Raw genomic sequence first — 115,343 nt, forward strand, 5'->3', positions numbered from 1 at the left:
ATGATGTTTTGGTATTCTTCAGTCCATCTGGAATAGAATCCCTTCTTAAAAATTTCCCTGACTTTGAACAAAATGATACCAGAATAGCGGTATTTGGCAATTCAACTGTAAAAGCAGCAACTGATGCAGGACTTAGAATAGACATCCAAGCGCCAACACCCGAGACACCCTCTATGACCATGGCTTTACAAAAGTATATTACTGTAGCGAATAAGAAATAACTCTCTATCTAGTTTCGAAAAATTGTGCTGTTCACAACTTTTTAAGGGTATATTTTTATATTTATAACAATTTGATACCTTAGTGTTTCGTTTTAAACACTAAAAGGACTCAATATATGTTGCGGAATATTCTTCTAATTGGCGCTGGAAAATCCACTTCTTTTCTTATAGATTACTTTTTAAATAAATCTGAGGAAGAAAATCTGTATTTAACCATAGGAGATCTATATCCAGAAAATATCTCAGATAAAATAAGGTCTCACTACCATTGCACAGTTCTAGAGTTAGACATTTTCAATGATGAGAATCGAATCAAAACAATAAAACAGGCAGATATTGTTGTTTCCATGCTTCCACCAAGACTTCACATAAAAGTGGCCAAAGATTGTATTGCACATTCTAAACATTTGGTTACAGCATCCTATGTAAGTGATGAATTAAAAGAACTTGACCCATCTGTTAAGGAAAAAGGGTTGGTTTTTATGAACGAAATAGGAGTGGATCCAGGTATTGACCACATGAGTGCCATGGAAATTCTAGATGACATCCGTGAAAAGGAAGGAAAAATAATTCTTTTTGAGTCTTTTACAGGTGGGTTGGTAGCTCCAGAAAATGACAATAATCTATGGAACTATAAGTTTACATGGAACCCAAGAAATGTAGTAGTTGCCGGACAAGGAGGTACTGCTAAATTTATTCAAGAAGGGACGTACAAATATATTCCCTACCATAGACTTTTTAGAAGAACAGAGTTTATGAATATTGATGGGTATGGAAAATTTGAGGCCTATGCCAATAGGGACTCTTTAAAGTATAGGAGTGCATATGGATTAGACAATGCGCTTACGCTCTACAGAGGCACAATGAGAAGGGTAGGGTTTTCCAAAGCTTGGAACATGTTTGTACAGTTGGGACTAACAGACGATAACTATACGCTGGAAAACTCTGAAGGAATGAGTTATAGAGAATTTATAAATCTCTTTCTTCCCTATTCCCCAACAGACTCTGTAGAATTAAAAATGCGACACTATCTTAAAATAGACCAAGATGATATTATGTGGGAAAAATTAATGGAGCTCAATCTATTTGATTCACATAAAATTATACCGCTACAAAATGCCACTCCCGCACAAGTGCTTCAATATATTCTAGAAGATAGTTGGACCTTAAAAGAAGATGAAAAAGATATGATTGTTATGTACCATAAGTTTGGTTATGAACTCAATGGTAAAAAACAGCAAATTGATGCCAGTCTGGTTGTAATTGGCAAAGACAGAACCTACACTGCCATGGCAAAAACAGTAGGACTGCCTGTGGCAATTGCCACTTTATTGATTTTGAACAAAAAGATAACCACTCCTGGTGTACAAATCCCTATCACTAAAGAGGTTTACCAGCCCATTCTTGCTGAATTAAAAGAATATGGCATTACTTTCAAAGCCAAAAGCGTGCCCTATTTAGGATACAATCCAGATTCTGTAGCAGGTTAATATTTATTACTTATTTGGTATATTTATCTTTAAAATGAAATATTAAAGATGAAATCTACTAACGAAAAAGTTAAGATTGATGGAATTGACAAAAAAATTCTAAGATTTCTGATGCAAGATGCCCGTAAACCCATTTTGGAAATTGCAAGAAACATCGGCATATCAGGTGCAGCGATACACCAAAGATTGCGAAAACTGGAAAGTTCTGGCCTAATTGCAGGTTCCAAGTTTATTATAAACCCCAAAGTCATGGGATATACTACCATGGCCTATATTGGTATCTTCTTGGACAAAGCCATGAGCAACCCTATTGCGGTTAAAGAATTAGAAAAAATACCAGAAGTTCTAGAGTGTCATTACACCACAGGGAATTGGTCCATCCTAATAAAAGTCCTCTGCAGGGACAATGAGCACCTTATGCATGTTTTAAATCATAATATCCAGAAAATAGAAGGTGTATCTCGCACAGAAACCTTTATTTCCTTACAGCAGCAAATTGAAAGGCAGATTCAAATTTAATTTGTATTCAATCTAAATAAATACTAGATTTGTCCCATGAAAGTGGTTTACAAATCTGAATTCTACACTCTATATCAGTCCAAGAAGGACCGCTATCATTATTTGGATATGGGACAAAAAACAGTGCGTTTGTCTTTTTGCCAGCTATTGGCCCTAAGGCATAAAGTACTAAGCATTCCTATTGAAAATCATTTTGATTCCTATTCTAATCAGCACGGTTTTGAAGTTTTGATGCTTTGCAACAAAGAACATCTTTTTGTGCTTAACACTTTAGAAGTTCTGGATTTAAAAAATTTAGTGGAAAACAGTCTTTCCGCCATGGGGGTATCTTCCAAAAGTGTTCTCTTACTGCAATAGCCACAGTTTTTTCCTGTTAACAAACAATCTAAAGCTAAATTCAAATTAACATTTCTCTTACTTTGCCTTTCTTTATTTTGTAATTTTGAGAAAAATAATAGTATGAAAGACATTGCAAGACAAAATATGAGCATAAAGGTAGAGTCCATGGATTTACTCAATGGACAAATCAAAATGGAGGCTCATGCATCGGCTATCTACTTGGCCATGGCTTCATGGTGCGAACAAAATGGTTTTTTTACAAGCGCAAAATTTTTCTATAAGCAAACAGAAGAAGAGCGTGGACATATGATGAAAATTTTTCAATTTTTGGTTGATGTTGGGGGAAACCCTATTTCTCCAGAAGTAAAGAATATAAACCACGATTACTCTTCAATTGTTGACGTGTTTGAAACCACTTTAGAGCACGAAGTTGCAGTAACAAAGTCTATTCATAATATTGTCCTAAAGGCACGAGAATTAGGCGACATTACAACCGAGCGCTTTTTAGATTGGTTTGTTTTAGAACAAGTAGAAGAAGAAAACACCATTCGTGATATCTTGGATATGATAGAAGTAACCGGTACGGAAGGAGTAGGATTACAAATGATTGACAACAAGGTCAACGACTGGATGGAATAATATAACAGTATTGAATAGAAATCAAAAAACGGGACTTAATATAAGTCCCGTTTTTTATTCCTTTTTAGGTAATATCTGCACTATTAATCTCTACCTCCAAATACTTGGAATGCCCAATAAACTAAGGATGCCAATGCACCTAAAGCAGCAACCAAATATGTTCTTGCTGCCCATTTAAGAGCATCCTCAGAACCTTTATATTCTTCTGGTGTCACCACATTCTTGTTCTTTAACCATGCCAAGGCCCTATTGCTTGCATCATACTCCACAGGTAATGTGATAAAACTGAACAAAGTGGCCAGCCCCATCATTACAAGACCCGCAATAGCAACATAAAACCCAAAACCAACCCCAGCAGCAGCCCCTAAAGCAAGTCCTCCAAAGACAATCCAAGTTGACATTCCCGAGGTAACACTCACCACGGGCACCAATTTAGAGCGCATGGTCAACCATTCATATGCTTGGGCATGTTGTACGGCATGTCCACATTCATGAGCAGCAACAGCCGCAGCCGCAGCATTACGTTGATTGTACACCCCTTCACTCAAATTAACTGTTTTGCTTTTAGGGTTGTAGTGGTCTGTTAACATCCCTGCAGTGGATACCACCTTAACATCCCGTATACCATGATCGGACAACATTTTCTCCGCAATCTCTGCGCCACTCATACCATTTTGCAAATGCACTTTGGAATATTTTTTAAACTTACTCTTTAATCGGCTACTTACCAACCAGCTTATCAGCGCTACAGCACCAATCAATATATAATATGTCATCATAATTTTAGTGTTTAAATTCTTTTTATAAATATACTTATAAAAGCAAAAACCCCGCCAAAATTAGCGAGGTTCAATATTCTGACAAAATGTACTGTTTATGCTTCCACACTTTCCCATTGGAAAGCTTCGATAATCTCCTTATAAACCACTTTTCCCTCTACAATGTTCAATCCCTTTTCTAAAGATGCATCCTTTTCACACGCATCTTTCCATCCAAGATTGGCCAACTTTACCACATAAGGCAAAGTAACGTTGGTTAAAGCTACAGTAGAAGTGTATGGTACCGCACCTGGCATATTCGCAACGCAGTAGTGAACCACATCATCAATGATATACGTTGGGTTTTCGTGCGTAGTAGGTCTTGTTGTTTCTACACAACCCCCTTGATCTACGGCAACATCAACGATTACCGTACCAGGATGCATGTCTTTTAGCATGTCCTTGGTAATTAAATTAGGTGCTTTTGCCCCTTTCAATAAAACTCCTCCGATTATAAGATCATGATTTTTTATATGCTTTCTTATATTAAATTCATTGGAGAACTCGGTAACCACATGGGGAGGCATTACATCGTTCACATAACGCAAACGCTTCATATTTACATCTAGAATGGTTACATGGGCACCTAGACCTGCTGCCATTTTTGCAGCCTGGATACCTACAACTCCTGCTCCAAGCACCAAAACCCTTCCCGGAGGCACTCCTGGAACTCCTCCAAGCAGAACACCTCTACCTTTGACCGGTTTCTCCAAATATTTTGCCCCTTGCTGAATGGCCATTCTCCCCGCCACTTCAGACATTGGTGTTAAAAGAGGTAAAGTTCCCTCATCATCCTCTACAGTTTCATAAGCTATACAAATAGCCTTGCTCTCTACCATGGCCATGGTTAATCGCTCACTGGAAGCAAAATGAAAATAGGTGAAAACTATTTGCCCTTTTTTAATAAGCTCATATTCCTCCCTAATGGGTTCCTTTACCTTTACAATCATATCACTAATGGCATAAACTTGTCCAATAGTATCCAAAATAATAGCTCCCGCCTGCTGGTAATCCTCATTAAAAAAACCGCTGCCATCACCAGCTCCTGACTGCACATATACAGTGTGGTTGTTTTTAACCAGTTCAAAAACCCCAGCAGGTGTCATCCCCACTCGGCTTTCATTGTTCTTAATTTCCTTTGGAACACCAATAACCATTTTGTATCGTTTAGAATTACACGGCAAAATTGTTACATTAAATTAAAAGAGCGAAATAAAATCGATAAAAAAGAGGGGGTATGCGGTTATAATTACAAAATAAATATAATTTACCCCTATAAATTTTGGGGTTATCTATGTTTTAACTTTAAAATAATCACAATGAAAGCCAAAACACCTGTTATGCCATTTGCCAACATAATGGACAAACTTTCTTGATATACACCATAGATAAACCATAAAATAAGTCCCATAAGAAAAACAAGATACATAGTAAGGGATATGTCCTTGGTAGATTTGTGTTTCCAAGCCTTGTACACTTGTGGTACAAAGGCCGAGGTGGTCAAAGCCGCCGCTACCAATCCTAAAATTTCAATGTTTTGCATTTAATTTAATGAAATTACCCGTTTGAACACTATCTAAAATAGGTTAAGACTACCTGTTAAGTAGTTTTATTCACATAAACAAACAAGGCATATTTAGCCAACAATGTTTACAATCTTTCCAGGAACCACGATTACCTTTTTTGGTGCTCTACCCTGTAATTGTGCTTGGGTTTTCTCATGCGCCATTACCGCAGCCTCTATATCGTCTTTGGACATATCCAATGGAAGCTCTAGCTTAAAGCGCATTTTTCCATTAAAGGAAATAGGATACTCCTTACTGCTCTCCACCAAATACTTTTCCTCAAATTTTGGGAAGGGAGCCGTAGCAATAGATTCTGTATGGCCTAATATATTCCACAATTCCTCAGCAATATGTGGTGCATAGGGCGATACCAAAATGGCCAAAGGCTCTAAAATTGTTTTGCTGGTACATTTTTGAGACGAAAGCTCATTGACACAGATCATAAAAGTGGACACCGAGGTGTTAAAAGAGAAATTCTCTATATCCTCCTCCACTTTTTTAATGGTCTTGTGCAACGTCTTTAAGTTGTCCTTTGTGGGCTCTACATCTTCGAATTTTGCACCATCATTATCAAAATACAAACGCCATAATTTTTTAAGGAAACTATGAACCCCAGTAATCCCAGCGGTGTTCCATGGCTTGGATTGCTCCAAAGGCCCCAAGAACATCTCATACAAACGCAAGGAATCTGCTCCATACTCCTCACAAATGGCATCTGGATTTACCACATTGTATTTTGATTTGGACATTTTTTCTACCTCACGAAGTACTTTTACAGGTCCATTATGGGGTAAAAACTTTGCATGCAAAAATTCCAATTGCCATTTTCTAAATTCATTTATATCCAATTCATCTGATGTATTAACTAAACTAACATCAACATGAATTTTATCGAATGAAAGATTTTCTTTTGAAACACCAGACAATTCCTGTATTTGCTCAAAAATATTATTGCTAGCTTCCTCATTTAAATAATCCTCAACTAATTCCTTTGAGACAAAAACATCAGGTCTTTGAGTAATTCGATAAAGAAGTGCACTTGTTCCAGTAATCATCCCCTGATTGATTAATTTTTTAGCAAACTCGTCTTTAGACACCAAGCCTTTATCAAACATAAACTTTTGCCAAAAACGGGAATACAGCAAATGGCCTGTGGCATGCTCGCTACCGCCAATGTACAAGTCCACATCTTGCCAATAGTTAATGGCTTCTTGGGAGAATATTTCTTCCTCGTTATGCGGGTCCATGTATCTATTAAAATACTGGGAACTCCCTGCCCAACCTGGCATGGTGTTAAGTTCCAAGGGCCACACTGTGGCATTATTTATCTCACTGTTACTCACAACATTATTAGTAACCGTATTCCAAGCCCAGTGGGTGGCATTTCCCAAAGGAGGTTCGCCGGTCTCCGTAGGAAGATATTTTTCAACCTCGGGCAATTCAATAGGCAAATGTTCTTTTGCAATCATTTGCGGCATTCCATCCACATAATACACTGGGAAAGGTTCTCCCCAATAACGCTGACGACTAAAAACAGCATCTCGCAATCGGTAATTTATCTTTCCTTTTCCCTGCCCTATTTCTTCCAAGGCATCAATAATTTTCCGGGTAGCTTCTTTATAGCTCAATCCATTTAAAAAGTCAGAATTGGCAATAATGGTTTTTTCCTTATCAGCAAAAGCTTCCTCAGAAATATCAACTCCCTCAAAAATATTTGGGATATCAATCTTAAAATGTTTTGCAAAATCATAATCGCGCTGGTCACCACAGGGAACGGACATTACAGCACCAGTTCCATAGCCTGCCAATACATAATCCCCAATCCAAATAGGAATAGGCTCTTTCGTAAAAGGGTGCTCTGCAAAAGCGCCTGTAAAAGCGCCAGAAATGGTCTTTACGTCCGCCATACGGTCTCTTTCCGAACGTTTTGCTGTGGCTTCTATATAGGCATCCACTTCAGCTTTTTGTTCTGGAGTGGTTATTTTGGATACCAAATCATGCTCAGGAGCCAAAGTCATAAAAGAAACTCCAAAAATAGTATCTGGACGAGTGGTAAAAACTTCTATTTTATAAGATTTCTCGTTATCGCTCGAAATGACATTGAAACCAACTGAAGCTCCTTCCGAACGGCCAATCCAATTGGTTTGGGAATCTTTAAGAGGTTGTGGCCAGTCCAGGCCTTTAAGGCCATCTAAAAGTCGTTGTGCATAGGCGGTAATCCGCATGCTCCATTGTGTCATTTTTTTACGAACTACAGGATGTCCACCGCGTTCTGAAACTCCATTTACAATTTCATCGTTTGCTAAAACTGTCCCCAATGCCGGACACCAGTTTACTTCAGTTTCCGCTAGATAAGTCAGCCTATATTTTAGTAATATTTCCTGCTTTTGTTTGCTGGTATAATTTTCCCAATCATCAGAAGAAAAGATAACTATATCCTCATCGCACAAGGCATTCACATTTTTATTTCCCTCTTTTTCAAAAATGGAAATTAGGCTTTCAATATCTTCTGCTTTATCAGTCCCTTTATTATACCAAGAATTGAACAATTGGGTAAAAACCCACTGTGTCCATTTATAATATTTGGGGTCAGATGTTCTCACCTCTCGACTCCAATCAAAAGAAAAACCCAACTGGTCCAATTGCCTTCTATAGGTCTTTATATTTTCTTCGGTAGTAATTGCCGGGTGCTGTCCTGTCTGTATGGCATATTGTTCAGCAGGCAGACCAAAACTATCGTACCCCTGCGGATGCAATACATTAAACCCTTTGTGTCTTTTATAGCGAGCATAGATATCGCTGGCAATATATCCTAAGGGATGCCCTACATGCAAACCTGCACCCGATGGGTAAGGAAACATATCCAACGCATAGAATTTTGGTTTTGCGGACTTGTTTTCTGCTTTAAAAGTTTGATTATCGGCCCAATATTTTTGCCACTTGGCTTCAATTTCTTGGAAATTGTAGTTCATCTTATGTATTTCTTCTAGTCCGCAAAAATAAGTTTAATCCATGAAAGGGGAAAGCCATTGTTCTTTATAGAATCTACAAAAATCAAAGCAATAATTGGTATCTTCACTTTATAAACACTTTATTTATTCTTTTATGCTCTTTTCTAAAATCAATTTCTATTTTACTATACTGCTTAGTTTTGTTTGCTTTTCATCCTTTGGACAAATGGAAACTTCAAGAGATTGGACCTCATTTGTTCAATCTCTTGAAGTTTCTACCGATAGACCTATTAAATTTAGAGTAACTGCTTCTGCCAAAACGGAAGTTGAAAATGAAAGTGGTTGGTCTGGAATTTGGGTAAGAGTAGATACAAAAAACGGAGAATCCGGTTTTTTTGACAATATGAGTGATAGACCCATTATCACTGATAAGTGGGATACATATATAATAGAAGGTGAAATAAATGAAAATTCTAAAGTTCTAAATTTTGGAGGCCTATGCATTAATAACGGCAAATTCTTTTTCGACAATTTTGAGGTTTCTACAGAAAACTCAAATGGTGAATTTGAAAAGTTGGAAATAAAAAATGCAAGTTTTGAAGAAAAATTATCCAACAATGAAGGTTTTTCCTGGGTAGAGGGAATTACAATTTCTGAACCTGTTAGAATTAAAGAATATAGCCTGTCCCTTAATAATGAAGACAAAGTTGATGGAAAATATTCACTATTGATAGAAGGCAACGGTGTTATTAGGGACACTACAGGTATCATTGGGCCTATAGAGGGGTTTTCTCCACAAATGGGAACATTGGTTACAATGCTCAACAATCTAAGCGCCAGGGTTGAAAGAATTGTCACAAATCTTGACCAAAATGAGCTAGATTATTTAATGGACGAAAAAGCAAATTCAATAGGTGCCTTGGTCATGCACTTAATAGCTACAGAAGTATACTACCAATCTTATTCTTTTGGAAAAGATGTTAGTTATAAAGATGAAACCATTAACTGGGATGCCGGTATGAATCTAGGTGAAGAAGGAAGAAAAAACATTAAAGGATATAGTACTCAATTTTATTTTGATTTATGGAAAAAGGTTAGGGCAAAAACTGTTGAAGAGCTTAAAAAAAGAGACGATGGGTGGCTGGCCCATGTACCCCCCGGATCGGATGTCAACAATTATTTCTATTGGTTCCATGTCATGGAACATCAATCCAGTCACCTAGGCCAAATTTTACTAATGCGAAAAAGAATCCCAGAATTCCCAAAAGAACCAGAAATTAAAGTAGGAGTAAAAGACTAGATTTGTTTGTTTACAGACTGGTATTCCTCTTATTTATTCTTTTTAACTTTGATCACTGATTATTTCTTATGAGCAAATCGTTTGAACGTTACCAAAAACGAAAGTTAATCTCCTCCTACTTCTCCGTAGTGTTGAGTATTGCTTTAGTGCTTTTTTTACTGGGTGTTCTTGGTCTTTTGGTATTAAACACCAAAAAAATGGCGGACCATTTTAAGGAACAGATAACCATATCTGTCTTTTTAAAGGACAATGCAAAAGAAGTAGAAGTGGACCAACTCCAAAAAAGCTTGGCCATGGCAGATTATACTAAAACTGCCACCTACGTATCTAAAGAAGATGCGGCTGAAAAGCATAGCGAGGAAATTGGAGAGAATTTTTTAGATTTTTTAGGTTATAATCCCTTAAAAAATTCCATTGATATAAACCTTAATGCAGATTTTGTTTCTCCAGAACAAATAGAGGAAATTGCCGCTGACCTATCTTCCAAGGCTTATGTGGACGAGGTAAGTTATGACAAACCTCTTATTGCCTTATTGACTGACAATGTAAAAAGAATTGGGTTTTGGATTTTGGTCGCCAGTGCCATTTTTACTTTTATTGCCGTTTTATTAATAAACAGTTCTATTCGATTGTCCATTTATTCCAAACGATTTATTATAAAGACCATGCAAATGGTGGGTGCCACCAAAACCTTTATTCGTCGCCCTTTTATATGGAACAATATTAAATTGGGCATGTTGGGCGCATTTTTGGCCCTTTTAGGTTTGGCAATCGTACTAGTTTACATTGATAAAAATTTCCCGGAGCTTAATCTGTTCCAAGATCTTACAACTTTAACGATTCTTTTTGTTGGGGTTTTTGTTTTAGGGCTTTTGATTTCTTTAATTAGCACCTATTTTGCCACACAACGTTTCCTTAATTTAAGGACTGATGATCTTTATTACTAAATTTGTAGCATGAGTAAAAAGAATAAAAACATTCAAGAGCCTAAATCTGAGTTTATTTTCCAAAAAAAGAACTATACTTTCATGTTTATAGGCATAGCCTTTATTGCACTTGGATTTATTTTGATGAGTGGCGGCGGAAGTGATGACCCAAATGTGTTCAATCCGGATATTTATAGTTTTAGAAGAATTAGATTGGCACCTACCTTAGTATTGATAGGTTTGGGAATAGAAGTATATGCCATTTTGTTGAATCCGCACAAGAAGAAAAAATAATTGGACATTATAGACGCCATCATCCTTGGAATTATACAAGGACTGACCGAATTTTTACCCGTATCATCCAGTGGACATTTAGAATTGGGAAAAGCCATTTTAGGCGATAGTTCTGTTCCCGAAGAAAGCCTCCTTTTTACAGTAGTTTTACATTTTGCTACAGCACTGAGCACTTTGGTGGTCTTTAGAAAGGACGTTTGGGAAATTATCCGTGGGCTTTTTCAATTTAAGTGGAACGAAGAAATGCAGTTTTCCATGAAAATTATTATTTCCATGATTCCCGCCGTGTTAATTGGTCTTTTTTTTGAGGAACAATTAGAAGCGTTTTTTGGAGGTGATATTAGGTTTGTGGGCTTCATGCTAATCATTACCGCTGTACTTTTGTACTTTGCGGACAAGGCCAAGGACACCAATAAAAAAGTAAGTTTTAAGAATGCCTTTCTAATAGGCATTTCGCAGGCCATTGCCATGCTGCCCGGTATTTCCCGAAGTGGGGCAACCATTTCCACATCGGTTTTATTGGGTGTGGATAAAACCAAAGCAGCCCGATTTTCATTTTTAATGGTGGTCCCTTTGATTTTTGGAAAAATTGCGAAGGATATTTTCAGTGGCGATCTTACTATGGAAAGTGGACAATCCGTCGCCATGGGTGCAGGTTTTGTCGCCGCTTTTATTGCAGGATTGGTTGCATGCACATGGATGATCCAATTGGTAAAGAAAAGTAAACTTTCTTACTTTGCCATTTACTGTTTGGTAGTTGGTTTAATTGCCATTGGATACAGCTATTTTGGTTAGTTCTATATTCTAGTTCAACAACCAGTATTTCATATGAATTACAACAATAAAAAATTTAGAGCGCTAAAAACATCCGAAAACGCAGAGGTGTCGGCCGAAACCATTTTTCAATATAAACAAGAGGGTGCTATTGTGACTTCAGAATATAGTGGTGGACAAATTGTTAAAGGACATCTTATTGGTTTGGTGAATGACAATGGAGTTATTGATATACGATATCATCAAATAAATACTAACGGTGAATTAATGACAGGGAAATGTATTTCCACACCAGAAATTGGCAATGACGGCAAAATTAGGTTGCATGAAAAATGGCAGTGGACTTCTGGTGATAAATCCAAGGGAGAATCAACCTTAATTGAACTATAAAACACCTTACTTGAAAACTAAAGAAGAATACTTAACAGGGCAAATAGTACTTATAGACAAACCCTTGGGCTGGACTTCTTTTCAAGTGGTGAATAAAGTTCGATGGATAATTCGCCAAAAGTATGACCTTAAAAAAATAAAAGTTGGCCACGCCGGCACATTGGATCCATTGGCCACTGGGTTACTGATTTTATGTACTGGGAAATTCACTAAAAAAATTCCAGAACTACAAGGACAGACAAAAGAGTATACAGGAACCATTACACTTGGTGCCACAACCCCTTCTTATGATCTGGAAACGGAAATTGATCAAAAATTTCCTGTAGAACATATTACCCCTGAGCTCATTCTTAAAACTACAGAAAAATTTGTTGGAGAAATCGAACAAGTACCCCCAGTTTTTTCCGCCCTAAAAAAAGATGGAAAACGATTGTATGAATATGCTAGAGCAGGAGAAGAAGTAACAATAAAATCTAGAATTATTGAGGTTTCTGAGTTCGAAATCACCAAAATTGAACTTCCTAAAATAACATTTAGAGTGGTTTGTAGCAAGGGAACCTACATACGCTCATTGGCTCACGATTTTGGAAAGGCATTGGGCTCTGGAGGACATCTATCCGAGTTGAGAAGAACCAAAATAGGGGATTTTAACGTAAATAAAGGGCTAACACCTGAAGGTTTTGAAAAAACACTGCTGATGGGAGAGTCATCAGAAAAGTAATTTTTCTTTTTCTTTTAGGACTTTTTTAAAATATTTTTTAGAAAAAACGGTTATAATAGCACTTATGAACTTAAACCGAAGTCAGTTATCTTTTTTAATAACATTCTTCTCCATGACCCTTGTGGTATTGTCTTTGTACAACATTCACTTAGGAGGTCAGGAAAAGGAGGATGAATATGTTATTGAGTTATTGTCTGATGAGGAACTGGAAGAAATTATAAAAGAAGAGGAGAAATTATCTGAAGAACTGGCCCAGAACGACCCCATTAAAAGCCATATGGCCTTTAATGAAACCGCCAAGCCCAGTTATGGCGCACCAGAACCTTTAAAAACCTTGGACGAGATTCTAGCAGAAAAAGAGGCCGATGAGAATCCTAATGAATCTGATGAATTTTCTGAAATGGATTCCGACTATGCGGCCAAGGTAAAAGAGCTTGCAAAAAGAAGGGAAGAAACCAAACAGCTTCTAGGAGAAAGAGAGGCGCAAAAACAAGAATTTACCAATAATCTGGCGGAAAGAAGAACCTCAGTATCCTATTCTTTGGTAGAACGAAATGCCTATGCTTTACCACCTCCTATCTACACTTGTATAGAAGGTGGCAAAGTGGTCATAAATATTCATGTGAATGCCCTAGGGCAGGTACTTGATGCTAATTTTAATGAAAAAAGTTCTGGCACTTCCAATGGATGTTTAGTAGATAATGCTATAGCATATGCATTAAAAGCCCGTTTCAGTGGAGATTCCACTAAACCAGAACAAGTAGGGACCATTACCTATATTTTTCAGAGTAAATAGTCTTTTTAACCTCACTTTGTTTTCCCATTATTCCCATATCTTTAAACAAAAGATTTAAATTCTATGGAAAAACATAAATGCGGTTGGTGTGTAGGTGATGACCTCTATGAAGCCTATCATGATAACGAATGGGGTGTTCCTGTTAAAGATGACAATACAATATTTGAGTTTTTGATTCTTGAAACTTTCCAGGCCGGTCTTAGTTGGATTACCGTTCTTCGCAAACGTGAAAATTTTAGAAATGCCTTTGATTATTTTGATTATAAAAAAATAGCTTCTTATGATGAAACCAAAATTGAAGCCTTATTACAAGATGAAGGCATTATCAGAAATAAACTAAAGGTAAGGGCCACGGTTTCCAATGCACAGGCATTTATAAAAGTACAAGAAGAGTTTGGAACTTTTAGCAAATATATTTGGGACTTTGTAAATGACAAACCCATAAAAAATAGTTTTAAGAACTATAAGGAAGCCCCTGGCAATACGCCACTTTCTGATGCGTTAAGCAAAGACCTTAAAAAACGGGGATTTAAATTTGTGGGCAGCACAGTGGTCTATGCGCATATGCAGGCCACTGGAATGGTAAACGACCATGAAGTTGGTTGTTTTAGGTATAATGAGGTTTAAATAATTGATATACTATATTAAAAGCTTAAAAAGAGCGTTCGTTATATACCATAGATAAAAAGAATGAAAATCCAAATTACCTTAGCACTTCTTGTACTTTCCATATTTTCCTTTGGACAAACAACAACATTTGAAGATTGGAAAAAAGAATCAGAAACAAATAAGCGACTTCTTCCAAAATACGGAATGATTGAAAAATCTAAGGAAGAAAAAGAATTTGACAAGGAGTTTATAAATAATATAATGATGGAATTTGACACTAAGTTGAGCGCATCAAATCACATGGTAGATTTAGGGTTCAAATACTTATATCGAGGTGATTTAAAAACTGCTATGTCCCGTTTTAATCAGGCTTATTTACTTGACAATAAAAACTCTAACATCTATTGGGGCTATGGTGCCATATATATGGCCTTTGGACAATACGAAGAGTCAAGAAATCAATACACCACAGGGTTGGAAATTGATTCAAATAATGATAATATTCTTATTGACTATGGCACAACTTACTTAGGTGAATTTTATAATTATATACAAACTGATTCAAAAAAGGCGCACTCCAAACTTGAGGATGCCATTGAAAAACTTACTTCTGCCTACCAAGCAAACCCCAAAAACCCAAATGCATCATACAAGCTTTCCATATGTTATTTAAATAAAAAAAACTGCCAAGAGGCCAAAAGATTTTTGGGAATCTCCGATAGGTTAGGAAATGGCAACATTACCGAGTCTTATAGAAATGAGCTAAGTCAGAAATGCGCTTCACAAACAAACAATTGTTCTTCTGTTAAAGTTGGGTCATTTAAGACTGTCGATGATTGGAGTGGTGAAACATTGATAACTCGAACAAAAAAATATCAGATTGAGGAGAATAAAGAGCATGGGTACAAACTAAAACTTAAAGTTACTTGGATTGATGATTGTACATACCAGCTAAAACCTATTAAAGATTTATTAAATTCTAGTAGTTCGGAATTACCAAAAATGATTTTAACTTGTAAAATTATAGAAATAATAGAGGACGGTTATATTCAGGTTTCAACAACAAATTCCGACCCTACAGAAATTGTTACAAAAGTAATTGTTCTATAGATTTCCCATTAAAAAAGAAATAAACTCCGCTCTCGGAATCTCTTCGGCGCCCAAACTCTCCAAATGTTCCGTATGCACTTGGCAATCTATTAATTTATAATCTTTTGCATTTAACTCCTGGGTCATTCTTATAAATGCAAACTTAGAAGCATTACTTTTTAGGCTAAACATACTTTCTCCGCAAAAAACATGGCCCAAATCTATTCCATATAGTCCGCCGACCAAGTCATTATTTTCCCATACCTCATAAGATGTGGCAATCCCCATTTTATGAAGTTCCATATATGCGTTTTTCATATCCATGGTTATCCAAGTTCCATCTTGACCATCTCTTTTTATAGTTTTGCAATGGTCTATCACCCTTTCAAAACAAGTGTTTTTGGTTAACCTAAACTGATTACTGGCAACCACTTTCCTCATGCTTTTGGAAACTTTTAACTTGGATGGAAAAAGCACCATTCTAGGGTCGGGACTCCACCAGAGAATCATGGAGCCCTCATTAAACCATGGAAAAATCCCATTTTTATAGGCCAAAATCAATCGTTCTGTGGATAGATTGCCACCAACGGCCAACAGACCCTCTTTATTGGCATTTTCCACAGGTGGAAATTCCAAGTCATTGGACAAGAAATAAATAGGTGTATCCCCCTCTTTGTTCACTACTATTATTTAAAAATAAAATCCCACAAGTATTAACCTATGGGATTCATCATTAATTATTCATTTTTAACTTTTAGAAAGGCAAATCATCATGATCTTCCTCATTTAAATCTTCCGCAGGTTCAAAAGCATCCATAGGGGGCACCGGTGGTATTTCGCCACTAGCACCTGTATTAGATTGTAGGCTTTCTATTCTCCATCCTTGGATAGAATTAAAATACCGGGTTTCCCCTTGTGGGTTTACCCATTCTCTACCTCTTAAGTTGATACTTATTTTTACATCTTGACCAACAGCATAACTGTTTAACAAATCACATTTATCCTGTATAAACTCAACCAAAATATGTTGTGGATACTGCTCGTCCGTAGTTACAACAATCTCTCTTTTTCTAAAACCATTATTACCAAAAGTCTTGGTTTCATCCAACATCTTTATTTTTCCCTGTACTTCCATTCTCTATTGTTTCTTTTTATTTATTCTCTATTTATTTGGGAAGGCCCATTACATAAGTTCCCAGTTTTTTTCCTTTTTTTCTATACATTATAGCTTTTTCCCATGTATAATTCTCTGTTTCCAATCCTTCCAAAAGCACATCCATATCCTTTAAAGTATACATTCTTGGCAAAGACGCTTGTCCGTCCCATGCATAACAAATGGGGATAATTGGGATAAGATACGTAAATACCAATTGCCTCCATGTAAGCGGTTTAACAAAAGGGGTCATGAAAAGTACCATAAGCATCATTACTGCCAAAGAAATTGGTAATAACAACCACCACATTAATAGGGGTATATTGTTCTGTCCCATTTCATAAATTAACAACGGTTGTTTATTTTCTTGTGCCGACTTCAATATTTCTTTGGCATTTTCAGGGTTCATATGATGAAAACTGTTCACCATCGTCTTTAATCCCTCAGGTGTATTTGCTATATCAGTGGCATCCACTGGGGATTTATGGTATTTAATGCTTGGATTATATTGTGAATTGAATTTAGCGACCATCTCATCATCTGGATACAGATCTGTCATTATCAAATTTACGTCCTTGTACCTATCATAGCCATGGAGTATTTTCATCACCTCTGGCATAGCACCACCAGCGCCCGACCCCAAATCAACAATCTGCTTTGCATTACTTTTAATAAGTGCCTGTGCCACCAAATTGGCCAAAACATCACTAACACCCAGCAACTTGTGCAGTACGTTTATCAAATTGGTCATACAGGTACGCAACCATGTGGGAAACCAATCGTAATCTTCAAACTCAAATAGTTGGATTCTTTTCATTTAAAATTAAAGCAATATGCCTAAAAAAGCACTCAAAAAAACTTGAAATACAGGGTGACAAATGTAAGGAAATTGTAGGGTAAATAAAACCCTTGACTTATTGTTAAACACAACATCTTTGGGCAATTTAAGTTATATTTAGTATTAATTACTAACCGGATGAACTTTAATCCAAAAAAGAAAACTTCAAATTTTATTTTATTGATAGCAGGTTTTGCTATTGTTAGCCTTATTCTATGGAATACCAATAGTTTTTTTAGAAAATTTAAAGAAGAAGAGCGTTATAAAATGGAGATATGGGCCACTGCCCAATCCGAACTATTACAATCCTCTGCCACCACGGAGTTGGGAAACCTTACCTTAAAAGTGTTTCAAAGCAATACCTCTACCCCTATGATATTGGTCAATAAAGATGGTTCTATTAGGGTGAACAATATGCCCCAGGAAATCTTGCAGGAAAAAGGGGAAATAGAAAAAATAATGAAGAAATTTGCCAGTGAGAACAAACCCATCATTATTGAGGACAACCAAGAGCAGTTGGCTACCTTATACTACGGAAACTCTGAAGTTCTTAACAAACTTAAATATTACCCCATAGCTCTTTTGTTGATTATTCTACTATTTGGAACCGTGATTTACTTCCTTTTTAAGACCAATAAGGCATCTGAGCAAAATAAGCTCTGGGCGGGCATGGCAAAGGAAACTGCACATCAAATAGGAACGCCCCTTTCTTCCCTTTTGGGGTGGAACGAAATGCTGAAAACAGAAAATATAAACCCGGACATTACCATTGAAATCGAAAAAGACATTTCCAGATTGCAAACCATTACCGAACGTTTTTCCAAAATTGGTTCCTTACCCAAATTGGAGGAACATGATATTGTTGAAGAAACCCAAAAAGCATATGATTATTTAAGATTGAGGAGTTCCAAGCTTATACAGTTCTCTTTTGATTCCAAGATAAAAAAAATGCCTGTTTTGCTTAATCAATCCCTTTACAATTGGACCATTGAGAATTTGGTCAAAAATGGTATTGATGCCATGAAGGGAAAAGGTAGCATTTCCATAGAGATTGTTCCTGAAGGCAATCATGTAAATATTCTTGTGTCGGATACTGGACACGGGATTCCAAAAAATGACTTCCATACTATTTTTAATCCTGGTTTCACCTCCAAAAAAAGAGGCTGGGGGCTTGGATTGTCATTAGTAAAAAGAATTGTGGAAGAATACCACAAGGGTAGGGTAAAAGTACTTTCATCTAGCAAAGAAGGTACCATTATGCAAATATCTTTAAAAACTAATACTTAGGCCATGGCGAAAGAAAAGTTAGAAGTAATAAAAGAGGCAGATCTGACAAACAATTGTCCTGAGTGTTTTAATCAGGATATAAAACTTTCTTTTTATCAAAAACATAGATACACTAAATTCTACCACAAGGTCACGGGGGAAGTTTCCAACCAAATTAAATGTAATAAATGTAGTTCTGTTATCTATCCCGTAAAATGGACAGAAGATATAGAGCGTAGTTTTGATTATTATCAAAAAATGGTGGAGCCCAAGAAAAAATCGGTACAATATACCACCCTGTTCTATATTCTAATCTTGCTGGTGATTTCCTTAATCGTAGCAGGGGTATATGCTTATTTGGAAGGCCTTATTTAAGTTTAGACCGAATCTTTTCTGCAATAGTTTCAAATTCCCCTGAACTAAGTGATTCTTTATATTGAAAGGTTGCATTTTTCATGGTGTGTAAGGGAATTAAATGCACATGCACATGGGGAACTTCCAACCCAATGACAGTAATGCCCACTCGTTTGCAGTCTATGGCCTGTTCTATTGCTTTTCCCACTTTTCTGGAAAATGCCATAAGACCCATATAGGTTTTTTCATCCAAGTCAAAAATTTTGTCCACTTCCTTTTTTGGAATACACAAAGTGTGTCCTTTGGCATTTGGATTTATGTCCAAAAAGGCAAGAAAATTATTATCCTCAGCTATTTTATAACATGGAATATCTCCATTAATGATTTTGGTGAAAATACTTGGCATATACTACGCTTTATATATTGATAAATATACGAAAACGACAGATTGAAACATGCAAATTACTCTTTTAAAGACTTAAACTTTAGATATGAGTATACCAATGGCACAATGATAATGACAGCAACTGTTCCAAAGAAAACACTCATAAGTGCTGTCCCTTTTAACAAGAAGCATGAAATAATCATTAACAATCCCCCTACAAACCAAAGAACCCCTCCAAGTTTATGGGTATCGTTCCAAACAGTTTCATTCTCTAATGTCCAAGGTGTTCTTATGCCAATGAAGTAATTTGGCTGTAACGTTTTGAAATAGTTCCCCAATGTGGTAATCAAAAGTCCAATTAATACAAAAACATAATTTATATTGGTAAAAGATTGATTTTTTGCTGAATAAATAATCAAAATGGCCAAGGCAGACATAAAGAGTACCAGAATAAATTTGAGCTGCTGAAACTTGTTTCCCATTTTCTGAATTTTTTTCTTAGGATCAATTTTTGGCACAAATAAAAAGATGATGTAAACTAAAACAGGTAATAAAAAAGGGAGGCTTACCAATTCCATTTTATCTCCCCAACGATCAACATCGCCATTAATGTTCCAATGCATAGGAACCCTTTCTGGTAGGGAATTCCATACATAGGCCAGATAAATAAAGGGTAGGATTAATATTATGATTATTGGCAGTTCTTTTTTTAAAGTAGTTCGCATTTGGCTATTTTTTTAAGGTTATGATCCATTGTAACAAATCTTCAATAATAGTTGTATTTATAGAGTATATGATAAACTGTCCCTTTTTTTCACTAGTGACCAAGTCAGCCCTTTTGAGAATATCCAAATGATGGGAAATACTTGGCTTCGAAATATTAAAATGGTCGGCAATATCACCTGCGACCATATTCTTTTCTTTTAAAAGAAGTAAAATATCCCTTCGAGTCTTGTCATTTAGTGCTTTAAAAATATTATTCAAAATGATTATATATTTAGACAAATATCTAAATAATATTTTTAACCACAAAAAAAACCTGACTAACATCAGGTTTTAACTATTTGTTTAATAAGCCTTTAATTCCTAGTAATCTCCAAAATTTCGAATTTAATTATTCCGTTGGGCACCTGAACTTCTGCAACATCACCTACGCTTTTTCCCAATAATCCCTTTCCTATAGGAGAAGTTACCGATATTTTTCCAGTTTTTAAATCCGCCTCACTTTCGGCCACCAAAGTATATTTCATTTCCATACCATTGGCCTGGTTTTTTAATTTTACCGTGGACAACACCAATACTTTGGATGTGTCCAATTGGGATTCATCAATCAAACGGGCATTGGCGAATGTCTCTTCCATTTTGGATATCCTAAGTTCCAATAACCCCTGAGCTTCCTTGGCAGCATCATATTCTGCATTTTCAGACAAATCTCCTTTGTCCCTTGCTTCCGCAATGGCCTGCGATGCTTTTGGACGCTCAATATCTTTAAGGTGATTCAACTCATCTTTCAATTTCTGTAACCCCTCTACCGTATAATAAGATATGTTACTCATAGCCTCCTAGTTTTATAAATACAAAAAATCCCCTTTTTGTAGAGGATTTCGAACAAATATACATATTTTTTGTTCAAATTTGCAGTTAACTAATCAATTACAATCCACTGAATGAGGGGTTTTTGGAGTATTTTATTTGGACTTATTCTACTATCTTGTAATAGTGATAGGACCAATCGAAATCCCTATTTACAAGAAATAGGTTTTAGGTTTGACGCGAACCTCAACCTCCCTCTTTACAGTCCGTTGACCAATACCGGAAATGCAGTTTATATTGGTAATCAAACCGTGGGCACACGTGGGGTTTTTGTAATTAATACAGGCTTTAATGTATTTAGGGCTTTTGAGGCCAGTTGTCCCAATCATGCACCCAATTCATGTTCTACAATGGAGCTTAATGGCCAAACTGCAATTTGCGGTTGTGATGAGTATGAATATAGTCTTTTCACGGGCCAGCAATTGAACCGTCCTGATGATGGTAATCGATATTATGATATGTTGGAATATCATACAACTTTTAGTGGCAGTGTGGTTACCATTTCCAACTAAACAAAAAAAACAACCTTACTAATGAATTATAGAAAACTAGGCAAAACAAATTTTAATGTGTCAGAAATATCCCTTGGGACTTGGCAAGTAGGCGGAAAATGGGGCTCTGGTTTTGATGATATTTTGGCTGAAAAAATAATCAATGAAGCTATAGATTCTGGTATTAATTTTATTGATACTGCCGATGTTTACGAAGCTGGTTTAAGTGAAGCCGCTGTTGGTAGGGTTGTACGTTCCAGAAGCGAAGAAGTTTTCGTGGCGACTAAGTGTGGACGACAAATAAATCCTCATATTAATGAAAATTATACTCCAAAGGTATTACGCCAATATGTAGAGGATAGTCTTAAAAATACAGGATTGGAATGCTTGGACCTTATTCAATTACATTGTCCGCCAACAGAAGTTTATTATCGTCCGGAAATCTTTGAGCTATTTGACAGACTTAAGAATGAAGGGAAAATAAAAAACTTAGGCATAAGTGTGGAAAAAGTTGAAGAAGCCCTAAAAGGAATGGAATTCTCTAACGTTACCACTGTACAAATCATCTTTAACATGTTCCGTCAACGTCCCTCAGAAAAATTCTTCGAGGAAGCTAAGAAAAAAGATGTGGGCATTATTGTTAGAGTACCTCTCGCAAGTGGGTTGCTTACCGGAAAATTTTCAGCAGATACTCAGTTTGAAAAAGATGATCACCGATTTTTTAACCGTGAAGGAGCTGCTTTTGACAAAGGGGAAACCTTTTCTGGTATTCCCTATGAAATAGGATTAAAAGCTGTTGAAGAACTTAAAGTTGTATTTCCAAATACTCAAAATCTTGCCCCATTTGCCTTAAGATGGATTCTAAACCACCCAGAAATAAGTTGTATTATCCCTGGTGCATCTAGAAAAGAACATTTACTCTCTAATAGTACGGCAATGGATTTAGGTTCATTGACCAAGGAACAAAACCGAGCAATTGATGCTATTTATAAAAAACATATTAAGCCTTATGTACATCAATTGTGGTAAAAAAATAGCCCCACAAAACTGTGAGGCCACTTTTAATTAAACACTTATTTTAAAAATTTATGGTTGCTCCCAACAAAAAATTGGTTCCAGCTTGCGGATAATAACCCGCTCCTTCAATTGTTGTTGTAGCATTAGGGTCTGACCATGTATCATCAAACGTATAAAAATATCCATTCGAGATATATTCTTTGTTTAATATGTTGTTGACCAATCCAGAAAGCACAATGTTCTTAATAAAGGAATTCGTTTCAATTACATACTGAATGTTAAGGTCGGTTTGGGAATAAGCATCCAATACCGAGCCTTCAGAATCTATATTCCCCATATATTGTTTACCCACAAATTTACTAAACAAAGAAAATTGTAAGTTTGGAGAAGGCAAATAGCTTAACATATTCCCAGCAACAAAACTTGGTGAAAAAGAAATATTGGTATTTCCTAAATTTTGAAGCACCCCATCTCTTTGAAAAACAAAATCTTTATTCTTATTTGTACTTAAAGCAACATTAGGTTTCAATATAAACTTGTCCCCCAAATTTATATTGGCATCAACTTCCAAACCCATTCTATAACTATCTCCCACATTTGCCCTAAGTGGTGCGCCAACATCATTTAACTCACCCGTTAAAACTAACTGGTCTTTATAGTTCATATAATAAACATTAGTGTTTATTTGTGTATCGGAAGAAACATAACGCCAGCCCAGCTCAAAATCATTTAATTTTTCTGATTTAGGGTTGCCACTTTCATAATCATTTCTATTGGGTTCCCTATTGGCTACAGCATATGAAAAATAGAAATTGTTGTTTTTATTGGCGTCAAAAGTTATACCCGCCTTTGGATTAAAAAAATTAAAGGTATCATCTACTAAACCTGTTTCATCTCCATTAGCACTATACCCTACTGTTCTATATTGAAGGTCCCCAAAAAGACTCCACTGTCCATCCAATTTATAATTTGCTTTGGTGTATAGGTTAAAATCCGTTTTCTTGGAGTCATCATCATAATACCTATCCCTAATTTCACCGTTTCCGGCGTAGCGCGCCCAAATAACCTCTCCAAAATGAGCTCCCTCGTAGGTGTTCCATCCTCCACCAAAAATAAGGTTCAGCTTTTCATTGGTATAATTTGCAGAGAAAACAGTGCCATAAAAGTCATTATCCAACCATCTACGACGAATTAAATCTGTTGTATTAACTTCTTCCCCATTAATAGTTATTGGAGCAAAATCATAGGTGGCAAAATCATCTTCCACCCTATATTGTTCAAAATAACCTCTTCCATTTGTATAATGTACAGCAATATTAGTGCTCCAATTTTCTGAAATTTTTTCGTTCCAAAGTAACTGTGCATGGTCTTGCTTGTAATTATCTTCCTCATTTTCATACGTGTAATAATTATACCTCCTATCTGAATTACGTAGGTTCTCCGCCTCGGCATCAGAAAGAAAATTGTCTGCTATAAATTGTTCTACTCCAGCCTCATCATTTTTTATTCTTACTAATGGCGTTCCGTACCAGGCTTGATATGTAATTTCATGCCCCCCAAAAAGCAATGCCTTAATTAAGGTATTATCATCTTTGTAGGCTCCTTGTAAAAAATAAGATTCCAAATTTGAAGATGCCCTATCTATATATCCATCAGACTTAATTTTGGATAAACGCCCAGAAATTTCAATATGGTCATTTAATAATCCCGTACTGAATTTAACATTGTTTTTAAGCGTATTAAAGCTTCCTATTGAAGAGGATACCTGGGCATAGGCCTCATCAGATACAGCATCAGTCAATACATTAAGACTGGCACCAAAAGCACCTGCCCCATTCGTTGAAGTTCCCACACCACGTTGCAATTGTAAACTTTCAGTAGAAGAAGCAAAATCCGGCATATTGACCCAAAATGTGCCCTGTGATTCCGCATCGTTATATGGAATTCCATTAATAGTTACGTTGACGCGGGTGGCATCACTACCCCTAACCCGAATTCCGGTATAACCTATTCCAGCTCCCGCATCTGTTGTAGTTACCACTCCTGGTAAAAAATTCATAAGAATAGGAATATCCTGTCCTAAATTTCGACTTGCAAATTCTTCTTTTTTAAGGTTAGAAAAAGTAACTGGTGATTCTTTGGTCACCCGCACTCCGGAAATCAATGCCTCGTCCAGTACAATGGTTTTGCCCACAATAGAATCTGATTGTTGGTCTTGGGCAGATATGCCCATGGTCAGGCCAAAAACGGCCAATGTTGTGAAAATAGTTTTCATTCGTAATGTTGTTACGAATAAAAGGGGCTATTATTCTTGGTTAAAGATTGATTTTTGCTCCACTATGAAGCATAGAAATTCCAAAAAACGGCTTTCGCCTCCCTTGGCAGCATTACCTGCCCAGGTTCATTGGGTATAATCTCAGCTTTTTACAGCACCCCTTTGAGATGGGGGCAAAGATACTTGGAAGAGTTAAACTGTACAATAAAAAAAGAAAAAGAACACAAAAAAAGGCTGCCGAAGCAGCCTTTCCAACCAAACCAACCAATCTAGGAAATATGATTTTGTTTGTAATTAACTACAAGCTCAATCTTTTCCTAACCTTGATATATTTATACGAACTCCATTATTTTAGTCTACAGAGAAATTATTATTTAATATATGAATAACATTATCACAAAGAAGATTGTGATACTCAACAAACTAAATATCAAAGGGTTAAAATATTTCTCAATCTTAAAATTATACATCCTTAAAGAATAAAATTATTCACATCATTATATTGATGCTTCATTTATTAAGACACACCTTTTTTAAATTGGTCACTTTTTAAAGAATGTAATCCAAAACAAATAATAAAAAAAGGCTGCCAAAGCAGCCTTTCCAACCAAACCAACCAATTCAGGAGTTTTAACGTTGTCCGCGATTGCTCGCAAACTTTGTTGTTCCTGACCTGATATATTTACATATTATAAATTCTCATTATTAGCGGTAGGCCCCGGGGAATCACTGGTTAGTGCATGCATAGCATTGTCCGAGATTTTATACTTTTCCTTTGTATCGTTGTTCAATATCTGGGATGCAACCAAGAACGTAAATAAGGTTACAATTCCAAATACCATTGATTTTATAAAATGATTCATTTATTCTCTGGTTGCCCTTTTTTATGGGATAGTAGCGGCGGAACTAAAATGCACATTCCAATAATAAAAGCTGAAATACTTAGTATTAAAATTGCCACTATCAAATAATCTTTCATTTCTATTATAGCTAGATTTGTTCTAGTCTTCTATATATTTAGACACACTATTATTTGTTAGGTCACTTTCGGAAATAAAAAAATGCGCAATAAAGCGCATTTTGTTGATTATATGATGGTTAACGAACTATTTATTTTGATGTGCAGGCTTTAAAAGGTCATTAACTGTTTTAACGGGATTAAAAGTAATCAATGGAACTTCTACAAAAATTGTATTCCAAAAGGCCATTGCTCCGTTCCATAATCCGGGAAGTTCCATAGCCTTGAGGTTTTTCCCTTCTTTGGTCTTCTCCGTTATAAAACCTTGCCTATGGTCCACAAAATTCAAAAGATTATATTTTTCTCCTTTATAATTTTTTACCGCACAAACCAAATCTACAGGATTAAAGTGCGTTGAGCCCTTCAATATCTCCACTTGGGATTCATTATCCATATTTACTTGTGCAGATTCAATAATCTGTAGAGATATATTACCCTGGCCATCATTTATCCAAAACGGGCCTCCTCCTGGTTCTCCTTCATTCTTGACCATACCACAAACCCGTATAGGTCTATTTATTTTATCCTTAAGGATTTTTATTTGTTCCCCTATACTAAAACTATTAAACTTACCCGAAAACCTTACATTAAGCTTAGTTTCCAAAAAGTCCTTGATTTCATTTAGTTGCTCTGCTGTAATTTCAACCATATCCAACAATGCAGCATAGTCAAATGCCATTCCCTGAACCTGTAAAAGTAGTCCCGCTAAAACTTTTTTACTATTGCCCACATTTTCTGCAAATTTTGGAACCACAACATTATCAATGTTCTTGATGAAAATTACATCGGCGTTTTGTTCATCCAAATTCTCTATCAATGCACCATGACCACCAGGTCTAAACAAAAGAGACCCATCAGAATTTCTAAACAAATTGTTTTCCATGTCAACAGCTATAGTATCTGTTGAAGGCTTCTGAAAAGAGTACCCAACGTTAAAAGAAGTCTTGGTCTTTTGTGATACACGCTCCCCTACCTTGTTAAACTCTTCATTGAACATTTTCCCATGTTGTTCCGATATGGTAAAATGTAAATTGGCTGTGCCGTCTGCTTTGGCATAAGCCGAAGCCTCATTCAAGTGTTCCTCAAAAGGAGTGGCTGCATAATTTCCATAATCGTGAAAAGGCAGCAATCCTTTGGGAAAAAACCCATAGTTAAATCCTTCTTCTAACATCATTTGTTTTACAAATAGGTATTTTTCTTCATCTTTGGATGTAGCCTTTCCTTTAATACTATTTTGAATTAAATCATAGAAGGCAAAATTTTGATATCCATCAAAGAAGATTTTCATGTTCTTATCACCTGTACGCTCCAAATATGCTTCCAAGGATTCACTAGAAGGATTATAGGTATCCAAAAAATTGAACAAGGCCTTGAACATTCTTGAGGCGGCTCCAGAAGCCGGTACAAATTTCAATAGGGATAGACCTGAAATAGATTCATCAAATTTTTCAATGAGATTCTTTTCCTCTGCATCGGAAAGTTTTAATATTCCGTCTGAAATAATAGCAGCTTTTTCTAATCTTACAAAAGGAATTCCTTTCTTAAAAGTCTCTACCTGTTCTACTACTTTTTCTTTTGATATACCCTTGCTTGCTAATTGTTTTAGGTCTTTCTCGTTAAAATTCATCTTCTGTTCAATAGTTTGTCAATATGTTTAACAGCCGTAGCCAATCTAATTTTTTTATCTCCCTTTAAAATAATGAAATTCCTATTATACTTCTCCAGAGTTTCTTTAAAATATTGAAACATTCTTTCTCGTTCGGTAGGTTTGTCCCTTAAATCGTCCTCTTCCCACGGAATGTCAATATAGGTTAAAAAATAGAGGTCATATGTATTTTGCAAAGCAAACTTTTCCAACAAAGGGTCGCAATGCCCAACGTAATAGGCCTCTGAATATACTTTCGTTTCCAAAAGGTCCGTATCACAGATTAATACATCTGTTGCCTTATTGGTCAATTCGTTTTCCAACTTCATTTGTCCTTCCGCAATTGGCAATAAATCGTGTGGCTCACAAGTTTTGCGCTCATTGTTCCATTTGTCCTGTAGATATTCTCTAGCATATTCTGGCACCCACACAGTATTGTAATGCCTCGCCAATTGTTCGGACAAAGTTGTCTTACCAGTAGATTCTGGACCAAACAAAACTATTTTTACAATGTCTGAGGGCTCTTGTTTAAATTTTTCTTCCATGCAAAATATCCTTGAATTGCCAAAATAGTGAAAATTAAATATTGAAGTGAAAACATTCCCCAACCTCTTGATGCATATAGTGGAACAGTTATTAAATCTGCAAATATCCAAAGTGTCCAATTCTCAATTTTTTTATTGGCCATGTACCACATTGCAGTAAAAAATACTCCTGACGTGAATATATCTAAATAATTTGATGGTTTTATTTCTGTTCCCGATATAACATAAACGATATAGGTAACAACCATGGTGGTCAAAAACAGAAAAAAACCAATGCCCTTCTCCGTATAATTAGTTCTGGAAATATGCACTATCAATTTATTATCTGATTTTCTAGACCAATTCCACCATCCATAAATACTCATTATTGAATAATAAAAATTCATCATCATATCCCCATATAAATCATCTATAAAAAAAATATATACCGTGATGACAGTGGCAATAAGACCCGTAGGATAGACCATTATATCCTCAATTTTTGCATAGTAAACACTGGCAATTCCAAAAAAGAATGCCGTAGCTTCCAAAATAATCAAAGAAACAGGTCTTCCTTGGTAAGGTTCTAGAAAAAAGTCAAAAATGTGGTTCATACTCACTTCTATCAGATTTAACTATTTTCATATAAAGAAGTCCTTTATCTACCATTTCTAATGCTTCTTTAATTTCTGTTTGTAGTATACTCATTACGTTATCATACTCTCCATAAACTTGTGTACTCAATGGGTTTTCCAAAACTGTTAGTCCTGATGATCTTAATCTTTTTATAAAACTTATAATAGGCTCTTCAAATGTATCTTGGAGCGGTGTTAATGTTAGTTCTACTGATATGTTCATTGGTTATGTCTTTTATATAGTTACTTTTTTATTGCATAAACACAGGTAAAATCTTCAAACTCCTCAAAGAAAACATCATAGGTAGATGAATCTCCTTGGTACAAAATCTCTGCGGTGGTTTTTTCTTCCTCCATGGAAAAATCATGGACATCAATATGTTGTAAAAAACTTAATCCATGAGTTGAATATATTTTATAAAGTGATTCCTTAGCGCCCCAAACCATTGTCAATTTACGAATGAGGGCATCCGCATTCGCTAAAGTCCTGTACTCCTCTATTGGAGTAAATTTATGGGCAATTTTAAGGATTTTGTCACGCTGCATTTCGATATCAATTCCTACCTCATCTTTATCAGCTACAATAATCCCAGTAAAATGATGGGAATGGGTAATAGAAATAAATTTTCCATCCCTTAAATGAGGCTTTCCGGCATCATCATAAAACAAATCAAAATCTGTATACCCAGCTTCCGCCATTAAATGACGAATGCTCATAAATCCCTTTCGGTGCATCACAGATTTCATTCCATTAAAACGAGACTGGCAATGATCAGTAAGTTCAATATTTTCTGAGAGTTCTTCTTCAGATTCTTCAATCTTCCAGATATAAACCTTAACCAAGGATGTTACTGTTATAGTTTTATAAAGAGGCATGGGTTTATTTAACTTATTATTACCTTTGCAGTCACTAATTTCTGGTGAAAATCACTGAGAACAACGAAAGTAAAAATAAAAAAGGATATGAGTACAGAAACTATCCCATACATCCCATATAAAGTAAAAGATATTGACCTTGCTGAATGGGGAAGAAAAGAAATTGAATTGGCCGAGGCTGAAATGCCAGGACTAATGTCACTGCGTGATGAATATGGTGCATCCCAACCTTTAAAAGGTGCTAGAATTGCAGGTTGCCTGCACATGACTATTCAAACCGCTGTTTTAATAGAAACACTGGTTGCTCTTGGTGCCGATGTTACTTGGAGTTCTTGTAACATATTCTCTACCCAAGACCATGCTGCTGCTGCGATTGCCGCTGCTGGAATTCCAGTCTATGCATGGAAAGGTATGAATGAAGAGGAATTTGATTGGTGTATAGAACAAACTTTGTTTTTTGGTGAAGATAGACAGCCTTTAAACCTTATTTTGGATGATGGTGGAGATCTTACCAATATGGTTTTAGACAGGTATCCAGAATTAGCCTCAGGCATTAATGGTTTAAGTGAAGAAACCACAACAGGTGTTCACCGTTTATATGACCGTATGAAAGCTGGAACATTACCTATGCCAGCTATTAATGTAAATGACAGTGTTACCAAGTCCAAGTTTGACAATAAATATGGTTGTCGCGAAAGTGCTGTGGATGCTATCCGCCGTGCTACAGATATAATGTTGGCTGGAAAACGTGTGGTTGTTTGTGGTTATGGTGATGTTGGCAAAGGTACCGCAGCCTCTTTTAAGGGTGCTGGTAGTATTGTAACTGTTACTGAAATTGACCCCATTTGTGCTTTACAGGCTGCTATGGATGGTTTTGAAGTGAAAAAATTGGAAACCGTGGTTGGAAATGCCGATGTTGTAATTACCACAACTGGAAATAAAGACATTGTACAAGCAAGACATTTTCAAGCCATGAAGGATAAAACCATTGTCTGTAATATTGGTCATTTTGATAATGAAATTGATGTTACATGGTTGAATAATAATTCGGAAAAGACTGAAATAAAACCTCAGGTTGATAAGTATAACATCAACGGAAACGATATTATCCTATTGGCAGAAGGCCGTTTAGTAAATTTAGGCTGTGCAACAGGGCATCCAAGTTTTGTAATGAGTAATTCGTTTACGAACCAAACTCTAGCTCAAATTGAGTTATGGACCAATAGAGATGCCTATAAAAATGAGGTATATATGTTACCAAAACACCTAGACGAAAAAGTTGCTAAATTACACTTGGCCAAAATAGGTGTTGAGCTTACAGAACTGCGTGAAGACCAGGCTGAATATATTGGAGTTTCCACAAAGGGCCCATTTAAACCTGAGTATTATCGATATTAAGAACATCACCCTGAACTTGTTTCAGGGGCTCTTATAAAAATAAACCCTTCATTTAAAATGAAGGGTTTTTTAATAGAATACCCTTATTTAAAATCAGGGTATAGTTTCTGTAAATCCCTTTCTTTTATAGAAATCATGTTTACATCCAATGAAATAGGTATTAATGGGGTATCAGTAGAGTCTCGTTCTACATTCACAATGGCATCAATAACATCCATACCCTTTATTACTTTTCCAAAGACCGTATAATCACCATCCAAACGGTGCAATCCTTCTTTATTCTGTACAATATAAAACTGACAACGAGCAGAAAGTTTCTCGGCATTGCCATCCCTACCAGCTCCCAAAGCTCCATATTCATGTAAAAGGGAGTCATTAAATTCTGGTTCCAACAAATATTCTGAATCATTAAACCCTTCCGCGGTATCTGGACAACCTCCTTGGGCCACAAAATTAGGAATCACCCGGTTAAAAGTTAAAGAATCCCAATACCCATCATTTGCCAATTGCACAAAACTGGCTTTGTGTTTGGGTGTTTCATTATATAGCCATACCAAAACCTCTCCCTTGGGTGTTAATATCTGACCTACTTCATATTTCTTTTCTTCAGTATAAGAAAACAACAAAATAACAGCGAACAGTAAAACTATTTTTTTCATGATACGGTATTGAATAAAGAATATTAAAAATAGAAAATAAAATTAGGTTTAATAACAAGACAAATAATTATGGCTCAGTTAGTGTTACAATATGGTAAATAAAAAAATAACTCTCTATATTCCTTTCATAATCATATTGTTTTTTTAGAACTTAGTTAAAAATTTAGTTTATGACCATTTTTGTTGATATGGATGAGGTAATCGCCGATACTTACGGTGCCCATGTAGAACTCTATAATAAAGACTTTAATGAAAATTTAACCGTTGAAGAATGTTGGGGCAAGGAAGTATGGCAGGCTGTCCCAGAAGAAAGGCATGCGAGTGTTCGTAACCATGCCAATACAATTGGTTTCTTTAAAGATCTAAAACCTATAAAAGATAGTCAGGAAGTTATGCGAGAACTTGCCGCAATGCATGAATTATATATTGCTTCCGCAGCCATGCAATTTCCAAACTCATTAAAGGAAAAAAGTGATTGGTTGGATAAATTTTTTCCATTCATAGAATGGACAAATCGTATTCTATGCGGTCACAAATTTATTCTAAATGGCGATGTACTTATTGATGACCGTAGTTATAATCATGAGCGTTTTGAGGGAAGATCCCTTTTATTTACTTCGGGTCATAACGTTCATGAAACTGATTTTGAGCGGGTAAATACTTGGCAAGAAGTAGCAGACAAATTACTGTAGGCCCAACTTTCCCAAGTCGTAAAAATAGAAGTTCTTTTCATCGTTCATAGCAACGAAAAGACCGTTTGGAAAAGTCCTGTTCAATGGCATCGTGACCACATCACAGCCATCTGTTTCCAAAGTAGAAAGGTTTACAGCTTTTACAAATGAATTGTCTTTTCTAGAAAAAATATTGAACTGCCCTTTTTGTTGGTCAGACACAATAATACTGCCTTCACCGTTGGATTGAACGGCTATTGCAATTCCTTCTATATCCTCTTTAAAAAACTCCCCTCCAAAACAACCAAGTTCCTTATTTCCCATAGATGGTTCTGCATAATACTTTCTTATACAATGCTGTTCGTCTGAGTAATACACATAGCCCAATTCATCATCTACGGCAAGAGCCTCTATTTCCTTTTTACCACTGAACTTCCCAAATTTCCTAACCAAATTAGATTTTACCCCAACACTATCACTTTGTAGCTCATATTGGTATAGATAATTATCACCAGGGCCTGTTTTTCTTCCAACAATGGCATAAACAGCACCATCCTTTGTTGACTTATAGAGACTAACACCCATTGGCAGCTTATTTTCCAAAGAAGTTTCATCCTCAAAAACTTGGAAACCACCATTGTCCAAAGGTTTCATATCTGGCACTGAGAACAAGCGAATCTGTTGTTTCTCTCTTTCCGTGAAAACAAGAATATCAACAGTAGTTGAATCATTCAATTGAAAACCATATTCCACATCTACATTATTGGGTCTTTGAATATTTCTAATGGTTTTATCTTCTATGATTTTTCCATCCAAATCAAAAGCATAAATAGCACCATTTGTTTCTTTATCGGTACCAAAAACTATACTTTTTGATGCATTGTTAGGGTTTATCCAAATAGCAGGGTCATCTGTATCATTCAAGGTGTTTTCGGTAATAACGTCTGGGGAAATAGCGGGCAACTTGTCATTACAAGAAAGTACACAAACGAGAACAACAAAAAATAATGGCAAATAAAGTTTCATAGTCTAATATTTTAATGACAAAACCGCCACCTCATAGAGAAGACGGTTTTTAAGGCAGTATTAGGTGCTTTTATTTTTTAAATATATCGTATTTCAATCCAAAAGTAAGTCTTCTTTCATAAAACTCTGCTTGCATGGTACGTTCTCTAACGCCTTGGAAATAGCGCAATGGCTGATTGGTAATATTGTTTAAATCGGCGTATATCCTAAGGTTATCGTTAATGGCAAAACTGGCATTAAAATCCATAAAGAACTGTTGGTCATAATATCTATCCTCAAAAGCATTTCCCCCAATTTCATCAATATAAGAATCAGAGAAATTACCCGACAGCCTTGCGCTGAATTTTTTATCCGTATATCCTACAGAACCATTGAACATATTGGGTGCGGTATTGGGTAAATCTAAATCTGTACGCTCATCACCATCTTCGTTTCTAATACCATCTGCATTAGATGATAGATAAGTATAATTTAGATACAAACTGAAATTCTTGGCAAAACCTGGAAGAAAATCCAACTGTCGTTGAAAAGCAATCTCCACTCCAAATATTGAAGCACTATCACCATTTAAAGGTTGATAAACATCAAAGCCCGTAGTGCCTGCACCAAAAGAATCATCAGACGTCTCTCCCTGAAAAACATAGATAAAATCATTAATGTCTTTATAGAACAAACCTCCTGAAAGTAGTCCTACACTTTCAAAATAATGCTCTGCCATTAAATCAAAGTTCATTGATGTGGTTGGGTCCAAATCTGGATTACCCACATATATCTCTTCATCACCAAAAACAACATCTAAGGTTGGAACTAAATCCGCATAATTGGGTCTTGCAAGGGTATTAGTCCAAGCAAAGCGTAAGATGGTCTGATTTGACAGGTCATACTTAAAGTGTACACCTGGTAAAACATTGGTATATGAGCTTTCCTCGGTAATTTCACCAATAACATCTTCTTCATCCTCAATTTGATTTCCTGTAGCCTTAATATTGGTATTTTCAACCCTAAGTCCTATCAAAACTCCTAATTTATCGGATAGTTTTTGGTTGGTCATTGCATAGCCCGCCCACACATTTTCTTCCACATCAAAATTGGCCCTCAAAAATTCATCTGGTACAGATTCACCACCAGTATTCAAATTTAAACCACCAAGCCATTCTTCACTAGCAAATAACCCAGCTTCATATTGACTTCCTGCAACATAGTTTTCATCCGTATAATCTTTGGTGGGAACATCAGCTAAAGTTGGGAAATCGTCTTCTAGATCAAACTCAAAAAAATCATTGTCCCTTAGTTTGCTTTTAAACCGTCCACGAGCTCCAAACTTTATGATTCCATCACCATTTCCAAAGAAATCTGCAGGCAGTTCAAAATTCAAGAAAACATTTAAATCTTCTTCTTCTGTATATTGGTTCTCATTTGTTATTTCTCCAAATTCAAAATTCCCCAAATCATTTGCATCAGTTGCATCAGCTGAGGTAAACAAAGGAAATTCCGAGTCACTTACATCATTATTGATTATATATTCTGATTCGTATTCTGCATAACGCTCATCCAAACGCTCTTCGGAAGCTTTAGCATAGGAGGCCATCCAATCCATTTTCAAATTACCAAACAAGTGATTTCCTCCCAAGCTATAGTTCTGCATACGCTGGTCTTCTAAGCGTCTATTTTTATTGCGGTCATTATCTATACCTCCCTTGGTTTGCCTTTTAACTTCCACAGGGAAACGGGTTGGAACACCGTTGGTAATAGTAAAATCGTCAGCTTCAATATCCTCACCATCCAAAATTTCATGTTCCAACCTAAAACGATTTTCTCTGTCATCTCTCCAGTTATACATTGTCTTAAGGAAAACATTGTTATTAGCATCAAATTGATAATCAAAATTGGCAGAAAAACTTCTTCTTATACGCTGTACCAAATAAGTACGCATTTCAAAAACATTTACAAAGGGGTCAACATCCACTTCATCTAAAATTGGCTCTCCTTCACCATCATCAACTCCTGTATAAAATTCAAATTCATCCGTCCATTCAGCTTCAATATCATGTGAACCAAAATCATTATCGTTTAAGGACCCTGCCAGCATCCAACCAAATTTTCCGTTTTTTGAACGATCTCCCACAAGAAGCGAACCATTTAATATGGCCTTATCGGTAATAAAATTAATACCTGATCCAATATTTGCCGACAAGCGAAAACCTTGCGGTGCGGTTCTAGTTATTAAATTTACCGAGCCCCCCAATGCGTCCGCATCCATATCTGGAGTAACCGCTTTGTTAACCTCAATGGTTTGTATCATATCAGACGGGATTAAATCCATTTGAACATTTCTATTATCTCCTTCAGCAGATGGAATTCTACTTCCATTCAATGTAACTGAATTCAATTGGGGAGAAAGTCCACGAACAATAATATTCCTAGCCTCACCCTGATCTACCTGCATGGTAATACCTGGGATTCTCTTTACAGCGTCACCTATATTGGCATCAGGGAACTTTCCAATTTGGTCGGTGGAAACAACATTCGTAATATTTAAGTTTGTTTTTTGTGTATTCAATGCCCGGGATTGTCCGCTAAGTCCATAGGATGTTACCACAACACCGTCCAATTCCAAACTTTTTGGAACCATTGTAATTAATACTGCTGTTGTTTCCCCAGTGGTGACTTCCACCTGCTGTTCAACATCGGCATACCCTAAATATGAAATACTTAATATGTAGCTCCCTTCTGGGATGCCCACAAAAGTAAATCTGCCATCAAAATCGGAAATTGCTCCTTTACTTAAATCGGAAATTATAACATTCGCTCCAGGAACATAAATTCCATTTTCATCAGAAATAGTCCCTTGGATATTCCCTTCTTGGGCGGAAATAAATAAGGTAAATAATAGATACATAAAAAGAGGTGGTAGAATCTTTTGCATTTTCATTGAGTTAGTTGATTAAGGGTCGCAAGTTATATGTATCAACGCTCAGGAATGTTATCTCATTTTGATGTTTAAGTGATGATTATTTAAAATTTGAAGATTCTTAATAATTATGAAACGTTGATCTAACAAATGGGTACAAAACAAAAAACCCTTTCCAAATGGAAAGGGTTTTTCATAAAATATAGTATTACTTATGCCTCAAAAGGCTCAATGGAAACATAGGATTTTCCACCAGCTTTCTTTTGAAACTTTACCAAGCCATCAACTTTAGCATGTAATGTATGGTCTTTACCAGCATATACATTCTCACCAGGATTGTGTTTTGTACCACGTTGTCTTACGATGATATTTCCTGCAATGGCAGCTTGCCCACCATAAATCTTAACACCTAAGCGTTTCGATTCTGATTCTCTACCGTTTTTAGAACTACCAACACCTTTTTTATGTGCCATGATATATTGTTTTTATTCGTTTTTCTTATTTGCTTAGAGCAGCTATAATCTCTGCTTTCTTCATTGAAGATAAACCTTCAATTCCTTTAGCTTTAGCCAACTCTTTTAATTCAGCAACAGTCTTTTTACTTAAATCTTCTGTTGTCTTTGGAGCTTCCTTTTTTGGTGCAGCTGCTTTCTTCGGAGCTGCAGTCTCCTTAGCTTTAGGTGCTTCTTTCTTTGGTTCAGCTTTTGGAGCTGCTTTCTTAGCTCCTTTTGCTACAATACCTTCAATAACCAACTCGGTTAAATATTGACGATGACCATTTTTCTTTTTGTAACCTTTACGTCTTTTCTTTTTAAAGACAATTACTTTGTCACCCTTTAGGTGTTTAACGACTTTTGCCTCAACAGCGGCTCCGTCTATAGCTGGGGCGCCAATAGTAATGCTCTTTCCATCTTCAATAAGAAGAACGTTGTCAAAAGATACCTTTTTCCCTTCGTCTTCTTGCAAACGGTGAACATACACTTTTTGGTCTTTTGCAACTTTAAACTGCTGCCCTGCTATCTCTACGATTGCATACATAATGTGTATATTTTTATTTAAAATATTGAGCCCATTTTTTTAATAGGCGGGTGCAAATATACTGCTAATTCCGTATTCTACAAGCGATTTACGCAAAAAAAGTGGCTTAACAAGAAAATTATTAAGTATCTGTGTATAGGTTTAAAATGTATAATATGTCTTTCCAATATGCCAAAATGGGAAATGGTGTCCAATTAAAAAAGAATGATGGGATCACACTAGGAACACAGTATACATTTTAAATACAATATTCTTTTATGCCTGTGAGGTTAATTATTTTTAACTTTGACCTAACAGGTTTTTAATTTATAGAAATGAAAAAGATAAATTTTATCGTAATACTAATAACCCTATTGGCACTTTCATGCAAGAAAGACAAAAAAGAAATTGAGGAACCCACCCAAATGGAACAGGTGATGGCAATACATGATGAAGTAATGCCAAAAATGAGTGTTATTGGAAAATTGGTAGGTGAATTAAACGATAAGGTAGACAGTACTGAAATTGGCTTAAAGTATGAAGCTGCCAAAAGAGATTTACAAGCTTCCCACAAAACGATGATGGATTGGATGCAAGGATTTGGGGACAGGTTTAATTCTGATGAAATCCTAAATGGCAAGGAACTTACTGCTGAAAAGCAAGAATGGTTAAGTGAGGAGGAAGAAAAAGTGAAAGCCCTTAAAGAGCAAATTAACAAGAGTATTGAACAAGCTGAGGCTTTATTAAAGAAAGAATAGTTATTCTTCCCACCTAAGACTTTCCATAATCCTACGAATATCTTTTTGAAGATAAATGGCGGCAGGATAAATTGAGTCGTAATTAGGTTTAGCATAAAAGTATAGGGAACCCGTTACAAAATGGTCTGTGCTGTCTGTTACATAAAATTGAGCTTGTGAAGCAGCATTCCCCTTTACTTCATAAAACATTCCATAAACCCTGTCATCTTCATTAACAAAAGGTTGATTTATAATATTGTCGGCCTTTATGGCATGTTCATATGACAATTTCTGAGCATCGGCCAACAAACTGTTTATATTCCCTTCTACTTTTTTATAAGTTATAAAAATAGAGCCCTTCATCATTGGGTAATCCAATGACATTGAACAATTGTCACCGGCCTCAATTCTCGCCATCTGGTTATACTCAAAATTATAATGACAATTAGATGATTTCAGTCGCTTGGTAGGTTCAACTGAGTAATCCAGTCGTAACATAGCTTTTGGTTTGGGAAGAACATTATCATCCTTACAACCCACAAAAACTAAAATCAAAATAACTATGTAAAAAAGTTTGTTATGCATTTGGAAGGATGATTTTTATTTGCTTCAATCTTTTTTTATCAAGACTTTCAACAATAAACTGATAATCCTTAAACTTTATTGTTTCCCCTCGTTTAGGAAACACCCCTGCAATTTCCAAAACAAACCCTGCAATGGTCTCCGACTCTCCTTTCTGTTCTTCAAAATCATCTTCATCATCAATCTTTACCACACGATAGAAATCCTTTAAAGTGGTTTTCCCCTCGAAAACATAGTTATGTTCGTCTAGCTTTGAAAAGACCAAGTCTACATCATCAAACTCATCACTTATATCCCCAACAATTTCCTCTATAATATCCTCCAAAGTTACAATACCAGAAGTGCCGCCATATTCATCTACCACAATGGCCAAATGGTTTTTCTTTTCCTGGAATTCCAAAAGCAAATCATCCAATTTCTTATTCTCAGGAACAAAGTAGGGCTCTCTTATCAAGGAAATCCAGTTAAAGGTTTTCCTGTCGATATAGGGCAGAAGGTCTTTAACATAAAGCACGCCCAGGACATTGTCCATATTTTCCGAAAACACCGGAATACGGGAATATCCATTCTTCTTTATCTCTTGGAGCACTTCCAGAAATTTCATGCCCTCACTCAATGCAAAAATATCTATCCTTGGGCACATCACCTGTTTGGTGTCGGTATTTCCAAAAGAAACAATACCTTCCAATATTTTTTGCTCTTCTTTTGTAGTATCCCCTTCATCGGTAAGCTCCAATGCTTGTGATAAATGGTCTACACTTAAATTGGATTTTTGTCTTCCCAGCTTATCGTGCAAAAAAATGGTTGCAGACCTCATGGGCATACTAATAGGGGAAAAAACAAAGTCCAGAACTTTTATAGGATACGCCATTAACATTGAAAAATTAATTCTGTTCCTATTAGCATAAATCTTTGGTAAAATTTCTCCGAACATTAAAATCAGGAATGTTATAACCACAACTTCCAATAAAAACCTAGCGGATATAACTCCAAAAAAATGATAGTTTATATTAGAAAACAACACGTTTCCCAAAGAACTAAACAGAAGAACAATTCCAATATTGATTGCATTATTGGCAATTAAAATGGTAGCAAGTAATTTTTTAGGCCGCTCCAGAAGTTTACCAACTATTTGTCCAGTTGCTTTTTTTTCTTCTAGCAACTCATTTATATCCGTTGAAGAAAGTCCAAAGAATGCCACCTCCGCACCAGAAATAAGTGCTGAACATACTAAAAGAATTATTAAAATGATTGCTTTTATGGCAAAACTGCCATTGAAAACAGAGAAGTACAACAATAAACTAAGGGGGTCTGGGTCCAATAGTTACAATTTAATTTAGTTAAAATGGTAGATCATCATCCTTTTCCGGTTCACTGACAGATTGTGGTTGCTCTTTAGGAGTAGCTGCAGTTGATTGGGATTGTTGTTGTTGAGCATTGGAATTTGCATTTGCCAAACTTTCTTTTTTGGTGGATAAGAAAGTAAACTCCTGTACATGCACTTCCGTGGTATACCTAGTATTACCATCTTCGCCTTGCCATTGTCTGTTCTTTAATCTTCCCTCTACATATATTTTATCCCCTTTACTTAAGTACTTCTCACATATTTCTGCGGCCTTGTTACGCACCACAATATTGTGCCAATCTGTATTGGTCACTTTTTCTCCTGTCTGCTTATTGGTATAAGTCTCATTGGTTGCCAATGGAAAACGAGCAATACAGTTACCTCCCTCAAAATAGTGAATTTTTACCTCATCCCCTAGATGCCCAATTAACATCACTTTATTCAATGTTCCGCTCATAACTTTTAACTTAAATCAAAAATACTAAATTTTAAATGCTTTTATGAAATCTGCTATTAAAACTGGTGCGGGATACTTGTCCAGTTTAGAAAATTCTATTCCTTCCTTAATCTTAGCATGGGTTTTTAAGATCCAAAATTTGGTATGCAAATGTTGATGTGAAAGTTTGTGAATTATAGGCTGTTCATTATATAGGTATATATTGGACACTTCATCCAATTCTACAACTTTCGATATTTCATTTTTTAGGTCCTCTAAATTGATTTCTTTTTCAGTTTCCAACAGGGGAAATTCAAATAAATTTTGCCATATGCCCTTTCCTGTCCTTTTAATGAATGAAGTACTAGAATCATCATCCATTAACACCAAATAATTGAAATATCTAGCTTTTACTTTTGTTTTTTTAAGCTTTACAGGCAATTGATGGACTTTGTCTTCTTTTAACGCAATGCATCCATCATTTAATGGGCAATTACTACATTTTGGGTTTTTAGGAGCACATTGAATAGAACCAAATTCCATTATGCCCTGATTATAATCCCTTATGTTCCCAATATTCATAACTTCTTTAGCAAGCTCTTTAAAATATTTACTTCCCTTAGAACTATTAATAGGTATGGCAACACCAAAATACCTTGCTAAAACCCTAAATACATTTCCATCAAGAACAGGTTCTGGTTCATTAAAACAAAATGAGGCAATGGCACTTGCGGTATAATCACCAACTCCCCTCAACTTAATTAACCCCTTATAAGTAGTTGGAAACTCCCCATCAAAATCATTGACCACTTTTTTAGCGGTGGCATGCAAATTCCTTGCTCTTGAATAGTACCCTAATCCTTGCCACAGTTTTAACACCTCCTGTTCATTAGCATTAGCTAAATCTTCCACTGTTGGAAAATTATCTATAAACTTATGATAATAAGGCGTTCCCTGGGCAATTCTTGTTTGCTGAAGCATTATCTCAGAAAGCCAAATATTATATGGATTTCTAGTGTTTCTCCAGGGCAGGTCTCTTTTATTTAGAAGGTACCATGCTATTATTTTTTCAGAAAAAGACATTATTATAACAATAATGGGTAAAAGTAACTGTTTAAATACTTAAAATTAGTCCATTAGGATAAAAGATTGAATTTAATTTATATATTTGCAACCCTAAAAAAAACATACGGAAAATTTATATTAAAAAAATGACGAAAGCTGATATTGTAACGAAAATCTCGGAGAAACTGGGGATTGAAAAAGGAGATGTACAAGCAACTGTTGAATCTTTTATGGAAGAGGTAAAAACTTCCTTGGAAAGTGGTGATAATGTTTATTTAAGAGGTTTTGGTAGTTTTATAATCAAAACTAGAGCAGAAAAAACTGGTAGAAATATTTCTAAGAACACTACCATAAAAATACCAGCACACAACATTCCTGCATTTAAACCTGCCAAGGTATTTGTTGAGGGTGTAAAAAGCAATGTACAAGTTAAATAACAATTAAAAAGAATATTTATGCCGAGTGGTAAAAAAAGAAAGAGACATAAGGTAGCTACCCATAAGCGAAAAAAGCGTAGGAGAGCTAACCGTCACAAGAAAAAGTAGTTATCTTAACTACTTTTTCATTTTATACGTTCATTGACATAGAAATCCCAAAAAGGATTTCGACGGGTTTTATTATACAACCTGTAATAACTATTGTTTAATCTATTTATCCCAGAAGAATGGCCAATGCCATCGGGATAAATAAAAATTGATTCAGGTGAATAGAGAATTAATCGTAAGATCTAGTTCCACTGCCGTCGATTTTGCTTTGTTAAAGGATGGAAAACTCACAGAATTACATAAAGAAGAAGATAACAACAACTTTTCTGTTGGTGACATTTTTCTTGCCAAAATTAGAAAGCCTGTAACAGGTCTTAATGCGGCATTTGTAAACGTAGGCTATGAGAAAGATGCTTTTTTGCATTACCATGATCTTGGGCCTCAATTATCTTCGATGCTAAAGTTTGTGAAAAATGTGAGTACAGGGAAATTAAAAGATTATTCCCTTAAAAATTTTCCATTTGAAAAAGATATTGATAAAAATGGTAGCATAAACGATGTTATCAAAGCCAATCAATCTTTATTGGTGCAAATTGTTAAAGAACCCATATCCACTAAAGGACCACGTATTAGTTCCGAGCTATCATTGGCAGGAAGATATTTAGTTATGGTCCCTTTTTCTGATCGCGTTTCTGTTTCTCAAAAAATAGATTCCAACGAGGAAAAAGATAGGCTAAAAAGACTTGTAAAAAGCATTAAGCCAAAAGGATTTGGAGTTATCATTAGAACAGTTGCAGACGGCAAAAAAGTTGCAGAACTGGATAAAGATCTACAGAACTTGTTGACCAAATGGACAGCAATGTGTAAGAAATTATATAAAGCACCACATCCCTACAAAGCTATGGTAGAGCTTAATAGGGCATCTTCTATTTTAAGAGATGTATTTAATGATTCCTTTACTGGAATCCATGTAAATGATGAAACACTTTATAACCAGATTAAAGACTATGTATTAGAAATTGCACCAGCAAAAGAATCCATAGTAAAATTGTATAATTCTTCTGTTCCCATTTTTGAGAAATTTGGGATAGAAAGGCAAATTAAAACCTCTTTTGGTAGAACAGCTACCATGAGTAAAGGTGCTTATTTGATCATTGAACACACTGAGGCACTACATGTAATAGATGTGAACAGTGGCAACCGATCTAATAAGGCCAAAAACCAAGAGGATACGGCTTTGGAAGTAAATCTACTTGCAGCTTCTGAAATTGCAAGACAACTACGTTTGCGTGATATGGGAGGTATCATAGTAGTAGATTTCATTGACATGACAAAGCCTGACCACAGAAGAAAGCTTTTTGATCATCTTAGGGATGAAATGAAAGACGATAGGGCCAAGCACAAAATATTACCTCCAAGTAAATTTGGCCTTATACAAATTACAAGACAAAGGGTTCGTCCAGAGATGAATATTAAAACAAGTGAGGAAAACCCCAATGGCAGTGGCCAAGAGGTAGAGGCTCCAATTGTTTTGATAGATAAGATAAATTCTGATTTGGAAAAATTGCTAAAAGGACCTGCTGATAAAAATGGTATAACATTAAATATTCATCCATTTATAGCAGCATACCTAACCCAAGGTTTTCCATCCATTCGTTTTAAATGGTATTTAGAACATAAGAAATGGATTAAAGTACAGCCTAGGGATGCATATACATACCTTGAATATCGTTTTAAAAATAAAGACGGTAAAACTATATATTAAAAAAAGCGACTTCGAAAACGGAGTCGCTTTTTTTGTTTGTATTAAATTTGAAAGATGTATTCCCAAAAAACTTACACCCTCTCTGAGGCTACTAAAAAAATAGAAAGATTTTGTGCCTACCAAGAGCGTTGTCATAAAGAAGTTGTAGACAAGTTAAAGGAAATGAAAATGATTCCAGAAGCTGTTGACCATATATTAAGCCATTTGATACATGAGAATTACCTAAATGAAGAACGTTTTGCCAGAAGTTACGCCAGAGGGAAATTTAAGATTAAGAAATGGGGGAAAAATAGAATTATCCTAGAGCTAAAAAAAAGAGGAATAACAAAATATAATATTAACAATGCTCTACAAGAAATTGATCAGGACGTATATCTTGAAACCTTGGAAGCTTTAGCTATAAAAAGGGTTCAAGAATTAAGGGAAAGAAATCCACAAAAAAGGAAAAAGAAATTGGCAGACTATTTACTCTACCGAGGTTGGGAAAGTCATTTGGTGTATGAAAAAGTTAAGGAACTTATCAATTAAGATAAGTTGTCTTGGGTTCTTACAATTGCTTTTTCATTTTTCCAATCTATCCATTTTTGACCTTTCAATCGGCGCATAATATTGTCAAAATTTCTCATGAACAATACATTATAAAAAGCCTTTCCTAGATTAATAGGGTTGTGGGCAATTGAGCGTAGGCTCATAGAAAACCCTGGGGTAAGATATTTCATATGGTGCCAATAACCTTCTGGCATATATAAGGTTTCTCCATGCCCCAAATGTGTTTTATATCCTTCTGCATTTTTTAATGCTGGCCACTTATTTAAGTCTGGGTTAGAAAAATCAATACTTTCATGGACAATTAATGAATGTGGGATTTTGTATAAAAATCTGTTCTCGGTCTGCGGGAATAGGATGCACTCTTTCTTTCCTTCAAAATGAAAATGAAAAATATTAGCCAAATCAATGTCATAATGCATAAAGGTATGGGAATTAGAACCTCCAAAAAAAAGCATTGGCAATCTCTTCATAAGCCTCAACCCGAAATCTGGATAAATAAAATCTTTTTGTAGTTCTGGCACTTCTCTAAATATATTCCACAAAAAAATACGATACTTTGTAGGTTCACTTTTAAGCAAATCTATATAATCTGCCATTTTCATCGTTGCATGTGCTTCATTAAACCCATCCCTATGATCTACAGGTCTGTCATCATACAATGGAACCATTTTATCCCCGGCAACTCCTTTCATATATTCCAAATCCCATTTGGAATATGCAGGCCAATCCTTTATAAACTCTTCTATCACCACAGGTTTCTGTGGTTTAAAATAATTGTTTATAAAGTCCTTTTTGGAAAGGGTCTTTACCCTTGGAATTTCATATAAATTCAGAGTCAATCTTTAAGTGTTTAACTATCAAAGTTAAAAAACACAACAATATAAAATAATAAAAATTTCTTGTAGATGTGGGTTTAGTCAACAATTTTAGCTTTTCCTTTGGCAATTTCGTTTCGTTCGATAATATGCCCCGGCCTACTCCATTTTGGTTTTTCCCCAAATGGCACAAGTTTGGAATCTTCAGCTTCAACTGTTTTGGGTTGGGAAATTTTAGTAAATGGCTTTTGAGGATTTAACCCCAGAAGCTTAAACATTTCCATATCTTCATTTACATCAGGATTGGGTGTGGTTAACAATTTATCACCAGCAAAAATGGAATTGGCACCTGCAAAAAAGCACATAGCTTGACCTTCCCTACTCATTTCTGTTCTTCCAGCTGACAATCTTACTTGCGTTTCTGGCATTACAATTCTCGTAGTGGCAACCATGCGAATCATTTCCCATATTGAGACAGGTTCTATATCCTCCATCGGGGTCCCTTCCACCGCTACCAAAGCATTAATTGGAACCGATTCTGGTTGTGGGTCCAAAGTGGATAGAGCGACCAACATTCCTGCTCTATCTTCCAATTCTTCTCCCATACCTATAATACCGCCACTACAAACGGTAACATTGCTTTTACGAACATTGTCTATAGTTTCCAATCTATCCTCGAAAGCACGGGTAGAAATTACATCTTTATAATAATCTTCTGAAGTATCCAAATTGTGGTTGTAGGCATAGAGACCAGCTTCTGCCAACCTATGGGCCTGGTTCTCAGTGAGCATGCCCAAAGTACAACACACTTCCATATCCAATTTATTAATGGTACGTACCATTTCCAAAACTTGGTCGAATTCTGGTCCATCTTTAACATTACGCCAAGCAGCGCCCATACAAACCCTAGAACTACCAGATGCTTTAGCTCTCAGGGCTTGAGCTTTGACATGTGAAACTTGCATTAAATCGTTTCCTTCTATATCTGTATGATAACGAGCAGCTTGCGGACAATATCCACAATCCTCTGGGCAACCTCCAGTTTTGATGGACAATAAGGTGGAAACCTGTACAGTATTTGGGTCGTGATTTTTACGATGTATTGTTGCCGCATCATACAACAATTCCATTAAGGGCTTATTGTAAATCTCAAGAATTTCTTGTTTAGTCCAATTGTGTCTTATCTCACTCATAAAATCCATATATTCGGTTTCAAAAATAAGCTATTACAAATCAAATCCCAATAAAGAAAAAGTCTCTAAAACAAAAGACCTCTTGATTGTATTAATTCAACAGGTCTTTTAAGATTAAATAAATTGAAAGATTATTCTTTTCCTTCCTTATTCTTAGGTTTGGTTTCTTTTATATTTTCCTCTTTTACATCCTCATTCCCAGTTTCCTTTCCTTTTAGATACTCCGGTAATTGCATCCCTGCCATATTAAACATTTCTTGTAATGGAGGAACCGCTTTGTACATTCCAGAAATAAAATTAGAAGTTGATGTTTTGCCATCTTTCCCGCTTCCATTCTCCCAAACTGTAACTTTATCTATCTTGATGTTCTTAATAGCCTCTGCCTGGGTTTTTACCAGCTCGGGCAATTTATCGGCAATTAAAAGCAATACAGCATCTTTAGGGTCATTCCCTGCAGCTTTTACAATTTCATCAAGACCCTGCGCTTGTTTTGTTAATATTTCAAACAAACCTTTTGCCTCTGCTTGTGCTTTAAACAAGATGGCATCGGCTTCACCTTTTGCCCTTCTGCGTATCATCTCAGCCTCCGCCTCTGCATCGATTTCCACTTTCTTCTTGTCAATTTCAGCAGGTACAATAACATCGGCCAATTGAGAACTACGCTCTCTTTCTGCCCTTGCAATTTCTGCATCCTTTTCAGCAGCGTATGATTCTTCCAACGCCTTGGCCGATTGCACTTTCTCTGAAGCAATTGCAGTTCGCTCTGCTTCTGCTTCTCTTTGACGACGTAGAGAGTCTGAATTAGCTACATTAATCTTTGCTATATTCTCTCCTTCAACAGCTTGGGCATTTGCTGCCGCCACCTGTGTTCGTTCATCTTGAAGAGCATTTGCCTCACCTATAGAACCATCCCTATTTTTTTCTGCTACAGATTTACGTGCAGCATTAATGGCGTGCGCGGCCGCTTCCTTTCCCAATGCCTCTATATACCCAGATTCATCAACAATATCGGTTATATTAACATTGATTAATTTTAACCCTACTTTCTTTAGTTCTGACTCTACGCTTTGAGAAATATTTGTCAAAAACTTATCTCTATCCGAGTTGATTTCTTCAATATCCATAGACGCCACCACAAGACGTAATTGACCAAAAATAATCTCCTTGGCCAAATCTTGTACCTCTTGCATGCCCAGTCCCAATAAGCGTTCAGCAGCATTTTGCATTACCCCAGGTTCTGTGGAAATCCCTATAGTAAATCTTGATGGAACATTAACCCGAATATTTTGCTTACTTAAAGCATTAACCAGATCTACTTCTATTGAAATAGGGGTTAAATCCAAAAATTCATAATCTTGAATTACTGGCCAAATAAAGGCCGCACCGCCATGAATACATCGTGCAGAGTTACCAGACCCCACCTTTCCGTATACCACCAGAATACGATCGGAAGGACAACGCTTATAGCGCCTTATAAAAGAAATTATAATGATAAAAAAGAATAAAATGGCAAAGCCAATGGCCAATAAGGAGAATCCACCTCCCAATTGCAAGGATATTATTAACATATGATTATTTATTAAGGAGTTCAACAATTAAAAGCCCGTTATCGGTTACTTCTTTTACCCGCACTACATTTCCCAGCACTAAATCTTTTTTTTCGTCTGTAAGTGCTTCCAATTCTCTTAATGTTCCTTGAACATTAATACTTACCTTACCAATGTTGGAACGATTGGCTCCTATAGTAAGGTATACTTCACCTATTTGGTTTAAGGCATTTTTTAGTTTAAGTGTCCCACTACTCTGCAACCTGCTTAGATAATAAAACAATGCAGCCATTGCAAACATCATTAGCAATCCGCATAAAACGGAAACAAATATTACAATACTCTTTGTCCAACCAGCCTCTAAACACGCTATACCAGTCCAGCCAAAAATGGTAAAAAATCCCATTAAGTTTTTAAATGATAAAAATTGAAAGCCAATACCTGTATCGGCGTCAATATCAGCATCAACATCTCCTCCAAAATCATCTGCATCTCCCCCTATAAGAGTTAAAACAAGAAGAATTATAAAAATTATAGACGAGAGTATTGCAATAACCCAATACACTTTTTCAAAAAGAGTTAAAGCAGAAAACCATGCTTCCATATATTATACATTTTATATTATCAATTGTAAGATAACAACTTTTAGGTTCTTCCCATTTATATTCCTTAACTATCTTGACAGCAAGATACTCACAGCATTACCTCCAAACCCAACAGCGTTTACCAGTACTTTTTCAATTTTTTTGGGAAATGAAACATTGTTCAAAAATGGAACTTTTATAAATTTCTGATGCTGTAACATTAAAACAGCCAGCTCAACACTTAACATTCCTGAAGTTCCGAAAGTATGCCCGACCTTCCATTTATTAGTAGTCAAATGAGGACTTTTGTTACAAAAAACTTTTTCAATTGCTCTTGTTTCCGACAAATCTCCCTTAATTGTCCCAGGAGCATGCATCACGATTATATCTACCTCATTTGGGTTAATATTTCCCAAAGCCATTTTCATAGATTTCTGAAAACATTGTGCATCTGTGGAAATCGAAATATTATGTTCCAAAACTTCGGTCGCATATCCTACCCCTACAATCATTGCCAAAGAATTCACTTTTTCTCCTTTTTCAAGACATGCCATAGATGCTCCCTCTCCTAAAACCATAGTGTTCTTTTTCTTTTTTAAATCCAGTGCCCTGCATGGATAGTCACTATTTTCATTTGAATAGATTTTTAAAGCCCTCATTTGTGCAATAGTAAAGGGGGTTAAAGGAGCTTCGCTTCCTCCCACCAAAAACTTATCTACCATACCGCTTTTAATCCATGCGACGCCATTTAATAAAGCGTGTAAAGCCGTGGAACAAGTAATAGAATGGGATATTTCTGGGCCTTGAGTGCCCAAATCGTGCGCTACCCAAGATGAAATATTTCCCAATGTTGTTGTTGGAGATGCCAAAGTGGATGTTGAATTCTTTTTTAGAAATTCTTCATGATATTTTTCAAAAAGTGAGGTAGCACCACGTGATGATCCAATATTGATTCCAAAATTATCCTTTGATTTCCATTTGGCCATTTCAACAGCCTTTCTTGAGGCAAATAAGGCATACAAAACACTTTTGTCCAAATTTTTATACTTTGAATCGGACAACCTGAGATTTTCTATTTCCCGTTTTGCAATATCTGGCAGTCGTGCCACCCATTCTTGAGTACCACCATACTCCCGTTGACTTAAAAAATGAACATTTTTAATATAATTTTCCCATGTTTGTTCCAAAGAAATTCCCAAAGGGGATATAGAAGAAATGGCAGTTATGGAAATGGGTTCGCTGAACATAATCAAATAATATTCAAAATACTTTTTATACTATTATATATTTTCTGCATTTGTTCCTTTGTAATAACATAAGGAGCTAGTATATATATGGTATTGCCTAAAGGTCGAAGAAATACTCCATTGTCCATGAAATGCTTAAAAAGTTTATCCCTGAGATTTCCATATCGTTTCATTTTTACATTCAAATCAAGGGCATAAATAATTCCTATTTGCCTAGTAGAAGCTACTTTTGGGTGGTGTTTTATTTCTTCATTAAACTCCTGATGCCATTTAACTATTTCCTGAATATTTCCTTGGATTTCCTCAGTTTGCAATAATTCCAAGCCTGCTAATGCAGCACTACAGGCCAGTGGATTAGCAGTATATGTATGTCCATGAAATAAACCTTTTGAAATATCATTACTATAAAAAGCATTGTACACCTTTATGGAACAACTAGTTATGGCCATGGGAACCATACCTGCAGTCAACGCCTTGGAAAGGCAAATAATATCTGGTTTTGTCTCTATATAATCTGAAGCAAAATGTTTTCCAGTTTTTCCAAAACCAGTCATTACCTCATCCGCTATAAGCAGAACATCTTCTTCTTTTATTATTTTTAAAATATTGTTTAAATGACTAGCGTTATGCATTTTCATGGCTGCAGCTCCTTGCACCAGTGGCTCATAAATGAACCCGGCGACATCGCCTTTTTCAAGCCTATTGCGCAGAAAATCAACAATTTCATGAGCATTTTTGTCTGTTGGGACAGGAATTCGTTCTACATCAATAAAAAAATCTTTAAAAGCACCATTATAAACTGAAAGACCAGAAACCGACATAGCTCCGAAAGTGTCTCCATGGAAACCCTCTTCAAAAGCCAAAAGTACGTGGCGCTTTTTACCTCTATTATGATGATATTGTAAGGCCATTTTTATTCCTATTTCCGTAGCGGTAGAGCCATTGTCAGACAAAAAGAGCTTTTCTTGGTTTACAGGTAAAATTTTAATCAGTTCTTCAGATAGTTTTACAGCGGGTTCATGGGTAAAACCACTAAAAACAACTTGGTCCAATTGCCTCATCTGATAATACACCTTGTCTATTATGAAGTCATTACAATGGCCGTACATGGATGTATACCAAGAAGAAATTCCGTCTATATATTCTTTCCCATTTTCATCAAACAAAATACATCCTTTTGCCTTTACAATTCCCAACATTTCAGGATGGAGTTTGTGTTGTGTCAATGGATGCCAAAGATGTTTTTTGTCTCTTTCAGAAAGATTTTTAGATGTATTGGAATATAACAAAGCCTACTTTTTATCTATATTGCAAAGATGGGAATTTATACCATATAATTACACAACCCCTATGCTGAATAAGGTCATAGATTTTCTAACTGCCCACTATAAAGATTTAAAAACCCGGACGGTTTTTTTGATTCTTTTTTTGGTTTCTTTTTTAATACGGTTTCCCTTTTTTTTTAGAGATTATGTAGATCGGGACGAAAGTACTTTCATTCTAATGGGACAATCATGGGTTAATGGAAATTTACCCTATACAGAACTATGGGACCTAAAGCCACCTATTACTTTTCTATATTTTGCAAGCATTATTTATGTTTTTGGCAAAAGTTTTTTTGCCATTCGCATTTTTGGAGCATTTACAGTCGCCTTTACCGCTTTTTTCACCTACAAAATCGGTCTTGAAATCACCACAAAAAAAATAGCTTTTTGGTCCGCAATTGCCTGTGTTGCTCTGCAAAGTATGTTTGGCAGTTTGCAAGGTGTTATGTCCGAGCACATCTGCATGATGTTTTTTATGCCTGGACTTTATTTACTAATAAAATATAACAAGATATACATATATCTTATTTCTGGATTATTAATGGGTTTAGCAGTAATGACAAAGTTAAACCTAGCATATGCCATTCTTTTTTTAGGGTTCTATATCCTCTATAGGTCTTTTCTAAATAAGAGGTGTTGGATTGGCTTTTTAAATGTTGCCACTTTTGGGCTTGGAACAATCTTGGTTATTTTAATGACAATTTTGCCATATTACCTTAAGGGTGACACAGATTTATGGTGGAGATCGGTAATAGAGGCTCCTTTACAATATGTGGAAGCCAGAAGATATTCCATTGTCAAAATCCTTCCTTTTTATATATTAATTTTAGGTTTTCTATTTATAATATGGAAGAAAAAACGAATTGATTTTAGGGAGCAATACAATCAAATTCTTCTTGTGACTTTATTGGGAGTTCTTTTTTCCTTCCTAAAAGGTGGGCGAATAAATGGGCATTATTTAATACAACTGCACCCCATACTAATTCTTTTTATTGGTATAGTAGTTAGTCAAATTTCGTTTTTGAAGAAATCCATATTGAAACCATATTATATCCTGCTTTTGCTCTTGCTACCAATGGAATCCTATATAGAATATGTCGCTATAGTTAAAAACAAAGTACAGAAAGGGACTTTCTATAATGGAGAAGGTTTTAGCGTCCCCAATTACATCTTAGAAAATAATATTGAAACAAAGAACATTTTATTCTTGGGATATCATATAGGGTATTGGGAATTAGACCTAAATCCACCAACCAAGGCAGCGACACATCCAAGTAACATTTGTAGAAGTGAACTTTTCCCCTTTTATGAAAATCCAAGAACTACCTCTATTGAAGAATTACAATATATAATGGAAGAACTTAAACCAAAAACTATAATTACAAGAAAAGGGAGGTCTGTTTTTGACAAAAAAATGATTGAAGAAAACGAATATATTAATAACTATTTGGCCAAATATTATAGACCCATCGAAGTTGTTGAAAAAGCTGAAATCTTACAGCGGCTAGAGTGATTCTAAAACATCCCTAAACTTATCCGCATATTTCTTTATGACTTTCTTATCAAAATTTTTCTCCTCATCTATTCTACCAATTACTTTAGCCTTGGTCTTTTTAACAATAATACTTTCAGTTGAGGGATTTTCATCTCCAGAGAACAAAATAAATACGTCATATCCTTTATCACTCAACCATTTTACGGTTAACAAAGTATGATTTATGCTTCCCAAATAATGCCTGGAAACCACTATTACTTTATGGTTTGGCATTATGATATCCAAAACTGTATCCGTATCATTAAACGGAACCAATAACCCCCCGGCTCCTTCAATAACCAAATGGTTAGAAGTCTCTGGTTCATGAAGTTTTTTATATTCTATGGTTATCCCATCAATCTCCGCAGCTGCATGCGGACTTACTGCTGTTTTAAGTTCATAACTGCTTTTGTGAAAAACCGTTTTCTTATTGGATATTAAAGATTTTACCTTGTCAGTGTCGGTATTATCCAAATCACCAGCTTGTATTGGTTTCCAATAATCAGCCTTTAGTGCTTCAACAATAATTGCCGAAGCAATTGTCTTTCCAACACCTGTGGATATTCCAGTGACAAAAATATCTTTCATAAATTAACTAGCTTTGGTAATAATGTTACAATTGAGACATTTATATTTTCTCTCTTCAAAGAAAGGAAAAAGTTTATAAAATAACCCTTTTCTAGTATAATATACTTCAGATTTTTTGGCCTTACAATTAGGACAAACAATTAATTCTCCATTATCGTCCACAGCATAATTCCTTATTTCATTATAAATATGCAAAGCCTTTTTCTTGTCAGAGGAATACACTTGTAGTTTTACCCCCCCAATAGCTCCACTAATTAACGGGTCAGAATTAATGGTATTTTCATCAATAAGAAAGACGTCAATCCCTTCTGACTCTAACTTTCCTTTTATAATTTGCGCATCGGCAGGAAATTCAAATGCCCCTAACGTAAAAAATTTTTGTTTCATATTATTTAAGATTAGCTAATAAAATTTGCAAAACCAGACCTATTTCTTCCTTTGAGTTGAAACTGTGTAAACAAAATCTTAGTCGTTCCTCTCCATCTGGAACTGATGGTGACATTATAGGACGAACATTAAATCCTTTGTCTTGAATTTTTGATGCTACATTTTTAACCTTGGTATTACCGGGAATAAGACAACTATGAATTGCGGAATTACTAGGGATAAAATACTTTTTTAAGCTTAAATCTTGAACTTTTTGAATAAAAAACCCAATGTTAGATTCCAATACTTTTCTTGTTTCTTTAGCCTCATCTGTCAAAATAAAAGAAAAAGCAGAATATATGGTTGCAATAGAATGTGGAGGAAGCCCTGTAGTATATATAAAACTACGTGCATAATTAACAAGATATTCGGTTAACTTTTTACTCCCCAGTATTGCCGCACCATGGCAGCCCATAGCTTTCCCAAAAGTTACAATTCTAGCAAAAACATCTTCTTGAACCTTGTTTTCTTGCACCAGGCCTTCTCCTTCTTGACCAAAAAGCCCTACTGCATGGGCTTCATCTATAATCAAATTATAACCTCCTTTCCTAGAAAACCTTACCAATTCTTTAATATCTGGAGAATCACCGTCCATTGAAAAGACGGATTCAGTTACAATATATATTTCTGCCTCGCCACTCTTCCAATCAGCCGTAAGCGACAAAACTTTCGCTTGCAAATTATCTAAATCGTTATGTTTAAACTTGTAACTTTTTGCATTACTAAGCAAAATACCATCCCGAATGCTTGCATGCACTAGCTCATCATAAAAAATTATATCTCCTCTTTGTGGCACAGAACTAAAAAATCCAAGATTTGCGTCATAACCAGAATTAAAAACCAAAGCACTCTCCACAGCAAAAAAAGATGCCAAATAGATTTCTAATTCAGTATATAAAGAATAATTTCCTGAAAGAAGACGAGAACCGGTAGCTCCATTTTGTGAAGCTTCTTTCTTTAAAATTAATTTGAAAGTATCAGAATATATAGTCTCATTCGTGGCAAAACCTAAATAATCATTAGAGGAGAAATCCACCAAATTGGTTTTTAAGGGTAAGCTTCGCAAGGCCCCTTCCTTCTCTCTTTTTTTCAATTTACTTTCCAAGTTTTTGGGAAATTTGCTCATGTATCAAATTTACTATCTTTATAATAACACAAAGCCTATGAATCATAGATATTATGGGTCATTCCAAATAAATTTCATGGACAGGGCAAAAACTTTTGGTTTATTAAATTTCATATCCAAGTTAAATGAAAAAATTATTGACACTATTCGCCTTTTTTGCTTTAGTAAACAGCATTAAATCACAATCTATTTCCTATGAAATTTCATTTGAGAATGCAGTTCACCATGAAGCTTTGGTAACCGCTACATTCCCCAATTTAAAAAAGAATACCCTTGCTGTAAGAATGAGTAGGACATCCCCAGGGAGGTATGCTTTGCATGAATTTGCCAAAAATATATACGGTTTTAAAGCAATGGATAGTAAAGGAAATGTTCTAAAGGTTGAAAGGCCTGACCCCTATCAATGGATTGTTTCTGGACATGATGGCACTATTACTATTGAGTATATACTATTTGCCAATAGAGGGGGTGGTACCTATTCACAAGTTGATGAAACCCATGCACATTTAAATATTCCAGCTACTTTTATGTATGCCCCAACTTTAAAAGAAAGAGAAATTGAAGTAAACTTTAAAGTAAGGGAAGACCTAAACTGGAAAGTGGCAACCCAATTACCCATAGTATCCGGAACAACTTATTCTGCCCCCAACCTTTACTATTTTATGGACAGCCCAACTGAAATTAGTGATTTCAGCATTCGAGAATTTGATGTAACCGAAATTAAAGGGCAGAAGAAAAAAATTCAATTTGTATTACATCACAATGGAACAGAAGAAGAAGTGGACATGTATTTTGAAAAAGTAAAGAAAGTTGTTTTGGCCGAACAAAATGTATATGGGGAATTACCAGATTATGATTATGGCACCTACACATTTTTGGCTTGTTATATTCCAAATGCTTCCGGTGATGGTATGGAGCATAGAAATTCTACCATTCTTACCAGCACTAGAAGTCTTTCTGAAGGTGGAATGGAAAACAATATTGGCACAGTATCCCATGAGTTTTTTCATGGTTGGAATGTGGAACGTATTCGCCCAAAAACTTTGGAGCCTTTTGATTTTGAAAATGCAAATATGAGTATGGAACTTTGGTTTGCAGAAGGTTTTACAAGTTATTATACAGGACTTATTTTATGTCGTGCCGGACTTACTCCTCCAGAGAAATATGTGGAAGGTCTAAGTGGAACGTTCAACTATGTCTGGAATTCTCCTGCCCGCCAATTCTTTAACCCTACAGAAATGAGCATGCAAGCTCCTTTTGTAGATGCGGCTACATCCGTAGATCCCGTAAATAGAGAAAATACCTTTATTTCTTACTATTCATATGGAAGTATGCTAGGACTTGCCCTGGATTTATCATTGAGGCGTAAAAATTTAAATCTGGATGATTATATGAAAGAAGTTTGGAAAGTTCATGGTAAAAAAGAAGTCCCCTATACTATTAAAAATTTACATCAAATATTGAACAACTATGCAGGTAAGGCATTTGGGGATATGTTCTTTAACAACTACATCTATAAAAGTGAAATGCCAAATTATAAAGTGTTATTCACATCTGTGGGAGTTATATTAGAACAAGATTCAGAAGCGCCATATTTTGGTGCCGTAGTTTCCATTGATGTTAATTTACAGGGTGAAATTAGAAGAAATACTGCCATTGGAAGCCCTGCCTATAAAGCAGGTTTAGATAAAGGGGATGTTATTACCGCTATTGATGACAACCCCCTTCCAAGCGAAGGCTCATTTGGTGATTTATTAAAGAAATACATCGTAGGCGACACTTTAAAGATTGATTTTAACCGTTTTGGGCAAGAAAAATCCAGTATGGTTGAACTGGAGGCAAGTCCGGTTTATAAAATCTCCATAAATCCAAGAGCTTCCAATGAACAAGTATCCAAAAGAAATGATTGGCTAAATGGCAAATAACGGTGCTATATTATACAAAAAAGCAAGTTCTATTGGGGAGTTAAAGCAAATTATTGAGCTTCAACAAAAAAATCTTATCACTCAAATATCTAATGAAGAAAAGAAGAGAGAGGGTTTTGTGACCGCTAGCCATTCCATGGAAATCCTTAAAGAAATGAATGATGTATGTCCACACACCCTTGCCCTATACAACAATAAAGTTATAGGCTATGCTCTAAGCATGCACCCTATTTTTTCAACTACATTAAAAGTTTTGGAACCTATGTTCAAAGAAATTGACAGAGTTTTTCCCAAGGAAAATAAATACATTTCCATGGGGCAAATCTGTATTGAAAAAAATTATAGAGGTCAGGGGGTTTTTAGAAATTTATACAAAAAAATGAAAGAAAACATATTTCCAGAATTTGACTATATAATTACTGGTGTTGATGAGAAAAATACTCGTTCCCTTAATGCACACTATGCTACTGGTTTTAAAGATTTGTCCACTATTTCCTCTGGTGGGCAAACCTGGAAAATAATTGTTTTAAAATAATTATTATTGTTTATCGATAATTTTTATATATTTGTTATCGTTAAACAATAATTTATTATGAAAGACAATACTAATATTTTAACAATCATTACCTGGGTTGTATTACTGTCTACTATTTCGATATTACTTAACGATATGCGTGAATTTGATTTTAATCAATTTAAAGAATTTCAAAATTGGGCAAAATCAGCAGATAAAAATGAATCTTGGTTTACCTCAAAAAATCTAATTGAATGGAGTTATTATGTAATTAGTACAGGCTTATTTTTTTGGAGAGGTTATCTTATTTATGGGTTTAGTTATTTTTTATCCATTTTAAAAGAAATAGAAAGCGGAAATTATTTTAGTAATAAAAACATAGGATACTTTAAAAAAATTGGAAATATATTTATTTGGTATACAGTTAATGTACTTGTTCTTAGATTTTTACTTGCAGTAATAAATAAATCAACTTTCAACTTTTTTAACGAACTTAAAACAGAATTCACATTTTTAATTCCAGCTGGATTAGCTTTTTTCATTTTGGCAGAAATTTTTAAACGTGGTAAGCAAACTGAACAAGAAAACGAATTAACTATATAATTATGCCAATAGTAGTTAATTTAGATGAAATACTTGTAAGGCGACAAATGAAAAGTAAAGAGCTGGCAGAAATTATAGGAATTACTACGGCTAATCTTTCTATTTTAAAATCTGGAAAAGCAAAAGCTATACGATTCACTACATTAGAGGCTATATGTAAAGCATTGAATTGCCAACCCAGTGATATATTGAAATATGTGGAATAAAAAAACCACTCAATGAGTGGTTTTAATTTTTTATATTTCCTTGATTGGTTCTTTTTTAATCTGCCAATACTATTACCTTATTGTCTTTCATTTCAACAGTTCCGCTATTAATGCTTAAAACAGTTTCTCCATTAGCTCCCTTTGTAAACTTACTTTCAAAAGTTTCATCAATAGTCACATTTCCCTGAATCTTAACATTCCCCTTCTGCAACAAGGATACAATAGGTGCGTGGTTTGATAACATTTGAAACTCTCCATTAATTCCTGGAACAGTCACTGATGTAACTTCTCCTGAAAATAATGTAGCCTCTGGTGATACGATTTCTAAATGCATAATAACTTTAAATTAAGCTTCAGCCAACATTTTTTCTCCAGCTTCAATAGCCTCCTCAATAGTTCCCTTAAGGTTAAAAGCAGATTCTGGCAAGTGGTCTAATTCACCATCCATAATCATATTGAATCCTTTAATTGTATCCTTAATATCTACCAACACTCCTTGCAAACCTGTAAACTGCTCAGCAACATGGAAAGGTTGAGATAAGAAACGTTGTACACGTCTAGCCCTACCCACAGCCAATTTATCTTCTTCTGATAATTCTTCCATACCAAGGATGGCAATAATATCTTGTAATTCTTTATAACGTTGTAACAACTCTTTTACACGTTGTGCACAAGCATAATGTTCATTTCCTAAAATCTCAGCTGTTAAAATCCTAGAAGTAGAATCCAAAGGATCCACTGCAGGGTAAATACCAAGCTCAGCAATTTTACGGGAAAGTACCGTAGTTGCATCCAAGTGAGCAAATGTTGTTGCCGGTGCAGGATCCGTTAAATCATCCGCAGGTACATAAACTGCCTGTACAGATGTAATAGAGCCTCTTTTTGTTGATGTAATACGTTCTTGCATGGCACCCATTTCTGTTGCCAAAGTAGGTTGGTATCCCACCGCAGATGGCATACGACCTAAAAGTGCCGATACCTCTGAACCTGCTTGTGTAAAACGGAATATGTTATCTACAAAGAAAAGAACATCTTTTCCCTGTCCATCACCAGCACCATCCCTAAAATATTCTGCTATTGTTAATCCAGAAAGTGCCACACGTGCACGAGCCCCAGGAGGTTCGTTCATCTGACCAAAAACGAAAGTTGCTTTTGACTCTTTCATGGCTTTTTTATCCACTTTAGACAAATCCCATCCACCTTCTTCCATTGAGTGGATAAAATCATCTCCATATTTTATAATCCCAGATTCCAACATTTCACGAAGTAAATCGTTTCCTTCTCTGGTACGTTCACCAACACCCGCAAATACAGAAAGACCACCATGTCCTTTTGCAATGTTGTTGATCAACTCCTGAATCAATACCGTTTTACCAACACCAGCACCACCAAACAATCCAATTTTACCACCTTTTGCATATGGCTCAATTAAATCTATTACCTTAATTCCAGTAAAAAGAACCTCTGTAGAAGTTGACAAATCCTCAAACTTAGGAGCTTCTCTATGTATTGGCAAACCATCTTTACCTGCTTTAGGCAAATCCCCTAAACCATCAATAGCGTCTCCAATCACATTGAACAATCTTCCGTATACATCATCTCCTATTGGCATTTGAATTGCACTACCGGTTGCAATTACATCTACACCTCTGCTTAAACCATCTGTAGAATCCATAGAAATGGTTCTTACTGTGTTTTCACCAACATGCGATTGAACCTCTAGCACCAATTTGGAACTATCTTCCTTGGCAATTTCCAAAGAATCGTAAATTTTTGGTAGTTCAGAACCTGAACTAAATTCAACATCTACAACTGGCCCGATAATTTGAGAAACTTTACCTGTAACTTTTGACATTACCTAAGTATTTAATTTTTAAGAATCTATTTGTGTTTCAACGCACTAAATATTTTACAATACCTTACGTTTTTCAGGCTGCAAAGATATGTCATTACATTTTAAATAGAAACTTCTTTTTTCTTTTTTTACCAATTAAAAAGGGCATCATATCAATGATGCCCTTTTTAATACAAATCCTAATGATATTATGGGTTAATAGTCCATGAAACGTAATAAATTGACCCAATATTTCCTGTTCCAATAGCAGTAAAATATTCGTCACCCAAAAGGTTAGAACCACCTACTTTAAATATTGACTTTATACTAGGCACTGCATAATTAACCTGAGCATCTAACACAGTATATGCTGGGACATCTCCATCAGCAAAAGAAGCTTGCCACTCATAGGTATCACTCCATCTATAATTTACATTGAACCCAAAATTTTCAAAAAGCTCGGTATTTCCGAAAGAAGCTTTTACCTTATGTTTAGGTGTATTAAAATTAGTTCTGAAATCTGGATAGGCATTTTGATCAAAATCCAAATCTGAATAAGTATAATTCGCTCCTAAATCAAAATTTCCAAAAATCTTTGTATCCACTCCGATCGTAGCGCCATATGAGTTAATGTCTGCTGCTGAATTGGTATAAGTTTGATATGCCTTAAAATCCCCATTCTGTAACGCCAATAAAGAAAGGGCATTATCTCCCGCCGTTCCATAAAGAGGAACAAGCACGGTTTGATTAGAGATGAAATTTTTGTATTTATTATAATATCCTGAAAGATCAATAACCACCTTACCAAGTTTAGCTCTATACCCAGCTTCAAAAGCCGTAATCTCCTCTGGTTGTACTATAGGCACATTTACCGCTGTTGGCGCTCCAGTTTGTACAGAATTTAAAGAGAATGCATTTTCATAGGCCGCTCTACCGACTATATTAACGCTTGATTGCCCCGTTAAGGCCGCCCCACTTTGACTTAGATTAAATGTTCTAATATCTCTATCCAAGTTATTGGGTGCTGAACCTACCAATATGGCCGCACCAGCATCTAACCCTATAAATAAATCTTGGGTGGTTGGGTTTCTAAATCCTTGTTGTACAGAAGCTCTAAAATTTTGGTTTCTATTCTCACCAGCCGTGTATACCGCAGAGAATCTTGGGGAAAGGAACCCATCAAAAAACTCATTTTTGTCATATCTTACAGAGCCAGTCAATTTTAAACGCTCATCCATTAATTTCTTTTGAACCTGCATATAAGCACCGTATTCTTTATACATAATAGGACCATCAACATCAGTGAAAATAGTTCCGTTAGAATTTAGTTCATATTCTCTAAAAGAACCTCCTACTTGAATATCTGCAACATCTTTGGTGATATGACTAAAATTATAATTGGCATCGGCATGTCTAAACTTGGTATTATCAATAAATTTAGCGCCAGTTGTTAAATTTCCGTCTGATGTAATTCTATTAAAAGCAGATTTAAACTCTGAAGTTCCAGGTATAAACCTCCCTCCATCAGCAACTTGTCTGGCAGCTGCATGTGCAGTTGCCTCATCCAACTGAACTCCTGTCCCCACTCCTAATCTTGCACCTATATACGTTTGTGCATATTGAGTAAACCAATCCGTATCTGACTTCCATGCCCTATTAATATTGATTGCCGCAAATCTAGTGTCATAAGAATCTCCAGAACCTTCAGTGGTAATATATCCTCTAAGAAAGAAATTATCATTTCTAATCTCCAACTTATGTTGTTGCATTATAAAATTCTTAATGGAATATCTATTTGCTCCCTGATAAATTGTGTTTCCTCTACCCACTCTACCATTATATACAATTTCCAAATCATCAGCAAAAGGCTTATAATGAACGGAAAAATCCGTTTTCACACTTTCCGCATTATAATTGGCCAAATCCGCTTCATCGTATCCCGTTCTAGTAACAAATGCTGAACCAACAGTACCAGATGGCAAACCTGCCGCTGCATCAAAATTGAGTAAGGTTCCAACCTCATCACCATAGATGTTTATTCCATCATATGCTGGATTAACCCTTGTAGCTCCAGGATTATTTAAATCAGCTGTACTATTAGCATGCCAATCTTCTCCTTTTAAGAAGGATAAATTTGCTTTTACGGCTAATTTATCACTAAATGCATGGGCAACCCTGATTCCAAAATCATAATAATTATTGTCCCCAGCCGCTGCTTGAGATGTTATCCCTGTTTTAGCATAGGCGCTAATTCCTTGGTAATCAAAGGGATTTTTACTTCTCATAAACAAAATACCATTGAAAGCACCAGCTCCATATAGTGCAGATGAAGCTCCTGGAAGTATTTCCACACTTTGCACTTCTAATTCCGACATACCCACAAGGTTTCCTAAAACGAAGTTCAATCCAGGGGCGGTGTTGTCCATCCCATCCACAAGTTGCATAAAACGCGTATTTGCAAAAGTTGCAAAACCTCTTGTATTTATGGATTGGAAAGTTAAACTATTTGTGTTTACATCTACGCCTTTTAGGTTTTCCAATCCTCCATAGAAAGAGGCGGCAGAAGTGTTTTTAATTTCCTTTAATCCAAATCGTTCAACAGAAACCGGAGATTCAAATATTCGCTCTGGTGTTCTAGAGGCAGATATAACTATCTCATCAAGAATAGTTTGTGCTTCATTTAGAACAATAGAAACAACTTGTCCATTTGTGGTAATTTCTGCTTGGGCATCAGAATAGCCGATACTAGTTATTCTTAGTTGAAAAGGCGGCTCCTCTGAGGTATCCAATGTGAAATTTCCATCAAAATCTGAAACCGTACCAATGGCTTTCCCCTCTATAACAACATTTGCCCCAGGTATAGGCTCGTTATTTTGATCAACAACACTTCCTTTTACTATTGTTTGTGAATACCCAAGTATTCCAAACATTAAAAAGGACAAAAAGATAATCTTTTTCATCATTAGGTATTTATGTTAGTTTAAATTTAATTTACCGTTATTTTTCCGTTGGCAAGATACATTTTTTTACATTTCAATAATAGAAAAATGACAAAAACTTATGCGTGCATAGTATTTATTACTAAAATTCACCCTTATAAATTGTGAAATTCATAATTAAGTAAAAAAAAAGACCATATTAATGGTCTATTCATAATTTTTAAAGAAATTTCTGACTCCCTACTCCACTGTTACTGACTTGGCAAGATTGCGTGGCTGATCAACATTACAACCCCTCATCACTGCTATATGATAGGATAATAATTGCAAGGGTATTGTTGTTAATAGAGGCGTTAAACTTTCTAAAGTCTCAGGAACCTCTATTACATGATCTGCCAAATCTTTTACTTGGCTATCACCCTCTGTAACTACAGCTATAATTTTACCCTTTCTGGACTTTATCTCCTGTATATTACTCACAACCTTTTCATAATGTCCTTTTTTGGTAGCAATAACTACAATTGGCATTTGCTCATCTATTAACGCAATTGGCCCATGCTTCATTTCGGCCGCGGGATATCCCTCTGCATGTATATAACTTATTTCCTTTAATTTTAAAGCACCTTCCAATGCTACTGGAAAATTATACCCTCTGCCTAAATACAAACAATTTGGAGCATCTTTATAGACATCCGCAATTATTTCAATCAAAGGATTAGACTCTAATGCCTTTTCAACTTTTGATGGAATAGTTTCTAGTTCAGTTAAAAACTCATGGAATTTGGATTCAGAAAAAGCACCTTTCTCTTTGGCAAGTTTTAATGCAATAAGGGTAAGCACGGTAATTTGCGTGGTAAAGGCCTTAGTTGATGCAACACCAATCTCAGGCCCAGCATGTGTATAAGCTCCTGCATCTGTAGCTCTCGCAATGGAAGAACCAACAACATTACAAACTCCAAAAACAAATGCACCCTTTTCCTTGGCCAACTTTATGGCCGCTAAAGTATCTGCAGTTTCCCCAGATTGGGAAATAGCAATCAGAACATCTTTATCGGTGATGACAGGGTTTCTATATCTAAATTCCGAAGCATATTCTACTTCTACTGGAACTCTCGCTAAATCTTCAAAAATATATTCTGCAACCAAACCAGCATGCCATGAAGTTCCACAAGCAACAATAACAATCCTATTGGCATTAAGAAATTTTTCCAAATGTTGGTCAATTCCCGCCATTTTAACAATCCCTTGATCAGCCAAAAGCCTTCCCCTATATGTGTCTAATATTGCCCTTGGTTGCTCATATATTTCTTTCAACATAAAATGATCATACCCGCCTTTTTCAATCTCTTCCAGATTTAATTGTAATTCCAAGATGTTTGGATAGGCAATTTTATCATTTTTGATTTTTCTAAGCTTAATTTCCTTGCCAATTCTAAGAATAGCCATTTCCTCATCTTCTAAGTAAACAGCATTATTGGTAAATTCTATAAAAGGAGAAGCATCCGAAGCCACGAAATACTCATTCTCGCCAATACCAATTGCCAAAGGGCTACCAAGTTTGGCAACCACAATTTCATCAGGTTTTTGCTTATCAAAAACAGCAATGGCATAGGCACCAACAACTTGATTCAAAGCTATCTGAACTGCCTTTCCCAGCTTTACGCCCTCTTTCTTTTTAACTTCTTCAATTAAGTTAACTAAAACTTCTGTATCTGTGTCCGACTCAAAGGTATATCCTCTCCCCGCTAAGGCTTTTTTTATGGATTCATAATTTTCTATGATTCCATTATGGATAATGACCAAGTCTCCCGAGTTTGAACAATGTGGATGGGCATTGATATCATTTGGAACTCCATGTGTTGCCCATCTTGTGTGACCAATACCCAACTTACCTTTAGTTGAAATTTCGGCTTTAGATTTTAAAATTAAATCTTCAACCTTCCCTTTCGTCTTGGATAAGTTCATGGTGTCCCCATCGAATAATACTACACCAGCACTATCATATCCCCTATATTCTAGTCTTTGTAATCCTTTTATAATAATTGGATAAGCATCTCTGTGCCCAATATATCCTACAATTCCACACATAATTAAAGTAATTTGATTAGGGAAACTTGTCTAAACAAAGATATGTAAGAGTCCTTATTTGTTATTGAATTTATAGACAAATAACGCATAATTCCCTTAAAGTGGTATATCTTACAAAGAATTAATTTGACTGGGTATAATAAATTTCCAATTTTAATTTTTTGTCTTCTTCTTCAGGTACATTACTTCCATAAAGCACTGTCCCTAATGGGGTTGTAGTAGCCATAACTGGAATATCCTCTTCTCCTTCATTAATGTCACTTAACATGGCACTTCTAACATTAGGAATTCCTATGTTGGAGGAAAGGGTTAAACCAAGCGTGGCATTAACGGAGTCCCTTACAATGAGATTGTTAATATGCTCTGTTATTTTTACAGTATATTTTAATCCTTTATTCGATTCCTCTTCTAATATACCATCATAGTTTTGGTATATCCCTAATGATGTGTTTGCCGTAGATGTTTCCGTAGCCACATTGTACAAAGGGGTATTGGTTTCCGCATTAAAGAGATAAAGTCTTGGTGGTTCCACAACACCCGCAGCTAAGTCCAGAGTATTTCTATCAACATAAAAAACCAAATTGGCTTCATTTATAATCCAGTTATTGGCTTTAATTTGATTAATAATTGTTTCACCATTGTTTTCATCAAAAAGCTTTATCTCACTATAAGAGCCTGAGCCTCCTTTAAGATAAATTCTTGATGCATTTTCTCCAGTATCCATACTGTTCAAAATTTCGACAGGAAAAGCATCATTAATAAAAGTGTTCACTGCATTATTTACTATTGGGGAAGTTCCTCCTCCTTGTAAAAATCGAAGCTGATATGTTTTTTCGTCTTGCTCAATAGTATCATCTGAAGCATCATCATTACTATTGGTGTTTACTCTGTCATGTTCATAGTTTATATCAATTCGTGCTTGGGTCAAATCAAACAAAAACAATAAATCCTTGTCTGCAATCGAATTAATCGTCAAATGAATTCCCCTAAAAAAATCTTTAAAATTTGCCCCGCTCAATAACTCAGATTGTCCCTCTTTGTCCAAAATATTTTCTTGAAAAAAAACGGGGTCTAATTGTACACGGATTCCAGGTTGAAGCGTTTTAGTTGCATCTATTTCCAATGACTCATCTTCATCTGTTTCTGGATCGTCCTCTTTAAAGAAGATTATTTCTTCGTCACTTATGGTCACCTGTCCATCAAAAAATGTCTCTGCAGTAAAATCAGAAGTAAATTGTTGATTAGAAAAGTATTCTTGGGCTTCTTCAAAATTAGTATTTGGGTCTAAATCCCTCAAGAAAAATGTAGAACGTTCTACTTTAAGATTAAAAGCAGCATTTCTATCACCATAAATACTATCTAAAGCCAATTTCTTTGGAAATGCATTGGCCACGGTACTATCATCCTCCCCATCATTAATGCCATCCCCATCCGTATCAGGATTTAATGGGTCAGTCCCGGAATTCTTTTCCTGTGCATTGGTAAGACCATCACCATCACTGTCATTTGAAGAATCATCAGGTTCATCATCAAACTCGTCATCAACGCCATCATTATCTGAGTCTCTAAGAGTAAGAGATTTTGTTAAATAAGGAATATAAAGATAGACTTCTTTTACCGTTTCATTTTCCGGGATTGTAGAAGCACTACTATCTGTTCCAGAATTATCTTCTGTTTGCTGAGAATAGTTGCCAAATGTAGGATTTCCAGCAGTCGATAAATTTACCTGAGAAGTAATATGAGCAGTGGTTTTGCCATAAATGGGATCATTAAATACTCCTAATTGATATATGGGCAATCTATTGGTCTGTACTGCTTCTATCTTTTTATTGAAAGCAAATACATCATAATCCACCCTGCCTGTTTCAAAAGGCTCTCCGCTTATCACCCCTTCCCCTATAGTTGTAAGATCTTCATCACATGAATAAAACCCTATAACCAAAATGATTCCTGCCACAACAGGAAGCTTTAATCTTCTCAAAAATTTCATGTAAACTTATTTTAAGACTTCTGTGTTGTAAAAGTTCATATATGCTTCTTCGAATTCTTGCAAAGGAACATATGGTAACACTGGTTTTTGAAGGTTGGCAATGTGTTCATTTAATTCTGTTGGAATTTCTTCCGAGGCTAAAATAACAGCATCAGAAAAATCTACTGCTATTTTTAACAAATTATTATAGTTGGGAGTGGATAGTGGAGCTAAATTTTCATTGGCTATACCATCAAAAGCAATTTTTTCTTTTATTTTTTTATCCAAATCTCCTTCAAATCCATTTCCGTAAACAGATGTAACTATTTTACTGTCGGCAAATAAAGGTTCGTCTCCGTAGTACTCTCTAAGGTACAATGGAAGCAATGAAGCCATCCAACCATGAATATGGATAATATCTGGAGACCAGTTTAATTTCTTTACAGTTTCAACCACTCCTTTTGCAAAAAAAATGGCTCTTTCATCATTATCGGGAAATAATTTGCCCTCTTGATCGGCAAAAGTTGCCTTTCTCTTAAAATATTCTTCGTTATCAATAAAATAAACCTGTATACGCTCTCTGGGTATGGATGCCACTTTTATAATCAATGGCATGTCCATATCATTGATTACCAAATTCATACCAGATAAACGTATAACCTCATGTAATTGATGTCGACGCTCATTAATATTCCCATACCTAGGCATAAAAATCCTTATTTGGCCTCCATTACTGTTGACCATTCTTGGTGTTTCATATGACATTAAGGAAACTTCGTTCTGTGGTAAGTATGGCACTAATTCTGAAGATACAAACAATATCTTTTTTCCATTCATAAAAAATGTATTTTGTTTACTCGGATAAACGCGAATGCAAAATTACAAAAATTATACAGATTAGCCGTAATTATAGTAAGTTTGCTAGCTTTTAAACCAAATTATGCTGGTATTTCACTCAAAAACTGAATTGAGGAGCCACCTTTCTTCTCTTAAAACCAAAAACCATTCCATAGGTATGGTTCCTACCATGGGAGCCTTACATCAAGGTCATATTTCCTTAGTCAACAAGGCCATTTCTGAAAATTCCCATGTTGTTGTGAGTATTTTTGTAAACCCTACGCAATTTGACAACAAGGAAGATTTAAAGAAATATCCAAAAACTTTAGACAAGGATATTCAACTCCTTAAGGCGGTTTCTGGAATAGTTATAGTATTTGCGCCTACCGCTGATGAAATGTATGAAGGGAAAATAAAATCCAAATCTTTTAAGTTTGATGGTTTGGAGAAAGTAATGGAGGGAGAGTTCAGAACCGGCCATTTTAATGGGGTGGCAACCATTGTAGAATTGCTCTTGAGAGCGGTTATGCCAAATAAGGCCTACTTTGGAGAAAAGGATTTTCAGCAACTACAGATTATAAAAAAATTAGTCGAAATCAGGAAAATTCCCATAGAAATAATTGGCTGCCCAATAGTCCGTGAATCTAATGGATTGGCAATGAGCTCCAGAAACGAAAGACTGTCAAAACCGGTAAGGAAAAAGGCCGGGTTTATATATGAAACCCTAAAATCTGCCAAAAATGAATTTGGCACAAAAAGTGCGAGTAAGGTAATAGAATGGGTGCGAAATCAATTTGAACAACATCCTATATTTGAATTGGAATATATTCAAATTACCGATGTTGATACGTTGACTCCACTTTTAAGAAAACAGAAAGATAGAAAATATAGGGCTTTTGTTGCCGTTTATACCGAAGGTGTTCGTTTAATAGACAATATTGCACTTAATTAATTAACTTTGTCCCATGCAAATTCAAGTAGTAAAATCTAAAATTCACCGAGTAAAAGTAACCGGTGCCGACTTAAATTATATAGGCAGCATCACTATAGATGAGGACTTAATGGATGCCGCCAACCTTATTCAAGGTGAAAAAGTACAAATAGTAAACAACAACAATGGGGAGCGATTAGAAACCTATGCCATTCCAGGGCCAAGAGGTAGCGGAGAAATTACTTTGAATGGAGCTGCAGCAAGAAAAGTGGCCGTAGGTGATGTTCTAATTTTAATAAGCTATGCTTGGATGGGAATTGAAGATGCCAAAACTTTTAACCCATCTCTGGTTTTTCCAAATGAAGAAAACAATCTATTAACATAGTTTTGAATTCTAAACTAAAAAAGACTTTAAAATTACTACTCCCAATAGCCTTGGGAGTTTTTTTAGTCTGGTACCTATATAGTTCTACCACATCCGAACAAAGGATAGAAATTGTAAACCATATTAAAAATGCCAACCCTCTTTGGATTAGCATCTCTGTCGTAATAGGTATTCTAAGTCATATATCCCGTGCCATAAGGTGGAATTATTTATTGGAACCATTGGGGTATAAACCCAAAACAAGCAACAATGTATTTATAATCCTCACTGCGTATTTAACAAATCTTGGGATTCCTAGATCAGGTGAAATTCTTAGGGCCACTGCCCTTACCACCTATGAAGATGTTCCCTTTGAAAAAGGTTTTGGCACTATTGTAACCGAGAGGATTGTCGATTTATTAATGTTGTTTATCATCATAATTATTGCCTTGCTTTTACAAACAGAACTTATTTTAGGCTTTTTACAAGAACAAGGGGTAGGTTTAATCACTGGTATAATAGTGCTTTTTATTGGAGTAATTGGGTTGCTTTTAATGATTAGGTTAATCAAAAAATCTACTTCCAATTTTGCAATGAAGCTCAAGATTTTTCTAAAAAACATGTTAGATGGTGTGCTCAGCATTTTTAAAATGAAGCATAAATGGGCCTTTCTTTTCCATACTATTTTTATTTGGGTGGCATATATTGCCATGTTTTGGGTCGTAAAATATACAATTCCAGAAACGGCAGACCTCTCCTTGGGGTCTCTACTTGTTGCTTTTGTTGGTGGAGCTATTGCAATGACCACAACAAATGGTGGTTTTATAGCCTACCCTGCCGCCGTATCCAAATCCCTGGAGATTTTCGGAATCAGTATTGTATCAGGGAATGCTTTTGGCTGGATTATGTGGATTTCGCAAACCTTTATGGTTGTTTTCTTTGGTGCAATATCTTTTCTGCTTTTACCGTTATTGAACAGAAACAGATAAACTCTGTTTGTCCAAAACCCTTATGAAAAGACCTATTCTAATTGCTATATTTCTCTTGGCATGCATTGGTTTAACCGCACAAGTGACCCAAGAAATTTTTGAATCTTTTAAACTTCAAGAAAGAAGGGATGTTAAATATTATTTTCCTGAAGATTATTCGGAGGAAAAAAAATACCCCATTATTGTTGTATTAGACGCCGAATATCTATTTGACAATGTTGTGTCAAATGCAAAATTCTATAGCACCTTCCACCGAATGCCTCAAGCCATAATTGTCGGGGTCAACCAAAGCAAAAATGATTTACGTTGGGAGGATTGTGCATATGATGAGATAAATGGGTTGCCAACCGAAAAAGGTAAAAATTTCTATGAATTCCTTGGAATGGAACTCATTCCCTATTTAGAGACCAGTTATAGTACTGCTCCATTTAAAATGTTTGTAGGGTACGATATCACTGCCAATTTTGGCAATTTCTTTTTGTTCAAAGAGGCTTCTTTGTTCAATGCTTATGTTAGTATTTCGCCGACAATGGCTCCAGAGATGGAAACAAGGGTGCCAACCAGATTGGCCGCCATGGATCAGCAAATTTTTTACCAACTTATTGTGGAAGGTGAAAAGAACAATGATAAACCTCAAATATTAGCCATGGACAAGGCTTTAAAAGAAATTGATAAAGAATCCCTCCATTATTTTTTTGAGGAGTACGAGGATGCAGATGATATTTCGATTGCCACTTATGGTATTGGCAAGGCGTTTGATAATATCTTTAAAATGTTCAGGCAAATTAGCCCAAAAGAATACAAAGAAAAAATCTTGACTTCAGAAGAGCCTGTATTTAATTATCTAGAAACCAAATACACGGTCATAGAGGATTTATTTGGGTTTAAAAAGGACTATGAACTTAATGATGTTATAGCCATTTACGCTGCTGTAAGAAAAAAGTCTGATTTTGAATCATTAAAATCACTTTCCGATTTATGCAAAAAGGAATTTCCGGACACTATGCTAGGATTTTACTTTGAAGGAGAATATTATGAGGAAATAGGTGAGCCCAAAAAAGCTTTAAAAACCTTTGAAAAGGCTTTTGGAATGGAGGAAATAGATTTTTTGACCAAAGATATGGCCTTGGAAAAAATGGATGCATTAAAGGCTGATTTTGGATACTAACCCAAAAATTCAAACCTAAATTAATATCTTCGTCCAAACCTTAAATTAAGGAATGGCAAAGACCAAAACTGCTTTTTTTTGTCAAAACTGTGGTACCCAATATGCAAAATGGGTCGGGCAGTGCAATGCCTGCAAACAATGGAACACCATTGTTGAGGAAGTAGTACAGAAAGAAGAAAAAACCAATTGGAAAATTGGTTCTAACTCTTCCCAAAAAATAGCAAAACCATTAAGAGTCAATGAAATAAGCACTGAAAAGGAAATCCGTTTAAATTCTTTTGATTTAGAATTTAATCGAGTACTTGGTGGGGGAATTGTTCCTGGGTCTCTTACTCTTTTAGGTGGGGAACCCGGTGTTGGGAAAAGCACCCTTCTGCTTCAAATTTCATTAAAACTGCCCTATAAAACTTTATATGTTTCAGGTGAGGAAAGCCAAAAGCAAATAAAAATGCGTGCAGACCGGATTCATCCAAACAGTGAAACCTGTTTAATACTAACCGAAACCAAGACACAAAATATCTTTCAACAAATTGAGGCTTCTGAACCAGATTTAGTAGTAATAGACTCTATTCAGACTTTGCATTCAGACTACATTGAATCCGCAGCGGGCAGTATTTCGCAAATACGGGAATGCACAGCAGAACTCATAAAGTTTGCCAAAGAAACTAATACTCCTGTTATTCTAATTGGACACATTACCAAAGACGGAACCATTGCTGGCCCCAAAATATTGGAACATATGGTAGATACTGTCCTCCAATTTGAGGGTGATAGAAATTATGTTTACCGAATTTTACGTTCGCTTAAAAATCGTTTTGGATCCACTGCAGAACTGGGCATTTATGAAATGCAGGGAAGTGGTTTAAGAGAAGTGAACAACCCATCAGAAATCCTTATTTCCAAAAATGATGAAGGATTAAGTGGTACTGCAATAGCGTCCACGGTGGAAGGCATGCGACCATTGATGATAGAAATACAGGCATTAGTGAGTACAGCAGTTTATGGTACGCCCCAGCGCTCTACAACAGGTTATAATGCCAAAAGATTAAATATGCTCTTGGCCGTTTTGGAGAAACGAGCTGGGTTTAAATTAGCTGCAAAAGATGTGTTTTTAAACATAACAGGTGGAATTTCTGTTGATGATCCAGCAATTGACCTTGCTGTAATTGCAGCGATATTATCTAGCAATTCCGATATTCCTATAGAAAAAGGCGTTTGTTTTGCAGCAGAAGTGGGGTTAGCTGGAGAAATACGTTCTGTACAACGTGTTGACCAAAGAATCTCAGAAGCGGAAAAACTCGGTTTTACTTCAATTTATGTTTCTAAAAACAACAAAATCAGTCTTAAAAATACAAAGATCAAAATTCAATTAGTCTCTAAAATTGAAGATGTGGTAGCTTATTTATTTGGTTAGCGTTTATCTCTCATTATTCTGGCTATCACCATTAAAATAATTATAACAACAAGAATAAATGCTATTTGCCAAAATCCAATTTGTAAAAAAATTAAAGCCATATTTATGGTGCGGGATTTGGAATCAACTCATGAATGTCATTAATACTTGCTATTAGCTCATCGCTTAGTGTTACATTAATACTATCTATATTTTCTTTAAGTTGTTTCATGGTTGTAGCCCCAATAATGTTGCTGGTCACAAAAGATTGTTGGTTGATAAAGGCCAACGCCATAGTCGCTAAGGACATTCCATTTTCACGTGCCAAATCATAGTACATCTGTGTTGCTCTTAACGAGTTCTCTCCATTATAGCGGGCCATATTAGGAAATAAATTAATCCTAGCTTTGGACACATCATGACCTTCAATGAATTTATTTGAAAGTCTTCCAAAACCCAATGGAGAATATGGCAAACATCCTATATTCTCTCTTAAGGAAATTTCAGCAAGACCCGCTTCATATGTCCTATTCAACAAATTATATGGATTTTGAACCGAAACAATTCTTGGAAGGTTACGATACTTAGCCTCTTCTAAATAGCGCATAGTACTCCACGGCACATCATTGGAAAGACCTATATGTCTAATTTTCCCCTCTTTAACATAGCCATAAAGAATATGTAGAATTTCGTTGATATTATCATCCCATTCACTAGCATCGGCATGATTATAACCTCTTTTGCCAAAAAAATTTGTCTGTCTATCGGGCCAATGCAGTTGGTATAAATCAATATAATCTGTCTGTAATCTTTTTAAGCTACTGTGCAATGCATCCTCAAAAGATTCTTTTGAATATCCAGTATCACGGATATAATGTTTATTTACAATTGGTGGACCAACAATTTTTGAAGCCAAAACAATCTTATCCCTATTCCCTGTTTTCTTTAACCAAGTTCCAATGATATTTTCTGTAGAACCCTGTGTTTCTTTCTCAATAGGAATTGCATAAAGCTCAGCTGTATCAAAAAAATTAACGCCCTGGCCAATAGCATAATCCATTTGCTCATGCCCTTCAGCCTCATTATTTTGCTTGCCCATGTTCATGGTGCCCAAGCATATCTTACTAACTTTAATGGAAGTGGTTGGAAGGTTGGTATACTCCATAGAAGTATTGTGGTTTTATTTTAGAAAGCGTTAAAAATAGCCAATTCCAAACATTATAATCTTAACAATATGTTATTTCTCTAACTCTACTAAAATGGGACAATGATCACTATGCTTTGCCTCAGAAAGAATTACAGAGCGTTTTAATCTATTCTTCAATGGTTTGCTCACCATACCATAATCCAAACGCCAACCTTTATTATTATTGCGGGCATTGGCTCTATAACTCCACCATGTATAATTATCTGGGTCTTTGTTAAAGTGCCTAAAACTGTCTATAAAGCCACTTTCCATAAAATTGCCAATCCATTCACGTTCCACGGGCAAAAAACCGGAGACATTTTTGTTACGAACTGGATCGTGAATATCAATTGCTTCATGACAAATATTATAGTCCCCTAGAACAATGAGGTTGGGCCTCTTTTTTCGAAGTTCCATGGTATAATCCTTAAAATCTGACATATATTTTAACTTAAAATCCAACCTGTCCAAATTGGTGCCAGAGGGCAAGTACATGCTCATAATGGAAACATCACCAAAATCTACCCTTAAATTTCTACCTTCAAAATCCATATAATCAATCCCAGTACCATACTCCACATGATCTGGCTTTGCCTTGGATAAGATGGCCACACCACTATAGCCCTTTTTTTGTGCACTATACCAATAATTATGGGAATATCCTGCTTCATCAAAAATAGAAAGGTCCAATTGGTCCTTATTTGCCTTTATTTCTTGAAGGCATATTACATCGGGACCCACGGTTGTTAGCCATTCCAAAAAACCCTTGTTCAATGCCGCTCTAATACCATTTACATTATAAGAAACTATTTTCATACTTATTATTTGGGCCCAAAAATAGAGAAAGTTTATAGTATGGTACAACTCAAAAAAACTAAATAGATTAGTAGTTGATTAAATAAAACAAATCTGATTTAATAGAAATTACATTTTTGAATGTATATATATATATTTGATTTACTAAATTTGGCGGCCTTCTTCAGTTTAATTTCTTAATTGTAAAAGGTAAGTTCGTATATATATCTATTGTCGAAAACAATTTCACAAGTGCTTTTCGTCTAAATCTTTTATTTAAGAGCTTTTAATAATTGATTTTCGCATAACTGTGCAATAAAAAAATGCCCAAAATATTTATGAAAAATAATATATGTCTATTATTATATGTTTTTATCTGTTCTATTTCATCTGGGCAAACATTGCAAAAAGACTCCATCACCCAATTAGAAGAGGTTATATTACGTGATTTTGCCAAGACCAAAAATGCAACTGGCATTACGCCTTCTGATGTAATTACCAAAGAGGTTTTTCAAGGTTATAGTCCTATTGATATGGTATCTTCTATAAATCAAATTTCTGGGGTACTTATCTTTTCCGGTGCGTTGAACACCAATAGAATTACTATTCGAGGAATAGGTGCAAGAACCCCATTTAGCACAGACAAACTTAGGATGTATTACAACAATATCCCTATTACAAACGGTACAGGATCATCAACTATTGAAGCTTTTGACCTAGAAAACCTCAACGCTATTGAAGTTGTAAAGGGTCCCAAAGCCACATCCTTCGGAAGTAATTTGGGTGGGGCCATCCTATTAAAACCCAATGAGGCCATATTAAACACCACAACTCTTTCCAATAGTCTTACTGTGGGTTCCTATAATTTAATAAAAGATAATGTCAGTTTTAACCACAAGGATGAAAAATTGGCTTTAGGTTTTCAATATGGGCATCTGGAAACCGATGGTTATCGTGAGAACAACAGTTTTAATCGAAATGGGTTTTTATTGAATACCTCATATCAGTTCAATCAAAAAAACTCTATAGCGCTTCTAGTAAATTATATTGATTATACGGCACAAATACCTAGTTCCCTGAACGAAACAGATTATAATGAAAATCCGCAAAAAGCAGCTTTTACTTGGAACGCCGCAAAAGGTTATGAAGCCAATAAATATACCCTAATAGGGATTTCCTATTCTCATGAATTCAATAAAAAATTAAAAAATACCTCCAGTCTTTTTTATACTTATTTGGACCATTATGAACCTAGACCATTTAACATTTTGGACGAGTTTAGTAATGGATATGGGTTTAGAAGTACCTTTTCCGGAAATTTAAATTCTGCAGAATATACTTTTGGAGGAGAACTGTACAAAGATGAATACAATTGGGGCACCTTTGAAAATTTGTATGAAGAAAACAATGGCAACGGGAGCTTGCAAGGGAATAGGTTGAGCAATAACAAAGAATATCGTAGACATTTTAGTGCCTTTGGGACATTTTTATATCCTTTTTCTGAAGCTTTTTCTGCTCAAGCAGGATTGAATATTAACAAAACCCATTATGACTTTAGGGATTTATACAATTCAGGTTCTCAGAACAAGAATGCCAAAAGAAGTTTTGACGTCATTGCCTTGCCTAGTCTAACACTGTCTTACAAGAATATAAACGGACCTTCTTTTTATGGCAATATAAGCCGTGGATTTTCCAATCCAAGCCTAGAGGAAACTTTGACCCCAGATGGGGTCATAAACCCAGATATTGCTCAAGAAACAGGGGTTAATTATGAATTGGGTTCCAAATTAAGGATGTTTAAAAAGAAAGTGAATGTTGGTTTAACAGTATATCAAATGGATATTAAAAATCTTTTGGTGGCCCAGCGTGTAGGTGATGATCAGTATATTGGTAAAAATGCGGGTAAGACCAAACATCAAGGAATTGAGCTGGACTTAGATATTACCGTGAAGGCATTTAAAACCTTTACAATGAAGCGCTTTTTTAATTATACTTTTAGCGACCACCGTTTTATTGATTTTGTTGATGGGGAAAATGATTTTTCTGGAAATCCTATAACTGGAGTCCCCAAACATAGAATTGTTACGGGTATGCAAATAAAACATGACAGAGGTTTGTTTGCCGGCATGACTTATACACATATGGGAATAATTCCATTAAATGATGCCAATACACTTAGTACGGACACATACAACCTCATCAATGCAAAAGTGGGTTACAGTAAACAACTGACCAGTAGATTTAAATTGGAAACGCAATTTGGCATAAACAACTTCTTTAATGTTCACTATGCTCGGTCCATACTGATTAATGCTACTGGCTTTGGAGGATCCCTGCCCCGCTATTATTATCCCGGAAATAATCGTAACTTTTATGGGGGTTTACAATTGAAATATCAGTTGTAGCAAATATTTATATTATGAAATCTCTTTCTCTAGTCGCTATTTCTTTAGTCCTGTTTATCTCTTGTAACGAAAAGCAAACCACAAAATCACTTTTTGATGGAGAATCCCTAAACGGGTGGTTTATTGATGTTCCAGAAATGGATACAGTGTCCAGCACAAGAAACCCTTTTATAGTTAGAAATAAGATGTTGGTGTCATTGGGAACACCAGGAGGCCATTTAATTACGGATGCTTCATACGAAAATTATAGAGTCAATTTAGAGTATCGTTTTGCCGGAAAACCAGGAAACTGTGGTGCATTGGTACATGTTTCCAAAGATAAAATGAGGCGTTTATATGCCATGTTTCCACAATCCTTGGAAGTGCAGTTAAAACACACTGAAGCTGGTGATTTTTGGTTGATTGGGGAAGATTTGGAAGTGCCCAATATGGTAGAGCGTCGGGGCCCTAAAGAAAAATGGGGTGTGGACGGAGATAAAAATAGACGCATTCCCAACCTTACTGGCAATGTGGAAAAAAAACCGGGAGAATGGAATTATATGCAAATTGAATGCCTTGCCAATGAAATTAAGGTCTGGATAAACGGTAAACTGGTGAACCATGGTTTTAACGCTACTGCAAGTAATGGTAGTTTTGCTCTCCAATCTGAAGGTTCTGAAGTGGAATTTAGGAAAGTGGAACTAACCCCTATTACTAAATTAAGCAATTAGTCTCCTAAATCTTACTTAACCAGTGTTTCATATCCACCTCACTGGCAATAATTTCCTTCACCTTGTCCACCGAAACACGTTGTTGCTCCATAGTGTCCCTATGTCTAATCGTTACAGTATTATCTTCTAAAGATTGGTGGTCCACAGTGATACAGAAAGGGGTTCCATTTGCATCCTGCCTTCTATAGCGACGGCCAACAGCATCCTTTTCATCATAAATTACGTTGTAGTCCCATTTTAGCTCGTTTACAATTTCATGGGCTAATTCTGGCAACCCATCTTTCTTAAGCAAAGGAAGTACAGCTGCCTTTGTGGGAGCTAAAACAGCAGGCAATTTAAGAACGGTTCTTATGGTTCCATTTTCCAATTCCTCTTCTTTAAGAGAGTTTGAGAATACAGCCAAAAACATACGGTCCAAACCAATTGATGTTTCCAGTACATATGGCACATAGGACTTATTCTCTTCATGGTCAAAATACTGCAGTTTTTTACCCGAGAATTCTTCATGACTACTGAGGTCAAAGTCTGTTCTAGAATGAATTCCTTCCAATTCTTTAAAACCAAACGGGAATTTAAATTCTATATCGGCTGCAGCATCTGCATAGTGTGCCAATTTCTCATGATCATGAAAACGATAATTATCCTCTCCCATACCAAGTGACAAGTGCCATCTAAGTCGGGTTTCTTTCCAATGTTCGTACCACTCTTTTTGTGTTCCCGGCTTAATGAAAAATTGCATTTCCATTTGCTCAAACTCACGCATTCTAAATATGAACTGCCGTGCAACTATCTCATTTCTAAAAGCCTTTCCTGTCTGCGCAATCCCAAATGGGATTTTCATTCTACCTGTTTTTTGAACATTCGAGAAATTAACAAAGATTCCCTGAGCAGTTTCTGGACGCAAATACAGGTCCATTGCGCTATCGGCAGATGCTCCTAATTTAGTTCCAAACATTAAATTGAACTGTTTCACATCTGTCCAGTTCTTGGAGCCAGACAAGGGGCAGGCAATTTCGAGCTCTTCAATCAAAGCCTTTACATCCGCTAAATCTTCCTCTTCCAAAGATTTGGCCATTCTGGAAAGAATCGTATTTATTTTTTCTTGATAGCCTACAACTCTGGGATTGGTTGCCAGAAACTCTTCCTTATTAAAAGCGTCTCCAAACCGTTTAGCTGCTTTTGCAACTTCCTTATCAATCTTGGCTTCAATTTTTGCACAATAATCTTCTATTAAAACATCTGCGCGATATCTCTTTTTGGAATCTTTATTATCTATCAATGGGTCATTAAAGGCATCAACATGCCCAGAAGCTTTCCAGATGGTTGGGTGCATAAAAATGGCAGAATCTATTCCAACTATATTATCATTAAGCTGTACCATGGCTCTCCACCAATACTCTCTAATGTTCTTTTTTAGCTCAGCTCCGTTTTGTCCGTAGTCATAAACAGCACTGAGTCCATCATAAATTTCACTGGATTGGAACACATACCCATATTCCTTTGCGTGGGATATTACCTTCTTAAAATCATCTTCTTGATTTGCCATTTGGCAAAAATAGAATTTTAAGAGAAAAGGATATAATTATTTTAATTCAAATTGATTGGTAGAAAGTAATCTTTCATCCTCAAAAACATTGAGGGTATATAGTCCTTCCTGCAAAGACCCTTCTGGAATCGTAATAAAATCACAAATATCTACTTGATCTCCCATGAAAACCACTTCTATACGCTTACTATAGATATTTCCATTTACAGAAATAGTATTGGCATTATCTTCTATAACATTCATATTTGGGCCTAAAAATTGGAAATAAACAACTTTATCTTCCCTAGAGACATTTGGGTTACCAACAATAGTGACACAACCTCTAAGTTTTTCTATTGTAGATGCCTTATTGGTCCTAATAGGTCTGGAACTCCTAACTCTAAACCCCATTCCCTCGGCATTTTCCAAGTTTAGATAGCTTTTGGTCCTTAATTCATTATTTAACTCCTGTATTTTCTTGCGTTGATCAGCCTCCGCTTGAGCCAAGGAACTACGTTGATTTCTTAATTCTTGTATTCTTGTTCTGGTTTCTTCATACTTTTCAGAAAGAAGCATGTTGTTATAGGTAAGAAAGTTGTTCTTAAGCTTTAAACTATCATATTTGGCTTCCAAGGCCCTAAGTTCTTTTCTGTTTTCCCTTAATTTAGCAGTATTAAAATTAATCCTGCCCACAGAGTCCAATAACTGCTGTATGCGGTGTCTAGAGCTTTCCAGTTCAATTTCATTTACTTCGTTCCGTGCAGAAAGTTGATCTACTTGTGCTCTCATTAAGGTAAGGTCTTTCACCAAAAGCCCTTTTTCTTGCTCTAAAAAATCTATTTGGGTCTGCGATTGTGCGTAACTGTAGTAAAAGGCAATAATAATGCCTACAATAACTGCTGCCAATGCGGCAAGGATAATCTTATAGTTGAATTTACTATCTTGGGCTTCCATCTATATTTACAAGTAGGTTATAAAAGATTTGTCACACTTCATCAAGTTAACAAAGATATTAAATGATGTACACAACATCCTCTTTCCTCCAATCTGTTTTGGATGTAATGCACATTTAATCGGAGGAGAGAAAACCTTATGTACCATTTGTCGGAACCAATTACCTCTTACCGATTATAACTATAACGAAGAAAACCCTGTTGACCGTATTTTTTATGGAAGAGTTAACATAAAAAAAGTCAATTCCTTTCTATTTTTCACAAAAAATGGCATAATTAAGAACATTATTCATCATTTAAAATATAAAAATCAGGAGGAAATAGGTAGTTTTTTTGGTGATTGGTTTGGACAAATCATAAAAAAAGAAGGATTTTCAGCATATATTGATGTAATTATTCCTGTTCCGTTGCATAAAAAGAGATTAAAAAAAAGAGGATATAACCAAGTAGCTCTTTTTGGAAAACAATTGGCACATCATCTAAATGCAGATTATATGGATAATGTTCTAATAAAAACTGCCAATACCAAAACACAGACAAAAAAAGGAAGAATATACAGGTGGCAGCAAAATCAAAATCTTTTTGAATTGACCAATTCTTCTTTTTTAAAAAATAAAAACGTGCTGTTAGTGGATGATGTAATAACAACAGGAGCAACGATAGAAGCCTGTGCAAATGCTCTACACCGAGCAGAAAATGTTAATATCTATGTGGCTACAATGGCAGTAGTGCCTTGATTTTTGCAAATTAGTTGTTTCTTTGCCCTAAGTTATATTTATAGTGATGCTGAGACGTATTTTAGGATTCATTTTTATGGTTTTTACCATATTTGCTTTTTTTCAATGTGCTAGAAGGGGAAACCCTACTGGTGGACCAAAAGATATTACCGCACCCATACTTTTAAGTTCAGAACCAGAAAACTTGACCACTAATTTTGACGCCAAAAGAATCCGTTTGTATTTTGACGAGTACGTTAAGTTGGAAAAAATCCAGGAACAACTCATTGTATCACCGCCCCTAAAATATTTGCCAGAAATAACACCACAGGGCAACGCAAGAAAATATATTGAAATAATCCTTAAAGACACCTTAAAAGAAAATACTACGTATACTTTTAACTTTGGCCAAAGTATTGTTGATAATAATGAGGGCAACCCCAATAGTTTTCTTACCTATGTTTTTTCTACTGGGGATTATATAGATTCACTTTCCTTGACCGGAGTGGTACGAGATGCATATAACCAAAAAGCAGATGAGTTTATAAGCGTAATGTTGTATGAGATAGACAGTGCTTATACAGATTCTACCATATACAAACAACCACCAAATTATATTACCAATACCTTAGATAGCACAATCATATTTAAGCTAAACTATTTAAAAGCTGGGAAATATGCCCTTGCAGCCATACGTGACGAAGGAAAAACGAATATGTTTGACCAAAAGACTGATAAAATAGGCTTTATAGAAGACACTATCACGCTTCCCACAGACTCCACCTACCTTTTAACATTGTTCAAGGAAAAACCCGACTATAACATATTAGTTCCAAGTTTTGTTGCTGAAAACAGAATTCAATTTGGATACCAGGGAAATAGGGAAGAATTTGTTATTGAAACCTTGACGGAATTGCCAGATACGGTAAAGACCATTTTACTAAAGGATAGGGAAAAAGACACTCTTAATTTTTGGTTCACTCCTTATGAAATGGATTCCATAATATTCAAAGTAACAAATGAAAAACTTAAGCTAATTGATACTTTTAGCGTTAAGCCAAGAAAATTGCCTGCAGACACTTTATTAGTATCCCCAGGGCTGAGAAAATTAAGTTTTGAGGAAAATTATAATCTAATAGCCAATACACCTTTGGTGAAAATTGATACTTCACAAATGATGCTTACCATTCAAGATTCTTTGCCTGGTAGTTTTTCTGTTTCCCTGGACACCCTAAAGAATAGAGTGAATTTTGATTTTGAAGTTGTTCCAGAACAAAGTTATAAATTAGAGCTGTTTCCTGGAGCTGTTGAAGATTTCTTTAAAGACACAAACGATACTCTTACCTATAACCTGTCAACCGGAAGTCTGGAAGATTTTGGGACCTTACGGTTAAACTTAACTGGAAATACAAGATTTCCTATGATTGTTCAGCTTACCAATGAAAAAGGGGATAATATTATTAGGGAAATTTACATGACGGAACCAAAAATATTGGAATTTGGTCATTTGGATCCTTCTAAATATATGGTTAGGGTAATCTATGATGAAAATGGCAATGGAATATGGGATACTGGAAACTACCTTAAAAAATTACAACCTGAGAAAGTAAGTTATTATCCTGAGGTTATTGAGATGCGTGCCATTTGGATTGAGGAACATACCTTTATTTTAAGAGAGTAAATTCATCTCTATCATCCAAAAATTTTAATTTCCCTCTGGTTTTTTTAATATGTTCTTTTTCCAAATTTGCATAAAGAACCTCTTCTTTTTCAGAAAATATTAGCTCCTCTCCCAAGGTATTATATACAGCAGAATGCCCATTATATTCATGCCCATTACTATCTTTACCTATCCTGTTTACTCCAATACAGTAAGACATATTTTCTATTGCCCTTGCCTTTAAGAGGGCATCCCATGCATTAATTCTTGGTTTGGGCCAATTGGCTACATAGATCAATACATCATAAAAATCTGTATTCCTAGCCCAAACAGGAAACCTAAGATCATAACAAACAAAAGGGCAAATTCTAAATCCCTTATACTCCACAATCAATTTTGAAGTACCGGCAGTGTATATTTTATCTTCACCTGCTAAAGTAAATGTATGGCGCTTATCATAAAATGATACTTCCCCATTAGGTTTTACAAAAAATAACCTATTATAAAATTGATTGTTTTCCTGGAAAACAATACTTCCCACAAGGGCTGCATTCTTTGCCGAAGCTTCTGCTTGCATCCACTCCACTGTTTTTAAACCTTCCCCATGGTCAATATGTTTGGGAGACATGGTAAAACCTGTAGTGAACATTTCTGGCAGAATAATTAAGTCAACATCATTGGAAGTTTCAAGAATTTTTTTAGAAAAAGTTTTTCTATTTACCAATGGGTCTTCCCAAGTCAAAGATGCTTGGATTAAAGCTGTTTTAAGTCTATTAATCATTTTTCAACATGGGTTATCAAATTATTTAAAACCCTCCAGCAATTTCACAAACTCGGTTAAACCCTGTGTCTTTGCATGATTCATTGCCGTACTTCCCCTAGCATCCTTAAGGGAGGTATTGGCTCCTTCTTCCAAAAGCATTTTTGCTATTTCAACCCTATTAAAAGTTGCTGCATAAATTAAGGAAGTTCCCCCCAAAGCATTGGTTGCATCAACGTTTGCCCCAGCCCTAATAAGAAACTTAGCCAACTCATTGTATCCTTTAAAACAAACTCCCATAAGCGGAGTATTGCCAGACCCATCTTTTTCATCCACATTAGCTCCTTTTTCCAACAAAAATTTGGTAATATCCAGATGATTGTAATATGTTGCCAGTATCAATGGTGTTGACCCCCTTTGGTCCTTGGAATAAACTAAAGCAGGGAACTGAGTCAATATTTCTTTTACTAATGTAAGGTCTCCCTCTCGTATTGCATTAAATAAATCTGCACTATTGTCCATTTGTTCTAAATTTAGAAAAAACTTTTAAGCTAAATATCCTTGGATGTAAAATACAAGTTTTCAAAATGATGGCAAACGCCTTTTCCCATAAATAATTAATGATATTACACAAGAACACACGTTATTGTAAGAAACTTTCATTTCTATAGGATAATACTTACGTAAATAGAAAAGCCGTATCTTTGTTTCTTAATAATAAGATTTATTCTTAAATAAATTATTGTTTGAATACAAATATTTCAGAAGAACTTATTGCTCTGGCAACAGTTCCTGTTGCCCAGTTGGACTCCAACCTATGTTTTATAAATTACTCTCCAACATGGTTGATTCACTTTAATATTTCTGATACTAATATTATTGGCAAATATTATTTTGATGTGTTTTCTGATACTCCAATAGAAATCAATGAATTATTAACATTATGCCTTCAAGGACAAGAAAACACCAATCTTAAAGGGAAAAAATTTACTTTACCCAGTGGTAGAACACAGTGGTTAAAATGGAAAATGTATCCATGTAAAAATGATGCGGGAGAAGTTGACTCGATTTCGGTTATATTGGAAGATTTCACCAAAAAAAAACAACGTATTAATTTAGCCACACGAGCAGAAAAAGTTGCCAATATTGGGGGGTGGCATGCTGATCTTTTGGACAATACTGTTTATTGGACAAGAAGAGCGAAACAAATTCATGAAGTTCCTTATGAGTTTGTTCCCACACTTAATGAATGTATTGATTTCTACAAAATTGGAGAACATAGAAGTCGTATTAACAAAGCAATAAATACAGCAATCAATACTGGTAATCCTTGGGATGAAGAAGCCATTCTTGTCACGGCAGAAGGAAAAGAAATCTGGGTAAGGGTTAAAGGAGAAGCTGAAACACATAATGGAAAAACCGTTAAATTATATGGAACTTTCCAAGATATAGATGATAAGAAGAAAATAGAATTAAAATATAGAGCAGTGGCCAAACGCCTAGAGCTTTCAACAAAGGCGGCCAAAATTGGGACTTGGGAATACAACATTCTTGACAAAACGGACACTTGGGATTCCAATATGTACAGTATTTATGAAGTTAATGAATTAGAAGACCAAGTTTTATATGATGTATGGAAAGAGAAAATTCACCCAGATGATTTCAAAAAAGTTGATGATGAAATGCAATTGGCCATAAAAAACGGCAAAAATGTAACTAGTGAATTTAGAATCCAAACCGGCCATAATACTATAAAGTTTTTAAAATCAGTGGCCACTGTAGTAAAAAACCAAGAGGGCGTTCCTTCGCAGGTGGTTGGAGTAAATTGGGATATTACAGAGCAAAGATTGGCTCAGCAAAAACTTGAAAAAAGTAGGGAGTCCTTTAAATATGCTTTTGAACATTCTGCAATAGGCATGGCACTTGTTGGCCTGGATGGCAAATGGTTAGAAATAAACCAAAGTGTTTGCAATAGTTTGGGCTACTCAAAAGCTGAACTGTTAAAACTTACGTTCCAAGACATTACACACCCCAATGACTTGGAAAAAGATATAGAACTTCTAGAAGAAGTAATAAAAGGCAATAGAATAAGTTATCAAATAGATAAAAGATATTTTCATAAAAGAGGGGGAATCGTGCATGCACTACTAACTGTTACTGCTGTAAAAAACTATGACGGTACCGTTTCTCATTTTATATCCCAAATTGTTGACCTAACTTCTAGGGTATACCAAGAAAACAAACTAAGAAGTTTGGTGGATGTTACTAGAAAACAAAATGAGAGTCTTTATAACTTTGCCCATATTGTATCCCACAACCTTAGATCACATTCCAGCAATTTATCAATGCTTAAGGATTTCTTGGACAAAGAGAAGGATGAAAAGGAAAAAGAAAACTTAATGAACATGTTGGGTAGTTCGGTAAACAGTCTTAGTGAAACGGTTGCCCATTTAAACGAGGTAGTACAAATAACAACCGACGTTAAAGTCAAAATGAGACGAATTTCGCTCTTAGAAGCAATTAATACCGTCCAAAAAAATATTAATGTCAACATTGCGGAACAAAATGCCAATGTAATTCTAAATATTGACGGAACACATTTTGTACATGTGGTCCCTGCTTATTTAGATAGTATTTTGCTTAATCTTTTCACCAATGCCCTTAAATATTCCTTCCCGAATAGAACACCAGTCTTGGAAATAAGTTCCAAAAATGTAGGGGGTAGAATTATACTAGCTTTTAAAGATAATGGGTTGGGTATAGATTTAGACACACATGGCCCCAAAATGTTTGGCATGTACAAAACCTTTCACGCACATAAAGATGCTAAAGGAATTGGTCTGTTCATTACAAAGAACCAAATGATGTCCATGGGTGGAAAAATACATGTAGAAAGCGAGGTTAATGTAGGGACTACTTTTACATTAAGCTTTAATTCCAATTAAAATATAAGGAAGAATGACTATTGAAAATGTAAAAAATTGCTGTATCATAGATGACGACCCTATTTTTATATACGGCACTAAAAGACTAATGAAGGAAATAGAATTCTGTGAGAATTTCTTAATTTTCAATAATGGGAAAGAAGCAATAGAAGGCCTTGTAAATGACAATAAAAATGAAGGTGAGTTACCCTGTCTTATTTTATTGGATCTAAATATGCCTGTTTTGAATGGTTGGGATTTTCTAGAGGCTATTTCCAAAATTAAAGATAAAAATATCACTAAAATCCCAATATTCATTATTACTTCTTCCATAGACCCTAGAGACTTGGAAAAAGTAAAAAATTATGCTTTTGTTCACGGTTACCTTACTAAGCCTATAACTTCAGAAGCCTTGGATGGCATTAAAAATACCCTAGACCTCTAACTTCTCGCTGTTATAGATGTTTTGTTTAAAAACCCTAAGTTTTACCCTAGGGATTTTGTCTAACAAAACACTTAATCAAATATAAAGCCTGTGGAGACCCTATATATAAATCCGAAAAGGGCAAATACAAAAAGTGCCATGCATACCCAAAAATATACTTTAAATGAATTTTCAAGAATTTTTTTCCCCAAATCCCTAAAGCTTGTACTGTAGATTTCTCTTAAAAGTAAAATTTGTTTCATATAATTTTTTGTTTGTTTAGACACTGCAAATATGGTTTCCCATTCTGTCTTGGGCACAAACAATTAGATAATCGTATAAAAACCCCGATAAGCTGATCGTAGTTTCGGTCAGTGGCAGTTTGCTTTCGGTGAATGGTATTAGGTATGTTGGTGAGTGGATCGACAAAGTGTTAAGTTTTCTGGATATCCAAAAAACACAATGTTATATTTTGAACCTATAATACCCTAATTTCTTATTCCAGGCGTAAAATCATCAGGAGCATTTTGTGGCAAATTGGTAGTTCCAGAATCTCCAGTGTCATTGAATATGGTCCATTCCGAAAAAGTATAGTTTGGATTTGCTTCTAAAATCAGGCTATTTCTTAACGCTCGTCCGTCCTCAAACTCATGATTGGTTCCCGAACCGTCTTCACCCACAATTCCAAAAGCATCAATTATAACTCCAAATGGATCTACCAACTCCAAATTGTCATCTCCATTAGAGTCGGCAGGACTGTTTGTTGAAACGCCCATATCTGGAGCAAAACCATAGACTGTTTCAAATTCCATTGCATTGGGTGAGATTACAAAGGTGTTTCCCGCCATAACACTGTAACCCGATAAGTCTATTGTAGAGCTAATTTCTGCATTTGCATTGGTATACCGCCTAAATACCCATCCTTTTAATGATATGTCTTGGTTTGAAGCATTAAACAGCTCCACAAAACGAGCCCCTGTATTATTGTTAGGGTCCGCCAACTCTGAAATAAATAATTGGTTGGATGTTACCTTATCTGGGGGACAACGTTCGCTATCAAAAATTATGTCCTGGATTTTTCTAACTATTAGTTTAAATTCATCATTTTCTTTTGTTAATACTGCTTGTATAGTGCCATTTTCATCTGGTAATATTTCTGCCCGAAAATCTGAATAACCACTATTTACCATTACTATTTCATTCCCATCACAATCCTTTAGAGTTCGTTCGGTTTCCTCTTCTGGATCTGCATAAGGAAAGCCCCTTTCTTCTTCAATAACTTCTAAATCATCTATCTCCACCAATGTGTTTACCATATTATCTTGTAAGTCCTCAATTTTAACTAGCTTCGGCTTTACATTTACCGGCTCATCGCAACTCAAAAAAATATGTTGCGAAACAATAGATGATGGTAAGCGCCCAACCGATTCATTTCCAAAGGCGGTAAAGACCCCTCCCACCTTAAATACTCCTTTTGATTGACCTAAGTATAACCCTTTCAGCTTTATAAAAATTTTACTCCCAACTTGATAAAATAAATAGGAATCCCTAACATCTATTTCTATTTGAAAACCTTCAGTGGGATTAATAGGACTATCTTGAATGTGAAGTGTCCCAAATATATTCCCTGCCTTATCAGATGAAATAACATACCCTTCAATAATTAAGTCTTCATGTATTTGGATAAGCTCATCAACATACAGGTTCTTTATATTTGAAAACGTAGTATTGGCTTGTAAATCAATTATACAAGATAATTCTGGCGCATCAAAAGTTTTGTCTTTAACACATGATACCAGTATTAAACAGAAAAGTGGAATATGTATTTTATTTTTAATCATTCCTTAAAATATTCTATTACCATCATTTCGAGTGAAACAAGAAATCTAAAATTTTATCAGATTTCTCCCTTTGGTCGAAATGACATTTTGTTTAAAAACTCACTGCCAAGTTTAAAAAATAAGTTCTTCCGTACCCATACCAATATTTTGGAGCAAAAGATGGCGTGCCACTTAAATTATCTTGTTGCATCTGCCCAAAATTTCCATTTCTGCTCTGCTCATATCCCCCAGTTCTGAAAATCGTATCAAAAACATTGTTCACACTTATAAATACACTTATATATTTACCATTCAACAACCACGATTTTCCCCCAACCAAATTCAATAAATAAAAATTATCCAGCTTTTTTTGCGCAAGCAATCTGTTTACATTTTCGTCTGTTGCATTGGGGAAAGGTTCTCCTGTTTCTGGATTTAAATAAAAGCTATGGGTTCTAATAATAGTAGAAATATTGGCATAATTATTCGCCAGATAATTGGTTGTTGCTCCCATCCACCAATATTTTGGGTCACGATATTCCACCCCAAAAGCCATTGCTTTCTGTGGTCCCTGTGCCAACCTGTAGTCCTTGATATGTGCAATTCCTAAATCTATACTCCCTTCTGGGTTAATTAAATCCTCAACGGCCCCTGCCGTATCAAAATTAATACTGACCGATGGGTCGCTGGCATAAAGATATTTTGAAATCGAAGCAACAGCAGACAACTTTACGCTGGATGAAACCTGATACTCCAACCCAACCTCAGTTCCCATATGTAATTTATCTAAATCTGTAATTACTTCCTGCACAAAATCAGAACCCACTCCGGCGTCAACAAAGAAGTAATTTACATCTGTTGTGTTTTGAAACCGAGTATAAAACCCTGTTACTCTTCCTGTGAGTTTTGAAAGTCGAATAAGATAATTTATATCTGTTGTTGAAATTTTTTCACTTTGAATGTTAGGCACTATAGCATTATTTTCTCTAGGGTTTATAAACACATTCTGAATGGTTGGCGCTCTATTAAGCAAAGCTCCATTTAAAGTTAACCAATGTCTCCCTGTAATTTTATATTCCAATCCGCTCTTTATTCCAAAATTGGAAAAGTTGACCTTTTCACTTTTACCAAATGAATTTGAAAAACGTTCATTTAAAAATAAACCCTTCCTTTCATAATTGATGTTGGAGTAATTCCCTGCCAAAAATGCATTCCAAGTACTACCGCTGTACCGCAACTGAGAAAAGACATCAAAATCTGTAGCGTTCATTTTATAATGGTAATTAAATTGTTCTTTTTCAAATTTATTTATAGCACTATAAACATCATTGAGCGTATCGGAAAACGGGTCTATATCTTCATGAAATTCAGCCCCCAACAAGTCCTGGATTTCTGCATAGTTGTCCGACTCCAGTTTTTTTAAATGTTCCACCAAAATCAAATTTAAATTTATCACTCATGGTCAAATTAAAAATGCTATTTACTGTTAACTGACTATCATCTACTGTATCATCATATAGAACATAGCTAGCCTTTCCATTATTCGATTCATTTTGATTAGCGATATAGTTATTTTCCCAATTCAATTGGGGTTCGTTCAAAAACCCATCCTTTGCGAGGTTGGCACCTATAAAATTTGCTCCTATGGAACTGTTAATACTAAAACTAGGTAGATATCGATAATAAGTTGGGTCTGGATTAGGCGCATTATAATATCCAATTCTGCTTCGTGCATGTGTACCCGTTTGATATGCAATTCCCGTATTTATATTAAAATTATTTGATTTGTAATAGTGGTTGAACATCAATATTGGCTCCTGAATTTTACGTTCCCTTGAATTTCTAATTTTTCCATTTTGCATACCCCAATAAGGATTATATTTTCGGCCAACCAATTCAAAAACTTCTTCTGTTAAAGCAGAAGAACGTCCTCTTCTATTAGAAGCTAAAATAGAAGTGAGAACAATAGAATGTTTTGGATTAAATTGATATTCCAATGTTCCAAAAAATGAGTACGCATCATATAAAGTTCCATTAATATACCCCTCTTTTGCCCATCTTCTGGAGCTAGAAAACGTATAGGCCAATCCGTTTTTACTTAATCCAGAGCTATATGTCGCCATCAACCTACCTGCATAGGTTCTATTGGAATAAGATGTTGATACCCTAGTACCTGGCCTCAATCCGGATGGACGCATATCAATATTGGTCGTTCCCAAGATTCCTCCAAAATTATAATCAGATGCACTTAATCCATTACTAAATTCTTGATTTCTGGTTACATCATTTAATCCTCCCCAATTATTCCATTGTGGTCGACCATCAAATTGTTTGTTCATAGAAATTCCATTAATGAGCACTTTTCCATTTTGAGAATCATACCCTCGTACCCTAAAAAATGCCTGCCCAAAATCGAAAGCGGCCCTATTTAGAAAAACATCTTTTGTAGCCTGTAATAAGCCAGAAGACATTGAAACACTTTCATCATCTGATAAATCTGCATCTGTTAGAGTAATAAGATTATCTGCTTTTTCCACAGTAATATCTCTTTCCAAATAAAGAGAGCCTATTTTCAATGTCTGTCCATTGAGCACTATAGGAATTCTTTTTGGAATAAAGTCCTTGATGACAACTTGTAGGACAAATTCCCCTGTCAGAACAGTCTCTAAAACAAAACTACCATTAGGATCTGTACTTGTAGAAAATTGAGTTCCTTCAATAGAAATCTGGCCATTGGGAATACCAGATTTAGTTTGCTCATTAAGAATTTGACCAGTTATCCTATAGACTTCTTGAGCTATAGCTACATTGGTAAACAAAAAAATAAAGAGGAAATATTTTCGCATTAAAACATTAATATCCAAAGCAATCTAAGATAAATAAGTATAAAATTGACATTGGAATGTAAAAAATTTCTTCCAAAATATTTATTGCTAAAAAAATTAAAAGTATTTTGGAACCTCCATTTACTATATATATGTTCCTGAAAATTAGTTTATCATTTATTCTTTTTCTTTGTTTACACTGTGGCCATTCCCAAGAAAAATATAAGGTTAGAACCATTGCTTTTTATAATGTTGAAAATCTGTTTGACACACTGAACGATTCCCTTACTTTTGATGATGACCGTACACCATTGGGCAAGGACAATTGGACTTTGGAAAGGTATAATCAAAAACTAACCAATATATCTAAAGTCCTTTCTGAAATTGGTTTAGAGACTACAAAAACATCACCAGATATTATTGGTCTTTGTGAGGTTGAAAACAAACAAGTGATTGAAGACTTGATAAACCATCCCAACTTAAAGAATAAAGATTATGGTATAATTCATTATGACTCTCCTGATGAAAGAGGAATAGATGTTGCCTTTTTATACAAAAAATCGGTCTTTGTACCTTCTTCTTTTAAAAGTCATAGGCTCTTGCTTAGCAATAATGAAGGTTTTAGAGACTACACCAGAGACCAGTTAATTGTTGGTGGCTTTCTGGACAATGAAGAATTCTATTTTATAGTAAACCATTGGCCTTCCAGAAGTGGTGGTGAAACCCGCAGCAAGCCAAATAGGTTGGCGGCGGCCAAACTCAATAAAAGAATTATAGATTCTATTAGAAAAGTAGATATTGATTCAAAAATAATAAGCATGGGTGATTTAAATGATGACCCCATAGATGATAGTCTTACTAAAATCTTACATTCCAAAGGTAAAAAGAGAAAACTGGACAGTTTGAGTCTTTTTAACCCAATGGAAAAATTATATAAAAAAGGTGTGGGTTCCTTGGCTTACCGTGACAAGTGGAATCTATTTGATCAGATTTTCTTTACTCCTAATGTACTGGATCCTGGGAACAATTCTTATACCTTTTGGAAAGCAGGTGTTTTTAATCCACCCTATATAAAAACTTCATCTGGAAAATACAAAGGCTATCCTTTTAGGAGTTATGCAGGTGGAAGCTATACCGGAGGGTATAGCGACCATTTTCCAGTTTACCTTTTTTTAATTAGAAAAACAGAATAAGAATTATTGAGGTGCATGAAGCAATTTAATATTCCTCCATTTTACCTTAATACCGCCCCCATCATGAATTTGTAAGGCAACGGAGCCTTCGCCTTCGCCTATTTTTTCATCTGTTATAGTAACCATTTCTGTACCATTTAGCCAAGAAGTCAAAGTGTCACCTTCCAAACGTATTTTCATTTGGTTCCATTCTCCCATTTTAAGGGCCTTATCCTTTTCTGGGTCTGGCTTTATTAACCATCCTCTTCCATAGGACTCATAAACTCCCCCTGTATCATGTCCTGGTGGTGCTACCTCAACTTGCCAACCACTTACTTTTGTGCCATCAACGGTAGAGCGTATAAATACGCCACTATTGCCATTTGCCTCCTGTTTAAACTCTAAAGTAAGTACAAAATCCTTATAATGTTCATTAGTCGCCAAATATCCGTATTGTTTATCTGGACCACTTTCACATATTAATAGACCATCTTCCACATACCATTTTTCTGTTCCATAGACCGTCCAACCTGTTAAATCCTTGCCATTGAACAATGATTTTTCTTGCGCATTTACGGATAAAGAGAAAAAAACTGCAAGTGTAAATAAGATAAGATTTTTCATTTATAAAGTATATTTTAAATTAATTAAAACCACTGTCCCCAAGGAATTCTGGACAATATGCAAAGTAGACCGAGACCATAAAAAATAGCAATAAGCTTAAATTTTTTGGCTGCTTCCATCACTTTTTTATGTTTGGACCAACCAATGGTAATTAAAACTATTGCAATAATATTGATAAAAGGATGTTCAACGGCCAACAACCTAGCAGGGGCATTTAAGCCTCCCATCCCTAAAGTACTTATAGCCTTATAACCATTTGAGGAGACAAAAAATAATATAAGCCCTACCAGTAATTGTATATGGCTTAAAATAAGTGCAAACAAGCTAATTCTTAGGTCTTTTTCCATGGTAAACATTTTTTTACCAACAAGACCTATAATTGCATTGGCTACGGCCAAAAATAATATAGCCAAAACTGCATAGGCCAAATAAGAATGTAAATTGAGGATAGTTTCGTACATGAACGTATTAGTTTTTAGTTGTCTAAATGTAGTGATTTTTAGGCATAAAAAAACCCTGCCAATGGCAGGGTTTTTATAAACTATTTAAAAAGTTTAGAAATCGTAACGTAAGGTAATGTTCCAAGTTCTTCCCCAACCAAAGTATCCCTGGTTAGATACGGCAATACCCTCGTATGTCTCATCTCCAGCCTCAACAAAATTCGCTGTAGTTAATCTAGAGATATACTCGGTATCCATTAAATTGTTAATGTTACCTCTTATCTTTAATTGCTTTAATTTATCAACTCCTAGAGGAACAGTAAAAGTTAGACCAGCATCCAACAAATTATAGGATGGCAACTCCAAATTCTCTTTTATGGCACCAACATCAGAATAAATCCCATCATAATATCTCCAGTCAGAATCTACAGCAAAATTATCCGTAATTTGATATCTGAAACCAAGACCACCGGAAAGTTGAGCCGCACCACCTACTTTTCCTCCATCAACATCTTCTGTTTCCGTGCTTATAACATTACGCTCTTCATCTGTAACTTGCGTAACTACCTCTCCTTCATAAATCCAATCTCCAATTGAAGCAAAACCATTAAAAGTTAAGCCTTGGGTAGGTTTTACTTTAAAATCTACTTCTACACCAGAGTGCAATTGAGACGTTCCAAAGTTACTTTCAAAAGTTACCACATCATCCACAACATCAGAGCTAGAAACTACCCTATCTTTCCATGAAGTTCTATACAAGTTTATGTTTGCAGAGAAAATAGAGCTAGAAAAACCATACCCTGCTTCCAAACCTAAGATTTTTTCATTCTCTGTTAACGGGTTTACTTGGTTTGTAAAGTTTAAGTAGATATTATCATGATATGGTTGACGGTTGTAGTAACCTGCATTGGCATAAAAACTATGCTTCTCTGTAGGACTATAACTAAACCCAGCCTTTGCATTGTATCCAAAATTATCAACTTTTTCAGAATCAACACCATCAGTAATTCCTGCAGGCAATGGTTCTCCAGTGCTTTGAGAAGATGTACCATCAATCAAAGATTGATCTGCATATTGATAATAGTCAAATCTTTGGTGGTACTGATTTGATACTGACCCTTGGAAAAAGGCAGAAAAAACATCTGTAGCATATTCTAATTGAGTGAACAAACCGCCATAAGAAATACGCTCATCGTTACTATATGCAATTTTTTGGTCTTCGTCATAAGTCGCAAAAGCAGCTTCCCAGCCTGACGGCCTAAAACTTTCTGTTGCGATTACATTTTTATAAGTTCCAAATGTACCGTATGATTCATGATTATTATTTTGATCAATCAAACGAATATTCTCTTGCCATGAACTTAAGCCATGAAAATTTGAAACTACTCTAAAATGCTTACCGTAATAAGTTCTTAAATCAAACCCAGCATTCCAAGTAAGGTTATCAGAAAGTTTCTTTTCAAAATTAGTAATTACACCGTACCAGTTATGCAAGTTCATTGATGCTCTGGTAACATATCCTCCTCCAGCAGCAAAATATCCGCCTTCTCCATTTGGAACACTTTGATTAAAGCTATAAATAGCATCATAATCAATACGCCCTTCATCTGTTCTTATTCTATTTCCTCTATTACCGGTACCACCACCATTACCAAATGACGCATAAAGTACAGTTGATAAGTTGGAGGTTTCATTAATATTCCAGTCCCAGTTTAAGTTGATAACCGGTTTATGGTAGAAGTTTCTTCTTTCAGTCATGTATTGACCATTATATGTACCCCAGTTATTGTTATACTTAAGACCATACTCTAAATAACTTGAGATTGATTTAGTGAAGTTTTGATCGTGGAACTGTGGAGCGCCTGTAATCAAAAAGTTGAAACCGTGATTGTCGTTAGGTCTATATCCTGCTGATATAAAGTAGGTTTGACCCTCACCAAAGTTACCTTCATTATAACCATCACCTTGCCAGTGAGAAAGCATAACACTCAATCCCCATCCTTTTTCAGAAACACCTGTATTATAACCAGCTGATGTTTTAATATAATTATCATTTGCAATAGTTGAATATGCAAATCCTCCTTGGTCCATTTCTGTGGCTTTAGTAACGAAGTTTACCGTGCCCCCAACAGAAGATATGGCCAATTTAGAAGAGCCCAGACCACGTTGAATTTGAACTCCACTGGCAATATCATTTAATCCAGACCAGTTAGACCAATACATTAAACCATCTTCCATACCGTTAATCGGTTGACCATTTAAAAGAAAAGCAGTGTTGTCCTGGTCAAAACCACGAACTCTCATGTTAGTATCTCCAAAACCTCCTGCTTGTCCAGAAACATATACGGAAGGAGTATTTACCAATGTCATGGTAATATCCTGAGTTCCTATTTTTTCTTGAATAAGTTTTACTGGAACGGAAGAAACCGCTATTGGCGTTCTTCTATCGCTAGCAAGGTCAATAATCCCCGTACCTACTACTACAACCCCTTCCAATTCTTCTGCATCTACTTGCAATGTAATGTTTCCTATACTTCCTGTTGAAGTAAAAGGTATTCTCTTTGCAACAAAACCAATGTAGGAAACAACCAAAGTTCCTGAGTTTTGCGAAACTTCTATGGAGAAGTTTCCATCAAAATCCGTAGCTGTCCCATTAGACGTTCCCTGTACAACTACACTGGCCCCTGGCAATGGACCGCCAGTATCGCCATCCATAACAGTACCCGTGATAGTTCCTTGTGAAAAAGCAATTGTTGTCATTAAAAATGCAGCAATCGCAAAGTACATTTTTTTCATTTTTCTTGTGTTTTAGTTTTTAATCAGTCTGCAAATGTGCTTCATTTTAAACACATCTACATTAAGACAATGTTAAATTAGTCGTCGCAAATTTAACATAAATTTTTACTTAAAAATACTGTAAGACAAGAGTTTATGAAATCCCTTTAACAAATAGAAAAGTTGCAGTTCAATTCTTAAAATTTTGCAAAAGTTGCAATGTGGAGCTATCATGATCAGCAATTTCGGAATTAGTTATGTCCTTAAGAATCGTAGTTGCCAATTGCTTCCCAAGCTCGACCCCCCATTGATCATAACTGTAGATGTTCCAAATAACTCCCTGAACAAATATTTTATGTTCATAAAGTGCAATTAATGACCCCAAACTTTTAGGAGTTAGTTTATCTATTAAAATAGTATTGGTAGGTTTATTTCCTTCAAAAATCTTAAAGGGCAATAAGTTTTCAATTTCTTCTTTTGACAATCCCTTAGAAATGAGTTCTTTTTTAACTTCCCCAGCAGTTTTACCATTCATTAAAGCTTCGGTTTGAGCAAAGAAATTGGCCATTAACTTATTATGGTGATCCACATCTCCATGTAATGATTCTTTATACCCAATAAAATCCACAGGAATTACTTTTGTTCCCTGATGAATCAACTGAAAAAAAGCGTGTTGCGAATTTGTTCCCGGCTCCCCCCATATGATAGTTCCTGTTTGATAGCCTGTTCTAATTCCTTTTCTATCCACACTTTTGCCATTGCTTTCCATTATACCTTGTTGTAAATAGGCAGAAAACCTACTTAAGTATTGAGCATATGGAATTATAGCTTCAGTTTCCGCTTCATGGAAATTATTATACCAAATACTTATAAGCGCTAAAACAATTGGGATATTATTTTCAAAATCCGCAGTTCTAAAGTGATCATCCATTTGATTAGCACCTTTTAAAAGCTTATCAAAATTTTCAAATCCAACTGACAAGGCAATTGAAAGTCCAACAGCACTCCAAAGAGAAAAACGACCCCCAACCCAATCCCACATTGGAAATACATTGTCAGCCGAAATTCCAAATTCTGATATTTTACTCGTATTGGTTGATACAGCAGCAAAGTGTTTGGCAACATCTTCTTGGGAGCCATATTTTAAAAACCATTTTTTAATGGTGGTGGCATTGCTCAAAGTTTCTTGGGTTGTAAAAGTTTTAGATACGACCACAAACAAAGTAGTTTCTGGATTAAGTTCTTTTAAAACCTCATGTACATGGTCTCCATCTACATTGCTTACAAAATGCATTTTTAAATGGTTCTTATAAAACTTCAATGCTTCAACCACCATTGCCGGCCCCAAGTCCGATCCCCCAATACCAATATTGACAACATCTGTAAATGTTTTGCCCGTATATCCTTTCTTTTCACCAGAAACAACAGCATCCGTAAAGACTTTTATCTTGTTCTTTACTTCATAAATTTCAGGAACTATATTTTTACCATCAACTTTTATAATAGCTTCTTTTGATGCACGCAAAGCAGTGTGTAATACCGCTCGCCCTTCAGTTTGATTAATAGCTTCTCCATCAAAGCATTTTTGGATTGCAGTTTTTAAGCCCACTTCTTCGGCCAGTTCCAACAAAAGACCCATTGTTTCCCCTGTAATCCTATTTTTGGAATAATCCACCAAAAAATCTTCCCATTTAATGGTAAAATTCTTTGCCCTATCCATATTGGAATTAAAAAGGGTTTTAAGATGTACATCCTTGCTTTCTTGAAAATGTTTTGTAAGCTTTTTCCAGGCTAGGGTAGTGGTTGGATTTATATTTGGCAGGGGCATTTTATTTAGTTTAGTGTTAACAATTCTTCATTTAGAGACTCAAAGAACTCAATACAGTCCAACTGTTCTTTTATTGGTATAATATGTTCCAAATATTTAACTTTAATTGTCTCTGCTATAGGTTCTGCTTCAGGCAACTTTTCTCTTAACGGGTCCACTTGTCTTCCATTTTTCCAAAAACGGTAACAAACGTGTGGCCCCCCTGTATTTCCTGTCATACCTACCCATCCAATTACGTCTCCCTGCCTCACAAAATCACCTCTTCTTACATTTTGTTTTCTCATGTGTAGGTATTGTGTACTATAGGTCCCATTATGTCTTATCTTAACATATCTACCATTCCCTCCCCTTCTAGTGGATTCAGTCACGGTGCCATCTGCCGTGGCCAATATGGGCGTTCCCACACTGGCAGCATAATCCGTTCCTTTATGGGGACGAACTTTATAACCGTAATAGGCAATTCTTCTTTTTAGATTATACCGCGAAGACAATCTGCCATATTCCACTGGCATTCTTAAAAAAGCCCTTCTTAGGTTATTGGCCTTGTCATCAAAATAATCCGTAATATTTTTAAGGGAATCCGCTTCGTAAGAAAAAGCATATAAAGGGGTCCCATTGTGTTCAAAATAAGCAGCATCAATAGGTTCTGCTCCAGCATAGATAGTGTCGTTTATATACTTCTCCTTATAGATTACCTTGAATTTATCATTCTTTTGTAGCCTTGAAAAATCTATCGTCCAAGCATATACATTGGCCAAGTTATTGGTAACATTATAATCTATTCCCTGCTTTAAAATAGCTTCGGACAAACTTGTTTCTATTATACCGGAAACTTCTCGTTCCACATATTTTACTTCCTTTCTTTTCTTGTAGGCAATCACACTGTCCCTCATATCTATTACCGTATAATTTATACGGTCATTTTCATAAATAAATATTTGGGCGGTCTCAGATGTATCTTTGGATTTTAATATAACATAGGGCTTGCCAACCACAATTTTACGGACATCAAAAGTGTCCTTAAACTGCTCGGATACCTTATAGATTTTTGGGTAGTCCACTTTGTTTTTCAACATTAATTCACCAAAACTATCACCACTTTTTACCGTGTCTTGCAGTACACTAAAGTCATTTAGGTTAAACCCATATTGCTTAAGAATTACAGGTTCCTCAATTGTCTTGATTGCTATTTCTTCTGGATTAGGTTCTTCTTCTCGACACGATGTCAAAAAAACCAATACCAATATTGCGCCCCAATATTTATGCATTATTCTATACTTTTTCTGGGTTAAAGATATGGTCTACCCATTGCTTTCCCCAATTATTTAACTCTAGTTTTGTATATAAATTTGGAAAAAAGACTACTTTTTGAAAACTAGGAGGAAGGTATTCTTTCCAATTAGTCCCTCCACTGGCATCTATAGGAGCATTTTCCTTGTTTAAATACCTATATGCCGATCCCATATGCATTAAAGGCCAATTTACATTTGCATTGATATCCAAAGCTTTTAACCCCTCCACTAAAACATCATTCTGCCGGTCATTTTCTGATAATTGGGAATACTTGTGAAAAATAGTGTTTCCCTTAACTTGTTTGGCTATTCTAACCAATCTAGGCGTATACCTATACTCAAATTGCTTTAGGGTCAATGTTTTTTCACCTGTGGCAATATCCGTTGCTCCCTTTTTCCAATAAATATGCTCATAAAGCTCCTCTATCCCATTTAAAGAATTAAACTGCTCACGCTCCGTATGGTGCACTAAATGCTCCAAAGGCGTGGCATAGATTTCAATCATTCTATACTGTGCAGATTGAAAACCACTGGCAGGTAAAAGTGCCATTCTGTATTGCAAAAATTGTTCTCTTTCCATTCCTTTTATCATAATCCCAAAGGAAGAAATAAGTGCTTTGTAGTAACTGTTCACCCTATTGACCTTCTCTATAAAAAACTCAACATTTTGTGTTTTGTCGTCCACAATTTGCTTTTGTTCATGCAAAATAAGCTTAAAATAAAGCTCGGTAATTTGGTGATACATGATGAATATTTCCTCATCAGGAAAATGTGTTCTAGGAACTTGTATGCTTAAGAGAGTGTCTAAATGAATATAGTCCCAGTAGGTGAGATAACGTTGGTAGAGAAGTCCGTCCAAGTAGGAATTTAAGTCCTGCCCAGAATCTTTATATTTTTCTTCAAGTTTAGATATTCTTTCCTCAATATCTTTTTTATTCTTCATCTAAAGGCTTAATCCATTATAATCTTGAATTGGTTTTTAAGTCCGTTATACCCATCCAAATCTGCTTTTATTGAACCTACTGCTAGGTCAGCTTTTATTCGGATAGGAATTTTGTTCAAATCATTGGAAACCCATAGAGAAAGACTTTCTTGCTCTTTAAAGACCCTCCCTGATTGCACATAAGGTCTAAATTTTAAACATTCGACCTTTCCATATTTGGTCTTTACCACTTCTTTTCCCAAATATTTCAGCTTGAACTTAAAAACTCCATCATCATCGAACAACATATCCAACTGTATGGATTCATTTTCTACCAAATCCTCAAAAGTGTAATTGTTTCTTAGATAGTAAAAAGCAGAAATTAAATCTTGGACATTGTCCTCAATTGTAAAATTAAGCTTTTTATTGTTTTTTTTATCATTTAAGATTGCTTCATCATTTTTATGATCAAAATCTATTTCAATATCCTTGGTATACCCACCTTCATCTATCTTTCGGACAAATTTATAGGGCCTACCATCCCATCTTCCAAAATAGCTCTCATAGGTGTCATCTACCTTAAAAAACCAACTGGCAACCCCAGTAGTCTCGCCATGCCCCACAACATGGTAAACAGGAATACTGTCCAACTCTTTGGATTTTACCTGGAGTGTTGCATAACTCGCGTTTAAAAACCCGTAATGAATTCTAAACTTAAGCCACTCACCAGACTTAAAAGCAGTGTGGTTTTTTTGGCCATTGAGTGAAATTCCAAGAAAAAGGAACAATATGATTGATATTTTTTTCATAGCAAATAGCATTGTAAAATTACTAAAACCAAACCAATGTAGTTCTGGTTTACAATTATTTAAACAAAATTTAAGCCAAAGTATTGTATAAAAAAAGCCCAGTCATAAAACTGGGCTTTTCCTAAATAACCAACCAAACTTTAAATTATGAAAAACCAATACTTAAAGTAATAAGGGAACCACCCCTTATGTTTATACAAATCTAAGACAACTTTTAACTTCAAAATATGTTTTAACGTACTTTAACTATTGTCTTAACACTAATTTATAGATTACAATTAAAATTTAAGGATTTGTTAGGAATAATGGGCTTTTACCATAGTGTTGACATCCATATTAGGTTCCTTTTTAAAACCAATATCCTACGCTAAAAAAAATCGTTTTTGAACCTACTTCCGGCGACCACGAATACATTAATTGAACAGGTCCAATAAAAGACTCCAAACCATAGCCCAAACCATAGCCAGAAAAATCTGGTGGTGTGAACCATTCACCAGTCCTAAAAAGGTCATCATCCACATTTGAAAAATTGGCAGCAAACATAAAATGATTTTTAGGTGTAAATTCATAATCCAACTTACCATATGCCTTTACAAAACTATTCCCTGGCAAAGTAAGAAAATCATAACCCAAGAAAGGGACAAAGTTATTTATCATTGAACTTCCAAAACCACCGAGAACAAAGTCAAAAGAAGATACTCTTGAAATTCCAAATTTAACCCCTCCCTCTGTTTCCAAGTTTAAAGATAAATTCTTGGTAAAAGAAAATGCAGCTCCCATCCTTGCTTTTCCAACAGAAAATTCCTTGAAATTGTTATTAAAATCAGAAGAAAAAAGATAAACATGTAAATCTCCATTAAAATATAGCCCCTTGGTAGGAAAATATTTGTCATCATAAGTATCCAAGGTCAATTGCCCATAAGTACTATAATAATGGCTTTTGTCAAAAATTGTTCTATTATTTGCATTGGACACCAAAAGAGAATTGCCACTTACTTCTTGGGAACCATCAAATGTTCTTGTACTAAATCTTAAAAAATTATGTTCCAAACCAGCAGTAAATGCAAACTCTTCTTGCCATACCGATTGTATGTAAAATTGGTTTGTAAGATTGATAACATCCATATTAATATTATTGATGTTGGTGTTTATGGGAACATTAAAATTGGATTGAATAAGGCCATAATTGATTTCTTGGTCAAAACTGGTATATTTAGAATTTAAACCAAAACTCCAATAAGAACCTTTATCCACATAATACTGCATATTGTACCTAAGGTTGTCTCCAAGAATAAAATCAAAAGAAGTCACATCATCCTTCATTAAAAAATTCTTCTTAGTTAAGTTAATAAGGGCTGCACTTTTAAACAAATCATCATAATGCACACCTAGCCTAATAAATGTTTTGTTATGATTTTCACTTAGTTTTAAAACTAAATCGTCGCCCGCACCATTGGATTTTAATTGGTACCTAATGGTCTTGAAGTTGTTAGTTGCTGCTAAATTCCCTATCCCTTTTTGAACTTTGTCAAAAGTAGTTTTCTGTGCAAGGTCAAATCTTAATTTTCCTTTTACATATCCCCTACTATAATTATTGTTTCCTATTAACCTTAACCTATTTACAGTTAATGAATCTTTAAGCACAACCTGCTTCTTCTCCTCCTCTTTGTTTATTTGTTTGATAGATACTTCCTTTAATTGATCAATCTTCTCCATGGCTGCAATTTGTCCACTTTGAATTATTTGCTCGGTCAAATTAAAATCTATTACGGAGAATTCATCTATGTCTGGCTTTATGTAAATATCCGTTAATTTGGATTTTTCCACCATATCGTTTACCGTCCTATAGTTATTAATCTGTAATAATACTTCCGTTGCGGATAAAAGTGACTCCCTTTCAGAAAGGCCATGTTGCACATCAACCCCAATAACATAATTTGCACCCCTTTCTTTTACCTCTCTAATTGGATAATTATTTACTACACCACCATCAATCAGGATTTGACCCTCTATTTCAGTTGGCTCAAAAAGGGATGGAAAAGTACCGCTAGCCATAATTGCTTCGGGCAGATACCCTTTATCCAACATCACCTGTTTTCCTGTTTCTACATTGGTAGCAATGCAAAAGAAGGGGATGGGCAATTCTTCAAAATTGTTTATGTCTTTTACATGATACAAGGCTTTAACAAGTTCATTATATATGTTTTGCCCTCCTGATATTGCCTCTGGAAATGAAACCTTAAGATTGTTAAAGGGTAATGTTAGGGCATATCTTTCTGAATCTTCTTTTTCATAAAATGTTTTTGCATCCCTTGGCAATTCATCCTGAATAAGTTTCGAGAAATCCACACTTGTAAAAAGTGAGTCCAACTCCTGTGCGGAATACCCAGAAGCATACAAAGCACCAATTATAGCGCCCATACTGGTGCCTCCTATATAATCTATCTTTATACCTGCTTCTTCGAGTACTTTAAGCGCTCCAATATGGGCAAGACCCTTTGCACCCCCACCACTCAACACCAATCCAACTTTAATGTCCTTATTCCCAACTTCCTGTCCCAGTGCAAGGAACGAAATTAAGAATGTGGATAGTAGTAGTAATCTTCTCATGTAATTAAAATACAACATTATCGGAAAGTTGTATATATTTTTTTTGCTTTAGCCATTCCTATTACTTCTGCCAAATTTTCTATCGAAGCTTCTTTAACCCTTTTAACCGATTTAAACTTCTTCAACAATTGTTCAGTTGTTTTTTCTCCTATGCCCTCTATACTTTCCAATTCAGAATTTATAGCGGCTTTGCTTCGCTTGTTCCGATGAAAAGTTATTCCAAAACGATGAGCCTCATTCCTTAAGTGCTGAATTATTTTTAGGCTTTCAGATTTTTTATCCAAGTAAAGTGGGATGGAATCTCCTGGAAAATAGATTTCTTCAAGCCTTTTTGCAATTCCCACAATAGCAATTTTTCCTCTAAGACCCAAAATATCCAAACTTTTTAAAGCCGAAGATAATTGTCCTTTCCCTCCATCTATAACTATAAGCTGCGGAAGAGGTTGTTCTTCGTTCACCAATCTTTTGTAACGCCTAAAAACCACTTCTTCCATGGATGCAAAATCATCCGGTCCTTCAACAGTTTTTATATTATAATGTCTATATTCTTTTTTTGATGGCTTTCCATTCTTAAAAACTACACAAGCTGCTACTGGGTAAGTCCCTTGTATATTGGAATTGTCAAAACATTCAATATGCCTAGGCTCCTCAGAAAGCCTTAAATCCTTTTGCATTTGGGCCATTATTCTATTTGTATGCCTATCTGGGTCAGTAATTTTAATTTGTTTAAACCTCTCCATTCTATAAAACTTTGCATTTCTTAATGAGAGGTCTAAGATCTTTTTTTTATCTCCAAGTTTGGGAACCGTTATTTTTATATGAGGCTCCAAAACAACTTTAAAGGGTAGGTACAATTCTTTTGATTGGGAGTTGAAACGTTGCCTAATATCTATAATTCCCAACTGAAGCAAGTCTTCATCAGTCTCATTTAGTTTTTTCTTTAATTCAGCTGTGTGAGACCTAATAACAGAACCATGTGAAAGTTGTAAAAAATTAATATAGGCATGGGTTTCATCAGAAACTATAGTAAAAACATCCACATTATTGATTTTAGGGTTGACAATTGTGGATTTTGATTGATAATTCTCCAGAACCCCTATTTTCTCCTTAATTAATTGAGCCTCCTCAAACTTCATTTCCATGGCCAAAGACTCCATTTGTTTTTTAAAATAGGTTAGAGATGACTTAAAGTTACCTTTAACTATCTGTCGTATATCCTCTATTTGCTTTTGATATTCCTCTTCCTTTTGTAATCCTTCACAACCCCCCAAACAATTTCCGAGATGGTACTCCAAACACACCTTGTATTTACCCGCTTGGATTTTCTCCTGTGACAAATCGTAATTGCAAGTTCTTAGGGGATACACACTTTTAATAAGGTCCAAAAGTGTTTTCACGGTATGCATACTGGTATATGGCCCATAGTATTCAGAACCATCTTTGATTAATCTTCTAGTAGGAAATATTCTTGGAAAACGCTCATTTTTAATACAAATCCATGGATAGGACTTGTCATCCTTAAGCATTACATTGTATCTAGGTTGGTACTTTTTGATCAAGTTATTTTCCAAAAGAAGCGCATCGGACTCCGTAGGAACAACAATATGTTTAATAGCAACAATCTTTTTTACCAATACCCTCGTCTTACCGTACTCATGCTTTTTGGTAAAATAAGAGGACACTCTTTTCTTTAAATTCTTTGCTTTGCCCACATAAAGAATAACCCCTTCTTTGTCATAAAATTGATATACTCCAGGATTACTGGGCAAACTAGCAAGTTGAACATTAATTGGGATATCTGCCATGAAACTTAGGGAAGGTTATTCTAGATTTAATATCTGACAGTTAAAATACTTTGTTTTTATGAAAACGCATAGTTATAAACACAATTTTAACTCATAGCAATAGGATAATCCAACAGTTAATTTTATAAAAACAAGGGTGATTTTAAACAACGAATAGATGTTCTTGAGATTATTGAATTCCCAAAATTACCCGGTAAATTTGAAAGAAAAATAAAAATGAATTAAAAAATTGTTATAATAGTAAATTTAGTAGCGCTTTTTTGTTAAAAAACTAATCAACAGGGTTTGCTCCCAAAAAGGGTGAAATCATACATCCCATGCCAAAAAACCTATTTCAATTCACACATAATCAATGAATTATACTCATACACTTAAAATCATATACCGGTTTTCAAAATCTTTTTAATGTTAAATTTTTTATAAAAAAGTGTATTTCGTCGGAAAAAGAGTGCTTTTGGTGGAATTTGTGCTAATATTTTGTTTATATTTATTTCATCAAAATTTAATGTTAGATGGAAAATTATGTTATCGTTTTGGGAATGTACCTGATTTTGATGCTTTTCTTTAAAATATACGTCGCTGTATCTGTTAAAGAGTAGTTTATATTCAGTTCCCTACACTAGTTTAATCAATACCAATGCTTAAAAAAGAATTGCGATTAAACTATATTCAGAAAAGAAGGAAAATCTCCTTAGAAAGCTTACAAGATTTTAGTCTTAAAATTGCTAATAACCTATTGGAATTGCCCATATGGTCCTTTAGTAATTATCATTTATTTTTACCTATATTGGAAAAGAATGAAATTGACACCAGTTTTATTCTATCTATATTACAAGGCAAGGATAAAAATGTAATTTTGCCAAAAATGACAGGGCAAAATATGCTCCAAAACATATTACTAACCGACAATACAATTCTCCGAAAAAACGATTGGGGGGTGCCAGAACCTGAAGATGGCATAGAAATCCCATCTAAAAAAATTGAAGTCATTTTTGTACCACTACTTGCATACGATAGTTCTGGAAATAGAGTCGGGTACGGAAAAGGATATTATGATAAGCTCTTGAATGAATGTAATCCTAGTGTGTTAAAAATAGGTCTTTCATTTTTTGGCCCAGAGGATACAATTTCTGATATTAACGAACACGATGTGCCTTTGGATTATTGTGTAACCCACAGTAAGGTCTATAAATTCTGACTTTCCTCCTTTTTTTCAAATGCTTTTTTGTTGAAAACAATCAAAATCCCTACACCTGTACTAATTGCCGTGTCGGCAATATTAAAAACGGGCTCAAAGAAACGAAAGTTGTTTCCTCCAAAATATGGAACCCAATCTGGCCAAGTAGTATCAACCATTGGGAAGTATAACATATCTACCACCTTTCCATAAAAAAGGCTTCCATAGGGTTCATTAGAAAATAAAGTCGCGACCTGATTATAACTATCGTTAAAAATAACCCCATAAAAAACCGAATCCAAAATATTGCCTAAAGCACCCGCAAAAATCAAGGACAAAGCCAATATTAATGTTCTAGACGATTTTTTACTAATTATATCATACAGCCAATAACCAATTCCCACAATGGCAAAAAGCCTGAACACTGTTAAAATAAGTTTTCCTACTGAGTCAGAAATTGGTAATATATCACTTAATTTTGTCCCCCAAGCTGCGCCTTCATTTTCTATAAAAAGGATTTTGAACCAATTAAAAACGGTAACGGATTCCCCAAGTTGAAAGTGTGTTTTTATATAAATTTTACTTACTTGGTCAACTATTAAAACTGCCAAAATAAGTACTAAGGACTTTTTTAAATTCATTCTTAAAATATCGATTGGGCAAAAATAAGGATATTATTCGGTTTTGCTTAGATAGATGTTTCCTGTCACTGAAGTTAGTTTGTAATGATAATCTCCCTTTTGGCTAATGTTCTTAACTACCTTTCCATATTTGGTTGTAGCATCGATTATAGCATTTGCATTCTCTACTTTTATATCACCACTATGTGTTATAACCTGTGCTTCTTCTCCTACATCGTTAAGTGTACATATTCCATCATTAAGGGTCACCATTAAATTTTTATACATACCGGTTATATGCACATTACAGCCAGTACCATATACTTTAACATTTTTGTATTGTGGCATCTTAATTTTCAAAGCTATAGATATTACTTTGTGAGCACTTAATTTATCGTTTGGATTAATAAAATTTGGACGAAAATCTGTATTTACAAGAGTAGTTTGTCCTTCTTCTATAACATCCAGTAGTAAATCATTCTTGTACTCCCCATCTATAATGGCCTCAACGATAAGCTCGTCTCCTTCATAAGTTTCCAAATTCAATTGGAAGCACTTAGCAACATCAATCTGAATAAAATGTGTATCAGGACTCACCAAAGTCTTATTAACCACATTTTGGGCCTCAACTATGGTAATTGTACATACAAACCATAACAGGGTGTATATTTTATTCATTTCCAAAAAAAACGCCCCTAAAGGCGTTCTATAAATGTTTACTGCATGTTTTTTGCCTCTATACTAAGCGTGGCATGGGGCACCAATTTTAATCGCTCTTTATTAATAAGTTTACCAGTTACTCTACAAATACCGTAGGTTTTATTTTCAATACGCAATATTGCATTTTTTAAATCCCTAATAAACTTCTCTTGTCTTATAGCCAATTGGGTATTGGCTTCTTTGCTCATGGTTTCCGAACCTTCTTCAAAAGCTTTAAAAGTTGGCGATGTATCATCTGTTCCATTATTGCCGTCATTCATATAGGCACTTTTAAGAAGCTCCAAATGGTTTTTTGCTTTTTCTATTTTCTCTTCAATAAGAACTTTAAATTCTTCCAAATCCTTGTCGGAATATCTTATTTTTAAATCCTCTGCCATAGTTTTAATGTTTTTGGATAAACAATTTAGTATTTACTTCATCAAAGGCAATTTCTATGCCTTTTTCTAATTTTTCTTCAATATTTAATTCAGCTGTCAATGTTTCAGCTTTAATATATTTTATATTGTTTTTAACGGCCTTTTCCACATAACCATCTTTCAATATTTTAATATCTATTTTATCGGTAACCTCTAGACCAGAATCTTTTCTAAGATTTTGAATCCTATTTACTAGTTCCCTTGCAATACCTTCTTCTCTTAACTCATCGTTTATGGTTATATCCAGCGCAACTGTTAATGCTCCAGATGTAGCAACCAACCATCCTTCTATATCCTGAGAAGAAATCTCTACATCATCTAACTGTAAATTAATGGTTTTATTTTCAATATTTAATGATATTTCGCCTTCTTGCTCAATTTTTTGGATGTCCTCTTGGTTAAAACCTGCAACTACTTGGGCAATTTGCTTCATATCTTTCCCGAATTTTGGACCCAAAGTCTTGAAATTGGGTTTTATTTGCTTCACCAAAATTCCTGAGGCATCATCAAGCAATTCTATTTCTTTAACATTTACCTCGGACTTTATTAAATCTGCTACTGCCTCTATTTCTCGTTTTTGATTCTCATCTAATATGGGAATCATTATTTTTTGTAAAGGTTGACGAACTTTGATTCTTTCTTTCTGACGAATGGACAACACCAAAGAAGATATAATCTGCGCCTTCTCCATTTTTCCCTCCAATTCTTTATTTACAAATGCCTCGTTATATTCTGGAAAGTGAGCCAGATGAACGCTTTCAAAAATCTCCCCTTTTGTGGCCTTGTTTAAATCACAGTACAACCTATCCATAAAGAATGGCGCAACAGGGGCAGATAGTTTGGCAACTGTCTCCAAACACGTATATAAGGTTTGGTAGGCCGATATTTTATCTTTTTGATAATCCCCTTTCCAAAAACGTCTTCTACACAACCTAACATACCAATTGCTAAGGTTTTCCTGAACATAGTCCGATATCATCCTTGACGCCTTTGTAGGCTCATAATCCGCATAGGCCTCATCTACTTTTTTAATGAGTGTATGAAGTTCTGACAGTATCCATTGATCTATCTCCGGACGTTCGTTCAAAGGAATATTCGCCTCAGCATAGGAAAAATCATCAATATTGGCATATAATCCAAAGAAAGAATAAGTGTTATAAAGTGTTCCGAAAAACTTGCGCTTAACCTCTACAATCCCATCAATATCAAATTTTAGGTTGTCCCAGGGGTTTGCATTGGATATCATATACCAACGCGTGGCATCTGCTCCATGGGCATCCATTGTTTCAAATGGATCTGCTGCATTCCCTAATCGCTTGGACATTTTTTTGCCTTCCTTATCCAAAACCAAACCGTTGGATACTACATTTTTATATGCAACCGAATCAAAAACCATAGTGGCAATGGCATGGAGGGTATAAAACCATCCCCTTGTTTGATCCACGCCTTCAGCAATAAAATTAGCTGGAAAAGTTTCTCCTTTATCAATGAAATCCGAATTCTCAAAAGGATAATGCCATTGTGCATAGGGCATTGAACCACTATCAAACCAAACATCAATCAAATCACTTTCTCGCTTCATTGGTTTTCCAGATTCAGAAACCAAGATGATTTGATCAACAATATTTTTATGTAAATCTATTTTATCATAGTTTTCCTCACTCATATCACCAACAACAAAGTCAGCAAAAATGTCTTCTTTTAAGACTCCTGCCTTTATTGCTTTTGAAATCTCTTCTTTAAGCTCGCCTACAGAGCCAATTATGATTTCTTCCCTGCCATCGTCAGTTCTCCAAATAGGTAGTGGAATACCCCAATAACGAGACCTAGAAAGGTTCCAATCATTTGCGTTGGACAACCAATTTCCAAAACGACCTTCACCTGTAGCCTTAGGCTTCCAATTGATTGTTTGATTCAAATCAAACATTCTATCTTTAACATCTGTGACTTTAATGAACCAAGAATCCAATGGATAATACAAAATAGGCTTGTCCGTACGCCAGCAATTTGGATAACTGTGCACATACTTTTCAACCCTAAAGGCCTTGTTTTCTTCTTTTAATTTGATGGCAATGTCAACATCTACAGATCTATCTGGAGCTTCCCCATCATTATAGTATTCATTTTTTACATACTTGCCACCAAGTTCTTGCAGCTCTGGCCTAAACTTACCTTGCAAGTCCACCAAAGGAACAGGGTTTCCGTTTTCATCCAAAATTAACATAGGAGGCACTTCTGGCACTGCCTGTTTTGCAACCAATGCATCATCTGCTCCAAAGGTCGGGGCTGTATGTACTATACCCGTACCATCCTCCGTTGTCACAAAATCTCCAGCTATGACCCTAAAAGCATTTTCAGGATTTTGATAGGGCAATGTATATGGTAAAAGTTGTTCATATTTTATCCCAACTAAATCTTTTCCTAAAAAAGTTTCTCCAATGACATATAGGATTTTTTTGTCCTCTTTTTTATATGACTCTAACTCTTCATTGTGCTCAGCTTCCGTATATTTTCCTGCAAATTGTTTTCCTACCAGAGCTTTTGCAAGAACCACATTAATTGGTTCAAAAGTATATTGGTTAAAGGTCTTAACCAATACATATTCTATCTTAGGACCTACTGTTAAAGCGGTATTGGATGGCAATGTCCAAGGCGTGGTAGTCCAGGCCAGGAAATAAATTTCTCCATCAACAGCATTAAATGAAGTTGGCAATGTTTCTTTCTTTATTTTAAACTGTGCCGTAACCGTAGTATCTGTTACATCTTGATAAGTCCCTGGTTGATTTAATTCATGGGAACTTAAACCCGTACCTGCTTTAGGTGAATACGGCTGAATGGTATACCCTTTATAGATTAGACCTTTGTCATATATTTGCTTTAGCAACCACCAAACAGACTCCATATATTTGGATTTATAGGTAATATATGGGTCGTCCATATCAACCCAATACCCTACTTTTTCGGTCATTGAGTTCCAAACATCCGTATAACGCATTACTGCCTTTTTGCAGGCGGCATTGTATTCTTCAACAGATATTTTTGTCCCTATATCCTCTTTGGTAATTCCCAATTCTTTTTCAACACCAAGCTCTATAGGCAGTCCATGGGTATCCCATCCTGCTTTTCTTTTTACTTGAAACCCTTTCATGGTTTTGTACCTTGGGAAGATATCCTTTATGGTACGTGCCATTACATGGTGAATTCCAGGCATACCGTTTGCAGATGGTGGGCCTTCATAAAAAACATACGCTTCCTTTCCCTCTCTACTGGAAACGCTTTTTTCAAAAATTTGATGGTCTTTCCAATAGCTTAGAGTTTCCTCTGCAATTTTTGGTAAATCCAACCCTTTGTATTCTGCAAACTTCATAGTGTTATCCCTCATTCTAAATAAGGCTGCAAAATTATAAATTTAGATTGAATTATCCGTTGATTACCAAGATGAAATCTTCATTACTAAATGTTTACACAAGTAACCTGTTTTCATCAAGTCCAAAATTATCATAACTTCGTATCTACTATAAATTTTAACACTAAACATTAAACAAAATGAAAAAAGTAATTTTAGGTTCAATTTTAATGATAGCCTTGGGCTTCTCGTTTCAATCCTGTAACAACTGTACCGATAAGGCCAAAGATGCCGTTGAAGAAACAGGTGAGGCATTGGATGAAGCGGGGGATGACCTTAAAGAAGCGGGTGAAGATGTAATGGATGCCACTGAAGATGCTGTAGATTCTGCAGGAGATGCCATAGACAATGCGGTTGATGCAACAAAAGATGCCACCAACAATGCAATGGATGCAACAAAAGACGCTGCAAATGATGCGATTGATGGTGCCAAAGAACTTGGTAAAGATGTAAAAGAGGCTGGAGAAGATGTTATTGACAAAGCAAAAGAAACAGCTAAAGACGTAAAAGATGCCGTAAAGGACAATAACTAGTCTGGTTCTTTTATATGAAAACAAAAGCCCGGTCATAAGGCCGGGCTTTTAATTTTAAAAAATATACCCCAATCCCATAATTAGGTTAAACCCTGGCGCAACTATTCCAGATGAGTAGGAGCGGTATCTCTGATCGGTAATATTTTCTAGACCAAAAGAGGCTTTAAAGGCATTTGAAATAGTATACTGGGAACGAAAATTTAAAGTATGCCAAGAAGGGGAATATGGGTTGCCATTGGCATCCAATGCATAAATATAATCCTTACTCTTTTCTGATGGCGCTAAATCTTCATTGGCAATTTCCCCGTTATAATTAAGAAAAATATCTGCCTGTAATCTTTGGTTTTTCCATACCACATGAAAATCCCCAAATGTTGGGGCAACGTGTCTTCCAGGAGAATCTGTGCCATCTTCTTCCTCTTCTATTCCTTTTGTTATAGTTAAGTTTGAAATAACTGATAAATTATCTGACAGAAATGCTTCCAAACCAAGCTCAAATCCATACACGTAAGCTTTTGCGGCATTTTGAATAGCTTGTACGTTGCTCAATTCCCCATTATACTCAATTTGCGACTCCCCATTAAACTGATAATCCCTTCGCACCAAGGCATCTACCATATATGTATAAAAAGATGTCCCCTTAAGAACCAACCTATCATTAAAATTTTTCTGAACCCCCACCTCGGTATTGTACACATATTCGGGTTCTAATTCTGGGTTTGGAACCACAACAGAGCCTGGTTCCGAATCAAAAATCTTACCTACATCATCAATATTGGGCGCCCTAAATCCCGTGGAGCCATTCCAAGTAAACTGTAAATCCTCTTTGGGAAACCAACTTAGCCCTAAACTACCAGTTAATGCCCCTGTACTCAAATCGGCATTATCAAAAGGAAAAGGATAAAAAGTCTTATCAAAAATAGCATCTATCCAAACATGGCTATAGCGCAACCCGGATAAAAATGTAAGGTTGGGTTTGGCTTTGTATTCTCCATTTATATACCCTGCCATAGTCTGCCATAAGGCATTATTCGGATATCTGGATGCCGCATCCATAACCATATTGGCCTCTATATTTCTCTGGCCACCATACGAATGGACTTTATTAAACACGTATTCCCCTCCATAATAAAGCCTAAGATTCCCCATTCTTTTATTTTCAAAATCCAGATTCATAGAAATTGCATCAACTTGTTCTTTGGTGGAAAACAAAACTGGGTTTTGAAAAGCGCGGTCATTTCTACTTTCTCCAAAATTTTGATAGGCCACATTAATTTTCATCCTATCATAAAATTTGTTCTTTCCTTTTTGTGATATTTGAAAATTTCCCATGAACCATTTTTGCGGTCCATAATACCACTCTGCAGAGCGAAGACCCAGGCCATCTCCGGTAGGTCGTATTAATCTATCATATCTAGAATAATCTGAGGTTTCAGAATAATATAACCCCAAACTATAGTCCCAATTATGACTGGGTCTAAATGCAATTTTTTGCATTAAATTTAATTGATTATAACCAGTAGTAACCTGAATCCTAGGATTTCCGTTCTTCAACAAAACATCCGAGCCATCTATGGTGGAAACATAATTGTTTCGCAAATAAGAATCCGGACCATAGCTTCCCATCTTTAAATCTCCAAAATCATTAAATGTAATATTGGAAAAAAATGCCCATTTCTCTTTTCCAATATTAAAATCCAAATGTACTGTGTTCTCATTATTTGCAGAAGCATATCTATAGGAGGAGCTTCCCGAAAAAGTTAAGCTATCATTAGAAGAAAAATGAGGTTTTTTGGTATAAAAATTCATAACACCCCCTATTGCATCACTTCCATAAATAACAGAACCTGGGCCAAAAATTATCTCAGTATTCTTAACAGAAAAAGGGTCAATGGATATAATGTTCTGTATGTTACCTCCCCTAAAAATAGCATTATTCATTCTTACACCATCCACAATAAGCAACAGCCTGTTAGTGGCGAAACCCCTGATCATAGGACTTCCTCCCCCTAACTGGCTTTTTTGCACAAACACTTTTCCACTATTCTGTAATAAATCTGCAGATGTTTGTGGGTTTGTAAAAGCAATGGCCCTCGCATTAATAGAGGCTATCTTTTGTGGGACATCCTTTCTTTGTTGTTCCCACTTGGAAATGGACATAACCACCTCATCTAGCTGTTCGGCTTTTAAATTAAGATAAATTTTACCTCCCCTTCTCAATATACTTGCCTTAGTTGTTCTCCTATTTTCATAACTAATATGTGCAAAGAATATACGCTCATTTGGTGTAAAAAAGGAAACATCACACTTACCATCAAAATCTGAAATAGCTGTTTTGGACTTATCTAAATTAAAAACAGCAACATTGATAACAGGAGCTTTTGTTTCGGCATCCAAAATGGTTACTTCCTGAGCCGGTGCTAGTTGAAACAGCAATAAGATTACAATGAAACTAAACTTATACATGCTAATTGAAAACTTTGTTCAAAATGGCAAGGGATTTGGGCTTTCTAAATCCCTGCAAATGTAATTCAAAATAAAGAACAAGTGATTGCAATAGCCTTTGTCTATTGGCTTTCTTCATTTTAATTGTATGAATAGCATCAAAATTTGTGCCCAAGAAGGTTTTAAATACATTTAAATTCTCCCCTTCTAGTACTGGGCTCAAAGAGAGTATATTGGTGAACTCTCCCTCCTGTAAATCAAAATAAGGTGCGTCGCTATTTGATGTGTCTGGATTGAACCCCAAATAGCGTGTTAATTTCAATAAAAAAGCAATATGAAAATTTGAGATATCATCATGGGTATCCAACCATTGAAAAGAAGCCTCTAAAAAATGGAAAAGCCCTTGGTTTTGCTCTTCCTCATGAATACTGTTTCCCAGCATTTCTGACAAAAAAAGGGTCGTTGCATTCTTGGAAATATCAGAATGTAAGGTTTTATAGTGATAATATACCTTGGCTTCCCTTATACTCTCCAAAGCGCCCTTATTCCTATGGGATGCTACCAATTCCAATTGAGTCAAAGGTTGAAAATAAGCTGCTTTAAGCTTTCCCTTTTTTGATGTCAAAACCCCTTTTAGCATATAGGACTTTATACCATCGGATTCTGTATACATCTTTACAATTAAACTGGTATCCCCATATTTTAGGGAAGATAAAACAATGGCTTTGGTGGTAATTTGCATAC

110 protein-coding genes (1 of these 110 running past the window's edge) are annotated in these 115,343 nt (G+C 35.5%); 43 read left to right on the forward strand and 67 right to left on the reverse strand.

Going from position 1 to position 115,343, the window contains the following annotated elements:
• The 5 genes from GGR42_RS08005 to GGR42_RS08025 all read left to right on the forward strand — a co-directional run.
• Positions 1–221, forward strand: partial view of a uroporphyrinogen-III synthase gene (locus GGR42_RS08005; RefSeq protein WP_167962637.1) — the 3' portion only. Its footprint begins 526 nt before the window's first position; the window shows 221 of its 747 coding nt (coding positions 527–747); the start codon falls outside the window, past its left edge; it ends in the stop codon at positions 219–221.
• A gap of 116 nt (positions 222–337) precedes the next feature.
• The gene (locus GGR42_RS08010; protein WP_167962639.1) at positions 338–1,711 is read left to right on the forward strand and encodes a saccharopine dehydrogenase family protein; all 1,374 of its coding nucleotides are present in this window, start codon (positions 338–340) and stop codon (positions 1,709–1,711) included.
• A gap of 48 nt (positions 1,712–1,759) precedes the next feature.
• Positions 1,760–2,230, forward strand: a complete 471-nt coding sequence (locus GGR42_RS08015; RefSeq protein WP_167962641.1) for an Lrp/AsnC ligand binding domain-containing protein — start codon at positions 1,760–1,762, stop codon at positions 2,228–2,230.
• A gap of 36 nt (positions 2,231–2,266) precedes the next feature.
• Positions 2,267–2,587 carry a hypothetical protein gene (locus tag GGR42_RS08020; RefSeq protein ID WP_167962643.1) on the forward strand — a complete coding sequence of 107 codons (321 nt, stop codon included), beginning with the start codon at positions 2,267–2,269 and terminating at the stop codon, positions 2,585–2,587.
• Between the two features lie 102 nt (positions 2,588–2,689).
• Positions 2,690–3,208, forward strand: a complete 519-nt coding sequence (locus GGR42_RS08025; RefSeq protein WP_167962645.1) for a ferritin — start codon at positions 2,690–2,692, stop codon at positions 3,206–3,208.
• Between the two features lie 83 nt (positions 3,209–3,291).
• Here the strand turns inward: GGR42_RS08025 and GGR42_RS08030 are convergent, their stop codons facing one another.
• From GGR42_RS08030 to GGR42_RS08045, 4 genes are all read right to left on the reverse strand, one after another.
• Positions 3,292–3,987 (reverse strand): zinc metallopeptidase, encoded by a 696-nt coding sequence (locus GGR42_RS08030; RefSeq protein ID WP_167962647.1) that lies wholly within the window; start codon positions 3,985–3,987, stop codon positions 3,292–3,294.
• Positions 3,988–4,082: 95 nt separating this feature from the next.
• Entirely contained in the window at positions 4,083–5,183 is a 1,101-nt protein-coding gene (ald, locus tag GGR42_RS08035; protein ID WP_167962649.1) for an alanine dehydrogenase, read from the reverse strand.
• 131 nt (positions 5,184–5,314) lie between these two features.
• Complete coding sequence (locus tag GGR42_RS08040) at positions 5,315–5,569, reverse strand: SemiSWEET family sugar transporter (protein WP_167962651.1); 255 nt, start codon at positions 5,567–5,569, stop codon at positions 5,315–5,317.
• A 93-nt stretch (positions 5,570–5,662) separates the two neighbouring features.
• On the reverse strand, positions 5,663–8,563 hold the full coding sequence (locus GGR42_RS08045; RefSeq protein ID WP_167962653.1) for a leucine--tRNA ligase: 2,901 nt from the start codon (positions 8,561–8,563) through the stop codon (positions 5,663–5,665).
• A 205-nt stretch (positions 8,564–8,768) separates the two neighbouring features.
• Here GGR42_RS08045 and GGR42_RS08050 point away from each other — a divergent pair, with 205 nt between their 5' ends.
• From GGR42_RS08050 to GGR42_RS08090, 9 genes are all read left to right on the forward strand, one after another.
• Entirely contained in the window at positions 8,769–9,842 is a 1,074-nt protein-coding gene (locus GGR42_RS08050) for a DinB family protein (protein WP_167962656.1), read from the forward strand.
• Between the two features lie 68 nt (positions 9,843–9,910).
• Positions 9,911–10,789 carry a cell division protein FtsX gene (locus GGR42_RS08055; RefSeq protein WP_167962658.1) on the forward strand — a complete coding sequence of 293 codons (879 nt, stop codon included), beginning with the start codon at positions 9,911–9,913 and terminating at the stop codon, positions 10,787–10,789.
• Between the two features lie 9 nt (positions 10,790–10,798).
• Positions 10,799–11,062 carry a DUF3098 domain-containing protein gene (locus GGR42_RS08060; protein WP_167962660.1) on the forward strand — a complete coding sequence of 88 codons (264 nt, stop codon included), beginning with the start codon at positions 10,799–10,801 and terminating at the stop codon, positions 11,060–11,062.
• Entirely contained in the window at positions 11,063–11,857 is a 795-nt protein-coding gene (locus tag GGR42_RS08065) for an undecaprenyl-diphosphate phosphatase (protein ID WP_167962662.1), read from the forward strand. It abuts the gene before it with no gap.
• A 33-nt stretch (positions 11,858–11,890) separates the two neighbouring features.
• Positions 11,891–12,226: a n-acetylglutamate synthase gene (locus GGR42_RS08070; protein WP_167962664.1), complete on the forward strand. Its 336-nt coding sequence runs from the start codon at positions 11,891–11,893 to the stop codon at positions 12,224–12,226.
• Between the two features lie 10 nt (positions 12,227–12,236).
• Positions 12,237–12,947 (forward strand): tRNA pseudouridine(55) synthase TruB, encoded by a 711-nt coding sequence (gene truB / locus GGR42_RS08075; RefSeq protein ID WP_167962666.1) that lies wholly within the window; start codon positions 12,237–12,239, stop codon positions 12,945–12,947.
• Between the two features lie 64 nt (positions 12,948–13,011).
• Positions 13,012–13,743 carry a hypothetical protein gene (locus tag GGR42_RS08080; protein WP_167962668.1) on the forward strand — a complete coding sequence of 244 codons (732 nt, stop codon included), beginning with the start codon at positions 13,012–13,014 and terminating at the stop codon, positions 13,741–13,743.
• Between the two features lie 63 nt (positions 13,744–13,806).
• Positions 13,807–14,370 (forward strand): DNA-3-methyladenine glycosylase I, encoded by a 564-nt coding sequence (locus GGR42_RS08085; RefSeq protein ID WP_167962670.1) that lies wholly within the window; start codon positions 13,807–13,809, stop codon positions 14,368–14,370.
• Positions 14,371–14,433: 63 nt separating this feature from the next.
• Positions 14,434–15,462 (forward strand): tetratricopeptide repeat protein, encoded by a 1,029-nt coding sequence (locus GGR42_RS08090; RefSeq protein ID WP_167962672.1) that lies wholly within the window; start codon positions 14,434–14,436, stop codon positions 15,460–15,462.
• Here GGR42_RS08090 and aat read toward each other — a convergent pair.
• The 3 genes from aat to GGR42_RS08105 form a co-directional block, all read right to left on the reverse strand.
• A complete protein-coding gene (aat, locus tag GGR42_RS08095) occupies positions 15,457–16,098 on the reverse strand; it encodes a leucyl/phenylalanyl-tRNA--protein transferase (protein ID WP_167964419.1) in 642 nt (213 codons plus the stop codon). The genes GGR42_RS08090 and aat overlap by 6 nt on opposite strands.
• A gap of 97 nt (positions 16,099–16,195) precedes the next feature.
• A complete protein-coding gene (locus GGR42_RS08100) occupies positions 16,196–16,576 on the reverse strand; it encodes a DUF3127 domain-containing protein (protein ID WP_167962674.1) in 381 nt (126 codons plus the stop codon).
• Between the two features lie 31 nt (positions 16,577–16,607).
• Positions 16,608–17,411 (reverse strand): class I SAM-dependent methyltransferase, encoded by an 804-nt coding sequence (locus GGR42_RS08105; protein ID WP_167962676.1) that lies wholly within the window; start codon positions 17,409–17,411, stop codon positions 16,608–16,610.
• A 159-nt stretch (positions 17,412–17,570) separates the two neighbouring features.
• Here GGR42_RS08105 and GGR42_RS08110 point away from each other — a divergent pair, with 159 nt between their 5' ends.
• Both GGR42_RS08110 and GGR42_RS08115 read left to right on the forward strand, forming a co-directional pair.
• A complete protein-coding gene (locus GGR42_RS08110; RefSeq protein WP_167962678.1) occupies positions 17,571–18,719 on the forward strand; it encodes a sensor histidine kinase in 1,149 nt (382 codons plus the stop codon).
• Between the two features lie 3 nt (positions 18,720–18,722).
• Positions 18,723–19,073, forward strand: coding sequence for a hypothetical protein (locus GGR42_RS08115; RefSeq protein ID WP_167962680.1), 351 nt, complete (start codon positions 18,723–18,725; stop codon positions 19,071–19,073).
• On the opposite strand, the gene GGR42_RS08120 is transcribed toward GGR42_RS08115, so the two are convergent.
• The 4 genes from GGR42_RS08120 to greA all read right to left on the reverse strand — a co-directional run bounded on the left by GGR42_RS08120 (position 19,066) and on the right by greA (position 20,993).
• Positions 19,066–19,458, reverse strand: coding sequence for an HIT family protein (locus GGR42_RS08120; RefSeq protein WP_167962682.1), 393 nt, complete (start codon positions 19,456–19,458; stop codon positions 19,066–19,068). The genes GGR42_RS08115 and GGR42_RS08120 overlap by 8 nt on opposite strands.
• Before the next feature lie 56 nt (positions 19,459–19,514).
• A complete protein-coding gene (locus GGR42_RS08125) occupies positions 19,515–20,162 on the reverse strand; it encodes an SdpI family protein (RefSeq protein WP_167962684.1) in 648 nt (215 codons plus the stop codon).
• Between the two features lie 4 nt (positions 20,163–20,166).
• Positions 20,167–20,421, reverse strand: a complete 255-nt coding sequence (locus GGR42_RS08130; protein ID WP_167962686.1) for an autorepressor SdpR family transcription factor — start codon at positions 20,419–20,421, stop codon at positions 20,167–20,169.
• A 95-nt stretch (positions 20,422–20,516) separates the two neighbouring features.
• Positions 20,517–20,993 (reverse strand): transcription elongation factor GreA, encoded by a 477-nt coding sequence (greA, locus tag GGR42_RS08135; protein ID WP_167962688.1) that lies wholly within the window; start codon positions 20,991–20,993, stop codon positions 20,517–20,519.
• Between the two features lie 111 nt (positions 20,994–21,104).
• Between greA and GGR42_RS08140 the strand changes: the two genes are divergently transcribed.
• Positions 21,105–21,542, forward strand: a complete 438-nt coding sequence (locus GGR42_RS08140) for a Rieske (2Fe-2S) protein (protein WP_167962690.1) — start codon at positions 21,105–21,107, stop codon at positions 21,540–21,542.
• Positions 21,543–21,563: 21 nt separating this feature from the next.
• A complete protein-coding gene (locus GGR42_RS08145; protein WP_167962692.1) occupies positions 21,564–22,550 on the forward strand; it encodes an aldo/keto reductase in 987 nt (328 codons plus the stop codon).
• Between the two features lie 49 nt (positions 22,551–22,599).
• On the opposite strand, the gene GGR42_RS08150 is transcribed toward GGR42_RS08145, so the two are convergent.
• The 7 genes from GGR42_RS08150 to GGR42_RS08180 all read right to left on the reverse strand — a co-directional run bounded on the left by GGR42_RS08150 (position 22,600) and on the right by GGR42_RS08180 (position 29,511).
• Complete coding sequence (locus GGR42_RS08150; protein WP_167962694.1) at positions 22,600–24,813, reverse strand: TonB-dependent receptor; 2,214 nt, start codon at positions 24,811–24,813, stop codon at positions 22,600–22,602.
• Between the two features lie 689 nt (positions 24,814–25,502).
• On the reverse strand, positions 25,503–25,676 hold the full coding sequence (locus GGR42_RS08155) for a hypothetical protein (RefSeq protein WP_167962696.1): 174 nt from the start codon (positions 25,674–25,676) through the stop codon (positions 25,503–25,505).
• A 243-nt stretch (positions 25,677–25,919) separates the two neighbouring features.
• A complete protein-coding gene (locus tag GGR42_RS08160) occupies positions 25,920–27,458 on the reverse strand; it encodes a DUF4301 family protein (protein ID WP_167962698.1) in 1,539 nt (512 codons plus the stop codon).
• Positions 27,455–28,021: an AAA family ATPase gene (locus GGR42_RS08165; RefSeq protein WP_167962700.1), complete on the reverse strand. Its 567-nt coding sequence runs from the start codon at positions 28,019–28,021 to the stop codon at positions 27,455–27,457. Before GGR42_RS08165 ends, GGR42_RS08160 begins: the two co-directional genes overlap by 4 nt.
• Entirely contained in the window at positions 27,982–28,614 is a 633-nt protein-coding gene (gene pnuC / locus GGR42_RS08170) for a nicotinamide riboside transporter PnuC (protein ID WP_167962702.1), read from the reverse strand. The genes GGR42_RS08165 and pnuC overlap by 40 nt, the downstream gene beginning before the upstream one ends.
• A complete protein-coding gene (locus GGR42_RS08175) occupies positions 28,598–28,858 on the reverse strand; it encodes a thiamine-binding protein (protein ID WP_167962705.1) in 261 nt (86 codons plus the stop codon). Before GGR42_RS08175 ends, pnuC begins: the two co-directional genes overlap by 17 nt.
• A gap of 20 nt (positions 28,859–28,878) precedes the next feature.
• Entirely contained in the window at positions 28,879–29,511 is a 633-nt protein-coding gene (locus GGR42_RS08180) for a 4'-phosphopantetheinyl transferase family protein (RefSeq protein WP_167962707.1), read from the reverse strand.
• 87 nt (positions 29,512–29,598) lie between these two features.
• Between GGR42_RS08180 and ahcY the strand changes: the two genes are divergently transcribed.
• On the forward strand, positions 29,599–30,909 hold the full coding sequence (ahcY, locus tag GGR42_RS08185; protein ID WP_167962709.1) for an adenosylhomocysteinase: 1,311 nt from the start codon (positions 29,599–29,601) through the stop codon (positions 30,907–30,909).
• A gap of 83 nt (positions 30,910–30,992) precedes the next feature.
• On the opposite strand, the gene GGR42_RS08190 is transcribed toward ahcY, so the two are convergent.
• Positions 30,993–31,568, reverse strand: a complete 576-nt coding sequence (locus tag GGR42_RS08190; protein ID WP_167962711.1) for a peptidylprolyl isomerase — start codon at positions 31,566–31,568, stop codon at positions 30,993–30,995.
• Positions 31,569–31,738: 170 nt separating this feature from the next.
• Here GGR42_RS08190 and GGR42_RS08195 point away from each other — a divergent pair, with 170 nt between their 5' ends.
• The gene (locus GGR42_RS08195; protein ID WP_167962713.1) at positions 31,739–32,260 is read left to right on the forward strand and encodes a 5' nucleotidase, NT5C type; all 522 of its coding nucleotides are present in this window, start codon (positions 31,739–31,741) and stop codon (positions 32,258–32,260) included.
• On the opposite strand, the gene GGR42_RS08200 is transcribed toward GGR42_RS08195, so the two are convergent.
• From GGR42_RS08200 to rplU, 4 genes are all read right to left on the reverse strand, one after another.
• Positions 32,252–33,265: a phytase gene (locus GGR42_RS08200; RefSeq protein WP_167962715.1), complete on the reverse strand. Its 1,014-nt coding sequence runs from the start codon at positions 33,263–33,265 to the stop codon at positions 32,252–32,254. The genes GGR42_RS08195 and GGR42_RS08200 overlap by 9 nt on opposite strands.
• 70 nt (positions 33,266–33,335) lie before the next feature.
• A complete protein-coding gene (locus GGR42_RS08205; RefSeq protein ID WP_167962717.1) occupies positions 33,336–36,191 on the reverse strand; it encodes a TonB-dependent receptor in 2,856 nt (951 codons plus the stop codon).
• A gap of 197 nt (positions 36,192–36,388) precedes the next feature.
• Positions 36,389–36,649 (reverse strand): 50S ribosomal protein L27, encoded by a 261-nt coding sequence (gene rpmA / locus GGR42_RS08210; protein WP_167962719.1) that lies wholly within the window; start codon positions 36,647–36,649, stop codon positions 36,389–36,391.
• Positions 36,650–36,674: 25 nt separating this feature from the next.
• On the reverse strand, positions 36,675–37,214 hold the full coding sequence (gene rplU / locus GGR42_RS08215; protein WP_167962721.1) for a 50S ribosomal protein L21: 540 nt from the start codon (positions 37,212–37,214) through the stop codon (positions 36,675–36,677).
• A 314-nt stretch (positions 37,215–37,528) separates the two neighbouring features.
• Between rplU and GGR42_RS08220 the strand changes: the two genes are divergently transcribed.
• Entirely contained in the window at positions 37,529–37,951 is a 423-nt protein-coding gene (locus tag GGR42_RS08220) for a hypothetical protein (RefSeq protein WP_167962723.1), read from the forward strand.
• Here GGR42_RS08220 and gldD read toward each other — a convergent pair whose 3' ends face one another.
• From gldD to mutY, 4 genes are read right to left on the reverse strand one after another with little or no spacing between them, the layout of a single operon-like run.
• On the reverse strand, positions 37,952–38,515 hold the full coding sequence (gene gldD / locus GGR42_RS08225; protein WP_167962725.1) for a gliding motility lipoprotein GldD: 564 nt from the start codon (positions 38,513–38,515) through the stop codon (positions 37,952–37,954). It abuts the gene before it with no gap.
• Positions 38,508–39,833, reverse strand: coding sequence for a gliding motility-associated protein GldE (locus GGR42_RS08230; protein WP_167962727.1), 1,326 nt, complete (start codon positions 39,831–39,833; stop codon positions 38,508–38,510). Before GGR42_RS08230 ends, gldD begins: the two co-directional genes overlap by 8 nt.
• Positions 39,834–39,852: 19 nt before the next feature.
• The gene (locus GGR42_RS08235; RefSeq protein ID WP_167962729.1) at positions 39,853–40,314 is read right to left on the reverse strand and encodes a single-stranded DNA-binding protein; all 462 of its coding nucleotides are present in this window, start codon (positions 40,312–40,314) and stop codon (positions 39,853–39,855) included.
• Positions 40,315–40,338: 24 nt separating this feature from the next.
• Positions 40,339–41,376: an A/G-specific adenine glycosylase gene (gene mutY, locus GGR42_RS08240; protein WP_167962731.1), complete on the reverse strand. Its 1,038-nt coding sequence runs from the start codon at positions 41,374–41,376 to the stop codon at positions 40,339–40,341.
• Positions 41,377–41,495: 119 nt separating this feature from the next.
• Between mutY and GGR42_RS08245 the strand changes: the two genes are divergently transcribed.
• The 3 genes from GGR42_RS08245 (at position 41,496) to GGR42_RS08255 (ending at position 44,136) form a co-directional block, all read left to right on the forward strand.
• Entirely contained in the window at positions 41,496–41,795 is a 300-nt protein-coding gene (locus GGR42_RS08245) for an HU family DNA-binding protein (protein WP_317169690.1), read from the forward strand.
• 265 nt (positions 41,796–42,060) lie between these two features.
• Positions 42,061–43,608, forward strand: coding sequence for an Rne/Rng family ribonuclease (locus tag GGR42_RS08250; RefSeq protein ID WP_167962735.1), 1,548 nt, complete (start codon positions 42,061–42,063; stop codon positions 43,606–43,608).
• A 54-nt stretch (positions 43,609–43,662) separates the two neighbouring features.
• Entirely contained in the window at positions 43,663–44,136 is a 474-nt protein-coding gene (locus GGR42_RS08255; protein WP_167962737.1) for a regulatory protein RecX, read from the forward strand.
• Here the strand turns inward: GGR42_RS08255 and GGR42_RS08260 are convergent.
• The 6 genes from GGR42_RS08260 to bioA all read right to left on the reverse strand — a co-directional run bounded on the left by GGR42_RS08260 (position 44,133) and on the right by bioA (position 50,832).
• Positions 44,133–44,996 carry a cupin-like domain-containing protein gene (locus GGR42_RS08260; RefSeq protein WP_167962739.1) on the reverse strand — a complete coding sequence of 288 codons (864 nt, stop codon included), beginning with the start codon at positions 44,994–44,996 and terminating at the stop codon, positions 44,133–44,135. The genes GGR42_RS08255 and GGR42_RS08260 overlap by 4 nt on opposite strands.
• A gap of 74 nt (positions 44,997–45,070) precedes the next feature.
• The gene (gene bioB / locus GGR42_RS08265) at positions 45,071–46,165 is read right to left on the reverse strand and encodes a biotin synthase BioB (protein WP_167962741.1); all 1,095 of its coding nucleotides are present in this window, start codon (positions 46,163–46,165) and stop codon (positions 45,071–45,073) included.
• Positions 46,166–46,296: 131 nt separating this feature from the next.
• Positions 46,297–47,733, reverse strand: coding sequence for a flotillin family protein (locus GGR42_RS08270; RefSeq protein ID WP_167962743.1), 1,437 nt, complete (start codon positions 47,731–47,733; stop codon positions 46,297–46,299).
• A gap of 4 nt (positions 47,734–47,737) precedes the next feature.
• Complete coding sequence (locus GGR42_RS08275) at positions 47,738–48,316, reverse strand: hypothetical protein (protein ID WP_167962745.1); 579 nt, start codon at positions 48,314–48,316, stop codon at positions 47,738–47,740.
• A gap of 69 nt (positions 48,317–48,385) precedes the next feature.
• Positions 48,386–49,543 carry a beta-ketoacyl synthase N-terminal-like domain-containing protein gene (locus GGR42_RS08280; protein ID WP_167962747.1) on the reverse strand — a complete coding sequence of 386 codons (1,158 nt, stop codon included), beginning with the start codon at positions 49,541–49,543 and terminating at the stop codon, positions 48,386–48,388.
• Positions 49,544–49,545: 2 nt separating this feature from the next.
• Positions 49,546–50,832: an adenosylmethionine--8-amino-7-oxononanoate transaminase gene (bioA, locus tag GGR42_RS08285; RefSeq protein ID WP_245201414.1), complete on the reverse strand. Its 1,287-nt coding sequence runs from the start codon at positions 50,830–50,832 to the stop codon at positions 49,546–49,548.
• Between the two features lie 61 nt (positions 50,833–50,893).
• Between bioA and GGR42_RS08290 the strand changes: the two genes are divergently transcribed.
• Entirely contained in the window at positions 50,894–52,381 is a 1,488-nt protein-coding gene (locus GGR42_RS08290; protein ID WP_167962749.1) for an ArnT family glycosyltransferase, read from the forward strand.
• Here GGR42_RS08290 and bioD read toward each other — a convergent pair.
• From bioD to GGR42_RS08305, 3 genes are read right to left on the reverse strand one after another with little or no spacing between them, the layout of a single operon-like run.
• Positions 52,373–52,990 carry a dethiobiotin synthase gene (bioD, locus tag GGR42_RS08295; protein ID WP_167962751.1) on the reverse strand — a complete coding sequence of 206 codons (618 nt, stop codon included), beginning with the start codon at positions 52,988–52,990 and terminating at the stop codon, positions 52,373–52,375. The two genes, GGR42_RS08290 and bioD, sit on opposite strands and share 9 nt — an antisense overlap.
• A 3-nt stretch (positions 52,991–52,993) precedes the next feature.
• Positions 52,994–53,377 (reverse strand): putative signal transducing protein, encoded by a 384-nt coding sequence (locus GGR42_RS08300; RefSeq protein ID WP_167962753.1) that lies wholly within the window; start codon positions 53,375–53,377, stop codon positions 52,994–52,996.
• Between the two features lies 1 nt (position 53,378).
• Positions 53,379–54,542, reverse strand: a complete 1,164-nt coding sequence (locus tag GGR42_RS08305) for an aminotransferase class I/II-fold pyridoxal phosphate-dependent enzyme (RefSeq protein ID WP_167962755.1) — start codon at positions 54,540–54,542, stop codon at positions 53,379–53,381.
• Between the two features lie 125 nt (positions 54,543–54,667).
• On the opposite strand from GGR42_RS08305, the gene GGR42_RS08310 reads away from it, so the two are divergent.
• The 4 genes from GGR42_RS08310 to GGR42_RS08325 are packed head-to-tail and all read left to right on the forward strand — an operon-like array spanning position 54,668 to position 57,790.
• Positions 54,668–56,467 carry a M61 family metallopeptidase gene (locus GGR42_RS08310; RefSeq protein ID WP_167962757.1) on the forward strand — a complete coding sequence of 600 codons (1,800 nt, stop codon included), beginning with the start codon at positions 54,668–54,670 and terminating at the stop codon, positions 56,465–56,467.
• Positions 56,457–57,002: a GNAT family N-acetyltransferase gene (locus GGR42_RS08315; RefSeq protein ID WP_167962759.1), complete on the forward strand. Its 546-nt coding sequence runs from the start codon at positions 56,457–56,459 to the stop codon at positions 57,000–57,002. The genes GGR42_RS08310 and GGR42_RS08315 overlap by 11 nt, the downstream gene beginning before the upstream one ends.
• 57 nt (positions 57,003–57,059) lie before the next feature.
• Entirely contained in the window at positions 57,060–57,584 is a 525-nt protein-coding gene (locus tag GGR42_RS08320; RefSeq protein WP_167962761.1) for a DUF2975 domain-containing protein, read from the forward strand.
• A 2-nt stretch (positions 57,585–57,586) separates the two neighbouring features.
• Positions 57,587–57,790, forward strand: a complete 204-nt coding sequence (locus GGR42_RS08325; RefSeq protein ID WP_167962764.1) for a helix-turn-helix domain-containing protein — start codon at positions 57,587–57,589, stop codon at positions 57,788–57,790.
• 55 nt (positions 57,791–57,845) lie between these two features.
• Here GGR42_RS08325 and GGR42_RS08330 read toward each other — a convergent pair whose 3' ends face one another.
• From GGR42_RS08330 to GGR42_RS08355, 6 genes are all read right to left on the reverse strand, one after another.
• Positions 57,846–58,124, reverse strand: coding sequence for a F0F1 ATP synthase subunit epsilon (locus GGR42_RS08330; RefSeq protein ID WP_167962766.1), 279 nt, complete (start codon positions 58,122–58,124; stop codon positions 57,846–57,848).
• Between the two features lie 12 nt (positions 58,125–58,136).
• On the reverse strand, positions 58,137–59,645 hold the full coding sequence (atpD, locus tag GGR42_RS08335; protein ID WP_167962768.1) for a F0F1 ATP synthase subunit beta: 1,509 nt from the start codon (positions 59,643–59,645) through the stop codon (positions 58,137–58,139).
• Positions 59,646–59,833: 188 nt separating this feature from the next.
• Entirely contained in the window at positions 59,834–62,584 is a 2,751-nt protein-coding gene (locus GGR42_RS08340; protein ID WP_167962770.1) for a TonB-dependent receptor, read from the reverse strand.
• A gap of 219 nt (positions 62,585–62,803) precedes the next feature.
• Positions 62,804–64,651: a glutamine--fructose-6-phosphate transaminase (isomerizing) gene (gene glmS, locus GGR42_RS08345; RefSeq protein ID WP_167962772.1), complete on the reverse strand. Its 1,848-nt coding sequence runs from the start codon at positions 64,649–64,651 to the stop codon at positions 62,804–62,806.
• Positions 64,652–64,772: 121 nt separating this feature from the next.
• On the reverse strand, positions 64,773–66,641 hold the full coding sequence (locus GGR42_RS08350) for a DUF4270 domain-containing protein (protein WP_167962774.1): 1,869 nt from the start codon (positions 66,639–66,641) through the stop codon (positions 64,773–64,775).
• A gap of 6 nt (positions 66,642–66,647) precedes the next feature.
• Positions 66,648–67,457: a glycogen/starch synthase gene (locus GGR42_RS08355; RefSeq protein ID WP_167962776.1), complete on the reverse strand. Its 810-nt coding sequence runs from the start codon at positions 67,455–67,457 to the stop codon at positions 66,648–66,650.
• A 103-nt stretch (positions 67,458–67,560) separates the two neighbouring features.
• On the opposite strand from GGR42_RS08355, the gene panC reads away from it, so the two are divergent.
• From panC to radA, 5 genes are read left to right on the forward strand one after another with little or no spacing between them, the layout of a single operon-like run.
• Positions 67,561–68,409, forward strand: a complete 849-nt coding sequence (gene panC, locus GGR42_RS08360; protein ID WP_167962778.1) for a pantoate--beta-alanine ligase — start codon at positions 67,561–67,563, stop codon at positions 68,407–68,409.
• A 13-nt stretch (positions 68,410–68,422) separates the two neighbouring features.
• A complete protein-coding gene (panD, locus tag GGR42_RS08365; protein WP_167962780.1) occupies positions 68,423–68,773 on the forward strand; it encodes an aspartate 1-decarboxylase in 351 nt (116 codons plus the stop codon).
• Between the two features lie 2 nt (positions 68,774–68,775).
• Positions 68,776–69,741 carry a lysylphosphatidylglycerol synthase transmembrane domain-containing protein gene (locus GGR42_RS08370; protein WP_167962782.1) on the forward strand — a complete coding sequence of 322 codons (966 nt, stop codon included), beginning with the start codon at positions 68,776–68,778 and terminating at the stop codon, positions 69,739–69,741.
• Positions 69,742–69,763: 22 nt separating this feature from the next.
• Entirely contained in the window at positions 69,764–70,909 is a 1,146-nt protein-coding gene (locus GGR42_RS08375) for an alpha/beta hydrolase (protein ID WP_167962784.1), read from the forward strand.
• A gap of 52 nt (positions 70,910–70,961) precedes the next feature.
• Positions 70,962–72,323 (forward strand): DNA repair protein RadA, encoded by a 1,362-nt coding sequence (gene radA, locus GGR42_RS08380; protein WP_167962786.1) that lies wholly within the window; start codon positions 70,962–70,964, stop codon positions 72,321–72,323.
• Between the two features lie 103 nt (positions 72,324–72,426).
• Here the strand turns inward: radA and GGR42_RS08385 are convergent, their stop codons facing one another.
• Positions 72,427–73,467 carry an aldo/keto reductase gene (locus tag GGR42_RS08385; RefSeq protein ID WP_167962788.1) on the reverse strand — a complete coding sequence of 347 codons (1,041 nt, stop codon included), beginning with the start codon at positions 73,465–73,467 and terminating at the stop codon, positions 72,427–72,429.
• Between the two features lie 72 nt (positions 73,468–73,539).
• Entirely contained in the window at positions 73,540–74,304 is a 765-nt protein-coding gene (locus GGR42_RS08390; RefSeq protein WP_167962790.1) for an exodeoxyribonuclease III, read from the reverse strand.
• A gap of 317 nt (positions 74,305–74,621) precedes the next feature.
• On the opposite strand from GGR42_RS08390, the gene GGR42_RS08395 reads away from it, so the two are divergent.
• Together GGR42_RS08395 and GGR42_RS08400 are read left to right on the forward strand one after the other, a co-directional pair.
• On the forward strand, positions 74,622–76,688 hold the full coding sequence (locus tag GGR42_RS08395) for a TonB-dependent receptor family protein (protein ID WP_167962792.1): 2,067 nt from the start codon (positions 74,622–74,624) through the stop codon (positions 76,686–76,688).
• A 14-nt stretch (positions 76,689–76,702) separates the two neighbouring features.
• A complete protein-coding gene (locus tag GGR42_RS08400) occupies positions 76,703–77,398 on the forward strand; it encodes a 3-keto-disaccharide hydrolase (RefSeq protein WP_167962794.1) in 696 nt (231 codons plus the stop codon).
• Positions 77,399–77,402: 4 nt separating this feature from the next.
• Here GGR42_RS08400 and GGR42_RS08405 read toward each other — a convergent pair whose 3' ends face one another.
• Together GGR42_RS08405 and GGR42_RS08410 are read right to left on the reverse strand one after the other, a co-directional pair.
• Positions 77,403–78,944 (reverse strand): glycine--tRNA ligase, encoded by a 1,542-nt coding sequence (locus GGR42_RS08405; protein WP_167962796.1) that lies wholly within the window; start codon positions 78,942–78,944, stop codon positions 77,403–77,405.
• 36 nt (positions 78,945–78,980) lie between these two features.
• Positions 78,981–79,877 (reverse strand): hypothetical protein, encoded by an 897-nt coding sequence (locus GGR42_RS08410; RefSeq protein WP_167962798.1) that lies wholly within the window; start codon positions 79,875–79,877, stop codon positions 78,981–78,983.
• Positions 79,878–79,905: 28 nt separating this feature from the next.
• Here GGR42_RS08410 and GGR42_RS08415 point away from each other — a divergent pair, with 28 nt between their 5' ends.
• Both GGR42_RS08415 and GGR42_RS08420 read left to right on the forward strand, forming a co-directional pair.
• On the forward strand, positions 79,906–80,613 hold the full coding sequence (locus GGR42_RS08415; protein ID WP_167962800.1) for a ComF family protein: 708 nt from the start codon (positions 79,906–79,908) through the stop codon (positions 80,611–80,613).
• 46 nt (positions 80,614–80,659) lie between these two features.
• Positions 80,660–82,273, forward strand: a complete 1,614-nt coding sequence (locus GGR42_RS08420; protein WP_167962802.1) for an Ig-like domain-containing protein — start codon at positions 80,660–80,662, stop codon at positions 82,271–82,273.
• Here the strand turns inward: GGR42_RS08420 and GGR42_RS08425 are convergent.
• Together GGR42_RS08425 and GGR42_RS08430 are read right to left on the reverse strand one after the other, a co-directional pair.
• The gene (locus GGR42_RS08425) at positions 82,257–83,033 is read right to left on the reverse strand and encodes an amidohydrolase (protein WP_167962804.1); all 777 of its coding nucleotides are present in this window, start codon (positions 83,031–83,033) and stop codon (positions 82,257–82,259) included. The two genes, GGR42_RS08420 and GGR42_RS08425, sit on opposite strands and share 17 nt — an antisense overlap.
• 21 nt (positions 83,034–83,054) lie before the next feature.
• Positions 83,055–83,534 carry an ankyrin repeat domain-containing protein gene (locus tag GGR42_RS08430; protein WP_167962806.1) on the reverse strand — a complete coding sequence of 160 codons (480 nt, stop codon included), beginning with the start codon at positions 83,532–83,534 and terminating at the stop codon, positions 83,055–83,057.
• A 224-nt stretch (positions 83,535–83,758) separates the two neighbouring features.
• Here GGR42_RS08430 and GGR42_RS16880 point away from each other — a divergent pair, with 224 nt between their 5' ends.
• Positions 83,759–85,957 carry a PAS domain-containing sensor histidine kinase gene (locus tag GGR42_RS16880; protein WP_167962808.1) on the forward strand — a complete coding sequence of 733 codons (2,199 nt, stop codon included), beginning with the start codon at positions 83,759–83,761 and terminating at the stop codon, positions 85,955–85,957.
• A 13-nt stretch (positions 85,958–85,970) separates the two neighbouring features.
• Positions 85,971–86,381: a response regulator gene (locus tag GGR42_RS08440; RefSeq protein WP_209023938.1), complete on the forward strand. Its 411-nt coding sequence runs from the start codon at positions 85,971–85,973 to the stop codon at positions 86,379–86,381.
• Between the two features lie 71 nt (positions 86,382–86,452).
• On the opposite strand, the gene GGR42_RS16830 is transcribed toward GGR42_RS08440, so the two are convergent.
• From GGR42_RS16830 to GGR42_RS16895, 4 genes are all read right to left on the reverse strand, one after another.
• The gene (locus GGR42_RS16830; protein WP_209023939.1) at positions 86,453–86,623 is read right to left on the reverse strand and encodes a DUF6747 family protein; all 171 of its coding nucleotides are present in this window, start codon (positions 86,621–86,623) and stop codon (positions 86,453–86,455) included.
• A 225-nt stretch (positions 86,624–86,848) separates the two neighbouring features.
• Positions 86,849–88,201, reverse strand: a complete 1,353-nt coding sequence (locus tag GGR42_RS08445; RefSeq protein ID WP_167962810.1) for a DUF5689 domain-containing protein — start codon at positions 88,199–88,201, stop codon at positions 86,849–86,851.
• A 91-nt stretch (positions 88,202–88,292) separates the two neighbouring features.
• Entirely contained in the window at positions 88,293–89,612 is a 1,320-nt protein-coding gene (locus tag GGR42_RS16890; protein WP_245201415.1) for a TonB-dependent receptor, read from the reverse strand.
• On the reverse strand, positions 89,548–91,026 hold the full coding sequence (locus GGR42_RS16895; RefSeq protein ID WP_245201416.1) for a carboxypeptidase-like regulatory domain-containing protein: 1,479 nt from the start codon (positions 91,024–91,026) through the stop codon (positions 89,548–89,550). Before GGR42_RS16895 ends, GGR42_RS16890 begins: the two co-directional genes overlap by 65 nt.
• A 131-nt stretch (positions 91,027–91,157) precedes the next feature.
• Here GGR42_RS16895 and GGR42_RS08455 point away from each other — a divergent pair, with 131 nt between their 5' ends.
• Complete coding sequence (locus tag GGR42_RS08455; RefSeq protein WP_167962812.1) at positions 91,158–92,198, forward strand: endonuclease/exonuclease/phosphatase family protein; 1,041 nt, start codon at positions 91,158–91,160, stop codon at positions 92,196–92,198.
• Positions 92,199–92,201: 3 nt separating this feature from the next.
• On the opposite strand, the gene GGR42_RS08460 is transcribed toward GGR42_RS08455, so the two are convergent.
• The 9 genes from GGR42_RS08460 to uvrC form a co-directional block, all read right to left on the reverse strand.
• Positions 92,202–92,801: a 3-keto-disaccharide hydrolase gene (locus GGR42_RS08460; protein ID WP_167962815.1), complete on the reverse strand. Its 600-nt coding sequence runs from the start codon at positions 92,799–92,801 to the stop codon at positions 92,202–92,204.
• 23 nt (positions 92,802–92,824) lie between these two features.
• Positions 92,825–93,262 (reverse strand): hypothetical protein, encoded by a 438-nt coding sequence (locus GGR42_RS08465; protein ID WP_167962817.1) that lies wholly within the window; start codon positions 93,260–93,262, stop codon positions 92,825–92,827.
• A gap of 93 nt (positions 93,263–93,355) precedes the next feature.
• A complete protein-coding gene (locus tag GGR42_RS08470) occupies positions 93,356–96,037 on the reverse strand; it encodes a TonB-dependent receptor (protein WP_167962819.1) in 2,682 nt (893 codons plus the stop codon).
• A gap of 169 nt (positions 96,038–96,206) precedes the next feature.
• Positions 96,207–97,844: a glucose-6-phosphate isomerase gene (gene pgi, locus GGR42_RS08475; RefSeq protein WP_167962821.1), complete on the reverse strand. Its 1,638-nt coding sequence runs from the start codon at positions 97,842–97,844 to the stop codon at positions 96,207–96,209.
• A 5-nt stretch (positions 97,845–97,849) separates the two neighbouring features.
• A complete protein-coding gene (locus GGR42_RS08480) occupies positions 97,850–99,112 on the reverse strand; it encodes a peptidoglycan DD-metalloendopeptidase family protein (protein WP_167962823.1) in 1,263 nt (420 codons plus the stop codon).
• 4 nt (positions 99,113–99,116) lie between these two features.
• Positions 99,117–100,079: a tryptophan 2,3-dioxygenase family protein gene (locus GGR42_RS08485; protein WP_167962825.1), complete on the reverse strand. Its 963-nt coding sequence runs from the start codon at positions 100,077–100,079 to the stop codon at positions 99,117–99,119.
• A gap of 8 nt (positions 100,080–100,087) precedes the next feature.
• Entirely contained in the window at positions 100,088–100,867 is a 780-nt protein-coding gene (locus tag GGR42_RS08490; protein ID WP_167962827.1) for a DUF3108 domain-containing protein, read from the reverse strand.
• Positions 100,868–101,215: 348 nt separating this feature from the next.
• Positions 101,216–103,477, reverse strand: coding sequence for a patatin-like phospholipase family protein (locus GGR42_RS08495; protein ID WP_167962829.1), 2,262 nt, complete (start codon positions 103,475–103,477; stop codon positions 101,216–101,218).
• A gap of 17 nt (positions 103,478–103,494) precedes the next feature.
• Positions 103,495–105,282 (reverse strand): excinuclease ABC subunit UvrC, encoded by a 1,788-nt coding sequence (uvrC, locus tag GGR42_RS08500; RefSeq protein WP_167962831.1) that lies wholly within the window; start codon positions 105,280–105,282, stop codon positions 103,495–103,497.
• Between the two features lie 637 nt (positions 105,283–105,919).
• On the opposite strand from uvrC, the gene GGR42_RS08505 reads away from it, so the two are divergent.
• A complete protein-coding gene (locus GGR42_RS08505) occupies positions 105,920–106,480 on the forward strand; it encodes a 5-formyltetrahydrofolate cyclo-ligase (protein WP_167962833.1) in 561 nt (186 codons plus the stop codon).
• Here GGR42_RS08505 and GGR42_RS08510 read toward each other — a convergent pair.
• Genes GGR42_RS08510 through ileS form a run of 4 tightly spaced genes read right to left on the reverse strand, consistent with a single transcriptional unit; the run spans position 106,468 to position 111,582 of the window.
• Positions 106,468–107,100 (reverse strand): lipoprotein signal peptidase, encoded by a 633-nt coding sequence (locus tag GGR42_RS08510; protein ID WP_167962835.1) that lies wholly within the window; start codon positions 107,098–107,100, stop codon positions 106,468–106,470. The genes GGR42_RS08505 and GGR42_RS08510 overlap by 13 nt on opposite strands.
• A 33-nt stretch (positions 107,101–107,133) precedes the next feature.
• On the reverse strand, positions 107,134–107,757 hold the full coding sequence (locus GGR42_RS08515) for a DUF4097 family beta strand repeat-containing protein (RefSeq protein ID WP_167962837.1): 624 nt from the start codon (positions 107,755–107,757) through the stop codon (positions 107,134–107,136).
• Between the two features lie 38 nt (positions 107,758–107,795).
• Complete coding sequence (locus GGR42_RS08520) at positions 107,796–108,176, reverse strand: TraR/DksA family transcriptional regulator (protein WP_167962839.1); 381 nt, start codon at positions 108,174–108,176, stop codon at positions 107,796–107,798.
• 4 nt (positions 108,177–108,180) lie between these two features.
• The gene (ileS, locus tag GGR42_RS08525) at positions 108,181–111,582 is read right to left on the reverse strand and encodes an isoleucine--tRNA ligase (RefSeq protein ID WP_167962841.1); all 3,402 of its coding nucleotides are present in this window, start codon (positions 111,580–111,582) and stop codon (positions 108,181–108,183) included.
• A gap of 179 nt (positions 111,583–111,761) precedes the next feature.
• Here ileS and GGR42_RS08530 point away from each other — a divergent pair, with 179 nt between their 5' ends.
• Positions 111,762–112,154: a hypothetical protein gene (locus tag GGR42_RS08530; protein WP_167962843.1), complete on the forward strand. Its 393-nt coding sequence runs from the start codon at positions 111,762–111,764 to the stop codon at positions 112,152–112,154.
• A 54-nt stretch (positions 112,155–112,208) separates the two neighbouring features.
• Here GGR42_RS08530 and GGR42_RS08535 read toward each other — a convergent pair whose 3' ends face one another.
• Positions 112,209–114,620 (reverse strand): TonB-dependent receptor plug domain-containing protein, encoded by a 2,412-nt coding sequence (locus GGR42_RS08535; RefSeq protein WP_167962845.1) that lies wholly within the window; start codon positions 114,618–114,620, stop codon positions 112,209–112,211.
• A 1-nt stretch (position 114,621) separates the two neighbouring features.
• Positions 114,622–115,341 carry a DNA repair protein RecO gene (gene recO / locus GGR42_RS08540; protein WP_167962847.1) on the reverse strand — a complete coding sequence of 240 codons (720 nt, stop codon included), beginning with the start codon at positions 115,339–115,341 and terminating at the stop codon, positions 114,622–114,624.
• Positions 115,342–115,343 lie beyond the last annotated feature (2 nt).

This window comes from Saonia flava, assembly GCF_011927795.1.
Taxonomy (GTDB): domain Bacteria; phylum Bacteroidota; class Bacteroidia; order Flavobacteriales; family Flavobacteriaceae; genus Saonia; species Saonia flava.

What these genes read in the sequence shown, in the direction of transcription:
- GGR42_RS08010 (WP_167962639.1), top strand. Translation starts at nt 338, where the DNA reads ATGTTGCGGAATATTCTTCTAATTGGCGCTGGAAAATCCACTTCTTTT.
- GGR42_RS08015 (WP_167962641.1), top strand. Translation starts at nt 1,760, where the DNA reads ATGAAATCTACTAACGAAAAAGTTAAGATTGATGGAATTGACAAAAAA.
- GGR42_RS08020 (WP_167962643.1), top strand. Translation starts at nt 2,267, where the DNA reads ATGAAAGTGGTTTACAAATCTGAATTCTACACTCTATATCAGTCCAAG.
- GGR42_RS08025 (WP_167962645.1), top strand. Translation starts at nt 2,690, where the DNA reads ATGAAAGACATTGCAAGACAAAATATGAGCATAAAGGTAGAGTCCATG.
- GGR42_RS08030 (WP_167962647.1), bottom strand. Translation starts at nt 3,987, where the DNA reads ATGATGACATATTATATATTGATTGGTGCTGTAGCGCTGATAAGCTGG.
- ald (WP_167962649.1), bottom strand. Translation starts at nt 5,183, where the DNA reads ATGGTTATTGGTGTTCCAAAGGAAATTAAGAACAATGAAAGCCGAGTG.
- GGR42_RS08040 (WP_167962651.1), bottom strand. Translation starts at nt 5,569, where the DNA reads ATGCAAAACATTGAAATTTTAGGATTGGTAGCGGCGGCTTTGACCACC.
- GGR42_RS08045 (WP_167962653.1), bottom strand. Translation starts at nt 8,563, where the DNA reads ATGAACTACAATTTCCAAGAAATTGAAGCCAAGTGGCAAAAATATTGG.
- GGR42_RS08050 (WP_167962656.1), top strand. Translation starts at nt 8,769, where the DNA reads ATGGAAACTTCAAGAGATTGGACCTCATTTGTTCAATCTCTTGAAGTT.
- GGR42_RS08055 (WP_167962658.1), top strand. Translation starts at nt 9,911, where the DNA reads ATGAGCAAATCGTTTGAACGTTACCAAAAACGAAAGTTAATCTCCTCC.
- GGR42_RS08060 (WP_167962660.1), top strand. Translation starts at nt 10,799, where the DNA reads ATGAGTAAAAAGAATAAAAACATTCAAGAGCCTAAATCTGAGTTTATT.
- GGR42_RS08070 (WP_167962664.1), top strand. Translation starts at nt 11,891, where the DNA reads ATGAATTACAACAATAAAAAATTTAGAGCGCTAAAAACATCCGAAAAC.
- GGR42_RS08080 (WP_167962668.1), top strand. Translation starts at nt 13,012, where the DNA reads ATGAACTTAAACCGAAGTCAGTTATCTTTTTTAATAACATTCTTCTCC.
- GGR42_RS08085 (WP_167962670.1), top strand. Translation starts at nt 13,807, where the DNA reads ATGGAAAAACATAAATGCGGTTGGTGTGTAGGTGATGACCTCTATGAA.
- GGR42_RS08090 (WP_167962672.1), top strand. Translation starts at nt 14,434, where the DNA reads ATGAAAATCCAAATTACCTTAGCACTTCTTGTACTTTCCATATTTTCC.
- GGR42_RS08100 (WP_167962674.1), bottom strand. Translation starts at nt 16,576, where the DNA reads ATGGAAGTACAGGGAAAAATAAAGATGTTGGATGAAACCAAGACTTTT.
- GGR42_RS08105 (WP_167962676.1), bottom strand. Translation starts at nt 17,411, where the DNA reads ATGAAAAGAATCCAACTATTTGAGTTTGAAGATTACGATTGGTTTCCC.
- GGR42_RS08110 (WP_167962678.1), top strand. Translation starts at nt 17,571, where the DNA reads ATGAACTTTAATCCAAAAAAGAAAACTTCAAATTTTATTTTATTGATA.
- GGR42_RS08115 (WP_167962680.1), top strand. Translation starts at nt 18,723, where the DNA reads ATGGCGAAAGAAAAGTTAGAAGTAATAAAAGAGGCAGATCTGACAAAC.
- GGR42_RS08120 (WP_167962682.1), bottom strand. Translation starts at nt 19,458, where the DNA reads ATGCCAAGTATTTTCACCAAAATCATTAATGGAGATATTCCATGTTAT.
- GGR42_RS08125 (WP_167962684.1), bottom strand. Translation starts at nt 20,162, where the DNA reads ATGCGAACTACTTTAAAAAAAGAACTGCCAATAATCATAATATTAATC.
- greA (WP_167962688.1), bottom strand. Translation starts at nt 20,993, where the DNA reads ATGAGTAACATATCTTATTATACGGTAGAGGGGTTACAGAAATTGAAA.
- GGR42_RS08140 (WP_167962690.1), top strand. Translation starts at nt 21,105, where the DNA reads ATGAGGGGTTTTTGGAGTATTTTATTTGGACTTATTCTACTATCTTGT.
- GGR42_RS08145 (WP_167962692.1), top strand. Translation starts at nt 21,564, where the DNA reads ATGAATTATAGAAAACTAGGCAAAACAAATTTTAATGTGTCAGAAATA.
- GGR42_RS08150 (WP_167962694.1), bottom strand. Translation starts at nt 24,813, where the DNA reads ATGAAAACTATTTTCACAACATTGGCCGTTTTTGGCCTGACCATGGGC.
- GGR42_RS08155 (WP_167962696.1), bottom strand. Translation starts at nt 25,676, where the DNA reads ATGAATCATTTTATAAAATCAATGGTATTTGGAATTGTAACCTTATTT.
- GGR42_RS08160 (WP_167962698.1), bottom strand. Translation starts at nt 27,458, where the DNA reads ATGAATTTTAACGAGAAAGACCTAAAACAATTAGCAAGCAAGGGTATA.
- GGR42_RS08165 (WP_167962700.1), bottom strand. Translation starts at nt 28,021, where the DNA reads ATGGAAGAAAAATTTAAACAAGAGCCCTCAGACATTGTAAAAATAGTT.
- pnuC (WP_167962702.1), bottom strand. Translation starts at nt 28,614, where the DNA reads ATGAACCACATTTTTGACTTTTTTCTAGAACCTTACCAAGGAAGACCT.
- GGR42_RS08175 (WP_167962705.1), bottom strand. Translation starts at nt 28,858, where the DNA reads ATGAACATATCAGTAGAACTAACATTAACACCGCTCCAAGATACATTT.
- GGR42_RS08180 (WP_167962707.1), bottom strand. Translation starts at nt 29,511, where the DNA reads ATGCCTCTTTATAAAACTATAACAGTAACATCCTTGGTTAAGGTTTAT.
- ahcY (WP_167962709.1), top strand. Translation starts at nt 29,599, where the DNA reads ATGAGTACAGAAACTATCCCATACATCCCATATAAAGTAAAAGATATT.
- GGR42_RS08190 (WP_167962711.1), bottom strand. Translation starts at nt 31,568, where the DNA reads ATGAAAAAAATAGTTTTACTGTTCGCTGTTATTTTGTTGTTTTCTTAT.
- GGR42_RS08195 (WP_167962713.1), top strand. Translation starts at nt 31,739, where the DNA reads ATGACCATTTTTGTTGATATGGATGAGGTAATCGCCGATACTTACGGT.
- GGR42_RS08200 (WP_167962715.1), bottom strand. Translation starts at nt 33,265, where the DNA reads ATGAAACTTTATTTGCCATTATTTTTTGTTGTTCTCGTTTGTGTACTT.
- GGR42_RS08205 (WP_167962717.1), bottom strand. Translation starts at nt 36,191, where the DNA reads ATGCAAAAGATTCTACCACCTCTTTTTATGTATCTATTATTTACCTTA.
- rpmA (WP_167962719.1), bottom strand. Translation starts at nt 36,649, where the DNA reads ATGGCACATAAAAAAGGTGTTGGTAGTTCTAAAAACGGTAGAGAATCA.
- rplU (WP_167962721.1), bottom strand. Translation starts at nt 37,214, where the DNA reads ATGTATGCAATCGTAGAGATAGCAGGGCAGCAGTTTAAAGTTGCAAAA.
- GGR42_RS08220 (WP_167962723.1), top strand. Translation starts at nt 37,529, where the DNA reads ATGAAAAAGATAAATTTTATCGTAATACTAATAACCCTATTGGCACTT.
- gldD (WP_167962725.1), bottom strand. Translation starts at nt 38,515, where the DNA reads ATGCATAACAAACTTTTTTACATAGTTATTTTGATTTTAGTTTTTGTG.
- GGR42_RS08235 (WP_167962729.1), bottom strand. Translation starts at nt 40,314, where the DNA reads ATGAGCGGAACATTGAATAAAGTGATGTTAATTGGGCATCTAGGGGAT.
- mutY (WP_167962731.1), bottom strand. Translation starts at nt 41,376, where the DNA reads ATGTCTTTTTCTGAAAAAATAATAGCATGGTACCTTCTAAATAAAAGA.
- GGR42_RS08255 (WP_167962737.1), top strand. Translation starts at nt 43,663, where the DNA reads ATGTATTCCCAAAAAACTTACACCCTCTCTGAGGCTACTAAAAAAATA.
- bioB (WP_167962741.1), bottom strand. Translation starts at nt 46,165, where the DNA reads ATGAGTGAGATAAGACACAATTGGACTAAACAAGAAATTCTTGAGATT.
- GGR42_RS08270 (WP_167962743.1), bottom strand. Translation starts at nt 47,733, where the DNA reads ATGTTAATAATATCCTTGCAATTGGGAGGTGGATTCTCCTTATTGGCC.
- GGR42_RS08275 (WP_167962745.1), bottom strand. Translation starts at nt 48,316, where the DNA reads ATGGAAGCATGGTTTTCTGCTTTAACTCTTTTTGAAAAAGTGTATTGG.
- GGR42_RS08280 (WP_167962747.1), bottom strand. Translation starts at nt 49,543, where the DNA reads ATGTTCAGCGAACCCATTTCCATAACTGCCATTTCTTCTATATCCCCT.
- GGR42_RS08290 (WP_167962749.1), top strand. Translation starts at nt 50,894, where the DNA reads ATGCTGAATAAGGTCATAGATTTTCTAACTGCCCACTATAAAGATTTA.
- bioD (WP_167962751.1), bottom strand. Translation starts at nt 52,990, where the DNA reads ATGAAAGATATTTTTGTCACTGGAATATCCACAGGTGTTGGAAAGACA.
- GGR42_RS08300 (WP_167962753.1), bottom strand. Translation starts at nt 53,377, where the DNA reads ATGAAACAAAAATTTTTTACGTTAGGGGCATTTGAATTTCCTGCCGAT.
- GGR42_RS08305 (WP_167962755.1), bottom strand. Translation starts at nt 54,542, where the DNA reads ATGAGCAAATTTCCCAAAAACTTGGAAAGTAAATTGAAAAAAAGAGAG.
- GGR42_RS08310 (WP_167962757.1), top strand. Translation starts at nt 54,668, where the DNA reads ATGAAAAAATTATTGACACTATTCGCCTTTTTTGCTTTAGTAAACAGC.
- GGR42_RS08315 (WP_167962759.1), top strand. Translation starts at nt 56,457, where the DNA reads ATGGCAAATAACGGTGCTATATTATACAAAAAAGCAAGTTCTATTGGG.
- GGR42_RS08320 (WP_167962761.1), top strand. Translation starts at nt 57,060, where the DNA reads ATGAAAGACAATACTAATATTTTAACAATCATTACCTGGGTTGTATTA.
- GGR42_RS08325 (WP_167962764.1), top strand. Translation starts at nt 57,587, where the DNA reads ATGCCAATAGTAGTTAATTTAGATGAAATACTTGTAAGGCGACAAATG.
- GGR42_RS08330 (WP_167962766.1), bottom strand. Translation starts at nt 58,124, where the DNA reads ATGCATTTAGAAATCGTATCACCAGAGGCTACATTATTTTCAGGAGAA.
- atpD (WP_167962768.1), bottom strand. Translation starts at nt 59,645, where the DNA reads ATGTCAAAAGTTACAGGTAAAGTTTCTCAAATTATCGGGCCAGTTGTA.
- GGR42_RS08340 (WP_167962770.1), bottom strand. Translation starts at nt 62,584, where the DNA reads ATGAAAAAGATTATCTTTTTGTCCTTTTTAATGTTTGGAATACTTGGG.
- glmS (WP_167962772.1), bottom strand. Translation starts at nt 64,651, where the DNA reads ATGTGTGGAATTGTAGGATATATTGGGCACAGAGATGCTTATCCAATT.
- GGR42_RS08350 (WP_167962774.1), bottom strand. Translation starts at nt 66,641, where the DNA reads ATGAAATTTTTGAGAAGATTAAAGCTTCCTGTTGTGGCAGGAATCATT.
- GGR42_RS08355 (WP_167962776.1), bottom strand. Translation starts at nt 67,457, where the DNA reads ATGAATGGAAAAAAGATATTGTTTGTATCTTCAGAATTAGTGCCATAC.
- panC (WP_167962778.1), top strand. Translation starts at nt 67,561, where the DNA reads ATGCTGGTATTTCACTCAAAAACTGAATTGAGGAGCCACCTTTCTTCT.
- panD (WP_167962780.1), top strand. Translation starts at nt 68,423, where the DNA reads ATGCAAATTCAAGTAGTAAAATCTAAAATTCACCGAGTAAAAGTAACC.
- GGR42_RS08375 (WP_167962784.1), top strand. Translation starts at nt 69,764, where the DNA reads ATGAAAAGACCTATTCTAATTGCTATATTTCTCTTGGCATGCATTGGT.
- radA (WP_167962786.1), top strand. Translation starts at nt 70,962, where the DNA reads ATGGCAAAGACCAAAACTGCTTTTTTTTGTCAAAACTGTGGTACCCAA.
- GGR42_RS08385 (WP_167962788.1), bottom strand. Translation starts at nt 73,467, where the DNA reads ATGGAGTATACCAACCTTCCAACCACTTCCATTAAAGTTAGTAAGATA.
- GGR42_RS08390 (WP_167962790.1), bottom strand. Translation starts at nt 74,304, where the DNA reads ATGAAAATAGTTTCTTATAATGTAAATGGTATTAGAGCGGCATTGAAC.
- GGR42_RS08395 (WP_167962792.1), top strand. Translation starts at nt 74,622, where the DNA reads ATGAAAAATAATATATGTCTATTATTATATGTTTTTATCTGTTCTATT.
- GGR42_RS08400 (WP_167962794.1), top strand. Translation starts at nt 76,703, where the DNA reads ATGAAATCTCTTTCTCTAGTCGCTATTTCTTTAGTCCTGTTTATCTCT.
- GGR42_RS08405 (WP_167962796.1), bottom strand. Translation starts at nt 78,944, where the DNA reads ATGGCAAATCAAGAAGATGATTTTAAGAAGGTAATATCCCACGCAAAG.
- GGR42_RS08410 (WP_167962798.1), bottom strand. Translation starts at nt 79,877, where the DNA reads ATGGAAGCCCAAGATAGTAAATTCAACTATAAGATTATCCTTGCCGCA.
- GGR42_RS08420 (WP_167962802.1), top strand. Translation starts at nt 80,660, where the DNA reads ATGCTGAGACGTATTTTAGGATTCATTTTTATGGTTTTTACCATATTT.
- GGR42_RS08425 (WP_167962804.1), bottom strand. Translation starts at nt 83,033, where the DNA reads ATGATTAATAGACTTAAAACAGCTTTAATCCAAGCATCTTTGACTTGG.
- GGR42_RS08430 (WP_167962806.1), bottom strand. Translation starts at nt 83,534, where the DNA reads ATGGACAATAGTGCAGATTTATTTAATGCAATACGAGAGGGAGACCTT.
- GGR42_RS08440 (WP_209023938.1), top strand. Translation starts at nt 85,971, where the DNA reads ATGACTATTGAAAATGTAAAAAATTGCTGTATCATAGATGACGACCCT.
- GGR42_RS16830 (WP_209023939.1), bottom strand. Translation starts at nt 86,623, where the DNA reads ATGAAACAAATTTTACTTTTAAGAGAAATCTACAGTACAAGCTTTAGG.
- GGR42_RS08445 (WP_167962810.1), bottom strand. Translation starts at nt 88,201, where the DNA reads ATGATTAAAAATAAAATACATATTCCACTTTTCTGTTTAATACTGGTA.
- GGR42_RS16895 (WP_245201416.1), bottom strand. Translation starts at nt 91,026, where the DNA reads ATGCGAAAATATTTCCTCTTTATTTTTTTGTTTACCAATGTAGCTATA.
- GGR42_RS08455 (WP_167962812.1), top strand. Translation starts at nt 91,158, where the DNA reads ATGTTCCTGAAAATTAGTTTATCATTTATTCTTTTTCTTTGTTTACAC.
- GGR42_RS08460 (WP_167962815.1), bottom strand. Translation starts at nt 92,801, where the DNA reads ATGAAAAATCTTATCTTATTTACACTTGCAGTTTTTTTCTCTTTATCC.
- GGR42_RS08465 (WP_167962817.1), bottom strand. Translation starts at nt 93,262, where the DNA reads ATGTACGAAACTATCCTCAATTTACATTCTTATTTGGCCTATGCAGTT.
- GGR42_RS08470 (WP_167962819.1), bottom strand. Translation starts at nt 96,037, where the DNA reads ATGAAAAAAATGTACTTTGCGATTGCTGCATTTTTAATGACAACAATT.
- pgi (WP_167962821.1), bottom strand. Translation starts at nt 97,844, where the DNA reads ATGCCCCTGCCAAATATAAATCCAACCACTACCCTAGCCTGGAAAAAG.
- GGR42_RS08480 (WP_167962823.1), bottom strand. Translation starts at nt 99,112, where the DNA reads ATGCATAAATATTGGGGCGCAATATTGGTATTGGTTTTTTTGACATCG.
- GGR42_RS08485 (WP_167962825.1), bottom strand. Translation starts at nt 100,079, where the DNA reads ATGAAGAATAAAAAAGATATTGAGGAAAGAATATCTAAACTTGAAGAA.
- GGR42_RS08490 (WP_167962827.1), bottom strand. Translation starts at nt 100,867, where the DNA reads ATGAAAAAAATATCAATCATATTGTTCCTTTTTCTTGGAATTTCACTC.
- GGR42_RS08495 (WP_167962829.1), bottom strand. Translation starts at nt 103,477, where the DNA reads ATGAGAAGATTACTACTACTATCCACATTCTTAATTTCGTTCCTTGCA.
- uvrC (WP_167962831.1), bottom strand. Translation starts at nt 105,282, where the DNA reads ATGGCAGATATCCCAATTAATGTTCAACTTGCTAGTTTGCCCAGTAAT.
- GGR42_RS08505 (WP_167962833.1), top strand. Translation starts at nt 105,920, where the DNA reads ATGCTTAAAAAAGAATTGCGATTAAACTATATTCAGAAAAGAAGGAAA.
- GGR42_RS08510 (WP_167962835.1), bottom strand. Translation starts at nt 107,100, where the DNA reads ATGAATTTAAAAAAGTCCTTAGTACTTATTTTGGCAGTTTTAATAGTT.
- GGR42_RS08515 (WP_167962837.1), bottom strand. Translation starts at nt 107,757, where the DNA reads ATGAATAAAATATACACCCTGTTATGGTTTGTATGTACAATTACCATA.
- GGR42_RS08520 (WP_167962839.1), bottom strand. Translation starts at nt 108,176, where the DNA reads ATGGCAGAGGATTTAAAAATAAGATATTCCGACAAGGATTTGGAAGAA.
- ileS (WP_167962841.1), bottom strand. Translation starts at nt 111,582, where the DNA reads ATGAAGTTTGCAGAATACAAAGGGTTGGATTTACCAAAAATTGCAGAG.
- GGR42_RS08530 (WP_167962843.1), top strand. Translation starts at nt 111,762, where the DNA reads ATGAAAAAAGTAATTTTAGGTTCAATTTTAATGATAGCCTTGGGCTTC.
- GGR42_RS08535 (WP_167962845.1), bottom strand. Translation starts at nt 114,620, where the DNA reads ATGTATAAGTTTAGTTTCATTGTAATCTTATTGCTGTTTCAACTAGCA.
- recO (WP_167962847.1), bottom strand. Translation starts at nt 115,341, where the DNA reads ATGCAAATTACCACCAAAGCCATTGTTTTATCTTCCCTAAAATATGGG.